Consider the following 114,629-nt stretch of genomic DNA (forward strand, 5'->3'; position numbering starts at 1 on the left):
ATCATCGAGCCGTTGGGTGACATCAAGATCCGGCAGCTTACGCCGTCAAAGATCGTCGCCTGGATCAAACTCCTACGCAAGACGCTCGGCGAACGGACAGCCGGCCTGATCTACTCGCACCTGAACTCCATTCTCGTCATGGCCGTGGATGACGAAGTCGTGCGCAAGAACCCATGCGATTCTCGGTCCGTCCAACGGGTGAAGCCTCGCCGACAGATCAGGGGGTCCAAGGATCTTGCCGTCGACTGGAACGACTCCGAAGGCATAAAGATCCACCTTCCAGACCCCTACAAAGCGACCGTCGACTGCGGGCGCGGGATCGGCATGCGCCAAGGCGAAGTGTTCGGCTTCAGTCCGGACGACATCAACTGGCTGCACAAGGAGAAGGTCGTCCACATACAGCGTCAGATCGCCCACGACCGTGGCGTGATGGTGTTCGCACCGCCGAAAGGAGGAACCGAAGAGGATCCGAAGGACAGGTACGTGCCCATCGGCGACGAACTCGCCTTCATCCTCGCCGAACACATACGCCTCTTCCCACCCGTCGAAATCACCCTGCCCTGGATGGAGCGTGACGGGCCGCCCGTCACCGTCCGCTTGATGTTCGCCTCGCGCGAGCGCAAGCCGCTCAACAAGAACTACTTCAACTACCTCTGGAAGGCCGCACTCGAAGCGATCGGCCTGATCGAGGCGCTCAACGACAAGCCAGTAGGTCGCGGGCGCGTGTGGGAGAAGTGCCGCGAGAAGATGATGCACTCGCTCCGGCACCTCTTCGCTTCCGAGGCCATCGCCGGTGGAGTGGACGTCTACACCCTCGCCGACCTCCTAGGACATGAAGACCCGGCATTCACTCTCCGCATGTACGTCCACCGGGTCACCGGCGCCGTCGACAAGGCACGGCAGGCGATTGGCCAGCGCTACCGGTCCGCGGCGTGAGCGAGCGCGCCCCGATGTGGACCAATTGTGGACTGGCGACCGAGGAGGCCCCGTATGGCCAGGTCAAAGCCATGTTCGAGCTGTACTTCGACATCTAAGCCCGGGCTGCCGCCCCGTGCGGCAACCCCCACCAGATGCACCGGAGCCCCGCCACCTCCCTCCCGGAGCGTGACGGGGCTCCCTCGCGTCGGCGGTGGGATCGATCCCCGGGACAGCTCCCGTCAGGCCGGAGAAGGCCAGGTGCTGCGAGGATGACGTCCGCGTGGGCATCGGGCCGCGCTGCCCGTGGCCGTGGTCGGCCGGGTGGCTTCTGCTGATGGTGGTGTGTGCGAGGGGCGTCGGCTATTCGCCGGTGGCGCCGTCGATGGCCTCGCGGAGGAGGTCGGCGTGGCCGAGGTGGCGGGCGTACTCCTCGATCACGTGCTCGAGGACGAAGCGCACGTCGGTGGCGCCGAATTCCGGGTTCGGCATGATGCGGGTGAGGTCGGCGGTCACCTTCGTGAAGAGCTGCCGCGACTCCTCGCACGACGTCAGGTAGTCCTCGTAGACGTCCTCGGCGGACGTGGCGTCCGACTCGTCGTACCACTCGTCGCCGTCGGGGGTGGTGTAGGTCCGGTAGGGGAAGAAGCGAGGCGCGGTGTCGGCCAACGTCCGCTGGAACCAGGCACGTTCGACTCCTTGCAGGTGGCGCATGAGCCCCAGCAGGGTCAACGCCGAGGATCGCAGCGGGCGTTGGCGCAGTTGGGCGTCCGTAAGGCCCTCGCACTTCCACAGGAAGGTCGCCCGGTGGTAGTCGAGATTCGAGGCGATCACCTCCAGCCAGGAGCCTGACAGCACGCGGTCGGGCCGCACGATGTTCTGCACCACGATGTCGCTCACGCTGGGGTCTCCCCTACCGGTCGTGCTCGGCCGAGTTCGTACGTCCCCAGGAAGACCTCACCGCGTGCCGGAACTCATCGCCCGCCCGCGATTCGAGGAGAAGCGGCCAGGTGTGCCCTCCGCCGATCTCCACCGCGAGACCGGCGGAAGGCTCAGTCCGCGTCCGTGTCCGCTGTTTCGCTGGACGTCGGCGGCCTCTTCTCGTCGACGGCTTCGCTGTATGAGGCCAGTACCTCGTCCATCACCTCGTCCTCCAGGGTCTCCCTCTGGTAGAGCGTCTTGTCCTCGGCGGGGGTGGTGCCCGGCTCATCCGTCATGACCTTCGCATGTCCGCGACGACGAGGTTGATACCGACCAAGGTCGCTTCCGATCCGCGGGAGACGCTTCGTAGGGGGCTCCCCACGCCGCCGGACACGGTCCGTGGCGGCGGGGTGGGGTTGGGGGGAAGGCGGGCGAGGGGGTGTATACCGTGTATACGATGGGGTGGGGCTTCTGGCCCATGGGTTTGAACTGATGACGGAAGGCAGGCACGTCAGCATGCTCACCACGGATTCCATTCTCGGATCGGCCACATGGATCGACATCGCGGCGAAGGACACGCTGGCCGCGGCCGGGTTCTACGGGGCGGTGTTCGACTGGACGTTCCACCCGGCGGGGCCTGACGCCGGGAGTTACGGGACCTTGCAGAAGGACGGGAAGATCGTGGCGGCGCTGGGGCCGCTGGTGGACGAGGGGGCGACCCCGGCGTGGACGGTGTACTTCGAGACGCCGGACGTGGAGGCCACCGCGAAGGCGGTCGCGCAGGCCGGTGGGGCGGTGCGGGCCGAGCCGTTCGACGCGCGGGACGCGGCGCGGATGGCGGCGGTCACCGATCCGGGCGGGGCGGAATTCGCGCTCTTCCAGCCGAAGGCTTTGAAGGGTCTGGAGACCACGTCGGTGTACGGGTCGCTGGGGTGGGTCGAGCTCCAGACGGCGGACCCGGCCGCGGCGCTGGAGTTCTACCGCGGGCTGTTCGGCTGGCGGGGGGCGGACACGCAGGTGGGTGACGCGCCGTACACGTTCGTCTCGACCTCGGAGGGCGACCAGGGGAACACGGCCTTCGGCGGCATCACGGCCGCGCAGGAGGGTGTGAGCCCGCGCTGGGTGCCGTACTTCGACGTGGCGGACGCGGACGACATCGTCACCCGCGTCCAGGGCGCGGGCGGGACGGTGCTGGTGCCGACCGTGGACGTGCCGGGCATCGGCCGGATCGCCTGGTTCGCCGACCCCTCAGGCGCGACCTTCGCCGTACTCCAGCCCGCCTGATCCCGGCTGTCCCGCGCCGCCCCGGGGCCGTACGCCCCGGGGCGGCGGTCTGTCCGGGGCGGGTCGGGCGGCGGCAGGGCAGACTGGGGGTATGCCTGAATTGCCGGAGGTCGAGTCCCTGAGCAGGTTTTTGGCCGAGCAGCTGGTCGGCCGTACGGTCGAGCGGGTGTACCCGGTCGCCGTGCACGCGCTCAAGACGTACGACCCGCCGATCGGAGCGCTGGAGGGGCGGACCTTCGACGCCGTGGGGCGGCACGGGAAATTCCTCGACCTCACGGCCGGGGAGCTGCACCTCGTGATCCACCTGGCGCGGGCCGGGTGGGTGCGGTGGACGGAGAAGATGGCGGACGCGCCGCCGCGCCCCGGCAAGGGACCGCTGGCACTGCGCGTACGGCTCGCCCCGGCAGGGGGAAACGGGGACGGGGCCGGGGCCGGAAGCGACACCGAAACCGGCGCCGGAAGCAGGGCCGGAAGCAGGGCCGGAACGACCGGCGGCGAGGGAACCGGCTTCGACGTCACCGAGGCCGGCACCCAGAAGGGCCTCGCGGTCTACGTCGTACGGGACCCGCTGGACGTTCCGGGCGTCGCGCGCCTCGGCCCCGACCCCTTCGCCGCCGACTTCACCCTCGCGGCCTTCACCGAACTGCTGGCGGGCAAGCGCAGCCAGATCAAGGGCGTACTGCGCGATCAGAGCGTGATCGCCGGGATCGGGAACGCGTACTCCGACGAAATCCTGCACGCGGCGCGCATGTCGCCGTACAAGCTGGCCGCCACGCTCACCGAGGACGAGGTGGCCACGCTCTACGACGCGGTCGGTACGACGCTGGCCGACGCCGTCGAGCGGTCGCGCGGGCTGCCGCTGCGCGATCTGAAGTCGGAGAAGAAGAGCGGGCTGCGGGTGCACGGGCGCAAGGGCGAGCCGTGTCCGGTGTGCGGGGACACGATCCGCGAGGTGTCCTTCAGCAACTCGGCGATGCAGTACTGCCCGACGTGCCAGACGGGCGGCAAGCCGCTGGCGGACCGGCGGATGTCCCGGCTGCTCAAGTAGGCGCACACGTGAGCTCGCGCGACCACTCCACCAGTCGCTCAGGCAGGCGCTCAAACAGGCGCTCAGGCGCTTGCCCACGCGGCTGCCCAAGCGGCCGGTCAACTGGCGCCGCACGGGCCCGCGTCGAGGTCTCGCCCGCTCAAGTGCGGTACGCCCCGCTCCGGTTCGGCGGACGCCGGGGTTCCGAGTTGGTTGACCGGTGACGTTAACCGTTGGTAGCGTAATGAGGCAAAAATGTGATCACCTGCTACCGGGCGTGGGCTCCTGCCATGCCAGGTGGATACCAGGGGAGTACCAGGTGTGATCGAACGCGATGGGGAACGCTCAGGCCCGTAAGTGCTCCCGCAGTCGCCCTCGTTGGCCCTTTTCGGCCAATCGGGGTGGCGTCGCGTTGTGGAAAGGCGCCCGCTCGGGGGCAGGCCGCCGATGTGGTTCTTACTCGGAAGAGACACGGGCGGATTTATGACTTCGGAAATTCTCCACCATTCGCGTCGCATGCCGTTTCCCGCGCGGCTCCGCGTGGTGTTGTTCATGGAGGACCAGATCCTGCGCCTCGGGGTGCAGGCGATCATGTCGGGTCTCGCGACCGGCGTGGAGACGTACTTCGCGGCGAACGAGTTCGACTTCATCGGCAAGGTGCGCGAACACGCCCCCGACGTGGCGGTGTTGACCGCGGCCAACCGGCGGCTGTGGACGGTCGTCGGGGAAGCCGGGAGCACCGGGGCGACCGGACGGGTCGGGGACGCCGGGGGTGTCGGGACCGCCGGGGGTGAGAACCCGTCACCACGGCTGCTGTTGGTGATCGAGCAGCATCAGACGGGGGACCTGGCGGGGCTGCCCGCCGACGGTTATCTGATCCGGCAGGACCTGTCGGCGGCCGGAATGGCCCGCGCTCTCGACCAGTTGGCGGCCGGGGAGATGGCGATTCCGGTGGAGCTGGGCCGCAGCCTCATCCAACAGGCGGCGGCAGCGGCCCCGGTGAAGCGGCGCGGGGCGCTGACGTCACGTGAGAACGAGACGCTGGTGCTGCTGGTGCGCGGCCTGAGCAACAAGCAGATCGGCAGGCGCCTGTTGATCTCCGAGCACGGCGCCAAACGGCTGGTGAGCAGCGTCCTGCTGAAGCTCGACGCCACGAACCGGACCAGCGCCGTCGTCAAGGCGATCAGGATGGGGCTGGTCGACGAGGCGACGCTGGCGGACACCGCGAACTGACGGCTGCGCCCGCCCGCGTGAGACGTGAGCCCGTACGGACAGGGGGCGTACGGGCGCGGGCGGCGCTACGGCCACAGGCGGCGCGGGCGCGGGCCGTACGAGCGGAGACGGCACCGGCACCGGCACCGGCACCGGCACCGGCACCGGCACCGGCACCGGCACCGACCAAACGAGCGGCGGCCGTACGCGCCCACCTCGCCCGGCAGCAGGCCCCAACGGCTCACCTCACGCGCCCGCCGCGAACACCCGCGTAAATTCCGTTGAACATTCGGCGTACGAGGCGGCCAACCCCGCCGTACCGCGCGGGCGCGCGGCTAGTGTCAGCGGCCGTGACCTCCGTTCCCGACATCGACGACGGCGCCGGGACCTCCGCGCGGCCGGCCCCCGGAACCGACCGGGCGCCGGGCCTGGACGCCCGCCCGGAAGCGGTCCCGACGCCCCACGGCCCCGGCGAAGGCGACCACGACCGCGACCGCGACCGCACGACCACCCCGTACCCCCTCCCCGTCCGCCTCGCCGCGGCCCTCCTCGGCCTCGCCGCCGTCGCCGCCATGTGCTGGAGCGGGCTCAACCACGATGTGCGGTACGTCCTCGGCGGCATGCGGGCGAGCGGGCGCGGCGGGATTCCGGCGTCCGGCACCTTCGTGCACCGGCCGCTCGCGTACCGCTGGCCGCTGTCGTGGCTCGACCACCTCACCGCCGGGCCGGTCGCCGTGCGCGAGGCGTCGATACGGCTGCTGGTGATCGTCGTCGCGGCGGCCGTCGTGTGGTGGCTGCGCCAGGGCCTCGCCCGCCATCTGCCGCGCCGCGAGGCGAACGCGGTGGCGGGAGCCCTGGGGCTCGCGCTGCTCTTCGCGCCCGCCTGGGACTTCCTCCAGCCGGAGTGGGTGGCCGTGCTGTGCGCGGTGGCCGGTCTCGCCGCCGCGCTCGCGCCGCGCCGCACCTGGGTGGCCGTCGGCCTCGGCGGCGTGCTGGTCGCGCTCGCGGTGCTGGTGAAGTACACGACCGCGCCCACGGCGCTGCTGCCGCTGGGCGCGCTCCTCGTCCTGGACCGGAGGCGCGGCTGGCTGACCACGGCAGCCGCCGCCGTCGCCGCCCCCGCGGGCTTCGCGCTGGCGATCCTCGTGCAGCCGCGCGAGTGGCGCTGGTTCAACGAACTGTCGGCGCTGAACCCCAACACCCCTTTGCAGAACGGCCTGCACTCCGCCGACGTGCACGCGCTGATCACCACGGTCGGCACCGAGGCGCTGATGAACCCGGTGGTGGCGCTGCTGCCCGCCGCCGTGGTGCTGCTCGCGCGCGGCAGCGCGTCCCGCGCCGCCCGCTGGGCGTGGCCGCTGCTGACGGCGGCCGGGGTCGCGGGCGTGCTGGCCGCGCTGGTGGTGCAGGGGCAGTGGTTCCAGTACCACCTGGCCGCGCTCCCGGTGCTGGCCGCCGCCCTGTGCGGTCTCGCCGTCGCCCGCCGCCCCGACCTGCCGCTGCTCGCCGGGGCCCTGCTGCTCGGCGTCGCCGTCCCCCTGATCGCCGGGCAGTCCTGGAACTGGCGGCACGCGCACGAGACGGCCGCGTACACGCTGGTCTCGGCGGTCGTCGTGGCGACGCTGCTCACGGCCTCGCTGCACGGGCGAGCACGGGTGCAGGCACGGGTACGCGTACGGGCGCGGGTACCCGGACAGGTGCCGGTACGCGCCCCCTCCCCCGGCCTCCTCCTCCGCTCCGTCCCGGCCCTCGCCCTGCTCCTCGCGCTGGCGATCCCGGTGTGGCCGACGACGCCGTACTCGTACGACACCCGGCACTCGACCTTCACCTCGCTCGAACGCGCCGACACCCGGCACGAGTTGACCCGGTGGCTGACCGGCGTCCGGCACCGAATCGGCGCGGACACCCCCGTCACGTACCTGGCGTTCGGCGACATCGGCTATCTGCTCGGCAACCCGACGCACTGCCGCTACCCGACGCCCGACTTCCTCCAACGCACGCGCTACGACCGGTCGATCACCAGTCAGGTCAGCTACCGCGAGAATCTGCGCTGCCTGAGCGACCCCGCCTCGCGCTACGCCGTGCTCGACACCTTCTGGTTCCCGCTGGGCCAGGTCGCGCCCGAGGCGGCGGACACGATCCGCGGCCGGTTCGACTGCCACCGGCCCGTCGCCGCCCTGCCCGCCTACCACTTGGTGATCTGCCCGCGCCGCTGACCCGCTGTCGGCGGCCCGGACCGGGGGTTGTCCCCACCGGGCGTTCGGGTGACAGCTCCATCGATCATGGTGCGCGGCGCGGGTTGGATGGACGCAGTCCGCACGGGGCGGGCCCGGGTCGTCCAACGGGGAGCCGTCATGAGGGTGTCGTTGTCGGGGAAGCGCACGATCGTGGCGGCGTGGTCGGTGGCACTGGCCGCGTCCGCGCTGGCGGCGGTGCCCGCGCACGGCTCGGGCGGCCGACACCACTACGGGCAGGGGGACTTGCGCGGCGACCTCGCCGCGGTGCGGGCCGCGGGGGACGGCCAGGTCAATGTCGTGGCGCGGGTCGACACCCCGGACGGGCCGCTGCGGGCGCGGTTCGGCACGGCGGGACGCGGCTCCAAGGAACCCGTCCCGTGGGAGCCGGAATTCCGCGCGGCGAGCACCACCAAGACCTTCACGGCGGTCGTGGTGCTCCAACTGGCCGCCGAGGGCAAGCTGTCGCTGGACGACACCGTCGAGCACTGGCTGCCCGGCGTGGTGCGCGGCCACGGCAACGACGGCTCGCGGATCACGGTGCGGGACCTGCTGCGGCAGACCAGCGGGCTCTACGACTACGTGGCCGACCCGTCCGTCCAGGACCGGCTCTTCCACCACTTCGACGAGAACCGCTACGACGTGACGCCCGCCCCGCAGCTCGTCGCCCTCGCGATGAGCCATCCGCCGCTGTTCACACCGGGACCGGCGGGTACGGCCCGGCAGTGGGCGTACTCCAACACCAACTACCTGCTGGCCGCGATGATCGCGGAGAAGGCGAACGACAGGGCGGAGCGGACGGCGGGCGGATCGGGCGCCACCTGGCGGGAGTTGGTCGAGCACCGCGTCATCGCGAAGCTGGGACTGCGGCACACGTACATCCCCGGCGACAATCCGTTCCTGGTCGGGCCGCACGAGCGGGTGACCGTGGACGCTCCCGACGGCGGGGTGCTCGACGCGACCGAGCTGAGCTTCCAGCACACGGCGGACTCCGGGGTGGTGAGCACGCCGGGCGACCTCAACACCTTCTTCCGGGCGCTCGCGACCGGCGAACTGCTGCCCGCCGAGCAGTGGCGGGAGATGCGCGAGACGGTGCCGTACGACGATCTGCCGGTGCCGCCGTCCGGCAGGCAGGGCGGTTACGGGCTCGGGCTGCGGGTGGTCCCGCTGAGCTGCGGCGGCGTCTCCTACCTGCACGAGGGCGACGGTTTCGGCGTGTACACCCGGCCCGCCGTGAGCGCCGACGGCCGCCGCGCGGTGACAGTGTCGGTGACCACCACCACCGCGCTGATCGACCAGGACAAGGTCAATCGCGCGGTGGAGGCGCTCACCGACGACGCGCTGTGCGACCGTCAGGCGCCGTGACCCGCGCCGACGGCATCACGAACGGCTCGGGTCGCACTCCGGTCAGGCGCTGTAGACCTCCAGTTCGGAGAGCTGCCCGGCGGGCCAGCCGGTGTTGGCGGTGAAGTTCAGCCGCACGTAGCGCGCGGTGACCGCCGACGGCAGGTTGATCGTCACGGAGTTCCCCGACGCGGGGTTGAACGTGTAGTTCTGCGCGGGGATCTGGGTGGTCAGCGGGACGCTGGGGCCGGCCTGTACGGAGATGGTCTGGGAGCGGGTGCTCCAGGCGGTGGGCGGCGGCAGCTTGAGCACCAGCCGCTTGACGGTGGTGGTGAGGCCGAGGTCGACCTGGATCCACTGCGGGAAGGCGTTGTTGTTGCTCTCCCAGTACGAGTTGGGATCGCCGTCGACCACGTTGCCCGAGCCGTAGACCTGGGTGTGGCTGCTCTCCGAAGTGGCCTTGCCCAGGGCGAGGTTGGTGCCCGGCGGCACGGTCGTCGCGTCGGTGGTGACGCTGACCTGGTTGGACGCGGGGGACACGTTGCCCGCCGCGTCGACGGCCTGGACGGTGAAGGCGTAGGCGGTGGACGGGCTGAGCCCGGTGACGGTGGCGGTCGTGGCGTTGCCCGCCGCGCTGCCCGCCTGGGTGCTGGTGGAGCCGGTGACCCGCATGATCCGGTAGCCGGTGACGCCGACGTTGTCGGTCGAGGCGGTCCAGGCCAGCGCGGCGGTGGTGTCGGTGTGCCCGGTGACGTGCAGCGTGCCGGGCGCGGTCGGCGGTACGGTGTCGCCGCCGCCGGAGACCAGCGGCTGGGTGGGGCGGACCGCGGTGAGGGCGATCTGGCCCTTGAGCATCTTGCCGCCGTCGCCGGTCAGCCGCAGGTAGTAGTCCGAGGAGCAGGCCGTACCGTCCTCGTCCAGCGCCAGGAAGCCGGAGTTGGTGGGCGTCCACGCCTGGGACTCGGCGGTCTTGGCGATCTGGTTGCCCTCGTTGTACTCGTCGAACATCGAGATGTAGATGCCCTGCACCCCGGCCCGGCAGACGTTGTAGAACTGCCGCCACATGAAGTCGCCGTGCGCGCGCTGCCGTCCGGAGACGTCACCGGGCAGGACGCACGGCTGGTAGTCGATGCCGTGCGCGGCGCAGTCGGCCTCGTCGCCGACGGTGTAGGTGTTGTAGGCGTTGTCGGAGTCGCCCGCGTTGCCGATCGCGCCGACCATCCACGGCGAGATCATGTTGAACGCGTGGTAGACGTCCGAGTAGCCGGTGCGCGTGCCCGCGCCGCCGGTGCGCCACTCGCGCGGCACCCCGCCGATGACGTAACAGCCCTGTCCCTTGAACCAGTTGATGACGTCGATGCAGGCGTCGGTGCTGAACGGGTGGTTGTTGTCGTTGAAGCCGAAGCCCCAGATGCAGACGACCGGCTTGCCGTTCTGCGTCGCGTACGCCGAGGAGGCCGTGTGGGCCTTCATCTTGTTGGTCCAGTCCGTCTTGATCTCGGACTGCATGTTCGTCCAGCCGGTGACGTCGTACATGATGTAGAACTTCCGGCTGTGCGACTCCGCGGCGCTGCGCACCTTGGTGGCCATCGCGTCGCGCGTCGGGCCTTCGCCGCCGGTGGGGTTGAAGCGCTGGAGCGCGGCGGTGTCGATGCCGTACTGCTGCATCCACTGGAAGTGCGTGTCGACGGTCTGCTGGTCGTAGGACGAGAAGAGCGTCGCGGGCTGGCCGTTGCCGAGGGCGGCGTATCCCGTCTGGTAGGTGTGGGTGTACTCGCGCATGTCCGGCCAGCTACTGATGCCGGTGTTGGACGGTGACGGGGTCTGGCCCCAGTTCTGCGTCCAGTGCCACCAGCCGTTGATCGGGGCGCCGTCGCCGATGCAGGCGAACCAGCCCTGATAGCCGACCGTGACCTTCCCGACCACGTCTCCCGGCCCGCTGGCCGCTGTCGCGCTGCCCGCGGCGGCGGTCTCCGCGACACCTAGGGTTCCTGCCGCAGTGGCCGCTATGGCGGCTTGCAGGAAGACCCGGCGTGTGACACCCATCTGGACTCCTCCGATCGGCTGTCAACTCCCGCCGCCCGCGCGGCCGTCGGGCACTCGGGTGAGTGCTCGGGCGAGTGCTCTGCGGCAGGGGCCGGAAGTCTGGTGCGGGGGATCGTAACGACAGGGTTACGTGAGCGCAATAGATCGCGCAGCAGGCGAAATAATTGACAGAGATGACGCAAGAACCGTTCTGTCGTGGTTTTCGGTGGTGCCGCGCGGGATGGGCGCAAAGGTTCACAAGATTGGAACCGGGATCTCAGCGGAATCCAAGAAACGATTCATACGGTCCTCCGCATGGATGACGAACAGACGTCCGGCGGAGCTGGGGGTGACGCCGGGAGCGGGGCCGGAGACGTGGCCGCGGACACAGCCTGGGACGATGCCGGGAACGAGACGGGGAGCGGGGCCGCCGCGCACTGGTGGACCCGGCGGCCCCTCGTGGTGTCCACCACGACACTCGCGGTGATCGCGGTGCTGACGCTGGCCACCGTCATCCAGTCGCCGTCCGCGCGGGCCGGGGCGGACGGAAAGGCGACCAGCGGCGCGACGGACAAGGCGTCCCCCTCCCCCGCCCCCACCACCGCGAAGCCCTTCACCCCGGCGCAGGCGCCCTCGACCGCCACGCCCTCGACCACCACTCCGCCGACCACCACTCCGCCCTCCCCCTCGGCCGCTCCCCCGCAGAAGACGACGGCCACACCCGCGCGGGACACCCAGGCCGAGCTGCGCACGGCGATCAAGGCCCTTTCCGACACCGGCTCCGGGCACTTCTCGGTCGCCGTGACCGAACTGGGCGGGGACAACGACGACAGCGGCAGCACGGTCGCCACGTACGACAGCGGCGACACGACGGCGTACGACACCGCGAGCATCGTCAAGGTCGACATCCTGGCGGCGCTGCTGCTCCGGCATCAGCGCGCGGGCACCCAACTGACCTCCGAACAGCGCGACTTGGCCACCGACATGATCGAGCAGAGCGACAACGACGCGGCGCTCGCGCTGTGGGAGGCCATCGGCGGCGGCCCGGGGCTGGCGTCCGCCAACGCCTCGCTCGGCCTGAGCCACACCACCCCCGGCAGCGGCGAATTGTGGGGCCTGACCCAGACCACCGCCGCCGACCAGATCACCCTGCTGCGCGCGGTCTACGGCGACGGCGACGACTCCCCGCTCAGCGCCGCCTCACGCGACTACATCTCGGACCTGATGCACGCGGTCACCGCCGACCAGCGGTGGGGCGTGTCGGCCGCCGACTCCGACGGCGGCGACTACGCGCTCAAGAACGGCTGGCTGCCGCGGAGCGCCACCGGCCTGTGGGACGTCAACAGCATCGGGAAGGTCGAGCACGACGGCCATACGCTGCTGGTCGCGGTGCTCTCCGGCGGCCATGTGTCGGAGCAGGACGGGATCGCGCTGGTGGAACGGGTCGCGGAGGCGGCGGCGCAGGCCGTGACGTAAGGAGAAGGCCCGTCCCGTAGGAAGCCAGGAAGCCGCCCAGGGGTGCCCGGGACTCCGGCGCTCAGCCCGCCGACCAGGCGATGACCGGCGGTACGACGCGGGCGCACAGCGGGTGCCCCTCGGGGTCGGTGAGGCCGAGGCGCCCGGTGAGCCGCCCGGACCGTACGGCGGCGGCGAGCACGTCCGGCTCGACGGCTTCGAGCAGCAGCTTGGCGCGGCGGAACACCGCGAAGGACCCGTCCGCGCCGACCCCGCCCCACGACAGATAGACGAAGCGCCCGCCCGGCCCGCCCTGCACGTACGGGCCGGTCAGCTCGGCGCCGTCCGCGACCGTCCGCGCGACGCACTCCAGCGTCCATACGGCGCGGTCCGCGTCGCCGGGGGTCGGGTCGAGCAACTCCCCCGGTTTCGCGCGCCGTTGAACGGCGACGCGGATGTCCGTGTATCCGGGGAAGCCGGGGGCGGCGGCGCAGGCGCGACCGGGAAGGTCGGTGCCTTCGATGCGGAGCGTGACGGGCGTGGAGGTGCCGGGCGTCGCTGGGGCCATGCGGTCATTCTGGCATTCCGCACATCCGGCCGGACGGGTTTGTCAGTTTGGATTGACGCGACATCGCGCGTCAGCCTAGCCTGACACCCATGGATACCAACAGTGTCTCCGCGGCCGTGAACTCGGACGACCCCGCGGTCGGCCTGCGGGCCGTCGGCGCGCTGCACCGGCTCGCCGAACAGGTCGAGGCCGCGCATGTGGCGCTGGCCCGCCGGAAGGGCTGGTCGTGGGAGCAGATCGGCGACGCCCTCGGGGTGTCGCGTCAGTCGGTGCACGCGAAGTACGGAAAGTGAGGCCCCCGATGCCGGAGAACACCGCTCACGCCCGGTTCAAGCTCGTCATGGAACAGGCGGGCGAGGAGGCCGCCCGGCGCGGCGACCGCCGGATCGGCACCGATCACCTGCTGCTCGCGCTGCTCCGCGACGAGTCCGGCCAGCCCGCCCGCGCCCTCGGCGTCACCCTCGCCGAGGGGCACGCGGCCCTCGAAGCGCTCGACCGGGCCGCCCTCGGCTCGCTCGGCATCCACCTCGACATCCCCCTCGCCCCGCCGCCGGTCCGCGGCCGGCGGCGTATCACCCTCAATTCGGCCGCCCGCGCGACCGTCGTCGCCGCCAAGCGCGAGGCCGAGCGCGAGCGGCGCGGACGCCGTATCGAGCCCCGCCATCTGCTGCTCGCGCTCCTGCCCGCCCCGCACCCCGACCCCGCCGCGACGCTGCTCAGCGCGCTGGACCTCGACCCGGCCACCGTCCGCGAACGCCTGGCGGGCTGCTGAGCCCACCGCCGCCGGGCGGTCCTACGCCTCCGCCGGAGCCAGATCGTGCGGCGCGATGCCCAGGACCCGGTGGAGTTCGCGCTCGCCGAGCGCCGTGACCTTCACCGCGCGGCCGGTGCCGATACGGGTGGCCCAGGCGCGGGTGAGGACGAGGCGGCAGAGTTCGGCGCCCGCGGTGCCGCCCAGGTGGGGGCGCCGCTCGGTCCAGTCGAGACAGGGACGGGCCAGCGGGCGGCGGGACGAGGGCGGCCCGGACAGATCCGCGCCGAGGCCGGTGAACCAGGCCACGCCGTCGTCGGTGAGGGCGAAGCCGGTGTCCTGCCGGAGCAGGCCGTTGCCGGTCAGCGCGTCGGTGAGGGCCACGCCCAGCCGGCCGGCGAGGTGGTCGTAGCACGTACGGCCGCGCGCCATCGCCCGGCCCGCGCTGTGCGCCCGCAGCCCGGCGCCGGTGGTCCGGGGTACGGCGACGGCCACCCGTTCCGCCATGTCCTCGACGAATCGAGCCGCTTCGGGGCCGGCCAGGCGTACGTAACGGTGCCGCCCCTGGTGTTCGCGGGCCAGCAGCCCGCCGTCGACCAGGCGGGTCAGGTGCTCGCTCATGGTGGACGGCGCGACCCCGCAGTGCCGGGCCAGCTCCCCGCTGGTCCAGGCCCGCTTGTCCAGCAGCGCCAGGCAGACCGCGGCCCTGGTCTCGTCGGCCAGGAGCGCGGCGAGGGCCGCGAGCCGGGGGACGGCGGGGTCGGCGAGCGCGGGCGTACGGGGGTCGCCGGTCCTCGGCGCCCCCGGGGTCCTGGTGCGGGTGGTCATGTCCCCATCCTCGCCCCGCGACGTTTCGGCGGCCACCGAAAGGCCGGGGGCGGGAGGGCGCGGGGTCCGAGGCGCTACGGGGACGGGCGTCGGTGCGGGGACGGGGGTGGATACGGGGTTGGGCGTCGGTGCGGGGACGGGCGGCGGTGCGGGTTCGACCGTCGGCGGGAACCGTCCTTCGGCCCCGAGCCCGGGCCCGCGCAACGGACGGCGGGCCCAGGCCGGTTGGACCGGCTGCTCGTGTGACGAGGCGTCAGCCGGTGGGCGCGGCCACGTCGATGAGCACCTTGCCGATGACGCTGTCCTCCACCGCCTGGTGGGCTCGGGCGGTCTCGGCGAGCGGGAAGCGGTGGAAGGGCAGCCCGGCGTCGGGGCCCGCGTGGAGGGCGTCGTCGGCGACGGCGGCCGTGACCGCCGCGACGGCGTGGGCCTTGGCGGCGGGCGGGACCGTGTAGACCAGGACGCCCTGCCAGCGGAGGTTGAGCGCCATGGAGGGGCGGACCGGCACGGCGGCCGAGGCGTCGTCGTCGGCGTAGAAGGCGATGACGGCGTCGGGGGCGGCGACGGCCCGGTCGAGGGCGGCGTTGGCGGCCGGGGCGACCTCGACCACGATGTCGACGCCGTCCGGGGCGATCCGGCGGATCTCGGCGGCGGCGTCCTGGGCGCGGTAGTCCACGACGTGATGGGCTCCCGCGGCCCGCGCGAGGTCGCCCTTGGCGGGTCCGCTGACCGTGCTGACGACGGTGGCCCCGGCCCAGCGGGCGAGCTGGATCGCGGCGTTGCCGACGGCGCCCGCGCCGCCCGCGACCAGGACCGTACGTCCGTCGAGGGCGCCGGGGGCGAGCCGCTCGGGGCCGCCGTCCGCGACGGTGAGGGCGCGGTGCGCGGTGAGGGCGGGGATGCCGAGGCTCGCGCCGAGGTCGAAGGAGGCGTGGTCGGGCAGGGCGACGGCCTGGCCCGCGGGCAGCGCCACGTACTCCTGCGCGGTGCCGTCCGCGCGGCCGTACGCGGCCTCCCAGATCCAGACGCGCTCGCCGATCCGCGTCTCGGGGACGCCGGAGCCGACCGCGTCGATGACGCCGGAGCCGTCCTGGTTCGGCACCTGCGCCGAGGCGGGGGCGGTGTTGCGCCGCGACTTCCAGTCCGTCGGGTTGACGCCGGAGACGTGGACGCGGACCCGTACCTCGCCGGGTCCCGGCTCCGGGACCGGGCGCTCGGTGAGCGTGAGGACGTCGGGGCCGCCGTTGCTGGTGTAAGTGATCGCCTTCATGCCGCGTACAAGTGACGTGCCCGCCCGTTTCTTCCCCGTGGCCGGAATCCACTGGTCCATTTGATCCGCCCGCCGCGTAAATCCCGGTGCCCGCCGGGCGGCCGGGTGATCCTTGGCCGCAAAGCACCGGCCAGGCCGACTCTGGCCGGGACCACCGGCCGGGCTGCCCCCTGGCCGCGGCTATGAGGCGGCCGGGACATCCCCGGCCGCGACCACCGGCACGACCTGGAGCGCCCATGACCACTCCGGATTCCCCCGTCGACCGCACCGGCACCTTCTACGAGGCGGTCGGCGGCAGTGACGCCCTGCGCCGCCTCATCGACAGCTTCTACGAGCAGGTCCTCGTCGATCCGCTCCTCGCCCCGGTCTTCGTGCACTTCACCCAGGCCCATGTCGACCATGTCGTCGTCTGGCTCACGGAGGTCTTCGGCGGCCCCGCCGAGTACACCGCCCGCCTCGGCGGCCACCAGGCCCTGCTCTCCCAGCACCTGGACCTGCGGATCACCGAGGAACAGCGGGCGCGCTGGGTGGAGTTGATGCTCGCGACCGCCGTGAAGGAGCTGCCCGCCGACGCGTTGCTGCGGCAGCGCTTCGCCGAGTACATCGAGTGGGGCACGCGGATCGCCATGTCGGTCTCCCACCAGGAGAGTTCCGATCTCGGCGACCCGGGTCCCGTACCGCACTGGGGCTGGGACGGGCTGACGCGGTAGTCCGGGTATTCCGTGAGTAAAAATTCGTCGCCGACGGCTCCGGCGGGCATATTCGGAATAGCCCCGTCCGAAATTCTCCCCGGCGGGAATCGGCAGGTGGACGTTTGCGCATTCACCGCTCAACCCCTTTAAGGGACGGCCGAGTTCGGAGTCGTAGCCCTTTTGGGCAGCTGTTCGCCCGGCGAGTGCGCTTGTTATGGTGCCGGGCATGAAAACCTCCGAAACGCTGACACCGTTACTGCTCGATCATTTCGGCCAGAACCAGCACGAGGAGAACGTCAAGCTGCGCGCGCTCGGCCCGGTGGCGCTGGTGGAACTGCCCGGCGGGGTACCGGCCTGGGCCGTCACGCACCACGAGACGCTGCGGCAACTGCTGGTCGACCCGCGGGTGTCGAAGGACCCGCGGCAGTGGCCGCGCAACACCGAGGGGCGGCTGCCCGAGGACTGGCCGCTGCTGAACTTCGTCAGCCTCCCCGGGATACTCACGCGGGACGGCGCCGAGCACCGGCGGCTGCGCGCGCTCGCGGGCCAGGCGATGACGCCCCGCCGAACCGCCGCGCTGCGCCCGCGGATCGAGGAGCTGGCGCACCGCCTGCTGGACGAAGCGGCCGCGCGCGGCGACGAGTTCGACCTGCGCGAGGATTACGCGCTCCCGCTGCCGGTCAAGGTGATCGCCGAACTGCTGGGCCTGCCGCCGATGGACGGCGAGCGGCTGCGTACGCTCTCCGACGCCGTGCTCAGCAGCCACCCCGCGGCCAAGGGCAACCAGACGCAGGAGGCCCAGGACCAGCTCCTGGTCCTGCTCGCCGAGGCGGCACAGGCCAAGCGCGAGAGCCCCGGCGACGACCTGACCAGCGCGCTGATCGCCGCCAGCGAGGAAGGCGACCGGCTGAGCGAGGACGAGGTCGTGGTCATCATGCTCACCGTGCTGGTGGGCGGCCACGAGACCACCGTCAATCTGATCACCAACGCGGTCAGGGCGCTGCTCGCCAACCCGGGACAACTGGCACGGGCCCGGTCCGGCGAGGTCTCCTGGGGCTCCGTCATCGAGGAGGTCGTGCGTTACGACTGCCCGGTCGGCCACTTCCCGCTGCGCTACGCCCTCGAGGACATCCCGGTCGGCGACGTGGTGATCCGGCGCGGCGAGGCCATGCTCGCCTCCTACGCCGCGGCCGGCCGTGACGACCAGCAGTTCCCCGACGCCGACAGCTTCGACGTCGCGCGCCCCAATTCCCGCCAGCTCTCCTTCGGCAACGGCCAGCACTTCTGCATTGGCGCCGGACTGGCGCGACTGGAGGGCGAGATCGCGCTGAGCGTCCTGTTCGAGCACTTCCCGAAACTGCGGTTGTCACGGCCGTCGGGGTGCCCGGTGCGGTCGTTCATCATCAACAGCGCCAGCGAACTGTGGGTTTCCGGTTCGGGCTCGGGTTCTTGACTCCGGTTCCAGCTCGGGTTCTTAACTTGTCGTTTATCCGTTTGTAGCGGTTCGTCGTGGCTTGGTGCCCTTCTTGTGATGGGCGGGCCGGGCGTACGCCTCGCCGGTGGCCAGGACTCTTCCCACCTCGTAGCGAGTGGCGGGCCGCTGATTCTTCGACCCGGGCGGCCGGCCCGGGCCGGGGCGGGTGGGTTTCGGTGCACGCGCTGGTGAGGGTGCCTTCGTGTGGAGGTTCCTGAACCCTCGGCGGACGCGGGCGGGGGTGAGTTTGTTCGGTTCCGCCGGCCGCTCCCAGGGCCGTCGAAGGTCGGCGACCAGCGGTCGGGCGAGGCGGAGCTGGGTGTGCACGGCGACGACGAGCCAGGTCCAACGATCAGCCGCCGTCGAGTCGCGGAGGCGGGGCCGGGTCCAGCCGAGAGTCTGCTTGAGCAGGCGGAACGTGTGCTCCAGGTCGAACCTGCGTAGGAACGACTGCCAGCAGAGGTCCACGTCGGCCGGGCTCGCACCGGTGCGCGACCACCACAGCCGGACTGGCCGGTTCACCCCACGGCTGGGCAGCTTCTCGACGGCCAGGCGGATCACCATGCCCTCGATGACTGGCAGCGGCCCGTCGTGCTCCAGCCAGGCCGCGCGGCGGGTCAGCCGGGGGTGGAGCCGGTCCCACGCCTGGGCGACGGCGGTGCCGTAGCGGCGGTTTCGGTGGTGGTGACCGCCTGCTCGTCGCCCCAGGTGGCGGGGTCGCCGAATACGAACTCCCCGCCGTGCTTGGGCGGGCGGCCCCCGGCCAGATCGGCGCCGGGCTCCAGTCGCACCGCGTCCAGGACGGCCGTCCACGAGGTGCGGCCGGTCTCCAGCGCGACGACGAACGAGTAGGGCCAGCCGGGGATCATCTGGTGCTTGGCGTCGCCGCGGCCGTAGGTGTGGCAGAACGACCGTCCGGGCAGGTGGCGGCGTCCGGCCGCAGCCACGGTGAGACGTCCACAGCGAGCACCAGGCGGCCGTCGGCGGCGCGCGGCAGCGGCAGGCCGGCCAGCGCGGTCCGCAGCCGGCCGACGTCCAGGCAGCCCCGGTTCAGCGCGCCGTACAGGGCGCCGTGTCCGCGCCGGTGCTCGGGCGCGAGCGCCAGGTCCACCAGCGTCCTCACCGGCCCGTAGGTGCACAGCACCGCGTCGGCGAGCTCGAACAGCGCGTCGCGCCGCCCGGTCAGGCAGTCGTAGAAGCCCCCCCGGAAGCGGGACAGCTCCGCGAACTGATCGCACCGCCCGCCCTCTTGCACCACACCCACCAGCACAGCCTTCGCGTCAAGTCCTGTTCCTCTTGGTCGAGTTCAGGATCACGTAGAGGCCGTATCGCCGTCCCCTGAGACACCCGGAGGAGTGATCATCTGGTCCGCCTGTCGAAGCCGAACGCAGGCGGGGGTCTGCTTCCGGCGTCAGGATTGCGGGGCCCATGGGTCGTCGTGCTCCAGCTGATCAGGGTGTTCGGGGTGTTCGGGGTGTTCGGGGTGAAGCATCTCTCGGACGCAGCGCCGCAGTCCCGTCTCGTTCGATCCGCTGGCGGCAGCCATCCAAGGCAGGTCGTCCATGGCGCGGGCGCGCTCATTGGTGGCGAGTTGGTCGACGGCTGAGCGCAGGTCGTCGGGGGCGGGTTCGTCGGTGAGGCAGAGCCAGCCGATCGCGGCGGCCAGCCGGGCCTCGGACGCTTGCGTTCGGTCCCCCCAGCGCTCGCGCATCCACACGGTGGTCGGCGGATGGGGTTGGGTGCGGGTGGCTTCGGCTGTGGCGAAGACCAGGGCGGCGTGGACGATCGGGTCCTGCTCGGCGTCGAGCCGGTCGCGGAAGGCTGCACGGACCGCGTGATCCAGGTCGGTGGCGGCGGCCAGTGCGTAGGCGGCACGGATCCGGATCGCAGGGTCGGGGTCGTGCAGAAGAGGCTTCAGGAGGGTGGCGTCGGCGGTGATCGCGGCCCGAGCGGCGGCAACCGACCAGCCCGCCGGGTAGCCGGTCACCTCGACGCCGTAGTCGTCGTAGAGGCGGTCGTTCTGGGGATCGGCGCGGTGGAGCAGCAGTTCGCCGCGGGTGGCGACGCCGAAGTAGCGGGCGCGAGCTGGAGAGGAGACTTCGGCGAGCGTGTCGGCACGGCAAGGGTGGTGGGTATCGGCAGCGATCCGGATCAGGAACGGCACGGCAAGCACGGCGGCCGCCCGCATGTCGTTGGCGCACATCCCACTCACAACACCCGTTCCGGCGCGAACGGGCGAGCCGCCGGTGTGGAGCAGCTGAATGGCCTCCCTGACGTGATCCCCCCGCGGAAAGTTCTCCCAGGGGACTTCGTCGAGCAAGAATCCGTCCTTGACCTCGGGCCGTACGGCGGCCACCACCGCACGTACATCGAACGGCCCGCCCACGAACGAGGACAGGTCTGCCCCGCCCGTCAAAGCCCGGCACATCGCGAACGTTGGATCGGTTTGCCACTCGCCCACGTCACATCACCCCACCGCTGAGTCCGATCGGAGTAGATCATGCCCGAGCGGACCGACATCGCTGTCGAGACACATCTCTCGCACGGCAGGGGTGAACGCGAGGCCGCGCGGACGCGTGATCGTCAGGCTCGTCTGTTCGAAGCTGGACGTTAAACGCCAAGCTTGACTCCGGTTCCAGCTCGGGTTCTTGACTCCGGTTCCAGCTCGGACTCCGACTCCGGCGAATGGGCCGTCATTCTCTCGGCTCCGCTGACGCCTTCGGTGGACACCAGGGTTCACCTCTGCTCGTAAACTGAAGGCGTGGCATTCATGAGCACCCCGCACCACTGCTTCCCGTGACCGGGAGACTTCGAGGGCGATGCCGGACGGCGTCGCCCTCCTCGGTGTGCCCATAACGCCGCCTTCTGGCTCGTTCCGCCCGCGGAGCGGGAATCCGGGCGCGCGCGGGCGCGGTCCCTTCCTTTCACCGTTGCCAGGAGTGCTCGCCATGCCCGTGCCGCTTCCGCCTGCCCTCGCACAGATCCTCGATGTCCTGCGCTGCCCGATCTGCCGCGGCCCCCTCCGGCCGGACCGGGGCGCGTTGCGCTGCCCCGCGGGCCACACCTTCGACCTCGCCCGCCACGGCTACGTCGGCCTGCTGACCGGCACCCGCGCCGTCAGCGCCGACGACGCCGCCATGGCACAGGCCCGCGCCCGCTTCCTGGCCACCGGCGCCTACCTCCCCATCCGGCACGCCGTGGCCCGACTGGCCGCCGACGCCGGGCCGGGCACCGTCCTGGACGTCGGCTGCGGCACGGGCTACTACCTGGTCGGTGTACTCGCCCGGCTCACCGACGCCCGCGGCCTGGGGCTCGACGCCTCGGTACGCGCCCTGCGCTCGGCCGCCCGCGCCCACGAACGAGCCGCCGCGGCGAGCTGGGACGTCTCCCGCCGCTTCCCGGTCGCCGACCGCGCGGCCGACCTCGTACTGAACGTCTTCGCGCCCCGCAACCCGGCCGAATTCCGCCGGGTCCTGCGCCCGACGGGCCGCCTGATCGTCGTCCGTCCGACCGACCGCCACCTGACCGAACTGCGGCACCGCGTACGGGCCATGGTCACCGTCGACCCCGCCAAGGAACAACGCCTGCACCACGCCCTCGACCCCCACTTCATGGCCGCCAGGACCGAGCGGGTCGACTACCTCGCCCCGCTCACCGGGTCCGACGCCCTGGACCTGGTGGGCATGTCACCGAGCGCCCGCCACGTGAGCCGCGCGGACGCCGTGAGCGGCCCGCTGCCAGGTCACGTGACCGTCTCCGTCCTGGCCACCGTCTACCGGCCGCGGTGACCGTCCGGCGGCGGAGTCGGCGCTGGCCTAGGACCTGTCCAGGGCCGACTCCGCCGCCGCCAGGATCTCGGTGACGCGCAGGCCGAAGCGGGCGTCGCAGGCGTGCGGAGTGCCGGAGGTGAGCGCGGTGATGGCGTGGGCCAGGGAAGCCGTCGCCTCGCCCGCGACGCCGTCGGGGTAGGTCACGACGCCCTGGCCGCCGCGCAGTTCGATGACCACGCCCGCGGCGGCGGGCGGCGCGGTCAGCGTGAGGGTGGAGGTGCTGGAGGCACCGGATTCGTGACGGAGCGTCAAATGTACGGTGTCGCCGGGGCCGTTGGCCGCGGTGACGGCGGTGACGTCCCCGAGTACGGGCAGCAGGACGGACAGCGCGTGCGGGCCGACGTCCCACAGGCCGCCCTTCTCCCGCCGCCACGGCGAGTCCGCGAAGGGGTTCTCGTCTCCGGTGAAGACGGCGCTGTACCAGTCCGCGCGGCCGGTGTACCACTCGCCGCGCGCCGCCTGCTCCTCGATCCACCCGGCTGTCGCCGGGTCGAAGCGCAGGGTGAAGAAGACCACCGACCCGACTCCGGCCGCCGTGACGGCCTCGGCCACCGCCTTCGCGTCCTCCACGGTCGTCGCCACCGGCTTGTCCAGCAGCACGTGGCGGCCCGCGCGGGCCGCCGCCACCGCCAACGGCGCCTGCAAATGCGGCGGCAGCGCGACCGCCACCGCGTCCACATCCGCGATCAGCGCCTCCGCGTCCCCGTACGCCCGCGCACCGAACTGCGCCGCCACCTCAGCCGCCGCCTCCGGCCTCCGGCCCCAGACCCCGACGAATTCCACCTCCGGGTGGGCGGCGAGAGCGGGTCCATGGGCGAGCCGGGCCCAGGGGCCGGTGCCGAGAAGTCCGAAGCGCATGGTCATGACGGCGAGCCTACCGGCGTCCCGCCCGGTCACGGCTACCCGGCGGGGTCCGCCGCCGGGGTGCGGCTGCGCGAGGGGGGCTGGGCTCCTGGGGTGCGGCTGCGCGAGGGGCTGCGCTCCTCCGGTACCGCTGCGCGGTGGGGTTCGCCGCCAGGTCACCGCCACGCGCCGGGGTTCGCTGCACGGGTGACCCTGCGCGGGGGGCTGGGCTCCTGGGGTGCGCTTGCGTGAGGTGGGTTCGCCCCTACGGCACCGCTGCGCGCTGGGGTTCGCCGGTGGGGTGCGTTTGCGCGGGGGGCTGCGCCCCTCCGGTACCGCTGCGCGAGGTGGGTTCGCCGGTAGCCATGGAGCCGAAGGCGGCGCCGGTGTCGAAAGGGAGAACGCGCACAGCGACCGAGGAACGAGGGAGCGAGCACGATCGACCGTCGACACCGGATTTAAGCCGCCGGAGGCGAGAGGGCGGCAAAAAAAGGGGATCGCGGTGAGCATAGGAAAGACGGCTCCCACGCACGGTCCGCCGTGACGCTGAACTGACGTATGAGGGCTCCCACCCGCGGTTCGCCGTAATGGTGACCTGACGCATACGCGGTGGGGTTTGCCGCACGGGTGCGGCTGCGCAGGGGGCTGCGCCCCAACGGCACCGCTGCGCGGTGGGGTTCGCCGCCAGGTCACCGCCACGCGCCGGGGTTCGCTGCACGGGTGCCCCTGCGCGGGGGGGCTGGGCTCCTGGGGTGCGCTTGCGTGAGGTGGGTTCGCCCCTATGGCACCGCTGCGCGGTGGGGTTCGCCGCTGGGTGCGGCTGCGCAGTGGGGTTGGCCGCTGGGGTGTGTTTACGCAGGTGGGTTCGCCGGTAGCCAGCGAGCCGAAGGCGGCGCCGGTGTTGAAAGGGAGAACGCGCACAGCGACCGAGGAACGAGGGAGCGAGCACGATCGACCGTCGACACCGGATTTAAGCCGCCGGAGGCGAGAGGGCGGCAAAAAAAGGGGATCGCGGTGAGCTGACGCAAGAGGGCTCGCACGCACGGTGAGGATGCGGGAGGCGGTTCCTCGCACGGTGGGCTCACGCAGGACGGCTCACACGTACGTGTTCGCCGTGGGTGGGTGCCGTCTCGCGTGAGGTCGCCGTGGGGTGCCTGCCCCCCGGGGTCAGTTGACCGTGGTGGGTGCCGACTCGTACCAGTTCACCGTCGTGCGAACCGTCTCGCGCAATCTCGCCCTGCGGGGGAGCCGTCCTTTCTCTGCGCACCCCGATCCCCTTTTTTTGCCGCCCTTCCGCCTCCGGGCGCTTAGACCCGGTGTCGACAGTCGATCGTGCTCGTTCCCTCGTTCCTCGCTCTCTGTGCGCGTTCTCCCTTTCAACACCGGCGCGCCCTTCGGCTCCATGGCTACCGGCGAACCCACCTCGCGCAAACGTGGCCCAAGGGCTTAGCCCCACGCACAAACGCACCCCAGCAGTGGACCCCACCTGCGCAGCCCTGACCCAAGGGCGCAGCCCCACGCCTAAACACACCCCAGCGGCGAACCCACCTGCGCAGCGGGGCCGCAGGGGCGCAGCCCCTCGTGCAAACGCACCCCAGCGGCGAAGCCCACCGCGCAGCGGTGACAGGCGGGGCTCCTGGGGCGTTGCCGCTGGTCACGTAGGGGCGTTCACAGTGGGTTAACACGGGGGCAACAGTCGGGAAAAGGGATTTTGCGACGCTGCGGGTGGCTCGATCAGCGCAGCTCGGCCAGCACCCGCGAAGACTGTTCGTTAAGGATGGCGTCCCGTGACCTACAAGGCTGAGTACATCTGGATAGACGGCACCCTGCCGACCGCGAAGCTGCGTTCCAAGACGCGCATCCTGGCCGACGGCGCCGAGCTCCCGATCTGGGGCTTCGACGGTTCCAGCACCAACCAGGCGGAGGGCCACGCGTCCGACCGCGTACTCAAGCCGGTCTCCTCGTTCCCCGACCCGATCCGCGGCGGGGACGACGTCCTGGTGATGTGCGAGGTCTTCAACATCGACGGGACGCCGCACGAGTCCAACACGCGGGCCGCGCTGCGCGAGGTGGCGGAGAAGTTCGCGGCGCAGGAGTCGCTGTTCGGCATCGAGCAGGAGTACACGTTCTTCCAGGGCTCGCGTCCGCTCGGGTTCCCCGAGGGCGGGTACCCGGCGCCGCAGGGCGGCTACTACTGCGGGGTCGGCGCGGACGAGATCTTCGGCCGTCCGGTGGTCGAGAAGCACCTGGAGAACTGCCTGGCCGCGGGCCTGGGCATCTCGGGGATCAACGCCGAGGTCATGCCGGGGCAGTGGGAGTTCCAGGTCGGGCCGCTGAGCCCGCTGGAGGTCTCCGACCACCTGTGGGTGGCGCGCTGGCTGCTGTACCGCACGGCGGAGGACTTCGGCGTCTCGGCGACGCTGGACCCGAAGCCCGCCAAGGGCGACTGGAACGGCGCGGGCGCGCACACGAACTTCTCCACCAAGGCGATGCGCGAGGGCTACGAGGCGATCATCGAGGCCGCCGAGTCGCTGGGCCGCGACGACAAGCCGCTGGAGCACATCAAGAACTACGGCGTCGGCGTCGAGGCGCGGCTGACCGGCGCGCACGAGACGGCTCCGTGGAACGAGTACAGCTACGGCGTCTCCAACCGCGGCGCGTCGGTGCGTATCCCGTGGCAGGTCGAGGTGGACCAGAAGGGCTACATCGAGGACCGCCGCCCGAACGCGAACATGGACCCGTACGTGGTGACGCGGCTCATGGTGGACACGTGCGGTACGGCGCTGGAGAAGGCCGGACTGGTCTGACCTGCGTCAACTCCGTTGTACAGGGCGCCCGTCACGGTCAGGTGACGGGCGCCCCGGCGCGTCGGGACCGCCGCGCGCGAGCGGTATCTCGTGACCATCGGATGATCCACTCGTTTGACGGGGCGTGAACACGCGCTCAGCAGAAAGCGATTCCGCCGATGACGAGCCCGGCCCGGTCGCTGTGGAAGAGGCGGAGGCGGCGCTCGTCGAGCACTACCCGCGCCTGGTACGGCTGGCGTATCTGGCGCTGCCCACCGCGCTCGGCACGCATCGCAGAGTGCTGACCGCGCACCGCCTGGTGCAGCGGTCGCTGCCGCGCGACCGGCGGTATCCGCCGGGGACGGCGGGTGCGACGGACGGGCCGCGCGCTGAGGCGTACGCGCTGCTGCGGCACGAGGTGTTGCGCGAGGCGCTGGCCTACGGGCGGCACGGCGGCGGCCGTTGGGGCTGGCGGGAGCGTGTGCGTACGGCCGCCGCCGGTGGTACGGCGCTGCCGCAGGTCGTCGGCTTGCGGCTGCATCCGCGGGCGGGCGGCAGCGAGGAGTTGGCGCTGGACCGGGCGCTGGCGGAGTTGGCGCCCGAGGCGCGGGCGGCGTTCGCGCTGCGCGGGGTCGAGGAGTTGGCCGACGCCGAGGTGCTGGCCGTGCTGAGGGCCGCGGGCGCGGCCGATCCGCGCGGCGCGATGCGGGCGGCGGCGGCCGTCAAGGGCGGCCAACACCTGCTGACGGCCGGTGAGTTCGATCCCTGCACGCTCCAGGTGGGGCCGACCGACCTGCTGCGGCGCAGGCAGCGCAGGCGCGCGGGGCTGGTGACCGGGGCGGCCGTCGCGGTGGCCGCCGTGCTGGTGTCCGGCTGGGCGGTGTGGGGCAGCGGCGGCGACGGCGGTACGGCGTCGTACGCGGCGCCGGGCTCTCCCGCGTCCGGGGCGGGGGACGCGGCCCGCGCGCTCGATCCGGCCGCTCTCGTACGGCCGGACGCGGCGCTGTGGGCGTCGACCGCGCGGATGGACTTCACGGCGTGGCCCGCGCGCGGCGGCCGGGCCGACGACAAGGCGCTGCTCGGCCGGGCGCTCGCGGTGTGGGCACGCCCCGGCGCGGACGTGGACGTCTCCTCGACGCCCGGCACTCCGCGCAACGCCCCTGCCCAGCCGCCGCAGTTGCTCTTCGCGGGGAATGTCGACGCGGCGGCGGTGGTGATCTTCTACGACGGTCTGCGGATCGTCCGTTACGCGCAGCCGCGCAGCGGTTCGGGGCGCGCCGCGCTGGACTTCGCGCAGGTGCAGGACGCCGATGTGACGACGGCGGCGGCGGTCGTGGTCGACCGGGCGGACGGCAACACCCGTTTCCTGACCGCCCCGTGGATCGCGGACGCGCAGACCCGCGATCTGATGCGGCCCAACGTCCTCGGCGCGCCGCTGCACCGCGACGCGGACGGGGTGACCGATCCGGTACGGATGCCGGGCGCGGGGGCCGCCGCGGGTGGGTGCGGCAGCGCCTGGCCGGTGGTGCAGCTCAAGTCGTCCTCGAGGATCGTGGAGAGCCACACCTTCCTGCTGACCGACCTCGGCGACCTGTCGCCGGTCCACCTCACGTACACCCCGCCTCCGGGCGGCGGTGTCCCGGCGCGGCAGCCGCGTGAGGCCACCGGGGCTCAGGCGCTGGTCAGTTGGGCGCACAACGCCTGCTATCTGGGCGAGTTGCGCGGGCAGGGCGTGAAGGCCGTCAACAACTGGGAGTTCGCCCGTACCCCGCTGCCCGAGGGCGGCGGCGAGGCGTCCTGGACCTGCGCCCGCGCCGACACCTGGCGCGGCCCGGGGCAGGCCACCGTGACCTTCGTCCCGCCGTCCTCCCCCGCCGCCGCGCCCGGCACCGTCGCCGGCCGGCAGACCGACGGCAACGCGTGCAGCCGCTTCGGCCAGCACGTCATGGCGGGCGTCATGTGGCAGTCCCCCCGCTCCCACTGGTACCTCGTCGCCGCGGGCAGCCGCGACGTCACCCGGATCACCGCCACCGCGGGCGTCCACGCCTCCGCCGACGGCCCCTACCTCTCCACCCGCGCCCCCCGCGGCACTCGCGCCACCCTCACCGCCCACCTCACCACCGGCGCCACCCTGACCCCGCTCCCCGCCTCGTAGCGGCCGGGGCCGGGCTATTCGTGGGCCGGTTGGGGGGTGGGGGCCGGGGTGGGGACGGTGAGGCGCATGCGGACGTGGTCGCCGGTGCGGCCGTCTTCCTGCCAGCCCTGGTGGGTGTAGAAGGCGCGGGCGCGGGCGTTGGGGGCGAAGACCTCCAGGCGGGCGGTGGTGAGGCCCGCGGCCTGCCAGACGGCGACGCAGGCGCGGTGCAGGGCGGTGCCGGTGCCGGTGCGCCAGACGGAGGGGTCGATGTGGAAGTGGAAGAGGGTGTCCTCGTCATGGCGGGCGGCGAGCACGGCGAAGCCGACCACCCGGTCGTCCCTGACCGCGCACAGCACGGTCCGGTCGTCCGAGGAGATGGCCCTGGCCGTCCCCACGCGCTGTCGTTCCAGCTCCGCGGGGCCGCTGTACTCCTCGGCCGGGAGGTGGCCCGCGTAGTAGCTGGCGCGGGCGCGGGCGTGGATGTCCGATATCGCGCTCAGGTCTTCGGGCGTGGCAGGGCGGACCCTGATGTGCGGGGAGCTCATATGGGCGTGGACGCATCCAGGGCAACATTGGTTCCCTCCGGCGTACGACCCGGCCGTAAAACTTGACGCGCCAAGGGGAGCCCGCGGTTCCCGCCGTCCGCGATTCAGTGCGGAAACGGCCGGATCGCGGGCTCCCCTCACGGGCGCCCGACGGTCCTCAGCGACCGGTCCTGAACACCGCCACCGTCCGCCCCGGCACGGTGAAGGTCCCGGTCCCCGCCGCGTACGTCGAGGTCCTGACGACCGGGTCGGTCCCGGCCGCCTGCACCGGGTGCAGGGCGTACGAGGTTCCGCGCGCCGCCTCCACCCGCTGCTTCTGCGTCGTCGGCGTCGCGTTGAAGACGATCACCAGGTCGCCGGCCTTCATGGTGATGACGCCGGGCGTCTCGTCGGGGCCCGACAGCGGGAAGGAGACCTGCTGTTGGACCTGGGCCGCGGTGCCGAGCCGGAAGGCGGGCTCGGCGGTGCGGATCCGCAGCAGATCCTGGTACGCGGCGGAGGCCGCGGTGATCTGCGCGCAGCCGGGGCTGAGCTGGGGCAGCGTCAACAGCGGCTTGGCGTACGGCCACTTGGCCTGGTTGTCGGCCGCGGGGGGAAGTCCCCGGCCGAAGCCGGTGCCGTCGGCGCACTGCCAGTGGATCGCGTTGAACCAGTCCCCGGAGTCGAAGGAGTTGCGGTCGAGGGACTTGGAGCGCAGCAGGTCCGAGCCCGCCTGGTAGAGCGCGGGCCCCTGGGAGAGCGCGGCGGTGGCCTCGGCGACGACCTGCATACGGGCGCGGTCGGCGGCCGAGGTGCCGACGGGGAGCTTGAAGGCGAGGGCGTCGTAGAGGGATTCGTTGTCGTGTGCGTCGACATAGGCGAGGGCGTCGCCCGGCGCGTCGGCGTATCCGGCGGGTGCGCCGTTGTAGTCGATCTCGGCTCCGGTGACCCGCCTGCCCGCCGAGTCGGTGAAGCCGAACTCCTTGAGGTTGCCGGTGAGTCCGACCTTGATGAGGTCCTGGTAGTGCAGCAGCCGGGCCTTCTGCTCGGCTGGCGTGCCGTTGTTCACCGAGGAGTTGGGGTCGGTGTAGAGGCCGGAGGCGAAGCCCTGCACGCCGGGGTCCTCGTCGAACGGACTGCCGCCGCGTACGGCGTCGCGCGCCCGGTCGGAGAAGGTCGCGATGCCGGTGCCCGCCATGTTGGCCTGGGTGGCCTGGACGAAGCGGGCGTCGTCGGCGACCTCGCCGAAGTTCCAGCCCTCCCCGTAGAGGATGATCTTCTTCCCGTCCACGCCGTCGTGACCGGGCGTCAGCGCGTCCAGCGCCTTGCGGACGGCGAGGATGTTCGCCTTGGGGTGGTGGCCCATCAGGTCGAAGCGGAAGCCGTCGACCTTGTACTCCTTGGCCCACGTGACGATCGAGTCCACGACGAGCTTGCCCATCATGGTGTTCTCGGGCGCGGTGTTGGCGCAGCAGGTGGAGGTGGCGACCGAGCCGTCCGGCATCAGCCGCTGGTAGTAGCCGGGCACGATCTTGTCGAGGACGGAGGTGTCGGCCTGGCCCGCCGCCGAGGTGTGGTTGTAGACGACGTCCATGACCACGCGCAGGCCCGCGTTGTTGAGGCCCTGCACCATCTGCCGGAATTCCGTGGTGCGCTGCGGCCCGTCGGGGTTCTTGGCGTAGGAGCCCTCGGGCACGGTGAAGTGGTGCGGGTCGTAACCCCAGTTGTAGGCGTCCTTCGCCGCCGCCGCGGTCACGCACGCCTGCTGCCGCTCGCTGTCGGGCGCGTACGAGGCCAGGTCGCAGGCGGGCTTCGCCTGGTCCCGCTCGCGTTCGGGCACCGTCGAGAAGTCGAAGGCGGGCAGCAGGTGGACGTAGTTGACGCCTGCCGCGGCGAGCGCCTTGAGGTGGGTCATGCCCGCGGACGAGGTGTCGGTGAAGGCGGCGTATTTCCCGCGGTCGGCGGCCGGGACGGTGCTGTCGGCCACCGAGAAGTCGCGGATGTGCAGCTCCTGGATCTGCGCCCGGCCGATCGGCGCCGCGGCCGGTTTGGCCTGCCGCTCCCAGCCCTTGGGGGCGAGCTTCGGGTCGTCCAGGTCGACCAGCAGGCTGCGCTCGGAGTCGGTGGTCAGCGCGACCGAGTAGGGGTCGGTGACCTTGTTGACCACGAGCTTTTGGACGCTGGGCGCCCAGACGGTGACGTCGTAGAGATACGTCTTCCCGGTCCACGACCGGCTGCCGGTCACCGACCAGACGCCGCTGGCCTTGTCCCGGCGCATCGGTACGGTCCTGCCGTCGATCTCCACGCTCACCCGGTGCGCGGTCGGCGCCCACAGCGACAGCCGCGGGGTGCCGTGCGTGAAGACCGGGCCGAGGGTGTCCTTCGCGGCGGCGGCGCCGTAGACCGCGTCGAGCACGCCCTGGGTCTGGACGCCCGTCGCGGCCAACAGGGCTCCGTTGGAGGCGCGTTGGGTGGCGATGATCTGGCCGCTGAGCGCGTCGGTGGCGCGGGCCCGGTCGCGCGGGTCGATCGTGAAGGCCGAATACCCCTTGAGCTGCGGGTACTTGGCGAGCTGGGCGGCGGTGAGACCGGTCGCGGTCTTCGTCAGCCGCAGCCACTTGCCCTCGCTCGACAGCGCGCCGTCCTTGACGGTGATGCCGCCGTCGGGCGCGTAGACGAGCTGCTGGGACGCGGCCGCGGCGGAGGTCTGCCAGGCGACGGTGTCACGGTCGATCCACTGGGCCTGCGACTTGGTGAGGTCCAAGTCAGCTCCTGATCCCTGGGGTTGCGGCAGGAGATACTTTTCCGTGCCGCCGAGCAGCCACACCTCGTGGCCGGTCCCGGTCAGGTCGAGCGACTGGTCGCTGGGCAGGTCCTTCGCGTCGCCGTTGTGCAGGATGTAGCTGAGCGAGGTGGCGCCCGCGGCGAGCGGCACCTCGTACACCGCGCCGTAGGAGTCGATCCGGGCCGGCCTGACGGGCGAGGACCAGTCGGTGGGGGTGGCCGCGCCGGTCCAGACGTGCAGGCCCCAGCCGGTGTAGTCGCCGTCCGCGCGGTGGTAGTGCAGGACGGCCTTGCCGGTGTCCTGCGGCGGGTAGGCGCCGTCCGGCGCGGTCGTGGCCACGTCCGGGCTGCCCTGCTTGATCCACACCTCGCCGGTCGCGGTGAGGTCGATCGCGCGGTCGCCGTCGGTGTCCTTGACGCCGTCCTTGTTCACGACGATGAAGCCGACATCGGACGCGCCGGGCTTGAGCTTCACATAGGCGAAGGCGCCGTACGCGTCACGGCCGGTGAAGGCGTGGCCCGCCGGGTACGTGGTGGCCTCGCCGTCGGCGATGTCGCCCCAGGTGTACAGGCCCCAGTCCGCGTAGTCGCCGTCGGTCCGCTGGTAGTGGACCACCGCGTAGTCGTGGCTGATCGCGGTGGGCGGCGGGGTGACCGGGGTCGTACCGGTGCTGGTCGCGGCGGTGGCCGCGGCCGTGCGTCCGGCGGCGTCCACCACAACGGCCTTGTAGCGTACGGGTGTTCCGGCCGCCGTCTTCGGGTCGATCGTCTGCGTCACCTTGTACGGGGCGTGGTCGGCCGAACCGAGCACCTGCCACGTGGCGTTGCCGGTCTGGGCGGCGAAGACGACCCGGTTGAGGCCGCCGCCGCTGACGTCGGCCGTCAGCTCGACGGTGCCGGTGGCGCCCGCCTCGGGTGCGGCCAGCGTGATCGTCGGCTTCGCGGTGGGCGCGGGCAGCGGCTTGGCGGCCTGGTAGACCACCGAACTCAGCGCGGGCACCGTCACCTTGAGCGAACCGTCCCCGCCCGTGGTGAGCGTCCCCGTCGTCCCGTACAGCGCCCGGTACGCGGCCTTCGCCGCGCCCGCAGCCGGGATCGTGACCGTCTTCGCGGCCGTCGCGTTGTTGACCGCCACCAGGTAGTCGTCACGCGTCTTCGCGTCCGTGCGGGAGTACGCGTAGACACCGGCCGCCGTGCCGGGCTCCGCGTACCGCTCGGTCTGGACCCCGTCGCGCAGCGCCGGGTGGTCCTTGGTGAGCTTCGACAGCGCGGCGATGGCGCGGTAGAGCGGGTGCGTCGGGTCGTACGCGTCGTCGGCGTGCGTGCGCGCCGTACCGATCTCGTCGTCGTCGAGGTAGTCGGCGACCTGGGAGGCGAACATCGTCTGCCGGGCGTCCTTGTCGCCGCCCGCGCCCGTGAAGCCCTGCTCGTCGCCGTAGTAGACGACGGGGTTGCCGCGGCCGAGGAACATCACCTCATTGGCCAGCCGGTCCCGTCGCACCAGTTCGGCGTCGTCCGCCGCCGGGTTGTCCTGCTTCAGGAAGGAGCCGATCCGGCCCATGTCGTGGTTGCCGAGGAAGGTGACCTGCTCGTACGCGTTGGCCTTGTCCGTCGTGTAGCGGTAGTCCTGGCCGTAGACCCCGGCGAGCTTCGCGGGCGCCGCGCCCTGCGAGGCGTAGGCGCGGACCGCGTCCTGGAAGGGGAAGTCGAGCGTCGCGTCGAGGCGGCCTTGCGTGACGTACGGCGAGGTGATCGCCGGGTCGGCGGAGTACGTCTCGCCGAACATGAAGAAGTTCGGCCGGCCGTGCCTGGCCGCGTAGTCGTCCAGCGCGGTCGCCCACTGCGTCCAGAACGGCAGGTCTACGTTCTTGACCGTGTCGATCCGGAAGCCGTCGATCGCGAAGTCCTTGACCCACTTCTCGTAGATCCGCTCCATGCCGCTGACGACCTCGGGCCGCTCGGTCCACAGGTCGTCCAGGCCGCTGAAGTCGCCCTGGTCGGCGCTCTCGCCCGCGAAGGTCGAGTCGCCGCGGTTGTGGTACATCGTCGGGTCGTTGAGCCAGGCCGGCACCTTCGCGTTCCTCTGGTCCGCGGGCACGATGGGCGTGCGCGGGAACGACGCGGTCGTGACCTTCGGGAACGTCGCCTTCCCGGCGCCGTTCCCGCCGTCGGCGTAGGTGCTGTCGTCGAAGGGGGTGCCGTCCGCGGCGAGGTACGGGAACGCGCCCTTGGACAGGTAGGTGTACGTGTTCTCCGCGTTGCCGATGACGTCGGCCGTGTGGTTGGTGATCACGTCGAAGAAGATCTTCATGCCCTTGGCGTGCGCCGCGGTGATCAGCCTGCGCAGGTCGTCGTTGGTCCCGAAGTGCGGGTCCACCTGGGTGAAGTCCGTGATCCAGTAGCCGTGGTACCCGGCGCTGGCGTCCGTGCCCGTGCCCTGCACCGGCCGGTTCTTGAAGATCGGGGCCATCCAGATCGCGGTGGTGCCCAGGCCCTTGATGTAATCCAGCTTCTGCGTCAGGCCCTTGAGGTCACCGCCCTGGTAGAACCCCTTGTCCGTGGGGTCGTACCCGGTGGTCAGCCTGCCGCCGGTCAGACCGCCCTTGTCGTTGGCCTTGTCCCCGTTGGCGAAGCGGTCCGGCATCACGAAGTAGAACTGCTCACGCGTGGCGTCGTGCCGCGTGGCCTGCCCGGCGAGCGCCTTGTCCGACGGCGGTGGCGGCGGGGCGGGCACGCCGTGTGCGGACGCGGCCGGTACGGCCAGCGCCACGAGCGCGGCGAGCGCCGTGGCGACGGCGGTGCTTCTGATACGTCTACCGGTCCGCGACCGGTACGCGGGCAGCCTGAACGGCAGGGCCACGGGCGGTTCTCCTTGCGACTACTCCGCCTGACGGCGGAAAGGGGACAGCCTCGCGCCGGGGCCCCACGCGCATGAAAACCCGGTGCAGCTCCGGCATCGGCGCCGGAACGAACTTGACCGGGACCGTATCCCCGCGGGGAGGCTTACAGCAAGACCTTGTAAGGGATTCCAGCATGCGATACGCCGGGTAACGCTCCTCAACTCCCCTTCCGTACAGGTCTTCCCGCCGTCCGGCACCCCCCGGCCGTCCGCGGTCCGCACCGCGTTCCGCCTCCCCGAGCGGGTGTCGCACGGTGGTAACGCGTTCGTCACATCGGAAGGGTTCTTGCAGAAAGTTGCTTGCAAGGACTTTCGCAAGGGATTGCATCGCTGTTACGTTCCTGCCCAGCCCGAGCAGTGGAGCCAGTCGGATCTGGGCGAACGGGCACTTCCCTCTTCAAGGAGTCAGGTATGCGACGCGGCATATCCGCCGTGGCGATGGCCGCGGCCATCGTTCTCGGGGTGACCGCCTGTGGCGGTAGCAGTGACAGCAAGGATGACAAGGCGTCGGCGGCGAAGGACCCGGCGGCGGTGACCGGGTCGATCACGTACTGGGACACCTCGGACGCGAAGAACGAGGCTCCGACGTACAAGGCGCTGATCGCGGACTTCGAGGCGAAGTACCCGAAGATCAAGGTGAACTACCAGAACGTGGACTTCACCACGGTGGAGCAGAAGTTCAAGGCGGCGGCGCAGAGCGGCAAGGGCGCGCCGGACGTGATCAGGGCGGACGTCGGCCTGATCCCGGAGTACGCGTCGCTGCACTACATCGCACCGCTGGACGGCACGGCCGCGCTGACGGACGCCGACGACTTCCTGGCGGGGCCGCTGAACACGACGAAGTACGACGGGAAGACCTACGGGGTGCCGTCGGTGACGGACACGCTGGGGCTGCTCTACAACAAGGACATCTTCGCGAAGGCGGGGATCGCGGCGCCGCCGAAGACGTGGGACGAGCTGATCGCGGACTCCAAGACGATCAAGGAGAAGGTGCCGGGGGTCGCGGGCACGTACGTGAACCCGGACTCGTACTTCCTGTTCCCGCTGCTGTTCGGCGAGGGCGCCGACCTGGCGGACCCGGCGGGCAAGAAGATCACGATCAACTCGCCCGAGGCGGTCAAGGCGGTGACCAAGGCCAAGGAGGTCTACGACACCTCCTCGCTGAAGGTCGACTTCGCGAGCGCGTACGACAACATGCAGACGTCCTTCAAGACCGGCAAGGTCGCGATGCTGATCCAGGGCCCCTGGTCGGTCAGCGACGACCTGGCGGGCAGCGCGTTCCAGGGCAAGGAGAGCAACCTGGGGTACGCGCCGGTCCCGGCCGGTTCGACCGGCAAGGCGCTGGCGCCGACCGGCGGTCACGACCTGGCGGTCTACCAGGGCTCGAAGAACCTGGACGCGTCGTACCTGTTCACGCAGTTCATGACCTCCTCCAGCAGCCAGCAGCAGATCGCGCTGAAGAACGGCACGCTGCCGACGCGCACGTCCGCGTACACCGCCGAGGTCACCAAGAACCCGCAGATCGCCGGGTTCAAGCCGATCATGGACACCGCCCGGCCGCGGGTGGCGCTGCCCCAGGTCGGCAGCCTGTTCACGCCGCTCCAGCAGCAGTACATCAAGATCCTTCAGGGTGAGACCTCCGTGAAGGACGGGCTCGACACGGCGGCGAAGGAGTTCGGCAAGCTGCTGCCCGGATTCACCGTCCAGTAGCCCCCTTTTCTCCGGGCCGGCCGGCCGGGGCCCCGCCACCTGAACAGGCGGGGCCCACGCGCCCGGCCGGCCGGTCCGGTCCACTCCTGAACAGCCACAAGACCCGACAGAGCCGAGGAGCGATGACCACCGCCACCATGGACACCCCCGCCCGGGGCAAGGCCCCCCGGCCGGGCCTCAGGACGTCGCTGCGGCGGTCCTGGGACAAGTACTGGTACGCCTGGGTGATGGTCGCCCCGGTGCTCATCGTCATCGGCGTGCTCGTCCTCTACCCGCTGGTGTACGGCATCTACCTGTCGCTCACCAACGCGACCGAGATGAACGTCGCCAAGGACATCGGCCCGGTCCACATCGGCGCCACGTACGACTTCGTGGGCCTGCACAACTACTGGCAGATCATCTCCGGCAAGGACGGCGACTTCTACCCGCGGCTCCAGTGGACGGTCATCTGGACCGTGTCCTGCGTCGCGATCACCTACGCCATCGGCCTCGGCATGGCGATGCTGCTCAACCGCCCGGTGCGCTTCCGCCTCTTCTACCGGCTCGCGCTGATCCTGCCGTGGGCGGTCCCCGCCTTCATCGGCGTCTTCGCCTGGCGGCTGATGTTCAACTCGCAGTACGGCGTCTTCAACGACATCATCACGCACATGGGAATGCCCGCCCAGGACTGGCTGGGCACCCCCTTCGCGCAGAAGATCGCGGTCATCATCGTCAACGTCTGGTGCGGCGTGCCGTTCATGATGGTGGCGACCCTGGGCGGCCTCCAGTCCATACCCAGCGAGCTGTACGAGGCGGCCGAGATGGACGGCGCGACGCCGTTGCAGCGGTTCCTCAACGTGACGCTGCCGGGCCTGCGGCCGGTCACCAGCACGGTGATCCTGCTGAGCACCGTGTGGACGTTCAACATGTTCCCGATCATCTTCCTGCTGCTCGGCAACAACACCACAGGGGACACCGACATCCTGGTGACGTACGCCTACGAGAAGGCGTTCACCGGAGTGTCCGACTATTCGGGCGCCGCGGCCTACGGCATCGTCATCCTCCTCATCCTTGTGGCCTTCTCCACCTTCTACCGCCGCCAGTTGAAGTCCGAGCAGGCATAGGAGCCGGATCACCATGAGTGCCACCACCCACAGCGGCCCGGCCGCCACCGCCCCCGCCGCCCGTACCGGCGCGGCCCCCGGGTCCGCCGCGCGCCGCAAGTACCGCCCGCGCGGCACCCGCAGCCGCGGCGCCTCGCTCGCGCTGCACGCCACCTTGCTGGTGGCGAGCGCCGTCGCGGTCTTCCCCGTGCTGTGGATCGTCTTCATCTCGCTGGGCCCCAGCACCTCGTGGCAGCAACCCGGCGAGGTCATGCGCCATCTGAGCCTGGGCAACTACCGGTTCGTGCTCTTCCACACCAACTTCCCCAAGTGGTTCCTCAACTCGGTGATCGTGGCCGCGGCCACCACGGTGCTCGGCGTGCTGATCGCCTCCAGCGCCGGATACGCGATCTCCCGGATGAAGTTCCCCGGGCACAAGTCGCTGATGTGGACCTTCCTGATCACGCAGATGTTCCCGGTGGCCGTGCTGATCGTGCCGCTGTACAACCTGATGGCGCAGCTCGACCTGATCGACACCTACCTCGGCCTGGTGCTGGTCTACTGCACGATCTCGGTGCCCTTCTGCGCCTGGATGCTCAAGGGGTACTTCGACACGATCCCGCGCGACATCGACGAGGCGGGCCGGGTGGACGGCCTGACCCCGTTCGGCACCTTCTGGCGGCTGATCGTGCCGCTGGCCCGGCCGGGCCTCGCGGTCACCGCCTTCTACAGCTTCCTCACCGCGTGGGGCGAAGTCGCCTACTCCAGCCAGTTCATGAGCAACAAGCACTCCACGCTGGCGGCGGGCATCCGCACCTTCGCCTCCGACCAGCGCGCCGACTGGGGCAGCATGACCGCCGCCTCGGTCGTGATCGCGATCCCCGCGGGCATCGTCTTCCTGCTCGTCCAGCGCCACCTGGTGGCCGGCCTCACCGCCGGAGGCACCAAGGGCTGAGGCCCGCGAGGGCCCCGCGAGGGCCCGACCGTCCGCACCGCACCACGTACGTAAGCCAGTTGTCGTTCCCCCGCCGCCGAAGGCCCGGAACAATGAAGGAAGCCATGAGCCAGCACCTCACCCACGCGCCCAGCTCCGCCACTGCCGACGCCGCTGGCGACGCCGGGGCGGAGCGCAGAGACTGGTGGCGCGACGCGGTCATCTACCAGGTCTATCCGCGCAGCTTCGCCGACGGCAACGGCGACGGCATGGGCGACCTGCCCGGGATCACCGCCCGGCTGCCGTACCTGCGCGAGCTGGGTGTGGACGCGGTGTGGCTGTCGCCGTTCTACGCCTCCCCGCAGGCCGACGCGGGGTACGACGTGGCCGACTACCGGGCCGTCGACCCGATGTTCGGCAGCCTCACCGACGCCGACGACCTGATCAGGGCCGCGCACGCGCTGGGCCTGAAGGTCATCGTGGACCTGGTGCCCAACCACTGCTCGGACCAGCACGAGTGGTTCAAGCGGGCGCTGCACGAGGGACCGGGCTCGCCGCTGCGGGACCGCTTCCACTTCCTGCCCGGCAAGGGCGCGGACGGCGAACTGCCGCCCAACGACTGGGAGTCCATCTTCGGCGGCCCGGCGTGGACCCGTACGCTCAACCCGGACGGCACGCCCGGCGAGTGGTACCTGCACCTGTTCGCGCCCGAGCAGCCCGACTTCAACTGGAACCACCCGGCGGTGCACGACGAGTTCCGCTCCGTGCTGCGCTTCTGGCTGGACCTGGGCACCGACGGCTTCCGGATCGACGTCGCGCACGGCCTGGTGAAGGCCGATGGCCTGCCGGACATCGGGCACGCGGAGCAGCTCACGCTGCTGGGCACGGCGGCGATGCCGTACTTCGACCAGGACGGTGTGCACGAGATCTACCGCGGCTGGCGCCGCATCCTGGACGAGTACGCGGGAGACCGGATCGCGGTCGCCGAGGCGTGGACGCCGACGATCGAGCGGGCCGCGCTCTACTTGCGCCCGGACGAGCTGCACCAGGCGTTCAACTTCGAGTATCTGAGCACCCCTTGGGACGCGCCGGAGCTGCGCAAGGTCATCGACAAGTCGCTGACAGCGATGAGCGCGGTGGGCGCGCCCGCCACGTGGGTGCTGTCCAACCACGACGTGACCCGGCACGCGACGCGCTTCGGCAACCCGCCGGAGCTGGGGACGCAGCAACGTGAGCCGGGCGACCGGGAGTTGGGGCTGCGCAGGGCACGGGCCGCGGTCGTGCTGATGCTGGCGCTGCCGGGTTCGGCGTATCTCTACCAGGGCGAGGAGCTGGGCCTGCCGGACGTGACGGACCTGCCGGACGAGGTACGGCAGGACCCGTCGTTCTTCCGCGCGGCCGGGCAGGACGGCTTCCGCGACGGCTGCCGGGTGCCGATCCCGTGGTCGGGCGACGAGGCGCCGTACGGCTTCGGTCCGGCGGGCGGGCCGAGCTGGCTGCCGCAGCCGAAGAGCTGGGCGGGCCTGAGCGTCGAGGCGCAGACGGGCGACCCGGCGTCGACCCTCGAGCTGTACCGGGCGGCCCTGGCGGTGCGCCGGGAGCACCCGGCGCTGGGCGCGGGCGCCGCGGTGACGTGGCTGGACGCGCCCGAGGGCGTGCTGGCCTTCCGCAGGGGCGGCGGGGACGAGCCCGGCGCCGGGAGCTTCGTCTGCGCGGTCAACCTGACCCGCGAGCCGGTGACGGTGACGCTTCCCGGCCCCGGGCGGATGCTGCTGTCCAGCGACGGCGGCCTGCACGCGGGCGCGGGCACTGGCTCCGGCTCCGGCTCCGGCTCCACCAGCGGCAGCGGTAACGTCAGCGGTGACAGCGATGTCAGCGGCGGCTCGACGGCGGGCGTCCCGAACACGGAGAATGGCAGCATTGAGCTGACTATCTCCGCAGACACGGCAATTTGGTGGGCGATCTGACGTGGTGGCGTTCCGTCCCCTAGCATCCGGTGCTGTGACCGCGCGGCTCGCTGACATCGCAGCCCAGGCGGGGGTCAGTGAAGCGACGGTCAGCCGGGTACTCAACGGCAAACCCGGTGTCTCCACGACCACCCGTGAATCCGTACTGGCCGCGCTCGACCTCCTGGGGTACGAGCGGCCGGTCCGGCTGCGCCAGCGCAGCGCCGGACTGGTCGGGCTGATCACCCCCGAGCTGCTGAATCCGATCTTCCCCGCGTTCGCGCAGATCATCGGACAGGCGCTGACCCGCCAGGGGTACACCCCGGTGCTCGCCACCCAGACGCCCGGCGGGTCCACCGAGGACGAACTGGTGGAGATGCTGGTCGAGCGGGGGGTCGCGGGGATCATCTTCGTCTCCGGTCTGCACGCCGACTCGGCCGCCGACATGGAGCGCTACGCCAGGCTCCAGGGCCAGGGCGTGCCGTTCGTGCTGATCAACGGCTTCTCGGAGAAGGTCGACGCGCCGTTCGTGTCGCCGGACGACCGGGACGCGGTCCGGCTGGCCGTCACCCATCTCGCGGCGCTCGGCCACCGCAGGATCGGCCTGGCCGTCGGGCAGAAACGGTACGTCCCCGTACAGCGCAAGATCGAGGGCTTCACGGCGTCCATGGCGGACGTGCTGGGCATGGCGGAGGACGAGGCGCAGACACTGGTCCAGCACTCGCTGTACACGCTGGAGGGCGGTCAGGCGGCGGCCACGGCGCTGATCGCCTCGGGCTGCACCGCGATCGTCTGCGCGTCGGACATGATGGCGCTCGGCGCGATCCGGGCGGCCAGGCAGCAGGGCCTGTCGGTGCCGGAGGACGTCTCGGTGGTCGGATACGACGACTCGCCGCTGATCGCCTTCACCGATCCGCCGCTGACCACCATCAGGCAGCCGGTCGCGGCGATGAGCCAGGCCGCGGTGAACGCGCTGCTGGAGGAGATCGGCGGCACGCCGGCGCCGCACAGCGAATTCGTCTTCCTGCCCGAGCTGGTCGTTCGAGGTTCAACAGCCGCCGCGCCGGCCGCGCGGAACACGCCCGTGCCCGCACAGAAACCCTCCTCAAGGGGGACGGGCGGCACGCAGGATCCGACCGAAGGCTGACCTGCGATACGGGGCGAATCTGGCAGACTGGTGTCCCATGGGGGAACCGACTGCGAAGACTATGGGCGGCCGTACGACCGCCTCGCCGCGCTCCACCGGTTCCACTCCCCCGGATGGAGCGACCGGCGTGGCCCGCACGGAGCCGCGCCACACCCTCATCAGGCGCATCCGCACACCCCGCAGACCCCGGCTCTGGTTCGAGATCCTGCTGATCGGCGTCAGTTACTGGGTGTACTCGCTGATCAGGAACGCGGTTCCGGAGCAGAAGACCGTCGCCCTGCGACACGCCGCGTCGGTGTGGTCCTTCGAGAACCACCTCGGTCTGGCGATCGAACGGTCCGTCAACCACGCCGTGAATTCGGCGACCTGGCTGATCGTCATCATGAACTACTACTACGCCACGCTGCACTTCATCATCACCATCGGTGTGCTGGTGTGGCTCTACCGCCGCCATCCGGGGCGGTACGGCCCGGCCCGTCTGGTGCTCTTCGTGACCACCGCCATGGCCCTGGTCGGCTTCTACTTCTACCCGCTGGCACCGCCCCGGCTGATGACGGGCGGCGGCTTCATCGACACCGTCGAGGTGCACCACACCTGGGGCTCGCTGTCCTCGGGCAATCTGGCGCATGTGTCGAACCAGTACGCGGCCATGCCGTCGATGCACATCGGCTGGTCCCTGTGGTGCGGGATCACCATCGCGATACTGGCCAAGCACACCTGGGCGAAGGCGCTGGGCGCGCTGTACCCGGTGTTCACCCTCACGGTCATCATCTCCACCGGCAACCACTTCTGGCTGGACGCGGTCGGCGGTGTGGTGTGCCTGGCGGTCGGTTACGGGATCTCGTACCTGGTCTACGGGCGCTGGCTGTACCGGATGCCGCGCCAGCCGGTGGACGCGGTGTCGGCCCGGGCGTCGGACCCTCAGACGGCGTGATGCGGCGCCACGTACAGCGTCTGGAGCGCGAAGCCGTGGTAACCGGCGGTGTCGGCGAGGCGGGTGCTGGTCGTACCCCCGCCCGCCCCGTCCAGGGCTGACACGGCGTCCAGTGCCACCCAGGGGCCGACCGGCGGACGCAGGAAGCTCAGCACGAGGTCGAGGTTGCTGAACAGGTGGGTGCGGAAGTCCAGCGCGGCGCTGAAGCCGCTGGCGCCGTCCGAGACGAGGACGGCCCGCTGGGTGCCGGAGGTCGTCTCGCCCGCGACGAGCGGGAACTTCGGGCGCACCCACACCGTGGCCGGTCCCGGCGTCGTGACGAATCCGGCGAGGTAGCGGTAGTCCATGGACGCGATCCAGCCATGGTCCAAGTGGCCGGGGAGCGGGTCGGCCGGGACGACGTCGTCGGGGTCCGGCAGCGGCGCGGCCTGGACGGGGACGTCCGGTACGAGGCCGGGTGAGCGGCGGCGCCACCAGGCGCGGGCCGACAGGACGACCCGGCCGTCGACGCTCAGCTCGCCCGCGAGGAGCTGGGCGCGCCTGCCGGGCTTGAGGACGGAGGCGCGGACGCGGACCGGGCCGACGGGGACGGGGCCGTGGAAGTCCATGGCGATTTTCGCGAGGTGGCCGTCGGGGTGGCCCTCGGAGTCGATGTCGGGGTCGCCGTCGGAGTCGCCGTCCCGTGCCGTCGCCGCGACCAGGGCCTCGAACTCGCGGACCAGCAGCGCGCTGGGCGGGCCGCCGTGCTGGAGGTCGGGCGACCAGGGGCCCTGGGTGGCGTCCGTCGCCACGAAGGACCCGTCCGGGTCGGGCTCGTAGAAAGCGGTCGGTTCGCCCATCCCTGCTCCTCCGGCTCGTGTACGTTTCGCATTCCGTAACGCCTGGCACCACCGTATGATTTCGGAATCAGAAGCGTCAAGGAGGGTCGGATGGAGGGTGGCACCGGTGGCCCCCGGCCGGGCGGCGAGGTCCGTGGCTCGCGCACCGGGCGGCCCCTGATGGCCGCGCTCGATCTGCTGGGGCGGCGCTGGGCGCTGCGCATTCTCTGGGAGCTGCGGGACGGGCCGGTCGGCGCTCGTGACCTGCGTGAACGGTGCGACGCGATGTCGCCCAGCGTTCTTTATCAGCGGTTGCGGGAGTTGGCCGCGGCCGGGCTGCTCGCGCAGGGGGATCAGGGGCGTTACGGGCTCACGCCTCTGGGGGCGGGGCTGGCCGAGGCCATCGCGCCGTTGGATCGCTGGTCTCGTACGTGGGCGGAGACGCTTTCCGACTAAGTGGGGTGTTCTTGCCCACCCGCCCACCCGTGCGGGTGCTTTGTCGTCTGCGGGTGCCGCTTGTGCCTGGTCGGTGCCGGTCCGGGGCACCTCCTCGAAATGCGGCTACCTGGCCCCGCGTATCCGGTGCCCTTCTTGTCACCGCATTTCTGCGGGGGCACCCCGGCCCGTCCCCTCCCGGTACGTCGGCGTCCGACGGGCCGGTGGGGGTGGCCGGGGTGGGTGGCAAGGACCGTGAGGGCGCCCCGAGCGTCCTCCTCCCGGGGCTGGGAGGGTGGCACCCTCACACGGTCCGCGGGTGGACGGGTGTCCAAGACCGTGAGGGCGCCCCGCCGTTCCACCCCCTCCCCCTCCCACATCCGGGGGTGGAGGGGGTTGGGGGCGGAGGGAGAGGGGTTCGAAATGCTGCCGGATATTTGTGGCGCAGGAGAGGTCACCGGATACGGAGTACCAGAAGCGCCGTAAATATACCGATTTCGAACCCCTCTCCCGCAGCCCCCGGCCCCCGACCCACGAACGGCCGAGCCGCCCCGACCCGAGCCCGCCCGACCCGAGCCGACCCGAGGCGGTCCGAGGCGGGCTACTCGTAGGCGTAGAAGAGGCGTTCGACGACGGCGCGGGCGCGGCGGGTGCGGCGGCGGTAGTCCTCCAGCATGTCGCCGACGTGGCCGGGCGGGTAGCCGAGGTAGCGACCGACGGCGGCGAGTTCGCGGCCGTCGCTGGGGAAGGTGTCGCCGGGGCGGCCGCGGACGAGCATGACGGCGTTGCGGACGCGGGTGGCGAGAACCCAGGCGTCGTCGAGGACGGCGGCGTCCTCGGGGTCGATGAGCCCGGCCTCGCGGGCGGCGGCGAGGGCCGGGCGGGTGCCGGTGGTGCGCAGGGCGGGCAGCCGCCCCGCGTGCTGGAGCTGCACGAGCTGAATCGTCCACTCGACGTCGGACAGCCCGCCGCGCCCGAGCTTGGCGTGCGTCGTGGGGTCGGCGCCGCGCGGCAGCCGCTCGGTCTCCATCCGGGCCTTCAGGCGCCGTATCTCGCGGACCGCCTCTTCTTCGAGGCCGTTCTCCGGGTACCGCAGCGGGTCGACCAAGGCGGTGAACCGCGCCCCGAGATCCGCGTCGCCCGCGACCGGCAGGGCGCGCAGCAGCGCCTGGTTCTCCCAGATCAGCCCCCAGCGCCGGTAGTAGGCGGCGTACGACGCGAGGCTGCGGACCATGGGCCCGCTCTTGCCCTCGGGCCGCAGATCGGCGTCGACCAGCAGCGGCGGGTCCGCGGTGGGGATCTGGAGCAGGCGGCGCAGCTCGTCGGCGACGGCGAGCGCGGCGCGGGTGGCCTCGCCCTCGTCGGCGCCGTCGAGCGGTTCGTGGACGAAGAGCACGTCGGCGTCCGAGCCGTAGGCCAGCTCCCGGCCGCCGAAGCGGCCCATGCCGATGACGGCGAAACGGGTGGGCAGCGGGTGCGCGTCGTTGCCGGTGACGTGGTTGACGGCGGCGCGCAGCGCGCCCGCGAGCGTCGCGGCGGTGAGCCCGTAGATGGCGGTGCCGACGCGGTCGACCAGCGCGGCGGGGTCCGGCGGCTCGTCGGGCGTCTCCTCTTGGTCCTCCTCGTCGTCGCCGTAGGTGTCGATGAGGTCGGCGGCGGCGGTACGGAACAGCTCGCGGCGGCGTACTCCCCGTACCGAGGCGATGGCCTGCTCGGGGGTGTCGGCGCGGCCGACGGCGGCCAGCACCTCCTGCTCCAGGGCGGCGTGGCCGCGCGGCACGAGACCGTCGGCGGCGCCGAGCAGCGCGACCGCCTCGGGGGCGCGCATCAGCAGGTCGGGGGCGAGCCGCCCGGAGGAGAGCACGCGGGCCAGCCGCTGCGCCGCCGCGCCCTCGTCGCGCAGCAGCCGCAGGTACCAGGGGGTCTTGCCGAGCGCGTCGGAGACCTTGCGGAAGCCGAGCAGCCCGGCGTCGGGGTCGGCGGAGTCCGCGAACCAGCCGAGCAGCACCGGAAGCAGCGTGCGCTGGATGGCGGCCTTGCGGCTCACGCCGCTGGCCAGCGCCTCCAGGTGGCGGACGGCGGCGGCCGGGTCGGCGTATCCGAGCGCCTGGAGGCGCTGGCGGGCCGCGTCGGTGCTGAGCCGGGTCTCCTCGCCGCCGAGCTGGGCGACCGCGTCCAGCAGCGGCCGGTAGAACAGCTTCTCGTGCAGCCGCCGTACCTCCATGGCGTGCCGCTTCCACTCCCGGTTCAGCTCGGCGACCGGGTCGGCGCGGAAGCCCAGGCCGCGGCCGAGGCGGCGCAGTCCCGCCTGGTCGTCGGGGACGAGGTGGGTGCGGCGCATCTTCTGAAGCTGGATACGGTGTTCCATCAGCCGCAGGAAGCGGTAGGCGTCGTCGAGCGCGGCGGCGTCGGTACGGCCGACGTAGCCGCCCGCGGCGAGGTCGGCGAGCGCGGTCAGCGTGGTGCCGCTGCGCAGCGACGGATCGGTGCGGCCGTGCACGAGCTGGAGGAGCTGCACGGCGAATTCGACGTCGCGCAGGCCGCCGGGGCCGAGTTTCAGCTCGCGGTCGATCTGGGCGGCGGGGATGTTCTCCACGACGCGGCGGCGCATCTGCTGCACGTCGGTGACGAAGTTCTCGCGCTCGGCGGCCTGCCAGACCAGCGGGCGGATCGCGGCCAGGTACTCCTCGCCGAGCGCCTCGTCCCCGGCGACCGGCCTGGCCTTGAGCAGCGCCTGGAACTCCCAGGTCTTCGCCCACCGCCGGTAGTAGGCGAGGTGGCTGGAGAGCGTACGGACCAGCGGCCCGTTCTTGCCCTCGGGCCGCAGATTGGCGTCGACCGGCCAGATCGTGCCCTCGGCGGTGGTGTCGGAGCAGATCCGCATCATCCGGGCGGCCAGCCGGGTGGCGGCGCGTACGGCGGTGCCCTCCGCGTCCTCCTGGCCCGCCGTCTCCTCGGCCGGTTCCGCCACGTAGACGACGTCGACGTCGGAGACGTAGTTCAGCTCGTGGCCGCCGCACTTGCCCATGCCGATGACGGACAGCCGGCAGACGGCGGCGTCCTGCGGGCTCTCGGCTGCGGCTATCGCCAGCGCGGCGCGCAGGGTGGCGGTGGCGAGGTCGGCCAGTTCCGCGGCGGTACGCACCAGGTCGCTGGTGCCGCACACGTCGCGGGCGGCGATGCCGAGCAGGCAGCGGCGGTAGGCGACGCGCAGCGCGTCGGGGGTGTCGGCGCCCGAGAGGGCCCGGACGAAGTCGGCGACGCCCGGGTGCAGGTCGGCGGACTCGTACATCACCAGCGCGTGCCAGTGGGCGGGGTGCCGGGCGAGGTGGTCACCGAGGGCTTCGGAGGCGCCGAGGATGCCCAGCAGGCGGTCGCGCAGCGGCTTCGCCGTCATGACGGTGTCCAGCAGCGTCCGCCGCTCCGCCGGGTCCAGCGCCTCCGTGAGGCGTACCAGGCTGATCAGCGCCTGGTCGGGGTCGGCCGTCGCGCCCAGCGCCTCCAGCAGCACCGGGTCCGTCCTGACCGTCGACAGCTCGGGCAGCTCCAGCAGCCGCTCGGCCGCCGCCGGGTCCGTGAAGCCGTGCCGCAGCAGCCGCGTGAACGTACTGCTCCGGCGTCCCTGCATCGGCCCTCCCGGCGGGTCATGTGGTGTGGCGGGGTGACGCTCGACTGGCTTGGTTGGCTTGGCTTGGCTTCGCGGCGGCGCGTGTCCCGTACCCCGGAACGGTCCCGCGCAAGCCCGGATCGATCAAGGCTTCGGTTTGAGCGTAACCCCCTGCGGGGGGCTCGGTAGCCGGAGTGCGGCCACCAGTCCACCCGACCCCGATCCCGCGCCCCGCACACGACCCCATCCACCGCCCCGCCCGAGCGGACAAGACGCCCGCACGAGCGTGGGCGTAAACACATGACCCGCACCACGCGGCGCGGCCCGGCCCCGTACGGCACGCATGGCATGGGCGCAACCGCACGACCCGCACCACGCGGCGCGCGCGCAGCGCCGACTCACCGACCACACCACCCCCCTCCCGGCCGGCGGCCCCCGCCGTGCGGGCGGACATCGCGGGCTTGGCCACGCGGGAGAGTGGCGCGGCGTGGTGGGCGGGGCTGCCCGGTAGGGGGCTGGGGGGCGGTGTCCCCGGCAGGAGGGTTGTGGGAGTCGGCGGCAGGCCGTACCTCGGTGTTCGCCTTCATTTCACCCGGCGCCCGCTCGCCCTGACGTGATCGGGCTCTTAAAATTTGTCATGTACAGCGGTTCCTCGTCCTTCCCCCCACTACCGGAGGTACGCCGTGCACGGCTGGACTCTGCCCCGCCGCAGCCGCACCGCTCTGTTGTCCGCAGTCGGCCTCGCCGCCGCGTCCGTCGGTCTGTGGACCGGTCTCGGCGGTTCGGCGCACGCGGCCGGTTCTGTGCCCACCCCCGACCACACCCTCGTGGTGGTCATGGAGAACCACGCGTACAGCCAGGTCATCGGCAGTTCGAGCGCGCCGTACATCAACTCGCTGGCGACCGGCGGCGCGAATCTCACGCAAAGCCACGCGATCACGCACCCGAGCCAGCCGAACTACTACGCGCTGTTCTCCGGGTCCACGCAGGGCGTGACGGACGACAGTTGCGTGAAGATCGGCTTCAGCTCGGCCGCGAATCTCGGCTCCGAGGTGATCGCCGCGGGCAAGACCTTCGGCAGTTACAACGAGACGCTGCCGAGCCAGGGTTCGACGACCTGCAAGAGCGGCAACTACGCGCAGAAGCACAACCCGTGGTTCGGCTTCGGCAATGTCCCGACGTCGACCGCGAAGACCTTCGCGCAGTTCCCGACGGACTACTCGACGCTGCCGCGGATGTCCTTCGTCGTACCGAATCTGTGCAGCGACATGCACGACTGCTCGGTGGCGACCGGCGACACCTGGATCAAGAACAACCTGGGCGCGTACGCGACGTGGGCGAAGACCCACAACAGCGTGCTGGTCGTGACCTTCGACGAGGACAACTCGCTGAGCGGCAACCGGATTCCGACCGTCTTCTACGGTCAGCCGGTCACCGCGGGCAGTTCGTCCGCGACCAACTACAACCACTACAACCTGCTGCGCACGCTGGAGGATCTGGCGGGCACCTCGGGGCACGCGGGCAACGCCGCGTCAGCCGCGGACATCACCGGCATCTGGACCAACTGACCGATGTACGTCAGCGAGAGCCGCGGCAGCACGCCCGCGACACCCGCACCGACGAGCGCGGCGGACAGCCCGACGACAGCGCCGACGACCGCCCGGGGCCCGCGTCCCGGGCGGTCGTCCGCGGTCACCTCGACGGTGCTCGCGCTCGGCGCGGTCAGCCTCATCACCGATGTGTCGTCGGAGATGGTCACCGCGGTGCTGCCGCTGTACCTGGTCACCGGGCTCGGGCTCTCCCCGCTCGGCTTCGGTCTGCTCGACGGCGTCTACAACGGATTCAGCGCGGTGGTACGGCTGGTCGGCGGTCATCTCGCCGACCGCGGCGGGCGGCACAAGGCGGTGGCCGCCTTCGGGTACGGGCTGTCCGCGCTGTGCAAGCCGCTGCTGCTGGCCGTGCACACGTTGCCGCTGATCGGCGCGGTGCTCGCCGTCGACCGCACCGGCAAGGGTCTGCGGACCGCGCCGCGCGACGCGCTCATCTCGCTGTCGGCGCCGCCGGAGTCGCGGGGCCGGGCGTTCGGTGTGCACCGCGCGATGGACACCACCGGGGCGCTTCTCGGGCCGCTGGCCGCCTTCCTGATCCTCCGTCAGGCGGCGGAAGGATACGACGCGGTCTTCACCGTCAGCTTCTGCGTGGCGGCGGTCGGCGTGGTCGTGCTGCTGCTGTTCGTGCCGTCGGGCGTACGGCGGTCAACTCCCGTGCCTGACAAGGACGTTGACCGGCCGTCCTTACGGGCCGCCGTGGGGCTGCTCGGGCGGCGGGAGCTGCGCGGGCTGGCGCTGTGCGCGGTGGCGCTCGGGCTCGCCACCGTCAGCGACTCCTTCGTCTATCTGCTGCTGCAACGCCGACTCGGCGTCCCCGACCGGTGGTTCGCGCTCCTCCCGCTGGGCACCGCCGCCGCCTTCCTGCTGCTCGCCGTGCCGCTGGGCCGCTGGGCGGACCGGGTCGGCCGCTGGCGGGTCTTCGTCGGCGGCCACTTCGCGCTGCTCCTGGCGTACGGGCTGCTCCTCGCCCACCTGCGGGCGGGCGTACTGCCGTACGCCGTACTGGCGTTGCACGGGGCCTTCTACGCCGCCACGGACGGCGTGCTGATGGCGGCCGCGGCCGGTTCCGTACCGGCGGCGCTGCGCTCCAGCGGGCTCGCGCTCGTACAGACCGGGCAGGCCGCCGCGCGCTTCTTCTGCTCCATAGCCTTCGGGGCGGCGTGGACCGCGTGGGGCGACCAATCCGCCCTGACGGGGGCCGCGTTGGCACTGACGGCGAGCGTCGCGCTGTCGGTCCGGCTGCGGCCGTCACGGACTCCCACGGCACCGGAGGCGACGGCATGAGCGGGCGGGTCGAGGGCGGTATGAGCATGCGCAACCGGCTGCTGGTGCTGCTGGCCAGCATCACCGTGCTGGCGTGCGTGGCGGGGGTCGCGGTCTGGCGGGCCGCCGACCGGGCCGACCGGAAGAACCAGGTGCAGGCGGGCGGCCCCGCCGTCCGCGCCGGTACGGTCTCGCTGGCCGCCGGCGGCCCCCGTATCGTCTTCCGCTCCATGGCGTGGGGGCCGCACCGCGACGAGTTGGCCTCGGTGCCCGCCTCCGCGCCGGACGGGCCCCGCGTCGCGTCCGGCGTGAAGTGCCTGCGCTTCTACGCGGCGGGCGGCACCGGCATCTGCCTCCAGGCCAAGCGCGGCGCGGTCAACGACTCGTACGACGCGGTCGTCCTGGACTCGGCGCTGCGCGCCACCCGCCGTGTGCCGCTCGCGGGCATCCCGACCCGTGCCCGTGTCTCGCCCAGCGGGCGGATGGCCGCCTGGACCGTCTTCGTCGGCGGCGACTCGTACGCGGGCACCGACTTCTCCACCCGCACCTCGATCCTGGACACCCGCACCGGGACCCTCCAGTCGTCCCTCGAGGACTACGCCGTCACCCGCGACGGGCGCCGCGTGCGCGCCGCCGATATCAACTTCTGGGGCGTCACCTTCGCCGACGACCGGCACTTCTACGCCACGCTCGCCACCGGCGGCCACACCTACCTCGTGCGCGGCGACGTCGCCGCCCGTACCGTCACCACGCTGCGCACCAACGTCGAGTGCCCGTCGCTCTCCCCCGACGGCACCCGGATCGCCTTCAAGAAACGCGTGCCCGGCCTGCCCGCCGACGCCCCCTGGCGCCTCTACGTCCTCGACCTGGCCACCTCGCGCGAGTGGCCGCTGGCCGAGACCCGCAGCGTCGACGACCAGGCCGTGTGGTCCGACAACGCGACCGTCGTCTACTCCCTCCCCGGCGACTACGGCTCCGACCTGTACACCGCCCCCGCCGACGGCACCGGCGCCCCCCGCCTCCTCACCCCCTCGGCCCTGGCCCCCGCCTGGCTGCCCTGACCCCGGAGGTGACGTCCTCCGGGGCGGCCCCGCCTCGGGGGGCGCGGGTCAGCAGACGCGGACGGACTGCGCGGAGGAGAGGTCGCTGTCGGTGTAGCCGGGCGGGCGGCCCGAGTAGTCCTGGGCGACGCTGCCGATGGGGTTCTTGCCGTCGCGGCCGTAGTAGAAGGTGGTGCGCACCCCGCCGACCTGGTTGTTGTTGATCCAGGTGGCCTGCTCGTCGATGGCGATGTTGTGGACCGCGCAGGCGTTCCACGGCCCGAGCCAGTACCACGTGTTGGTGTCCGTGTTGTGGATGTGCAGGCACATGTCGCCCACCGGGGGGAGGTTGCAGTCCACCGCCTGGGCGGGGGACGCGGCCACGAAGCCGACCGTGCCGACGCATTGCCGTTCACGGTCGCGCGTAAACGCGCACCGATTCTCCGGGCAGCCCCAAGTAGACGCCGACGTTGGATCCGTGGCCGCCTCGAAGCCGATATCAACGCCCGTTCCCAGCTCATGGCCCGGCAGGGAACCGGCGCGGTCCTGGATTCCCTGCATCCGGACACCGGTTGGCACGACGGCACACTGACCGTCCGCAGCCCGTTCCGCACCACGGTGCCGCACGCCCCGGCCGTCGTCATGATCCCCACCGTCACCGGGGACCTGACGCCGGGCCTCGACCCGATGTTCCAGCACGACACGATGCTCTGCTATCCGGTGCCCCGCGCTCCGTCAGGCCGCCGCGCCGTACAGGGCGGCCACCCGGCGGCCGACGTCCTGGGGGCCACCCGGCACAGCCTGCTGCTGTCGCTGGGCCGCCCCCTCACCACCACGGAGCTGGCCGAGCTCCACCATCTGGACCCGTCGACCGTCTCCTACCACCTCACGCGCCTGCACCGGGCGGGTCTCCTCACCCGGACCCGCCACGGCCACCGCGTCTACTACCGCCGCACCCCGCAGGCCGAGCAGCTCCTCTCGGCTACAGGTTCGGGAGGTTCTTCCGCAGCTCGAAGGCGGTGACCTCGGAGCGGTACTCCTCCCACTCCTGCTTCTTGTTGCGCAGGAAGAAGTCGAAGACGTGCTCGCCGAGGGTCTCGGCGACGAGTTCGCTGCGCTCCATGAGGGTGATGGCCTCGCCGAGGTTCTGCGGGAGGGGCTCGATGCCGAGGGCGCGGCGCTCGGAGTCGGACAGGGCCCAGACGTCGTCGTCGGCGCCGGCCGGGAGTTCGTAGCCCTCCTGGATGCCCTTCATGCCCGCGGCGAGGAGGACGGCGTAGGCGAGGTAGGGGTTGGCGCCGGAGTCGATCGAGCGGACCTCGACGCGGGTGGAGCCGGTCTTGCCGGGCTTGTACATGGGGACGCGGATCAGGGCCGAGCGGTTGTTGTGGCCCCAGCAGATGTACGAGGGGGCCTCGCCGCCCGCGCCCGCGGTGCGCTGGGAGCCGCCCCAGATCCGCTTGTAGGAGTTGACCCACTGGTTGGTGACCGCGGCGGTCTCACCGGCGTGCCGGAGCAGGCCCGCGATGAAGGAGCGGCCGACCTTGGAGAGCTGGAACTCCGCGCCCGACTCGTAGAAGGCGTTGCGGTCGCCCTCGAAGAGCGACAGGTGGGTGTGCATGCCGGAGCCGGGGTGCTCGGAGAACGGCTTGGGCATGAAGGTGGCGTGCACGCCCTGTTCGAGGGCGACCTGCTTCATGACGAGCCGGAAGGTCATCACATTGTCGGCGGTGGAGAGCGCGTCGGCGTAGCGCAGGTCGATCTCCTGCTGGCCGGGGGCGCCCTCGTGGTGCGAGAACTCCACCGAGATGCCCATGGACTCCAGCATCGTGATGGCCTGGCGGCGGAAGTCCATGCCGACGTTCTGCGGGGTGTGGTCGAAGTAGCCGGAGTTGTCGGCGGGGGTCGGCCGCCCGCCGTCCATCGGCTTGTCCTTGAGCAGGAAGAACTCGATCTCGGGGTGGGTGTAGAAGGTGAAGCCGAGGTCGGAGGTCTTGGCGAGCGCGCGCTTGAGGACGTAGCGCGGGTCGGCGTACGACGGGGAGCCGTCGGGCATGAGGATGTCGCAGAACATGCGCGCGGTGCCGGGGCTCTCGGCGCGCCAGGGCAGGATCTGGAAGGTGCTGGGGTCCGGCTTGGCGATCATGTCGGACTCGTACACCCGGGCGAAGCCCTCGATGGCGGAGCCGTCGAAGCCGATGCCCTCGTCGAAGGCCTGCTCCAGTTCGGCCGGTGCGACGGCGACCGACTTCAGGTAGCCGAGCACGTCGGTGAACCACAGGCGGACGAAGCGGATGTCCCGCTCCTCCAGGGTGCGGAGAACGAACTCCTGCTGCTTGTCCATATCCATCCATCCTTGCCGGTCAGGCCACCTGCTCCCCGCCACTGGCCATATCGGGGACGCACATCCGGGATTGCGAGCCGAGCATCCCATCACGCGATTTCCGGCGCGTTGCGGGGGCCCTCTCCCCCATAGTGCCTGCCCGCGACGAGTCCTTCATCATCGCGCGGCGCCTGATCGCGGCGCCTGATCGGTGATGGCGCGGAAAGGTCAGCGTTTTGATAAGGGTAGCCTTGCCTAAGACGTACGTCTGTTCGCCACAGCTGCGTACCCGTACGAGGAGCCGTATCCGTGGGCACACGCACGCGTGGCGGCGGCCGTCGCGGGGCCCGCCGTCGTCGGCTATCTGCTGGACGCCGGCTGGCGACTCACCGACCGCTGGCCGCGACCGCTGATCGTGGGGTCCTCGCTACCCGAAGGTGTCGATGCTCGCGATCTTCCAGGTGCCGTCCTGGTGCACGGCGTCCACCGCGAACATCGCCGCCGCGTAAGTGGTCGCCGCGTTCGCGGACTTGGCGGTGCTGGTGTTGCTCTGGTCGGCGAAGACCAGGACGCGGGCGCGGTCGCCGTCGAGCAGTTCCACGCCGGTGTCGGTGACGGTCGTGGTCAGCACGAGCTTCTGCGCCGGCGCCTGGGCGCGGACCTGGGCGAGCATCGTCGCGTACTGCTGGACGGCCTTTCCGGTCAGTACGCGCTTGGCCGCGTCGTCGGTGCGGGCGGTGTCGGCGTAGTTGTAGGAGAAGACCGCGTTCACGGCCTGGGCGACGGTGCCTTTGACCTCGCTGGTGCGGGCGGTGTCGGTCAGCGCGGTGTTGCCGGAGGCCACCGAGTCGCGCAGGTCGGACGCCTTGCCCGCGGACCAGGCGGCGAGGCCGCCGAGCAGCACGGTCAGCAGGGCGAGGCCGACGGTGAGGACGGTGACAGGCCGCGGGCGCCACGTGCGCGGGCCGCTCCCGGCCTCGGGTTCAGCGTCGGCGGCCGTGCCGGTGGCAGTCCCGGCGGTGACGTCGGCGGTGACGTCGGCCGCCCTGTCGGACGTACGCGGCGGCCGTGCAGGGCGGGTGCGGACGGCGGTCGCGGCGCGGCCCCGGCCGGAGCGCTCCGAACGGCCGCCGCCCTCCGCCTCGGTCTCCGGGCCGGAGTCGGTGTCGGAGTGGGTGTCGGTGGCGGTGTCGGAGTCGGAGTCGGAGTGGATGTCGGTGGCGGCTTCCGCCGTGCGGGTCACGCGCTCGCGCGGCGGCGCGGTGGCCGCCAGGCGGCGTTGGCGGTTGATGAGGTGGCGGGTGGTCGACATGGGCGGCGGTCCTCTCGCGGACGGCGGGGCGGCTTACTGGCCGTCGGTGGTGGACGGGGACGGCCTCGCGGTGGCGGTGCCGCCGCTCGGGGGCGAGGACGCGGACGGGTCCGCGGCGCTGTCGCCCATCGGGGCCTGGCCGAGGGCGCTGAGCTTCCAGCCCGTGTCGGTGCGGGTGAGTTCGCCGAGCATCCGGCTCTCCTTGACCGCGGGCTTGGCCTTGGGCGCCTCGACGGTGATCCGCAGCGCGATCATGACGCTGGCCTTGCCGGTCCTGGTGTCGAGTTCGGTGACCGCGCCGGACAGGATCTTCGCGGTGCTGACCGTCTGGGCCTGCCGCACCTGCTTCTCGAACGCGGCCCGCCCCTGGACCAGTTGGCTGTGCAGGTCGCCGGTCGTGGAGCTCTCCCAGATGTCGAGCCCGTGGTCGACATCGGAGTGGTCCAGGGTGTTCATGTTCTGCACCGCCTGCTCCCCCGCCGCGAGCACCGTGTCGCGGGTCCGGGCGAAGGCCGCGTCGTCGTCGTGCGCGGCCCCGTACCAGGACCAGCCGGTCAGGGCGGCGGCGACCGCCGCGGCGACGGCGAGCGCGACGGCCGTGGCGAGCAGGGACCGACCCGGCGCGCGCAGCCGCGCCCCGAGCCGGTCCCGCGACCCGCCGCCACCCTTGAAGGGCATCCGTGCCATCCGTCTTTCTCCTACCGGGCCTTGAGATCGGTGATCCGCCAGTGGTCGCCGTCGAGCCTGGCGGTGACCGAGAGTTGGGCCGCCGCGCTGGTGGCCGCGGCGCCCTTGCGCTGGGCGGTCTGGTCGAGGAAGACCAGCAGCCGGGCGTGGTCGGCGGTGAGCCGGACGACCCCGGCGCGCACCACCCGTGTGGTCAGGGTGAGTTGCTGCTCGGCGACGCGCTGCCGGATCTGCCCGAACAGCGCCTGGTACTGGTCGGCCGCCGCGCCGTCCAGCAGGTCGCGGGCGGCCCGCTCGGTCGACCCGGTGTCCTCCGGCGTGTACGCGAAGATCTTGCCGAGCGCGTTGCTGACGTCCCCGACGACCCGGTTGGTCGCCTCGGTGTCGGTCAGCGCGCGGTTGTCCGTCGCGGCCGGGTCGGTCAACCGGTGGGCCGCGTAATCGAATCCGCCGCCGCCGAGGAGCAGCAGCACGATCGCGGCGACCGCCGCCGTACGCCGCGCACCGTACGGCCACCGCCAACGCCGTCCGGCGGCGGCCTCGTTGGCCTCCGCCTCGTCCGGAGCGGCGGCCCCCGATGCGTCGGTCTGCGGCGCCTCGGCCTCCGCCGCCTCGGCCTCGGGCTCATGCGTGGTGCTCACTGGGCCGCCTCTCCTAGCTCGCGCCGACGGGCACCGCGGTGAGCGCCGTGAGTTTCCAGCCGTCCGAGGTACGGGACAGGCCCGCCTCGAACCGCTTGCGGTCGGTGGTGGCCGCGCCGCCGCGCGGCATGACCCGGACCTGCACGGTCGCGATGAGCTTCGCCGTACCGGCCCTGGTGTCGAGTTCGGTGACCGCCGCGTCGGTGACCGTGCCCCGGGTGGAGGTGCCGGACTGCTTGAGCGCGGCGGCGTCCGCGGTGTGCGTACGGCTCATGCGGTCGTGCAGCGGCCCGGTCGTCGTGTCCAGCCAGGCCGCGAGGTCGCGGTCCAGGTGGGCCGCGTCCACCGTGTTCAGCCGGGTGATGTCCCACTGCCCGTCGGTCAGTACGGCGTCGCGGGCCTTGGCGTAATTGAGCGTGCCGTCGCCGCGCGTGTCCGCGTACGACCAGGCGCCGAGCGCGCACACCACGGCGGCGACCGCCCACGCGGTGACCCAGACCAGGGTGGACCGGCGGGCGCTCATCGGGTGCCCCCGAAGCCCGTGTGACCGGAGCGCGTGTCACCGAACCGCGTGTCGCCGAGGCCGAGCAGATCCGCCATCGTGCCGCCGCTGGGCCCGGTCGGCAGCGAGGGCAGGCCCAGCGCTCCCGGCAGCACGCTCGTGCCGTACGTCGTCGTCCCGGTGGACGGGCCCGCGGCGGACGGGGTCCCGGCGCCGGTCGGCAGCACCGAGCCGGGCTGCACGGGGTTCGGGACGCCCCCGCCGCTCGGGGCGTTGGCCGAGCCGCGCACGTCGGTGCCGGAGGAGGCGGGGGCGGTGCAGCGGGCCGCGGTGTTGAGGGCGGTGGCGGGCGCCTTGGTGTCCAGGCCGTTGCGGTACGTGGTGCCGCCGTATCCGGAGGTGCAGGGCAGCGGGGAGAAGAAGGTGACGGCCATGCCGAAGTGCAGGCCCTTGCCGTCCACCGCCGTCGATCCGGCGGCGGCCACCGCGGGCACCTTGACCAGGAATTCCTCGATGCCGTGCTGTCTGGTGACGGCCACGTCCGAGGTGGTCAGCAAGTTGGCCAGGACGACGCTGAGTTGGGGTCCGACGTCCCGCAGCAGCGCGCTGACCTGTCCCGCCGCGTCGGGCGCCGCGGCGATGAGCCGTCGCAGGTCGGTGTCGGAGTCGTTGAGCTGCTTGGCGAGCTGACTTGCGCTGCTGGCGAAGGACTTGAGTGCGTCGCCCTCGTCGGCCTGCGTGCGCAGCACCGTCCGCCCGTCGGCCATCAGCGTGATGTTGCCGGGCAGGTTCATGTCCGCGGCGGAGATGAACTCGCCGCTGGTGTCGAGCAGCGACTGGAGGTTGTCGCCCTGTCCCGCGAACGCCTTGCCGAATTCGTCGACGACGGTCTGAAGGGACTTCAACGGGACCGATCCGGCCAGGCTGTTGACGCTGGTGAGCAGGTTGGTGACGGGCGCGGGGATGGTGGTGTCGGCGCGTTCGACGCGGGAGCCGTCGGCGAGATACGGCCCCTGGTCGGTGGTCGGCCGCAGGTCGATGTACTGCTCGCCGACGGCGGACAGGCTGGCGACGACGGCCTTGAGGTGGGAGGGGATGTGCGGCGCGGAGTCGTTGATCCGCAACGACGCCTCCACTCCGTCGTCGGTGAGTCTGATCGGGCCGACCCGGCCGACCGAGACGCCGCGGTAGGTGACGTTGGCGTGCTCGAACAGGCCGCCCGCTTCGGGGAGTTCGACCTTGACGGTGTAGTAGCCGCGCAGGCCCACGTACCGGCCGAGGTCGGCGTAGCGGACGCCGATGAAGCCGAGCACGAGCCCGGCGATCAGCAGGAAGGCGATGTTCTTGGCGATGGTGACGCGGGTCAGCATCAGCGGCCCCCGGTCCTGGTCGAGCCGGTGACCGACGGCAGCGGCAGCGGGATGCCCGCCTCCCGCAGCTTCTTGTCGACCGTCGTCGTCCGGTCGGCCTTGGTGTGCGCGGACATCGGGTTCTCGGGGTCGGGCGGGTAGACGTTCCCGGACGCGGGCATCTCGGGGATGAGCTGCGTGCCGGGTACGGCGGTCAGGTCGAGGTAGACGTTGAGGTAGTCGCCCTTGACGCCGTTGAGGACCTCGTCGGTGAACGGGTAGGTGACCAGCACCTGGAGCGAGTCGGGCAGCGCGTCGCCCGCGTCGGCGAGCCGTCGCAGGGTGGGCGCGAGGGCCTTGAGGTCGGCGACCATGTCGTCCTTGCTGCGGTTGACGGTGTCCACCGCGACGCCGGAGAGCGTGTCCAGCGAGCGCAGCATGGTGACCAGCGAGCCGCGCTGCTGCTCCAGCACCTTCAGTCCGGGGCTGAGGCCGGTCAGTACGGTGCCGATCTTCTGGTCGCGGGCGGCGAGGGTGGCGGACAGTTCGTTGACGCCGTCGAGCGCGTCGGTGATGTCCTGCTTGTGGGCGTCGAGGTCGCTGACGAGCGTGTCGACCTGGTGGAGCATGGAGCGGATCTGCGGTTCGTTGCCGGTCAGGGCCTTGTTCAGCTCCACCGAGATGGTCTTGAGCTGGGCGACGCCGCCGCCGTTGAGCAGCATGGACAGTGCGCCGAAGACCTCTTCGACCTCGGGGTTGCGGTTGGTGCGCGAGGCGGGGATGACGGCGCCGTCGCGCAGGGTGCCGCTGGCGGCCCGCGTGCCGGGCGGCGCGGAGAGCTGGATGTACTTCTCGCCGAGCAGGCTGGACTGTTCCAGGTGCGCGTACGCGTTGGCGGGCAGTCTCACCTTGCCGTTGACCTTCATGGTGACGGTCGCGGACCAGCCGTCGGCGCCGAGGCCGATCTTGGTGACGCGGCCGACGGCGACGTCGTTGACGCGTACGGACGCCTGCGGGACGAGGTCGAGGACGTCGGCGAAGTCGGCCTTCACGGTGTAGGGGTGGCCGCCGAGGTCGGCGCCGCCGGGCAACGGCACGTTCTGGACGTTCAGCGAGCAGCCGGCGAGGGCGAGCGCGAGCAGCGCGGTCCCGCCGACGGTGGCGGCGCTCCCCCGGGTGTGCGGACGCTTCATCGGGCCGCCCCCTTGGTGTAGACGGTGCCGACCGCCGGCAGGGGCAGCGGCAGGGTCTTGGCGTCCTTGGCCGCGGGCGTGAAGTCGGAGCCGGTCCTTGCGGTGTCCTTGGCGGCGGCGGGCGAGATGTCGCCGCCCATGCTCAGTTCGTTGATGTTGGCGCGCCCGTCGATGGTGCCGTACTGCGGGTCGTAGGCGTTGAGGAGGTTGTCGGCGGCCAGCGGCGCGGTGTCGAGGAGTTCGGCGAGTGACGCGCGCTGGTCGACCAACGTCTGGGTGATCGGGGCGAGTTTGCCGATGCTGGTCTTCAGCCGGGCCCGGTTGTCCTGGATGAAGGTCTTCACCTGGCCGAGCGCGGTGGACAGTTGGTGCAGCGCGCCGCCCAGGTTCTCCTTGTCCTCGGCCAGGAAGCCGCTGACGGTGGAGAGTTGATCGGTGGCGGCCCGTACCTTGCCGTCGTTGTTCTTCAGCATGGTGGTGAAGGACTGGAGGTAGGACAGGGTCGCGAAGAGGTCGTCGCTGTGGCCGTTGAGGGTCTTGGTGGCCTGGCCGAGCTGGTCGATGCTGTCGCCGATGGCCTTGCCGTTGCCGTCGAGGTTCTTCGCGCCGGTGTCGAGGAGGTTCGACAGGGCGCCGGTGGCGTTGGCGCCGTTCGGGCCGAGGGCGTCGCTGAGCCGGGTGATGCTCTCGTAGAGCTGGTCGACCTCGACGGGGGTCGCGGTGCGGGTGGCCGGGATGACGGTGCCCGCGGTGATCCGGGGGCCGCCGGTGTAGGCCGGGGTGAGCTGGATGTAGCGGTCGGCGACGACGCTGGGCGCGACGACGACGGCGCCGGCTCCCGCGGGGACCTTCACCCCGTGGTCGAGGACCAGCACGACCTTGACCTGCTTGCCCTGCGGCTTCACCGAGTCGACGGTGCCGACCTTGACGCCGAGCACGCGCAGGTCGGATCCGGCGTAGACGCCCACGGCGTGGTCGAAGTAGGCGGTGATCCGGGTGCCGTCGGGGCCGCCGAAGAGGCGTACGCCGCCGTAGGCGAGGGCCGCGAGGACGACGGCGAGCACCGTGCCGAGGGCGATGGCCCGCCGCCCTCGCGCGGCGCGGCCGATGGATGCCTTCACGATGTGCCTCCCGTCGCCTTGGGCGGCTCGCACCCGGTCGTCGGCTGGGTGCCCGGGGGCAGATAGCTCTTGGGGACAAGGCCGCACAGATAGCTGTCGAACCAGCGGCCGTTGCCGAGGGTGTTGCCGACCAGCCGGTAGTAGGGCCCGGCCAGGGCGAGCGCCTTGTCGAGGCTGGACTGGTTGGCGAGCAGTACGCCGGTGACCCGGTCGAGGGCGTCCAGGGTCGGGCCGAGCTGCCGGTTGTTGTCGGCGACCAGGCCGTTGAGCTGGGTGCCGAGGTCCTGGGTGCCGGTGAGCAGCGCGTGGATGGCGTCGCGGCGCTTCTGGATCTCGCCGAGCAGCAGGTTGCCGTCCGAGATCAGCGTCTGGAAGCGGCTGTTCTGGTCGGAGAGGGTCTTGGTGAGCTGCTTGCTGCCCGCGAGCAGGTCGGCGAGCTGGGCGTCCCGGCTGGAGATGGTCCGCGACAGCGACGACAGGCCGGTGGCGGCGCTGCGCACCGAGGCCGGGGTGTCCTTGAAGGTGTCGGAGAGGGTCTGGAAGCTGGCGGCGAGCTGCGTGGTGTCGATCGACCCGAGGGTGTTGCCGAGGCCGTCGAGCGCCTGCGTGACGTCGTACGGCGAGGTGGTGCGGGTCCTGGGGATGCGCTGGCCGGGGTTCTGCGCGCGGCTGCCGAGCGGGTCGACGGCCAGGTACTTCTCGCCGAGCAGCGTCTTGATGCCGATGGCGGCGGTGCTGGCGTCGCCGATCCAGGTGTCCTTGACGCGGAAGGTGACCTTGACCTGGGCGCCGTCCAGCGACACCCCGGTGACCTTGCCGACCTTGACGCCCGCGACCCGCACCTCGTTGCCGGACCTGAGCCCGGCGGCCTCGGTGAAGCTCGCGCTGTACGTGGTGCCGCCGCCGATCAGCGGGAGCGCGTCCGCGTTGTACGCGACCAGGCCGGCCAGGGCGAGCACGAGCAGGCCGACGGTGCCGACGAGGACGGGGCTGCGTTCGCGCAGCGGCCGGAAGAGGGGGCGGCCCCGGCGCGCGGGGGCGCGGAAGCGGAGGCGCGGGGTCGGTATGCGGGGGCGGTTCATGACCGGCACCTCGATTCGGTGATCGCTATGCCGGTGGGCGGCTTGCTGCCGTCGGAGGTGGTGACCCCGGCGACGGTGGCCTGGCAGAGGTAGAGGTTGAGCCAGGAGCCGTAGGAGGCGAGCCGGCCGATGGTCTGGAGCTTGGCCGGGGTCTTGGTGAGGAAGTTCTCCAACTGCGGTGTGTTGTCGGCGAGGTTGGTGGACAGCCGGCCGAGCTGGGCGATGGAGTCCTTCAGCGGCTGGCGGCCGTCGGTGAGCAACCCGGCGGTACTGGTGGTGAGTTGGGAGATCGCGGTGATCGACTGGCCGATCGGTTCGCGGTCGGAGGCGAAGCCGCTGACGAGCTGCTGGAGCGAGGTCACCAGGTCGTTGAACCCGGCCTCGCGGGTGTTCACCGTGGTGAGCACCGAGTTGAGGTTGTCGATGACCTGGCCGATCACCTTGTCCTTGGCGGCGAGCGTTGTGGTCAGCGAACCGACGTTGCTGATCAGGCTGTCGACGGTGCCGCCCTCGCCCTGGAGCACCTGGACGATCTCGCCCGCGAGCTGGTTGACGTCCTTGGGCGACAGGCCCTGGAACAGCGGCTGGAAGCCGTTGAAGAGCTGGGTGAGGTCGAGGGCCGGGGTGGTGCGCTGGAGCGGGATGGTGTCGCCGGGGGCGAGCGCTTGGCCGACCGGTCCCGTGCCCTGCTGGAGGTCGATGTACCGCTGGCCGACCATGTTGAGGTACTTGATGGTGGCGGTCACCGAGCCGGGCAGCTTCCGGGCGCGCTGCACCGAGAAGTGCACCTGCGCGACGCGGTGGTCGACGACCTTGATCGAGTCGACCTGGCCGACCTTGACCCCGGCGATCCGGACGCTGTCGCCCGAGGTGAGGCCGGTGGCGTCGGTGAACCGGGCGTTGTAGCCGGAGGTGTCGCCGACGTCGGTTCCGCCCGCGATGCTCACCGCGAGGACGGTGGTGGCCAGCGCGGTGACCAGGATGAAGATCAGCGACTTGACGATCGGTCCGACGAGGCTGCGGCGCTTCACCGCACCGTCACCTCCGCCCCTCGGTAGACGGGACCGGTGAGCAGGCTGCTCCAGTCGGGGAGCGAGCCGGGGTCGGTGCCGATGCCCGGCGCGAGGAGTTCGTTGATCAGCTCGTTCTCCTGCGGGGAGTTGGCCGGGGAGTCGGTGGTGGTCACGGTGGACATGGACGCCGTGGACGTCGTGGACGTCGTGGCGGTCGGCGAGGTCGCGGACTTCGTGGAGTGCGTCGCGGCCGGTGCGCCGCCGCGGCCGGTGTACGGGACCGGGTAGCACTGCGGGCCGCCGCTCGCGTCGTACACCGGGGTGTCCTTGCCGGGTACGTACTTGCCGCGGGACGGCACGCTGGTGAGGTCGACGTGCAGTCCCGGCTCGTGGGTGCCCTTGCCGAGCGCCTTGTCCATGACGGGGACGAAGGCGGCCAGGGTGCGCAGCGTGCAGGGGAAGGACGGGGAGTACTTCGCGAGCAGCCCGAGGGTGCCGCGGCTGTCGGCGGTCAGCCGGATGATGGTGTCCTTGTTCTGCCGCAGATACGTCGTCAGGTCCTGCGCGGTGGCGGTGGTACTGCCGTACACGCTGCTGAGGTCGGCCTGTTCCTCGGCGATGGTGCCGCTGGTCCTGGTGAAGTCGGTGAGGGCCTGCACGATGTCGGGCGCGGCGGCGTTGTAGACGTGGCTGACGGTGACGAGCTGCTTGATGTCGTCGTTCAGCACGGGCAGTTCGGGGTTGAGCTTGGTCAGGTAGCGGTCGAGCTGGACGAGGGTGGTGCCGAGCTGGGTGCCGCGGCCGTCGAGCGCGGTCGCGACGGCGTTGAGGGTCGCGGCGAGCTTCTGCGGCTGGACGGCGGTGAGCAGCGGCAGCACGTTGTCGAGCACCTGCTGGAGCTCGATGGCGTCGCTGGAGCGGTCCTGGGCGATGGTGCTGTCGGCGGCGAGGGTGGGGCCGCCGCCGGTGGTGTCGGTGCCCGCGGGGGGTACGAGGGCCACGAAGCGTTCGCCGAACAGCGTGGTGGGCAGCATCTGCGCGGTGACGTCCGCGGGGATGCGCTTGAGCTGGCCGGGGTCGATGGCGAGGTTGAGCCGGGCGCCGTCGCCGTCGGCGCTGATCGAGGCGACCCGGCCGACGACGACCCCGCGCAGTTTCACGTCGGCGCCCTGGTGCATCTCGTTGCCGACGGTGCCGGTCTCCAGGTGGACGGTCGCGGTGTCGCTGAACGTCTTGTCGTAGACGGCGACCGCGAGCCAGGCCAGCAGCGCGGGCACCAGCAGGAAGACGACGCCGGCGGTCCTGCGACGGGCGGTGGCGCCGCCGGTCGGGCGGCGGCGCGGGGCCGGGGGCGCTCCGGCGGGACGGGTGTCGGTGGTGGTCATCCCGCCACCCGCACCGTCGTGGTGGCGCCCCAGATCGCCAGGCTGAGGAAGAAGTCGGTGATCGAGATGATCACGATGGCGTTGCGCACCGAGCGGCCGACGGCGATGCCGACGCCCGCGGGGCCGCCCTTGGCGGTGAACCCGTAGTAGCAGTGGGCGAGGATCACGATGACGCTGAAGATCAGCACTTTCAGTCCGGAGAGCAGGACGTCCTGCGGGGACAGGAAGAGGTTGAAGTAGTGGTCGTAGGTGCCCGCGGACTGGCCGTTGAACATGACGGTGACCATCCGGGAGGCGACGTAGCTGCTGAGCAGGCCGATGCCGTAGAGCGGGACGATGGCGACGACCCCGGCGATGATCCGGGTGGTGACCAGGTACGGCATGCTGCGCAGGCCCATGCCCTCCAGCGCGTCGATCTCCTCGTTGATCCGCATCGCGCCGAGCTGGGCGGTGAATCCGGCGCCGACGGTGGCCGACAGGGCCAGGCCCGCGACGAGCGGGGCGATCTCGCGGGTGTTGAAGTAGGCGGAGATGAAGCCGGTGAACGCGGCGGTGCCGAGCTGGTTCATCGCCGCGTAGCCCTGGAGGCCGACGACGGTGCCGGTGGCGAGGGTCATGCCGATCATCACGCCGACGGTGCCACCGATGACGCCGAGGCCGCCGCTGCCGAACACGACCTCGGCGAGCAGGCGTTGGACCTCTTTGAGGTAACGGCGCAGGGTGCGCGGTATCCACAGCACGGCGGTGATGTGGAAGATGAAGTGGTCGCCGGTCTCGTCCAGCCAGTGCAGCCAGCGGCCGGTGTTCCGGCGTCGGCGCGGCCGTGGTCCTTCGGGCGGCGGCTCGGCCTGCGGGGTGTCCTTGTCCAGGAGCGCCATCGCTCAGGCTCCCTTCTGCGGGACGAGCTGGAGGTAGATCGCGGTCAGGACGACGTTCACCAGGAACAGCAGCAGGAAGGTGATGACGACGGACTGGTTGACCGCGTCGCCGACGCCCTTGGGGCCGCCCTTGGGGTGCAGGCCGCGGTAGGCGGCGACGATGCCCGCGATGAAGCCGAAGATCACGGCCTTGATCTCGCTGATGTACAGGTCGGGGAGCTGGGCGAGCGCGGAGAAGCTGGACAGGTACGCGCCGGGGGTGCCGTGCTGGACGATGACGTTGAAGAAGTAGCCGCCCGCGGTGCCGACGACCGAGACCAGGCCGTTGAGGAAGACCGCGACGAGCATCGTCGCCAGGACGCGCGGCACGATCAGCCGCTGCACCGGGGAGACGCCCATCACCTCCATCGCGTCCAGTTCCTCGCGGATCTTGCGCGAGCCGAGGTCGGCGCAGATGGCGCTGCCACCCGCGCCCGCGATGAGCAGGGCGACGATCAGCGGGCTCGCCTGCTGGATGACGGCCAGCACGCTGGCGCCGCCGGTGAACGACTGGGCACCCAACTGCTGTGCCAGTGAGCCGACTTGCAGGGCGATGACGGCGCCGAAGGGGATCGAGACCAGGGCGGCGGGCAGGATCGTCACGCTGGCCACGAACCAGAACTGCTCGATGAGTTCGCGCATCTGGAACGGCCTGCGGAAGGTGTCGCGCACGGTGGTGGCGGCGAGCGTCATGAGCTGCCCGGTCTCGCGCAGCGCGCCGGTGCCGGGGATCGGGCGGCGCGGCACGGTGACGCGTTCGGGGCGCGGCGGGGTCGGCTCGGGTCCCGGTCCCGGGACCCGTACGGGCGCGGTCATGCGGGCTCCCCCTGGACGGGGACGAGTCCGGCCTGTACGGCTTCGCGGGTCGCGGCCGGGAGCTGGTCCCACATGGCCAGGACGCGGGCCCTGCGGCGCTGTACCGCCTGCCGGGGCGGCAGTCCGGGTGACGGTTCGAGCTGCGGCGCGACGCGGCGCGGGGCCGCGGGCAGCTCGCGGCCGTTCAACTGCTCGCGGGCCAGGGCCGCTTCGTCCTTCTCCTCCGACATCCCGATCGGTCCGTCGCGGCGTCCGCTGAGGAACTGCCGTACGACCGGCTCGTTGCTGGTGAGCAGCAGCTCGCGGGGGCCGAAGGCGACCAGTTCGCGGCGGAAGAGCATGCCCATGTTGTCGGGCACGGTCGAGGCGATGTCGAGGTTGTGGGTGACGATCAGCATCGTCGCGTCGATCTGCGCGTTGAGGTCGATGAGGAGCTGCGAGATGAACGAGGTGCGGACCGGGTCGAGGCCGGAGTCGGGTTCGTCGCACAGGATGATCTGCGGGTCGAGCACCAGGGCGCGGGCGAGTCCCGCGCGTTTGCGCATGCCGCCGGATATCTCGCCCGGCAGTTTGCCCTCGGCACCGAGGAGGCCGACCATGTCGACCCGCTCCATGACGATGCGGCGGATCTCGGACTCCTTTTTCCTGGTGTGCTCGCGCAGCGGGAAGGCGATGTTGTCGAAGAGGTTCATCGACCCGAAGAGCGCGCCGTCCTGGAACATCAGGCCGAACATCTTGCGCGCCTCGTAGATGTCGCGCTCCGGGCTGTTCACCATGTCGACGCCGCCGACGAGCACCCGGCCGCGTTCGGGCTTGAGCAGGCCGATGAGCGATTTCAGGAATACCGTCTTGCCGGTTCCGGAAGGGCCGAGCATCACGCTGACTTCACCGGGCGGCAGTGTGAGCGTGACGTCCTGCCAGACGTTCTGCGTACCAAAGGACTTGGTGAGTCCTTCGACGATCACTTCGATTCCCATTGCACCTCCCGGAGCTGATCAGTGGTGGGGCGGTTCGGGAAAGGCGATCTCCGGATCGCATCCCGAGGCCGCGATGGGCACGCACAGCGGTCCCTGGATGAGATTCAGTGAGTTGCCGTGCCCCGATATCGCCGAGGTGAAGAGGGAATTCAGGTTCTCTCCGTGGCTGCCGCAGCCGGTGAACGGGGGAATGTAGAGGTCGTCCTGGGCCAGCGGCCCGCCGTCCTGCACTCCGTAGTCCGTGGGTCCGGTCGGGCGGCCGGTCAGTGAACTGCGGTCGTAGCCGACGAGTTTGATGTCCAGCGGCGCCGAGGCGCGGCAGTCGGCACCGACGTCCAGCGGTACGCCGTTGACCTTGACGTCGGACAGCCGCAGTTCCTGCTTGCCGTAGATGGTGCTGGTGGTGATCGTGCCGAGGTTGCTGGTGCCGACCGTGACGACGGTCATCAGGCCCTTGGGGAGCAGTTCCATCCGGGCGGTGACCGGCACGAACCCGAAGGTCAGGAAGGTGGTGTCGGACGGCGGCAGGGCCAGCTTCGCGATCGAGTCGATCTCGAAGTACTGCTTGAGCGGGTCGGGGTCGGTGAACTCCGTCCAGATGCTCTTCTGCACGACGGTGACGCGGGTCGGCTTCTTGGTCAGGTCGTTGATGACCGCGGCGCCCTTGAGCTTGAAGACGTTGGAGTAGCCGGTGACGTAACCGCACTGGGAGTACGGGGGGAACGGCGGGTCGCCGGGGCCGGGGCTGCGGACGGCGTTGGGCGGCCGGGGAATGGAGTCCATGACCGCGGGGTCGGTGTCGCCTTCCGGCGGGTCCTCGCAGTCGTGCACGCCGGAGTGCGGGGGCGAGGCCAGCGTGATGGTGTTGCGGCCGTCGGACCGGGCGGCGTCGGGGGCTCCGTCGCCCGCGCCCTCGCCGGTCTTGCCGACGCCCGCGCGGGAGCCGGTGCGCGGCGTGGGGGCGGCGGCCGAGGAGCCGCCGGGCGCGGTGGCGTGGCCGGGTCCCGAGGAGCCGCCGGGGGTGCCGGGGACGGAGACGGTACCGAGGAGGTCGCCCTGGTCGGGCTTGGGGGCGCAGGTGCCGATGATGTCGGCGGCGTCCTTGGCGGCCTGGCCCGTACCGGCGGAGTCCGCGGCCGTGCCGGTCGCGCTGTCGGCGCCGGTCGCGCTGTCGGCGCCGAACGCGCTGTCGCTGTCGGTGCCGGTCGCACTGTCGGTGCCGGTGCTCGGGGAGTCGGGCGGTGCGGACGCGGGGTCGGTCACGGGGCTGAGCTTGAGGTCCAACTCCCCTGCGGTGAAGCGCACTTCGCCGGAGGCGGTGACCGTCAGCGGCGGCACCGCGCCGCCGAAGGTGAGCACCAGGTCCCCGTCGCCCTTGAGCGGTGTCGAGGGGGCGGTCAGTCCCGGCCATACGGCGTCCGCTCGCGAAGTGCCCTGCGCGACATGGGCGGTGAGGCTCGCGGCGCCGGTCAGGGCTGTGGCGCCGGCGGGCAGCAGCGCCTCGGCGCCGGCCCGCGGCATGGTGACCGTCGCCGTCAGGTCGCCCGGCTGGATGGGCTTTCCGACCACGGCGGTGTCCGGGTAGTTCTGCACCAGCGCGACGGTGACGTCCTGGACGACGGCCTTGTCGGTGCCGCCGGTGCCGCCGGAGCCGTCGGCGGCCGTACCGGCGGGGAAGGCGCACGCGTATCCGAGGGTCACCTTGCCGTCCGGGCCGCTGGCCGCGGAGTCGGGTCCTGGCAGCAGTCCGGCCAGGAGCGCCGCCGCTGCGACAGCGGCGAACCGCACCGCGCGGCGCGGCTTCACGGCACCCCTCATTACGGAACTCCTCAGGAAGGCGTCGGCGACGCAGGACATTACGGTCGAGTAATAAGGCCCCACAAGTGATCGACCGGACGAATATTCGACGGCGTGGACCGGGGCGGATTTCCTGTCACCGAATGACAAAACACAAGCGGAGTTTTGTCCTCCAGTGCGTGTTCGGGACCCCGGCCGCCACTGCGGCGGTCCGGGGTCCCGGTTCGGCCGGCGCGGGCTTCAGCGGTCGCGGCGGCCGGTGTTACGCGAGGGGCGGGGCTCAGGGAGAGACGACCTTCAGCGTCGTGGGGGTCACGACGTAGCCGGCCGAGTAGGTGGCCAGGTCGTTGTTGTTGATCAGGCCGAGGCACAGACCGGAGACGTTGTACGCCTTGAGGGTGCCGCCGGTGATGGCCAGCGTGTGGGTGGAGTTGGTGTACGTGGCGTTGAGGGTGGCGCCGTTGCCCACGCCGCTGGGGTCGGCGAAGGTCGCGTTGCACAGACCGGACAGGGTGGCCTTGACGCCGGTCAGCGTGCCGGTGGTGACGCCCGCGGACGTGGTGGCGGCGGTGCCGGTCAGCGTCCACGGGGTGCCCTGGGCGGCGACGGAGAAGGTGATGCCGCCGACCTTGCAGGTGTTCCACGAGACGGTGTTGATGGTGCCGAGGGTGCCGCCGTGCGAACCGTTGGTCACGGTGGCGGTGGCCGCCGACGAGGTGCAGGTGAGCTTGGTGCCCGTGGTGGTGTCGGTCAGCGTGGGCGTGGTGGCCGTCGCGGTGATCGCACCGGTCGACGAGCTGCCCGAGACGGTGTACGTGACGGCCGAGGCCGGGCTGACCGCGAGGCCGAGCGCCGCCGCCATCGCGGCACCGGTGACCATGGTTCCCTTGGCGGTCCTGGAGAGCTTGTGCACGGGCTGATCCTTCCTGGGAGATGACGTACCTGATAAACCGGCTTCCGCGTCTTCCATGTGTGGCGGGAAGGGGAATTCGGTTACGACTCACTACCTGGAACGTGGCACCGATTCCGCTCGGTTGCCCTTGCGGAGCAGGACGTTACGCACGGGTAACCCGGAGGCGCAATAATCCCGGCCAAGATTCTCCGGCGGACCCTACTCTCGGGTATTTTTCTGTCACGGAAGCAACAGTGCGCCGGGATTTTTTATAAGCAAGTGAGCAAGTCGGCCGCGCGGTGCGCGCATCGGCCGGCCCGACGGGCGATCACCCGGAGTGCAACCATGGCCATCGGTCACCGTCGCCCACCGTCGCGGGCCTGACACGTTTCCGTGTGCAAGGTGCTGCGTTCCGTACGCGATTGGTCTATGTTGCAGCGAGGTTGCCCGCGACTACCGTGCGTGGCACACCACTTCACCGGTTCACCGGCCAGCAGGGCCGTCGCGGGAGGGGGGTACGGACATGACCGTAACGCGGCAGACGCCGGAGCAGGCGGAATCAATCGGTCCGATTCCACGGGAGTTCGCCGCCATCATGCGGCCGGAACTCCCCAGCCTTTTAAAAGAGATGGCCACGGAAATCGTCACCACGATCCCCGAATACGGCCACTTGCTGGAGGGCCCGAACGCCCGGGTGATCAAAATCGGTATCGAGCAGAGCATCGCCACTTTCGTCGACCGGGTGGCCGCGCCGACCGCGACCACCGCGCTCCGCGACGACCTGTGCCGCCAGTTCGGCCGCTTCGAGGCGTACGAGGGCCGCAGCCTGGACAACCTCCAGGCCGCGTACCGCATCGGCTGCCAGGTGGCGCTGCGCCGGGTGCGCAGCGTGGGCCGCCGCTACAACCTGTCGGCGTCCTTCATGCTGACCTTCGCCGACGCGCTCTTCGCGTACATGGGCGATCTCGCCGAACTCTCCCGCGAGGGCTATGTACAGGCGATGGCGGAACTGGGCGAGGAGCCCGACAATCGCCGCCGCCGACTGCTGCGGCGGATTCTCAACGGCGCCTCCGTGGCCCGCAGCGCGCTGGCGGAACTGGCCGAGCACTCGGCGTGGCCGCTGCCGGAGGAGGTGACGCTGATCGCGGTCGCCCCCGACACGCGTCCGGCCGGGGCGGCGCTCGACAAGGACATCCTGATGGACTTCGCGGACCCGGAGCCGCATCTGCTGGTGCCGGGACCGTTCACCGACGAGCGGCGGGAGCGGCTGCACGCGGCGCTCAACGGCTGCCGGGCGGCGATCGGGCTGACCACCTCGCTGAGCGAGGCCGCGGATTCGCTGCGCTGGGCCCGGCACACGCTGGCGCTGGCCGACGCCGGGATCATCGACGACGACTCGGTGGCGCTGAGCGAGAACCATCTGCTGCCGCTGTGGTTATTGGGCGATCCCGCGCTGGTCGCGCAGATCGCCAAGCGCTATCTGGGGCCGCTGGTCGGGCTGACCGCCACCCAGCGCGCCCGGCTGATCGACACCCTGCGGATCTGGCTGACCACCCGAGGCACCGCGGCGCAGATCGCCGACCAGCTCGGCGTGCACCCGCAGACCGTGCGCTACCGGATCCGTATCCTCGACCGCGCTTTCGGCGACCAACTCGCCCGCCCCGACGACCGGTTCGCCACCGAGATCGCGCTGCGCGCGCTGCACCTCCAGGAGAACGGCGAAACGCCGGACGGCGGCCTCCTGTCGGAGGACCGCCGCCCGGCGCGCGACCCCTCACGCTACGAGGAGTAGACCTCGAACTCGGAGATCTGGCCCGCGGGCCAGCCGGTGTTGCCGGTGATGGTCAGCCGTACGTAGCGGGCGCTCGCGGGAGTCACCGGGATGGTGACGGTGTTCCCGCTCGCGGGGTTGAAGGTGTAGCCCGCGGACGACTTCAGCGTGCTGTAGGTGTTGTTGTCGGTGGAGCCGAGGACGCTCAGCGTCTCGGTACGGGGGGCCCACGCCGTGGCGGGCGGGAGCTTGAGGACGACCCGGCCGACGGTCCTGGCCGCGCCGAGGTCGACGGTCAGCGACTGCGGGAAGGCGTTGTTGGTGCTCTCCCAGTAGCTGTTGGCGTTGCCGTCCACCGCGTTGCCCGCGACGTAGACATCGGAGTGACCGGTGTCGGAGGCCGGGTGCCCCTGGGCCAGGTTGCCGGAGGCCGGGGTGGTGGGGGGCGTGGTCGGCGGGGTGGTCGGGTTGCCCGAGCCCGGCTGCGGCCAGGTGGAGCAGTCGTTCCAGTTGCTGTCCCAACCACTGTTGCCCGCACCGCGGTTGATGGTGAAGGCGGGCAGGTTCGCCGGGTAGGAGCAGTTGTACGTACCCGTCGCGCCGGTGCCGGTGGCCGTCACATTGGTGAAGGTCGCGGAGCCGGGCGTCTCGGCCTGCACCACGACCGTGCCGGTGTTGCTGGCCGTCGCGCCGCTGACGGTCACGCCGTTGATGGTGTAGCCGTGGCCGCCGCCGGAGACGAACTCGAAGTCGCTGTACGGGCTGCCGATGAAGGTCGTGTTGCTGATCCGGATGTCGTTGTTGATCGCGTAGTCATAGCTGTCCACGCGCAACGCACCCATTGGGTGGCCCCAGTTGGGGTTCAGCGCGCCGGTACGGATCAGGGTGTTGCCGGAGACCGTGACGGTGCCGGACAGCGGGTTGAAGGGCTGGAGGAACGCCTGGTTGGAGATGGCGATGCCGCCGCCGAGCGCGTTGGTGTCGGCGATCACGTTGTTGGAGACGGTGTTGTTGCTGCCGCCGTAGATCGCGATGCCGTTGGCCAGGTTGGGCTGCACGATGGTGTTGTTGCTGAAGGTGTTGCCCGTGTCGGGCGCGCCGAGCGACCACATGGCGAGACTGTCGTCGCCCTGGTTGCGCAGGAAGTTGTTCTTCACCTGGACGCCGTTGGCGCTGCCGTCCAGGTTGAGGCCGTCGGCGGTGGTGCCGAGGATGCGGTTGTTCTGCACCACGAGGTTGTTGTTGTTGCCGGTCAGCCACAGACCGCACTTCTCGCGCTGCACCCAGATCCCGGAGACCACCGAGTTCGGCCCGAGGCTGCCGGTGACGAAGCTGTCGGGCGAGCCGTCGTTGCGGACGCTGACCTCGCCGAAGACGGCGAAGTCGTACAGCTTGGTGTTGCCGCTCGCGCTGGTCTGGTCGATCAGGTGCGAGCTGTGCAGGACGGAGTACCAGTTGCCCGCGCCGCGGATGGTGACGCCGTCGGCCTGGATGGTGGAGCCCAGCTTGAAGTCGCCGGACGGGATCCAGACCTCCTTGCCCTGCGACTTCGCCTGGGCGATGGTCGTGTTGAAGGCGCTGGTGGAGTCGGCGCTCCCGGTGGCGTCGGCGCCGTTGCTGACGACGGATATGGAGTTCGCCGGGGCGCTCGCCGCCCCCGCCACCTGCTCGAAGTCGGCGACGTCGATGGTGGCCTGGCCGGTGTCGCCCGCGTCGAGCTGGAGCTTGACCTTGGCGCCGACGGCCAGATTCTGGCCCAGCTTGATCCGCGAGTCGTCGAAGAAGTGGTGGGTCTTGGAACCGGCGATCCACGACGTGTCGACGTAGCTGTACTGCGCGGTGACCGCCAGCTTCTGGCTGATCTTGGTGCCGTTGACGTAGACCGAGACGGTGCCTGAGGCGCCGCGCGGCAGGTTGTAGGCGACATCCACCGCGTTGGCCGGGGCGGTCAGGGTGAACTCGACGTACTTGCCCTGGCCGTTGAGGCTGACCGCGCGGCGGCCCGACGCCTCGGAGGCGACGGTGGACTGGGTGTAGTCGGGGCCGACCGCCGAGCCGTTGGTGGCGGCGGCCTCGGCCTCGTACTCGGTGAACGGGACGCTCGCGCCTCCGCTCACGGCGAAGGGCGAGACGGTCGATACGGAGGGGGCGGCGCTGGCCGACTGGGCCGTCACGGCGAGCGCGAGCCCGCCCGCGACGACCGCCGCCGCGGTGGCGGAAGCCAACCAGGCCGTGGAACGACGTCTGTTGTCCATGGGGTGGGGGGTGTCCCTTCTGACTGGAGTCACAGAGGTGACGCACACCCTAGAGATGTCATGCATGAGACAGCAAGATGTCGATTGGATTTCGCAAAATTTGGATGGCTTGCAGAGATCTCGCAAATTCACCGCAAGAAACTTGCGCCACCTGTACTAGAATCGACGCCATGACACGACGACTTGCCGAGGTGGCAAAGAAGGTCGGGGTGAGTGAGGCCACCGTCAGCCGCGTGCTGAACGGGAAGCCTGGCGTCTCCGACGGAACCCGGGCAGCGGTCCTCACCGCTCTTGACGTGCTCGGTTACGAACGGCCCACCCAGCTCCGGGGGGAACGCGCCCGGCTGGTCGGCATGGTCATGCCCGAGCTGCAAAATCCGATCTTCCCGGCTTTCGCCGAGGTGGTCGGCGGCGCGCTGGCGCAGCAGGGCTTCACCCCGGTGCTGTGCACCCAGACCGCGGGCGGCGTCTCCGAGGCCGACTACGTGGAACTGCTGCTCCAGCAGCATGTCTCCGGCGTGGTCTTCTTCGGCGGGCTCTACGCCCAGGCCGAGTCACCGCACGACCACTACGCGCGGCTGGCCGAGCGCAATCTGCCCACCGTGCTGATGAACGCGGCCATCGACCATCTCGACTTCCCGCGCGTCAGTTGTGACGACGCGGTCGCGGTCGAGCAGGCGATGAACCACCTCATCTCGCTCGGCCATCAGCGGATAGCCCTCGTGCTCGGCCCGCCCGACCACGTACCGTCGCGCCGCAAGCTCGCCGCCGCCCGCCGGGTCGACCCGTCGGTGACCGTCGAGCACGCGCTGTTCACGTTGGAGGGCGGCCAGGCGGCGGCCAGCCGGCTGCTCGCGCGCGGCATCACGGCCTTCATCTGCGCGAGCGACCTGCTGGCGCTCGGCACCATAAGGGCGGCTCGCAGACGGCGGCTCTCGGTGCCGGAGGACGTGTCGGTAATCGGTTACGACGACTCGTCGCTGATGAACTGCACCGAGCCGCCGCTGACCACCGTCCGGCAGCCGATCGAGGCGATGGGCCGGGCGGCCGTGGACCTGCTGGCCGGAGAGATCAGCGGGGCGTCGGTCGACCACGACGAGCTGTTCTTCGAACCGGAACTGGTAGTACGCGGTTCCACCGGTCCCGCCCCGCACCCCTCCCGCCTCCCCCACCCGGAGGCCCGCGCCAACGTCTGACCCCGCACCACGATCACCCGCGAACCCGGACCTGAGCCAGGGCCCGAGCCAGGATCAGGGCCAGGACCTGGGCTGAGCCCGTCCCGGGCTCGGCCCGAGCTCAGCCATGCCACCGCGGCGCAGGGGCGGAGAGCCGTGCTCCCGCCCCGGCGCCGCCGTCCGCTCCCCCGGCGACCCGCCGGCCGCGGCCCGACCCGGCACCCGGCCGCCGCTCCCCGTCGCGGCAGCCCGCGACCACCCGCGGCCCCCTGGGGCCCGCCGGGCGACCCTCCCGGGCCCGTGGGCACCCCCTCCGGCCCGGCCCGCGCCGGGCCCGCGGAGGGGCCGTCACGGGCCGTCCGCGAGCACACGGCCGGTGACCCCGCTTCCACTTGCGAGCCGTCCGACGTCGTAACCAAGTCGTGTCTTTGCGAAATTCGCGCGACATCTTGCGGACATCTATCGGGTTAAGTACGTTGAGCCAACCCGAAACGGCGGCGTGCAACTGCGCCGAGCATCACGTGCACCATGTGCCGCGGGGGTCCCAGATCGCAGTCCAACGACGCGCAGTGGTTCAGGGGAAAGGGTTTTGAACATGAGCAGAATCGGCTACCGCAGACTGGTGGCGGTCGCGCTGGTCGCGGGCATCGGATTGTCCGCTGCCGCGTGTTCCAGCAGCGACGACAAGAAGGATGACCCGGGAACGAAGGCCAGCAGCAGCTCCAGCAGCGCCGGCACCCCCTTGGACCCGAAGACCAAGGTGTCGATCACGGTCGACTGTGAGCCGCCGACCACGAAGAAGGCCGAGCGCCAGCAGTGGATCGACGACGTCGCCGAGTTCAACAAGACGTACCCGAACGTCACGGTCAACAGCAAGGACGCGTTCCCTTGCGAGGACCCGGCCAAGTTCACCGCCCAGCTCCAGGGCGGTAGCCAGACCGACGCGTTCTACACGTACATGACCGACCTCCAGCAGGTGCTGGACGCCGGCCAGGCGGCCGACATCACGGAATACGTCAACGACAAGACGGTCCCGAACCTCAAGGACATCGACCCCGGTGTCCTCGACGTCCTCAAGGACGGCGGCAAGCTGTACGGTCTGCCCACCTCGAACTACCAGATGGGCCTGATCTACAACCGGAAGATCTTCAAGGACGCCGGTCTGGACCCGAACAACCCGCCCACCACGTGGGAAGGCGTCCGCGCCGCCTCCAAGCAGATCGAGGACAAGCTCGGCAGCAAGGGCATCCACGGCTTCATCGAGAACGCCGGCGGCAACCAGGGCGGCTGGCACTTCACGTCCGAGCTGTACGGCCTCGGCGGCACCATGGTGTCCGAGGACGGCAAGAAGGCGACGTTCAACGACGACAGCGCCAAGACCCTGCTGACCACGCTGCACGACATGCGCTGGACGGACAACAGCATGCCCGCCACCCCGGGCAAGGAGTGGGGCGACGTCCAGAAGGCGATGGGCACCGGCGTCGTCGGCATGTACGTCGGCGCTCCCGACGACATCCCGCTGGTCGTCCAGCAGTACAAGGCCAAGTTCGAGGACCTCGGCATGGCCCCGATCCCCGGCGGCAAGACCTCGCTGTTCGGCGGCGCCGACTACATGTTCAAGAAGTCGGCCTCCCCGGACCAGATCAAGGCCGGCATCGCCTGGATCAACTTCAAGTACCTGACCCTCGAGAAGGGCCAGTTCAACTACCCGCGGAACAAGACGGACGGCCTGCCCGTCGGTCTCCCGCAGCCCTTCTTCTTCACCGGCGCGTCGAAGGAGAAGGACAACTCCACCAAGGCCGCGAACGCGACCGTCCCGGTCGAGAACTTCAAGACGTACGTCGACGCCCAGGTGCCCGTGAAGCCCGAGCCGCCGAACGCCCAGAAGATCTACACCGTGCTCGACACGGTGATGTCCGGTGTTCTGACCAACAAGAACGCTGACATCTCCAAGCTGCTCTCCACTGCCGAGTCCCAGGTCAACAGCCTCCTGGCCGCCTCTCAGTAACGACAGCCCGCGGGGGCCGGTCCGGCGACCGGCCCCCGCTCAGCGGTACCGGCCCGACGCATCACTTCAGTCGAGGAGCACCCATGGCGGCGACAACCGTCCCCGAGAAATCGAGTAGGCGCCACGCCGGGCGTCCCGTTGGTCAGCCCGATGGAACGCAGCGCCGTTCCGGCCTGAGCCGTAAAGTCCGGCAGAACGTCCAGGCGTACGGCTTCCTGATCGGCGCGGTCCTCTGCTTCGGGTTCTTCTCGTGGTACCCGATGGTCCGCGAGTTCATCATGAGCTTCCAGAAGACCAAGCGCGGTGTCACCACCTGGGTGGGCTTCGACAATCTCAAGCAGGTCTACCACGACCCGTATTTCTGGACGGCCTGGCGCAACACCCTGCAATTCACGGTGTACGCGCTGGTGATCGGCTTCATCGTGCCGTTCTTCGTGGCGATCCTGCTCAATGAACTGCGGCACGCACAGGCGTACCTGCGCATTCTGGTGTATCTGCCGGTGATGCTTCCGCCGGTCGCCGGTGTGCTGCTGTTCAAGTACTTCTACAACCCGGAGTACGGGCTCTTCAACCACATTCTGAAGACCCTGCACCTGCCGACCTCCGCATGGCTGGACTCGTCGCACACGGCGATGATCTCGGTGGTGATCGCGGCCACCTGGATGAGCATGGGAAGCGCCACGCTGATCTATCTGGCGGCGCTCCAGAACATCCCCGGCGAGCTGTACGAGGCCGCCGACCTGGACGGAGCCGGGCTGTTCAGCAAGATCTGGCACGTCACGATCCCGCAAACCCGCATGGTGCTCTCACTCATGCTGCTGCTCCAGATCGTGGCGACCATGCAGGAGTTCACCAACGTCTATCTGCTGACCGGCGGCAACGGCCCGGAGAACTCCACCACGACGGTCGTGTACATGGTCTACCAGTACGCGTTCCGCTACAACAATTTCGGAAGCGCCGCGGCGCTGGGCCTTTTCCTGCTGCTGGTGCTGGCCGGATTCTCCGGTGTGTACGCGCGGCTGAGCCGGAACAGCGACTAGGACGGAAGACGGACATGGCAGCGTTCACCCAGCAAAACCGGACCCTGATCTCGTCGGCCGCTTTGAGCCGACCGCGGGCGAAATTCGTCTACTGGACCGTGCTGAGCCTGGTCATCCTGGTCTTCACCCTGGTGTTCCTCGGCCCGCTCTACTGGATGGTGACCGGCGGCTTCAAGTCGGCCCAGGAAGTCCTGGCGAATCCGCCGACGCTCTTCCCGAAACACCCGAAGGCGAGCAACTACTCGGACGCCTGGAGCGAGCTGAAGATCGCCCGGCTGCTCTTCAACACCTTCTATTACGCGTTCGGCGCGCTGCTGCTGCAACTCGTCTTCGACGTGGCGGCGGCGTACGCGATCTCCAAGCTCCGGCCGGTGCTCGGCAATCTGATCCTCGGCATGATGCTCGCCACCCTGATGATCCCGGCGGCGGTGCTGATCGTGCCGCAGTACATGACGGTCCTCGACCTGCCGCTGCTGCACGTGAACCTGATCGGCACCCCGTGGGCGATCTGGCTGCCCACGGTGGCCAACGGCTTCAACATCTTCCTGCTGAAGCGATTCTTCGACTCGATTCCCGAGGATCTGATGTCCGCGGCGAAGATCGACGGCGCCGGGCCGCTGCGCACGCTGTGGTCGATCGTGCTGCCGATGTCGCGTCCGATCCTCGGCGTCGTGTCGATCTTCGCGGTGGTCAACGTCTGGAAGGACTTCCTCTGGCCGATGCTGGTGGAGCCCGACCCGAAGAACCAGCCGATCAACATCGGCATCAACTCGCTCTCGCAGGGCGTACCGCAGAACGTGCTGATCGCCGCGCTGGCCATCTCCGCGGTGCCGACCCTGCTGATCTTCCTGCTCTTCCAGCGCAACATCATGTCCGGCCTGACCGCGGGCAGCCTCAAGGGCTGACGGGTCACCGGACCGCAAGCCTTCCGTAACGCACCCCCAAGCACTCCGCCGCCGGCCTCTATGCCCACATCCCCGCCTCCGGGGCCGGCGGCGGGGTCCCACCTGCCCGAAAGGACGTTGACGTGGCAGACACCCCTCAGCCCGAGGCCGACGAGAACTGGTGGCGCGGCGCGGTCATCTACCAGGTCTATCCGCGGAGCTTCGCCGACAGCAACGGCGACGGCACCGGAGACCTCGCCGGGGTGCGTTCCCGGCTGCCCTACCTGGCCGAGCTGGGCGTCAACGCCCTCTGGTTCAACCCCTGGTACCCGTCGCCGATGGCCGACGGCGGATACGACGTGGCCGACTACCGGGACATCGACCCGGTCTTCGGCACGCTCGCCGAGGCCGAGAAGCTGATCTCCGAGGGCCTGGCGCTGGGCATCAGGACGATCATCGACATCGTGCCGAACCACATATCGGCGGCCCACCCGTGGTTCCGCGAGGCGCTGGCGGCCGGTCCCGGATCGCCCGCGCGCGACCGCTTCTGGTTCCGCCCCGGCCGCGGCGACGACGGCGAGCTGCCGCCGAACAACTGGCCTTCGCAGTTCGGCGGCCCGGCCTGGACGAGGACGACCGACCCGGACGGCACGCCCGGCGACTGGTTCCTGAACCTCTTCGACTCCGAGCAGCCCGACCTCAACTGGAACCACCCGGACGTCCGGGCCGAGCACGAGGACATCCTGCGGTTCTGGTTCGACCGCGGCGCGGGCGGCGTACGGATCGACTCCGCCGCGATGGTCGCCAAGGACCCGGAGCTGCCCGACCTGAGCAGCGACCCGGCCGCCCCGCACCCGTACATCGACCGGGACGACCTGCACGAGATCTACCGCGGCTGGCGGCGGATCGCCGACGGATACGACAACACGCGGATCCTGGTCGGCGAGGTGTGGCTGCCGGACGCGGTGCGTTTCGCGCACTATCTGCGGCCGGACGAGATGCACACCGCGTTCAACTTCGACTTCCTCGCCTGCCCCTGGGCGCCGGAGCAGCTCCGCAAGTCCATCGAGACGACGCTGGCCGCGCACGAGCCGGTGGGCGCGCCCGCCACGTGGGTGCTGTGCAACCACGACGTGACGCGTACGGTCACCCGCTACGGGCGGGTCGACACCGGCTTCGACTTCGCGACCAAGGCGTTCGGCATCCCGACCGACCTGGAGCTGGGCACCCGCAGGGCGCGGGCCGCCGCGCTGCTGACCCTGGCGCTGCCCGGATCCGTCTACCTCTACCAGGGCGAGGAGCTGGGGCTGCCCGAGGTCGAGGACATTCCGGCGGCCAAGCTCCAGGACCCGATGTACCTGCGGTCCGGCGGCACCGACCCCGGCCGGGACGGCTGCCGTGTGCCGCTGCCCTGGTCCGGTGACTCCTCGCCGTTCGGCTTCAGCCCCGAGGGTTCGGCGGAGCCGTGGCTTCCGCAGCCGGCCGACTGGGCGGGGCGCACCGCCGAGATCCAGTCCGCCGACCCGGCGTCGATGCTCTCGCTGTACCGGGCGGCGCTGCGGATTCGCAGCGCCGAGGCCGGTCTGGGCGACGGTCCCATGCACTGGCTCGACTCCGACCCGGGCGTCCTCGCCTTCAGCCGCACCGACGCGTTCGTCTGCGTCGTCAACCTGGCCGACACTCCCGCGGAGCTGCCCGCGCACAGTGAGCTCCTGCTCACCAGCGGACCTCTCCTCGACGGCCGTATCCCCGCCGACACCGCCGTCTGGCTGCGCCGCTGAAACGATTTTCTCGCGAGGGACGGTAAGCCGATCTTCTCCGGGGCGCGGCCCCGGCCGGTTCCCTGACCGGGGCGGTACGCCGAATTTGTGAGGGGCGCGGGGAACCGCGCGGCCAGCCACCAACGGGCCGGTGGCCCGGAGACAACCGATCCGCCCCGCGGGGGCCGGTGGTGACCTGCGGGAGCACGGTGGCTGAGCGCGCGGTTCCCCGCGCCCCTTGGGGTCTGCCCTGCACCGCGAGGTGGCCGGGCGGTGGCCGCGCGGTTCCCCGCGCCCCCTCGGGGCCGACCTCCTGGGCACGGGCACCCCGGGCGACATCTCGTCGCATTGACGATTAAGATGAGGCCATGCCTCAACTACGCCTCGCCCTGAATCAGATCGACTCCCGCGTCGGCGACATCGCCGGGAACACCGAGACCGTCGTGCGCTGGGCCCATCACGCGTCCGCGCGCGGAGCGCACCTGGCGGCGTTTCCCGAGATGATGCTCACCGGGTACCCGGTGGAGGATCTGGCGCTGCGCGCCTCGTTCGTGGACGCGAGCCGCGCGGCCCTGGTGGCGCTGGCGAAGCGGCTGGCGGACGAGGGCCTGGGCGAGCTGCCGGTGGTCGTGGGGTATCTGGGCCGCAGCGAGAACGCGCGGCCGAGGTTCGGGCAGCCCGCGGGGGCGCCGCAGAACTGCGCGGCGGTGCTGCACGGCGGTGAGGTGGCGCTGCGCTTCGCCAAGCACCACCTGCCCAACTACGGGGTCTTCGACGAATTCCGGTACTTCGTGCCGGGCGACACCATGCCGGTGATCCGGGTGCGGGGCGTGGACGTGGCGCTGGCGATCTGCGAGGACCTGTGGCAGGACGGCGGCCGGGTCCCGGCGGCCCGCGCGGCCGGCGCCGGTCTGCTGCTGTCGGTCAACGCGTCGCCGTACGAGCGGGACAAGGACGACACGCGCCTGGACCTGGTGCGCAGGCGCGCGCGGGAGGCGGGCTGCACGCTGGCGTATCTGGCGATGGTCGGCGGCCAGGACGAACTGGTCTTCGACGGCGACACGATCGTCGTCGGCGAGGACGGCGAGGTGATCGCGCGGGCCCCGCAGTTCGCCGAGGAGTGCGTGCTGCTCGACCTCGACCTGCCCGCCGCGCCCGGGCGGGCGCCGTCCGGGCGGGTGGCCGACGGCCTGGAGATCCGCCATGTGACGCTCTCCGAGGCGCCGGTCGAACCGTATCCGGCGGAGTTCACCGGCGGCGAGGCCGAGCGGCTGACCGACGACGCCGAGATCTACGGCGCGCTGGTCACCGGCCTGCGCGCGTACGTCGAGAAGAACGGCTTCCGCTCGGTGCTGATCGGTCTGTCCGGCGGCATCGACTCGGCCCTGGTGGCCGCCATCGCGGTCGACGCGATCGGCGCGGCGAACGTGTACGGCGTGTCGATGCCGTCGGCGTACTCCTCGGACCACTCCAAGGGCGACGCGGCGGAGCTGGCCCGCAGGACCGGCCTCAATCTCCGTACGGTGTCGATCGCCCCGATGTTCGACGCCTACATGGCGTCGCTGTCGCTGACCGGCCTCGCCGAGGAGAACCTCCAATCGCGGCTGCGCGGCGTCACGCTGATGGGGATCTCCAACCAGGAGGGCCAGATCGTGCTCGCGCCGGGCAACAAGAGCGAGCTGGCGGTGGGGTACTCGACGCTGTACGGCGACTCGGTCGGCGCGTACGGCCCGATCAAGGACGTCTACAAGACGACCGTCTTCCGGCTGGCGCGCTGGCGCAACGCCGACGCCGAGGCGCGCGGCGAGACCCCGCCGATCCCGGAGAACTCGATCGCGAAGCCGCCGAGCGCGGAGCTGCGCCCCGGCCAGGTCGACACCGACTCACTGCCGGACTACGACGTCCTCGACCGGGTCCTGGAGATGTACGTCGACCGGGACCAGGGCCGCGAGGCGATCATCGCGGCGGGCTTCGACGCCGAGTTGGTGACGCGTATCCTCAAGCTGACCGACACCGCCGAGTACAAGCGGCGGCAGTACCCGCCGGGCACGAAGATCTCCGCGAAGGGCTTCGGCAAGGACCGCAGGCTGCCGATCACCAACCGCTGGCGCGAGGGCGAGCAGAGCTGACCAACACCGCCCGGTGACCGCCGCGTTCGGCGCGCCGGAGCCGCGGGCGGCCGGATCACGCGCAGGATCGTCCTGACGGAGCCGAGCCGCGCCCCAGCGCCCGGCGCACCGGGAAGGGGACGCGGAAGTGGACGACGAACGCGAGCACCCGGCCGCGAAGGGCCCGGCGCCCCAGCCGGGCGCCCAGGGCCCGCCGCCCGGCCCGTACGCCCGTCCCGCCGACGACGGCGCGCCGCCCGGTCCGGCCCGGCGGCGCGTGCTCCACGCGGCCGTCGCCGGGGTGGTCGGCGCGGCGGCGGCCGGGTGCGACAGCGGCTCCGCCGCGGTGCGCCGCACCCCCACCAGCGGCCCCACCCCCGTCCGGCGGGCGGGCACCGACGACTGGCGGATCCGCTCGCTGGGACCGCCGGACGCGATCGAGGGGTACGCCGACAGGGTCAGCGTCCGGCCCGGTGAGCGCGTGGGGCTGTACGTGTCGACGACCGCGCCCGGCTTCCGCGTCGCCGCCTACCGGGTCGGCTGGTACGGCGGGTCCCAGGCCACACGGGTGTGGACGTCGCCGCGGACGGCGGGGCACCGGCAGCCGGGGCCCAGGACGTCCGGGTCCACCAGGACCGTGACGGCGGGCTGGGAGCGCGGCCTCGACGTCCCCACCGACGGCTGGCCCGAGGGCGCCTATCTGCTGCTGCTCACCTCCGACGACGGCCATCAGCGGTACGTCCCGCTCGTGGTCCGCTCGGCCGCGGCCACCGGCCGGACCCTGATCATGCACGCGCCCGCGACCTGGCAGGCGTACAACGACTGGGGCGGCTACAGCCTCTACAACGGCCGGGACGGCGGCTACGGAGACCGGTCGCTTGCCGTGTCGTTCGACCGGCCGTACGCGAAGAACGGCGCCGAGAAGTTCCTGGTGTACGAACGCGCCCTGGTGGTTTTCGCCGAGCGGCTCGGGCTGCCGCTGGCGTACACGACGGGGATCGACGTCCACCGCGACCCCGGCGTGCTGCGCGGCGCGACCACGGCCGTGGCGCTCGGCCACGACGAGTACTGGACGCCGGAGCAGCGCGCGCACGTCACGGCGGCGCGGGACGCGGGCACCAATCTGGTCTTCCTCGGCGCGAACACCTGCTTCCGGCGGGTCCGCCTCGAAGCCGTCCGGGGCGGCGAACCGCGCACCGTGGTCTGCTACAAGACCGACTATCAGAGTGACCCCGGCCTCGCGCGCGACCCGGCGAAGCCGACCAACGACTTCCGCGCCCGGCCCGCCCCCGACCCCGAGTCCTCGCTGACCGGCGTCATCTACGAGGGGTATCCGACCGACGCCCCGTACGTGGTGGAGAGCGCCGACCACTGGCTCTTCGCGGGCACCGGCGCCGCGCGGGGCGACCGCTTCGCGCACCTGGTCGGCGTCGAGTACGACCGGGTGGACCCCGGCTACCCGACTCCGGCGCCGATCGAGGTCGTCGCCCACTCGCCGCTGGTGTGCGACGGCCGCGCCAGCCACTCGGACTCGGCGTACTACACGGTGCCCGGCGGCGCGGGCGTCTTCGCCACCGGGACGATGCGCTGGGTCGAGGGGCTGATGGCGGGCACCGGTCTGATGGGCCGCGACCACGGCATGGACGAGCGCACCCGGACGTTCGTCACCAAGGTCACGGAGAATCTGCTGACCGGCTTCGCCGCGGGGCGGGCCGCCGCTTCCCGGCCCGCCCCGCGGGCGAACGTGAGCCGGCTGTACGGGACCTGAGGCGGGCTCCGCGGGAGCGCGCCGCGCGGGCCGGGGGCGGGGACTCGGTGCGCAGCGCCGTGGTCACCACGCGGCCCGCGACGGCGAGGAAGGCGAGCCCGGCCAGCGGGTAGCAGGCCGCGAGGAGCATCTGGGCGGGGTTCTCGCGCAGTTCGGGGCGTCCCCGGCCGTGCGGGAGGGCCCAGAGCGCGTACGAGCAGAACACCAGGACGGCCGCCGCCGCGCCCCAGACCCACCGCCGGTCGTGGCGGCGTACCCCCTCGGCGACGAGCAGCACGGCCATGGGCACCGCCCAGACCCAGTGGTGGGTCCACGACACCGGGCTGACCAGGAGGGCCGTCACACCGCAGGAGACCGCGGCCCAGGCGGCGGCGAACGGCAGCCGGTCCCCGGCCGTGAGCGCGCCCACCGCGACGGCCAGTCCCGCGAGAGCGACGGCGAGCGCGACGCAGAGCCAGAGCGTGCCGGGGTCGCCGCTGTGCGTCAGCCGGGCCAGGACGCCGCGCAGCGACTGGTTGGCGACCTCTTCGGCGTAACCGGCGCGGTCGGGCGAGAAGACGTCCTGGGTCCAGTAGCGGACCGAGTCGTGCGGGAGGGCCAGCGCGGCGACTCCGACGGTGGCCGCGAAGGTCCCGGCCGCGACCGACGCGCGGCGCAGATACGGGGTGCCGCGCCCGCGGGTGGTGAAGGCGGCCAGGGCGAGCAGCGCGACGAACAGCACCGGGGTGAGCTTGATGCCCGCGGCGATGCCGATGCCGACCCCCGCCCACCTGCGGTCGGCCCGGCAGGTGAGGTCGGCCAGCACCAGCACGGCGAGCAGCAGATTGACCTGCCCGTAGCGCAGGGTCGCCCAGACCGGCTCGCACCACACCACCAGCGCGGTCAGGAGCAGCGCGGACGCCACGGTCGGCCGCCGGTCGACCAGCCGCAGCGACAGGGCGGCGAAGGCCACCGCGAGCAGCAGATTCGCCACGGTCGCGGCGGTGCGCATGGCGCCCACGTCCAGCCAGGTCAGCGGGACGAACAGCAGTCCCGCGAACGGCGGATACGTCATCGGCAGTCCGTCGGCGCGCAGCGAGTACAGGTCGCCGCCGGTGCGTACCGTCCAGCCCGCCGCCCGGTAGACCATCACGTCGATCATCGAGACCCGCACCAGGCGCTGCACCAGCCACACGCCCGCGACGGACAGCAGGCACCACCCGGCGGCGACGGCGGCCCGGGCGGGGGAAAGCCACTCACGCCACCCGCGTCTGCGCGCGGCGGCGGACATCGGTTCTTGCATGGCGACACCCTCACGGCAGCGGACCGGGCGCCGGCGACGAGCACCTGCGGGTCACGCTCGCGCAACCGCCGCCGCGCCGCCACCTCGGTGCGCCATCCGGCGGAGCGCGCCGAGCCGCGGGAAAGCCGTGTGCGGAGGGGCTACGGCACCTGGAGGCGGGCGGCGACCGGGAGGTGGTCGCTGCCGGTCTTCGGCAGGGTCCAGGACGCCTTGGGCTCGATGCCCTTGACCATGATCTGGTCGATCCTGGCCATCGGGAAGGACGCGGGCCAGCTGAAGCCGAAGCCGTTGCCCGCCGCGCCCTGCGTGGAGCGCATCTGCGAGGTGACCGAGGCCAGCGCCCGGTCGTTCATGGTGCCGTTGAGGTCGCCGAGCAGCACCACGCTGTGCAGGTTCTCGTCCGCGATGGCCCGGCCGAGCGCGTCGGCCGCGTTGTCGCGCTGTCCCGCGGTGAATCCGGCGTTGAACTTCACCCGCACGGACGGCAGATGCGCCACGTACACCGCGACCTGGCCGTCCGGGGTCTTCACCGCGGCCCGCATGGCGCGGGTCCACCCCATCTTGATGTCCACCGTGCGCACCCCGGACAGCGGGTACTTGCTCCACAGCCCGACCGTGCCCTGCACCGAGTGGTACGGGTAGGCGGCGGCGAGGTCGCGCGCGTAGCGGGGCGCCTGGCTCTCGGCCAGTTCCTCCAGGGCGACGATGTCGGCGCCGGCCGCGATGACGTCCTTGGCGGTGCCGTCGGGGTCCGGGTTCTCGGCGTTCACATTGTGGGTGAGCACCGTCAGATCGCCGCCGGAGGACGTCTTGTCGGTGACCAGGCCGCCGAAGAGGTTGAGCCAGATCACCGACGGCAGCAGCAGGGCGATCAGCGCGGTCGTGGAGCGCCGCAGCACGGCGGCCACCAGCAGCAGCGGCACGGCCAGGCCGATCCAGGGCAGGAAGGTCTCCAGCAGACTGCCGAGGTTGCCGATCCGGTTGGGCAGGTCGGCGTGCACGAGCAGCAGGACGGCCACGAGGACGGCGACGACGGCGAGAATGACGCCGCGCCGCCACATGCCTTCGGGCTGCCACCAGTGACGGAACCGGGCGCGGGCTCCGGAGGCGTTCCTGGGCGGCATGGCGCTGCCGTCCGTGGTCGCGTCCGTGCCGCTCTGCGCCTGGGTCATGAGGGTCCTCACTGCCTTGCCGGGTGCTCTGCCGACCTTAGGGGATCGTTATGAGAACCGACGGACAGCGGGGTGCGGCGGGTTCCTTCACCCACCGCATCGGCCCCACCTGTGACACGACGGGGACACGGAGGACATATGTGGGGGGCGCGGTGGAGATCCCCCGCGCCCCCGTGTACTCCCGTACGCCCCGCCGCTGGTCAGCCGCGTGGGCGCATCCCGTCGAGCAGCAGATCGACCAGCCGTTCGGTGAGGTCGGGCGACAGTTCGGCGTCCGGCCGGAGCGTGGAGCGCGCCAGCATCGGTCCGGTCACGAAGTCGACCAGCAGCTCGACGTCCCTGCCCAGTTCCGGCCGGATGTCGCCGTCGGCCATGCCGCGCCGCAGCAGTTGGGCCAGCGCCTCACGGCGGGTGGCGATGACCGTGTCGTGGTAGCAGCGCCACAGATCGGGGCTGCTCTGCGCCTCGGTCAGCATCGTCCGCATCAGCGCGGACTCCCGCTTGGCCACACCGCGCCGCCGTATCGACTCGACCGCGACGATCAGGTCGTCACGGAAGGACGTGCCGGGCAGTTCGGGCAGCGGGTGGGAGTCGACCGTGGCGAGCACGTCGATCAGCAGCGCCTCCTTGCCCGGCCAGCGGCGGTAGACCGTGGCCTTGCCGACCCCGGCCTCCCTCGCGATGCCCTCGATGGACAGCTCGGACAGCGAGGTGCCCTCGGCGATCAGCCGCAGCACGGTCTCGATGACCGCGCCGTCGACGGCCGCGGAGCGCGGGCGACCGCGCCGCGCGGCCGACGTACTGGGAGGGTCGATCACTGCTCGGCACCCACCTTCTCCGGCTCCGCCGCGGCGTCGGGCGCCTGTCCGACCCGCTCCTTGGCGGGCAGGAAGACCAGGGTGACGACGGCGCCGACCAGGGCGACGGCGGCCGAGCACGCGGCGGTGATGTGCATGGCGTGGATGAAGGCGTCGTTCGCGGGCTGGATCAGCGACTGGCCCTTGGGGCCGAGCTTCTCCGCGATCCCGATGGTGGCCTGGATGGACTCCCCCGCCGAGTGCCGCGCGCCGGCGGGCAGGACGTCGAGGTGGTCGTCGATGCCGTTGCGGTAGACGGTGGACAGCACCGAGCCGAGGACCGCGACGCCGATCGCGCCGCCGACCTGCCGGAAGGTGTTGTTGACCGCGGACCCGGAGCCCGCCTTCTCGCGCGGCAGCGACGACATGATCATGACGGTGGCGGGCGGCATGACGTGCGCCATCGCCGTACCCATCAGGAAGAACAGCACTTCCAGCACCCAGATCGGCGTGGACTGGCCGAGCAGCAGGAAGCCGAGGAAGGAGATCGCGGTGAGGGTCAGGCCCGCGGTGCACACCGCGCGCGCCCCGAAGCGGTCGACCACCAGCCGGGCGCGCGGCGCGAAGACCATCTGCGCGGCGGCCAGCGGGAGCAGCAGCAGACCGGTCTTGAGCGGGCTGTAGCCGCGCACGGTCTGGGTGTAGAAGACGATGAAGAAGGTGACGCCCATCAGGGCGAAGAAGACCAGGCCGATGGCCGCGACGGAGGCGGAGAAGCGGCGGTCCTTGAAGTAGGTGACGTCGAAGGCCGGGTGGTCGCTGCGCTTCTCGAACAGCACGAAGGCGCCGAGGACGACGAGGCCGCCGACGATCGTGGCCCACACCTCGGGCTTGGTGAAGTCGCCGAACTGGCCGCCCTTGATGATGCCGTAGATCAGCAGGACCAGGCCGACGATGGAGAGCACCACACCGACCGGGTCGAGGCGGCCGGGGCGCGGGTCGCGCGAGTCGGGCACCAGGATGAACATGGCGATGAGCGCGGCGATCACGATCGGCACGTTGATCAGGAAGACCGAGCCCCACCAGAAGTGTTCGAGCAGCGCGCCGCCGGTGATCGGGCCGATGGCGATGGCGAGGCCGACCACGCCGGTCCAGATGCCGATCGCCTTGGGCTGCTCCTTGCGCTCGAAGACGTTCATGATGATCGCCAGGGTGGCGGGCATGATGAAGGCGCCGCCGAGGCCCATCACCGCGCGGTAGCCGATCAGTTCGCCCGCGGAGCCGGAGAACGCGGACAGCGCGGAGCCGGCGCCGAACACGACCATGCCGAAGAGCAGGACCTTCTTGCGGCCGAGGCGGTCGCCGAGCAGGCCGGCGGTGAACAGCAGGCCCGCGAAGACCAGGGTGTAGGAGTTGATCGCCCATTCGAGCTGGCTCTGCGAGGCGCCGAGGCCGGTGGGTGAGGGCTGGGCGATGGTCTTCATCGCCACGTTGAGGATCGAGTTGTCCAGCACCACCACGAGGAGGCTGAACAGCAGCACGGTGAGAATCGCCCAGCGGCGGCGGTGGATCGCCTCCGGCACGTGGGACGGCGGGGCGGTTATCGAGTTGTCGGCCATGAGGGTCAGCCTAAGGTCTTATTCGATACGATCCCGTCTCGTATCGTAAAGGGGCGGCAAAAACGTGCCCCCTCTTTCCGGACCGGGCGAGCCGTGCCAGCATGGAAGGGATCCGGGGACGCCGTCAGGGCGCCTCGAGATGACTGAAGGAGCCGTCACCATGACGCAGCTTTCGGCTGCCCGCGCGCAGGGCCGTGACTCCCAGGCCGGCCAGGGCACGACCGCGACCGGCACGTCCGGCGCCCAGCCCGCCGACCACCCCAAGGCGCTCTACGGGGGCACCGGCACCCGTCGTATCACCGTCCGCGACCTGGCCCTGGCCAAGGAGCGCGGCGAGAAGTGGCCCATGCTCACCGCCTACGACGCGATGACCGCGTCGGTCTTCGACGAGGCCGGTATCCCGGTCATGCTGGTCGGCGACTCGATGGGCAACTGTCACCTCGGCTACGAGACCACCGTCCCGGTCACCATGGACGAGATGACGATCCTGGCCTCCGCCGTCGTACGCGGCACCAGCCGCGCGCTGATCGTCGGCGACCTGACCTTCGGCGCGTACCAGGAAGGTCCCGTGCAGGCCCTGCGCAGCGCCACCCGGCTGATCAAGGAGGCCGGGGTCGGCGCGGTCAAGCTGGAGGGCGGCGAGCGCTCCCTGGCCCAGACCGAGGCGATCGTCCGGGCCGGTATCCCGGTCATGGCGCACCTGGGCCTGACCCCGCAGTCCGTGAACACCATGGGCTACCGCGTGCAGGGCCGCGGCGACGAGGCCGCCCACCGGCTCGTCCAGGACGCTAAGGCCGCGCAGGAGGCCGGCGCCTTCGCCGTCGTCCTCGAACTCGTCCCCGCCGAGGTGGCGGCCGAGGTCACCCGCTCGCTCCAGATCCCCACCATCGGCATCGGGGCGGGCCCCGACACCGACGCCCAGGTGCTGGTCTGGACCGACATGGCCGGGCTCACCGGCGGCAAGGTGCCGCGCTTCACCAAGCAGTACGCCGATCTGCGCCGCGTGCTCGGCGACGCCGCCAAGTCCTTCGCCGAGGACGTCGTGGGCGGCGCCTTCCCCGCCGAGGAGCACACCTTCCACTGATCCCCTTCCCCTGATCCCCGCGCCCGTCAGCGCAGGGCGGCGCCCCGGTTCTCCCGGGTGCGCCGCCCTTCTCGTTTCCGTCCGAAAACCTGCCCGCGTTCCTGCCCGCGTTCTTGCCCGCGTTCCCGTCCGGAACGGTTTTGTCCGGAACGGCCTGAGTCATCCGGGCCCGGCGTCCGTATACGGGAGGGGAGCGGCGCGGAACGGGAGGAGGTCGGCATGGGTCCCGGCACGGGCGAACTCGACCCACGGCAGCGGGTACGGCAGGATGCCGCCGTGGACGGACCACCTCCCGGCGCCCCCGGGCCGCCGGAACCGCCGGAACCGCCGGTGTCGGCTCCGGAGGAGGAGCTGATGCGGGCGCTGTACCGCGAGCACGCGGGCGCGCTCTACGCCTATGTGCTGCGGCTCGTCGCGGGCGACCGGTTCCTGGCCGAGGACGTGGTGCAGGAGACGCTGCTGCGGGCCTGGAAGAGCGCGGCCAAGCTCGACCCGGCGGCCCGTTCACTGCGGCCCTGGCTGGTGACGGTGGCCCGGCGGATCGTGATCGACGGCCACCGCAGCCGCGGCTCCCGGCCGCCGGAGACCTCGCCCGCCGCGCTCGACCTGCTCCCCGCCAGGGACGAGCTGGAACGGTCGCTGCGGCTGATGACCATCTCCGACGCCCTGCGGGACCTGTCGGACGCGCACCGCGAGGTGCTGGTCGAGACATACTTCCGCGGCCGTACGGTCAACGAGGCGGCGGACGAACTGGGACTGCCGCAGGGCACCGTACGGTCGCGGGTGTTCTACGCGCTGCGGGCCCTGCGGAACGCGCTGGAGGAGAGAGGGGTGACCACTTCATGACACCGCACGTCGATGTGGGCGCCTATCTGCTCGGGGCGCTGGACGAAGCGGAGATGACCCGCTTCGAGGAGCACCTGGCCGAGTGCGAGAGCTGCGGCCGGGAGCTGGACGAGCTGAGCGGGCTGCTGCCGGTGCTCCACGAGATGCGCGAGGACGGCGTCGCCTTCGCGCACCCGCCCGGCGGTGACGCGATGCTCGGGCGGCTGCTGGACCAGGTGGCGCGCGAGCGCGGGGCGCGCAAGCGGCGGCGGCTGGCCGCGGTGGCCGCCGTGGCGGTGCTGGCGGTCGGCGGACCGCTGGTCGCGGTGCTGGCCACCGACGACGGCGGCGGGCGCCCGGCCGCCGGGGCCTTCGCGTCCGACCAGCGCTCCGCGACCAACCCGGAGACCGGCGTCAGGGCGACCGTCGGCATCGCGGACAAGGGCTGGGGCAGCGTGGTGGACCTGCGGCTGACGGGCGTACGCGGCCCGCAGACGTGCCGCCTGGTCGCGGTCGCGCTGGACGGCAACGGCCAGACGGTGGCCACCTGGGCGGTGCCGGAGACCGGTTACGGCACGGACGCCCAGCCGCGACCGCTGACCGTGCACGGCGCCGCAGGACTGCACAAGGACTCGATCAGCCGCTTCGAGATCCGGGCGGCGGACGGAACACTGCTGGTCAGCGTGCCGCTCTAGCGTTACCGACCGATCGGTGACCGGTCGCTGACAGGTCGCTGACACGCCACCGATACGGTCGGTCCCCGGCTGTCGGCGCGATGTCGGCGCGGTGTCAGCGGCGCCCGCCATTGTTGTCGGCATGACGAAGCGACTGACTGACGGCGGCGGGCACTCCGCCGTAGAGGTACGGGGTCTGGTCAAGCACTACGGTGAGACCAAGGCCCTCGACGGGGTGGACCTCGATGTCCGCCAGGGCACCGTACTCGGCGTGCTCGGCCCGAACGGAGCGGGCAAGACCACCCTGGTGCGCGTGCTGTCCACGCTGGTCCAGCCCGACGCGGGCTCGGCGTGGGTCGCCGGATACGACGTGCTCAAGCAGCCCCGGCAGCTCCGCCGGGTGATCGGCCTGACCGGCCAGTACGCCTCGGTGGACGAGAAGCTGTCCGGCCGGGAGAACCTGTACATGATCGGGCGGCTGCTCGACCTGTCCGGCAAGGACGCCAAAGCCCGCGCCAACGAGCTGCTGGAGCGCTTCTCGCTCACCGAGGCCGCCAAGCGCCCGGCCCAGGAGTACTCGGGCGGCATGCGCCGCCGCCTCGACCTGGCGGCCAGCATGATCGGCAACCCGGCGGTGCTCTACCTGGACGAGCCGACCACCGGCCTGGACCCCCGCACCCGCAACGAGGTGTGGGCCGAGGTCCAGCGGATGGTCTCCGAGGGCGCGACCGTCCTGCTCACCACCCAGTACATGGAGGAGGCCGAGCAGCTCGCCAACGAGCTGACGGTCATCGACCGCGGCCGGGTGATCGCCAACGGCCGGGTGGAGGAGCTGAAGGCGAAGGTCGGCGGGCGCACCCTGGTGATCCGGCCGAGCGAGCCCTCGATGGTGGCGGCGATGGCCGAGGCCATCTCCGGCGCCGGACTCGACGGGGTGGCGGGTGCCACCGCCGACCGCGAGGACGGCGTGGTGAGCGTGCCGATCCTCAGCGACGAGCAACTGACCGCCGTGGTCGGCCTGCTGGGCACCCGCGGTTTCTCCATCGCGCACATCGGCACCCACCTGCCCAGCCTGGACGAGGTCTTCCTCGCCATCACCGGCAAGAAGTCCGACGACGGCGCGGGCCAGCCCGACGCCCGGCCGGACGAGGACACCCGGATCGACGACAAGAACGAAGTGGAGGTCGCGGCATGAGCGCGGCTACGGCGACGGTCACCGCGCCCGCGAAGGCAGCGGCCACCGGCGAGGGACGGATCGGCCTGCGGGCCAACCTCCGGCACATCGGCGCGCTCGCGCGCCGCAACATGCTCCAGATCAAGCAGGACCCGGAGTCGATGTTCGACGCGGTCCTGATGCCCGTCATCTTCACCCTGCTGTTCGTGTACGTCTTCGGCGGCGCGGTGGCGGGCAAGGGCAACCAGCAGGAGTACGTGAACTACGTGATCCCCGGCCTGATGGCCATGATGGGCATGAACATCTCCATGGCCGTCGGCAGCGGGGTCAACGACGACTTCCGCAAGGGGGTCATGGACCGCTTCCGCACGATGCCGATCGCGCGGTCCTCGGTGCTCATCGCGAAGATCGTCGTCGAGATGGGCCGGATGATGATCGCCATCGCGATCCTGCTGGGCATGGGCTTCGCGCTCGGCCTGTCCATCCACACCGATGTCCTGCACCTGTTCGGGGCCATCGCCCTGTCGGCGGTGTTCGGCGCCTCCCTGATGTGGATCTTCATCCTGCTGGGCCTGGCCATGAAGACGCCCCAGGCGGTCCAGGGCGTCGCCATGCTGGTGCTGATGCCCCTTCAGTTCGGCAGCTCGATCTTCGCGCCGCCGACCACCATGCCCGGCTGGCTGGAGGGCTTCACCAAGGTCAACCCGCTGTCCAACCTGGCCGACGCGGCCCGCGGACTGATCAACGGCGGCTCGGTCACCCACCCGGTGCTGATCACGCTGGCCTGGTCGGTCGGCATCACCGCGGTGACGATGCCGCTGGCGGTGGCGCGCTTCCGCAAGAAGACCTGACCCGGCCGCCGGGCCACCCGGCACCGGTTCGCGTCAGTCCACGTCACGCATGAGAGCGACGGCCTCCTCCAGGGTGAGGCCGTCGCTCTCCGCGTACGCGGCCTCGTACCCGGCGTCGGTGAGCAACTCCCGCAGCCGGCCCTCCGCCTGCTCCATGTCCTGCCGCTCGGCCGGGGCCATCACGGACGGCCGCAGGCGGCCGTTGGCGTTGAGCAGCGCCACCGCGCGGCGCGCCCTGCGCAGCGCGCGCTCCTGGTCGGCGCCGTCGGCGGTGGCGAGCATCGTCAGCAGATCCACCACCCCGGGCGAGAGCATGATCGCCAGCCGCGGGGTGATGACGGTGGCCAGCGGGTGGCGGCTGAGCTCCGCGACACCGTCGTCGATCAGCCGCAGCCCGGTCTCCGGGTCGCCGGCCCGGCCGATCAGGGAGCCGCGCATGGCGTGCAGCAGCCCCTTGATGAAGCCGGGCACACCGTTGGCGTGGCGGACCGTCGCGTCGAGGGCGTCGTCGATCAGCTCCAGCGCCTCGTCGAACCTGCCGCGGCGGCTGAGCACCTGGGCGAGCAGCACCCGGCCGAAGAAGCCCGCGCCCTCGCTGGCCGCCGCGTACTTGTCGGCGTCCGCGACCCCCTCGCGCAGCAGCCGCTCGCCCTCGTCCTCCTCGCCCGAGTGGAACAGCGCCTCGCCCATCCGGACGGTGAGCACCGGTACGTGCTGGTGGGAGCCGATCTTGCGGGCCAGCGCGATGCCCTCGCGGCAGCATTGCGCGGCGCGCGCCCACTCACCGCCGTTGGAGGCCGCCTCCGCCTCGGCGGACAGCGTCTCCGCGGTGCCCCACTCGTCACCGAGCCGCTGGAAGAGCCCGCGGCTCTCCGCGATGTCGGCCAGCGCGTCGGCGAGCCGTTCACTGATGTCGTTGTTGATCTTCGCGCGCAGTTGCAGCGCGAAGGCCAGCTCCCACTGCCGCCCGTGGACGCGGCAGCTCTCCACGGTCTCGTCCATCAGCGGGCCGAGCCGGGAGAAGTCGCCGGAGAAGAAGGCGCCGTAGGGCCGCAGGATGCCGGGGAAGCGGGCGGACTGCGGCAGATGCGGCGGGTAGGTCTCTATCAGCGCGCGGCCGATACGGGCCAGCTTCGGGTGCTCCCACCAGTCGGTCTCGCCCTGCATGGACGCCATGTCCTCGATCCGCACCCAGCGCCTGGCCTCCAGCAGCCGCTCGCCCTCCAGCGGCGGCGGATCGTCCAGCGGACCGCGGTCCAGCGGTTCGAGGGCGGGCGGCGTCTCGAACGGGTCGGGACCCATCGCGGCCACCGCCGCGGGCCAATGGCGGCGCTCCGACTGGTAGTTGCGGACCTCCCAGAACCAGCAGCAGCTCAGCACCAGCAGCAGCGCGTCCTGCTCGTCGCCGGTCTCCACCGCCCGGCGCAGCGCGGCCCGCAGATTCTCGTGCTCGCGCTCCAGCCGTTCCAGCCATACGAGTTGGCCCACGCCCTCCTCGCCCGCGCCCCGGTGCTGACCGCGCCCCGCGCCGCGCAGCATCGGGTCGGCGGTGCGCACGTACTCCCTGAAGTACGTGAGGTGCCGCCGCTCGACGGCCGCGCGCTCGCCGGACTCCTCCAGGCGCTCGGTCGCGTACTCCGAGATCGTCTCCAGCATCCGGTGGCGTACGCCGTCGTCGGTGAGGTCGGCCAGCACGAGGGACTTGTCGACCAGGGAGGCGAGCAGCGCCGCGGCGTCGACGGCGTCGATGCGGACGCCCTCGCGGGCGCCGTCCGCCGCTTTCGCCGGGCCGGCTTCCGCGGGGCCGGCCCCTTCGGGGTCCGGGCAGATCGCCTCGACGGCCTCCAGGGTCCAGCCGCCGCGGAAGACGGCCAGGCGGCGGAGCAGGACGCGTTCGGCCGGGTCCAGCAGGTCCCAGCTCCAGTCCACGACGGCGCGCAGCGTCTGCTGGCGGGGCAGCAGCGTACGGCTGCCGCCGGTCAGGAGGCGGAAGCGGTCGTCGAGGCGGTCGGCGAGCTGGCGCGGCGAGAGACTGCGCAGCCGGGCCGCGGCCAGCTCGATGGCCAGCGGCAGCCCGTCCAGGCGGCGGCACAGCTCGGCGCAGGCCACCGGATCCTCGTCCACCGAGAAGCCGGGCCTGGCCGCCGCGCCCCGGTCGGCGAGCAGCCGCAGCGCCGTCGGATCCGGCAGCGGGTCCAGCGGCCGTACCAACTCGCCCGGCACGCCCAGGGGTTCGCGGCTGGTGGCGAGCACCGAGACGCCCGGGCAGTGCGCGAGGAGCTGTTCGGTCAGGGTCGCGGCGGCGCCGATCACGTGCTCGCAGTTGTCCAGCACCAGCAGCAGCTCGCGGCTCGCGCAGTAGTCGGTGAGCTGCCGGGCCGGGTCCTTGGTCTTGGTCTCGACGGACAGCGCGGCCTCGGTGGCACTGCCGGAGTGCAGCAGCGTCTCGCGCAGCCCCAGCGAGCTGATCACCGCCTCGGGCACCGTCCGCGGATCGCTGACCGGCGCCAGTTCGACGTACCAGACGCCGTCCTTCCAGCGCGGCGCCACCAGGTCACCGGCCTCCTGCGACAGCCGCGTCTTGCCCGTGCCGCCGGGTCCGGTGAGCGTGACGAGCCGGGCGCGCGACAGGTCGCCGCGCACCGCGGCCAGGTCGGCCTCGCGGCCGACGAAGCTGGTCAGCCGCGCGCGGGCGTTCCCCGGTACGGGCCGGGCCCCGCCCGCAACGGCCGCGCCCCGACGCCCGAACGCACCGCCGTCAGCCGCCTCGCCCGCGGCGGCGCCCATGACGGCCCCGCCGGGGCCGTACTCGGCCGGGCCGCCCTGCCCGTCTCCGCCCGAAGCGGGTCCGGTCCGGTGGTCCTGGCCGACCTGTCCGTGATCGGCCGGGCGTGGGCCGGGGGCCGCGGTCGGGCCGCGGGTGTCGGATCCGGGGGTGGGCGTTCGGGTGCCGCGGGCCCGGCTCTGCGCCCTTCCGGCCGCGGAACCGCCCGGGCCGGGCGGAGTCCCGACCGGACGGTCACCCGGCAGCGGCGGGGGGTTCAGCAGTTCCGCGTGCAGGGCGCGCAGTTCGGGGCTGGGGTCGGCGCCGAGCTGGTCGGCGAGATCACGGCGGACCGCCTCGTACGCGGCCAGGGCGTCGGCGGTACGGCCCGCGGCGCGCAGGGCGCGGATGTGGAGGGCGCGCAGCGGCTCGTCCAGGGGGTGCGCGGCGGCCAGCTCCGCCAGCTCGGGGAGGATCGGACCTGCCCTGCCGAGGGCCAGTTCCGCGGTGAGCCGCTGCCGCTGGGCGTCCCGGCGCAGCGCCTCGCTGCGGACGGCGGCCGTGCCCCGGTCGGGCAGGTCCGCGAGCGCGGCCCCGCGCCACAACGCGAGCGCGTCGCCGAGCAGCCCGGCGGCCTTGACCGGGTCGCCGTCGGCCAGCGCCCGCGCCCCCTCGTCGGCCAGCCGCTCGAACCGGTAGAGATCCACGTCCTCGGGCACCGCCTCCAGCCGGTAGCCGCCGTCGACCGAGCCGACCGCGTCATGGCCGATGGCCCGGCGCAGCCGACCGATCAGCGCTTGCAGCGCGCCGGTCGCCCCGGCGGGCGGGTCGCCGTCCCACACCTCGTCGATGAGCGCGTCCGCGCCGATCACCCGGCCGGGCCGCAGTGCGAGCGCCGTCAGCAGCGCGCGCAGCCGACCGCCCGCCAGTGCGGCGGGCGTGCCGTCGTCGCGCAGAGCCTGGGTGGTGCCGAGAATCGCGTATCGCACGGCCCCATTGTTACGGAGCCCGCACGGTCACCGCGCCCCGGTCGGCCCCGGTCCGCCCGCGGCGGCGAGGGCGTACGGTCCACGCGGGGGCGGAGGCGTGGCGTCCGCTCGCGCGCCTCCGTACAGCGGTGGCCCGGGGTGACGCGGCGTTGGAACCTGGTCACGCCGCCGGACGTTTCCCGGGCACGGCCTGTGTCGTTTCCGTCCCGGATGGCATGATCGGGCGGCTGCCTCAGGCCGCGTCCGTCCCCACCACCGTCGGTCCCCCACCGTCGGGCCGCCGGGCCCGCGCACGACCTCCCGTAGCCTCAGCGCCCCACCGCCCACGCCAGGAGCCCGTCCATGAGCGTCACATCGATCCGCAGGGCCGACCGTCGCGGCGACAGCGACCGGAGGATCAGCCCGGTCTTCCTCGCCATCGTCGCGGTGATGGCCGTGTCCGGCTGGGCGGTGTGGAGCCAGTTCGCCTCCGACCACGGCTTCGCGGTCTTCCTGTTCGTCGTGTCCGGCTGGGTCGTCTCCCTATGTCTGCACGAATACGCGCACGCCCGCAGCGCCCTGCACAGCGGTGACATCTCCATCGGCGCGAAGGGCTATCTGACCCTCAACCCGCTGAAGTACACGCACGCGCTGCTGTCCATCGTGCTGCCGGTGGTCTTCGTGATCCTGGGCGGCATCGGCCTGCCCGGCGGGGCCGTCTTCATCGAGCGCGGCCGCATCCAGGGGCGCTGGCGGCACAGCCTCATCTCGGCGGCGGGCCCGCTGGTCAACGTCGCCTTCGCGGTGCTGCTGATGCTGCCGTTCGCGCTCGGCGCGCTGGACTCCTGGCCGACCGAGTTCCTGTGCGCGCTCGCCTTCCTGGCGATGCTCCAGGTGACCGCCGCGATCCTGAACCTGCTGCCGGTCCCGGGCCTGGACGGCTACGGCATCATCGAGCCGTGGCTCTCGCCCGCCGCCCGCCGCCAGTTCGAGCCCTTCTCACAGTTCGGCCTGCTGGCGGTCTTCGGTGTGCTGTGGATCCCGGCGGTGAACGTGAAGTTCTTCCACGCCATCGACACCGTGATGGGCTGGCTGCACGTGCCGCGCGACTACGTGGACTACGGCTACACGCTGTTCCAGTTCTGGCGGAAGTGACGTCAGCTCTGCGGCTGGCCCGTCGCGTCGGCGGCAGCGGCGGCGTCCATCTTCGCCTTGCGGAAGTAGTACCAGCACATGTTGCTGGTCAGCCCGGCGAGCAGCACCCACACGATGCCCAGGAAGCTGCCGTGCGCGAAGGACACCACCGCGGCGGCGACGGCGAGCAGGCACGCGATGAGGGCGTAGAGGGCGAGGCGGGGCATGGGGTGCGGCTCCTGTCCGGGCGGACGCGTACGGTCGTCCGCCATTGTCCCCCATGCCCCGGACCGCTCGGGACGGGCTCGTACGTCTCGGACGTACGGCTCGCGTGGCCGGCCCGTGTGGCCGGCTCGGCTACGGCTCGGATGCGGCGCGGCTACGGCTCGATGCGGCTCAGACGTCGGTGAGGCGCAGGCCCGCGTGGGCCTTGTAACGGCGGTTGACCGAGATGAGGTTGGCGACCAGCGACTCGACCTGGTGGGCGTTGCGCAGCCGGCCCGCGAAGACACCGCGCATGCCGGGGATACGGGCGGCGAGCGCCTGGACGATGTCGGTGTCGGCGCGGGCCTCGCCGAGGACCATCACATCGGTGTCGATCTCCGCGATCTCCGGGTCCTGGAGCAGCACCGCCGACAGGTGGTGGAAGGCGGCGGTGACCCGCGAGTCCGGGAGCAGGGCGGCGGCCTGCTGGGCGGCGCTGCCCTCGTCGGGCTTGAGGGCGTACGCGCCCTGCTTGTCGAAACCGAGCGGGTTGACGCAGTCCACGACGAGCTTGCCCGCCAGTTCCTCGCGCAGTGACTCCAGGGTCTTGGCGTGGCCGTCCCACGGCACCGCGACGATCACGATGTCGCTGCGGCGGGCGCACTCCGCGTTGTCCGCGCCCTCGACGCCGAGGCCGAGTTCGGCGGCGGCGGTCTGCGCGCGCTCGGCGTTGCGGGAGCCGATGACGACCTTCTGGCCCGACCTGGCCAGCCGGTAGGCGAGCCCGCGGCCCTGGTCACCGGTGCCGCCGAGCACTCCCACCACCAGGCCCGACACGTCGGGCAGCTCCCAGGGGTCCTTGGCCGGTGCCTTGGCCGGGGTCTTCACGTCCTCAGGGGTAGTCATACCGGCGATCCTGCCAGGTGCGGGCGGTGTTCGACGGCGTTCGGTGGCGCGGATCACTCCGGGGGCGCAAGGATGCCGTGCCATGGACGCCGTACGGGTCGCGCTGCTGCGCGAAGTGCTCGCCGGAACGGAGTGGCCGCGCGCCGCCCGCGCCTTCGGCGGGACGCTCAGAACCGCGGTCCAGCGCGGGCCGGGACCGCTGTTGCTCGTCGGCACCGACGCGTACGAGCCGTGGCATCTCGCCGCGCACCTCGACGACGAGGCCGCCTGGAGCGGGGTGCCCGAACTCTCCCCCACGCTCCTGCGGTTCCGCGTGCCGCCGGGCGCGCCGCCGCATCTCGCCGTCGGTCTGCGGCGGCTGGCCGCCGCCGGGCGCGGCGAGACCGTGCTGCTCGTCGCCCCCGACCGGCCGGGGGCCGGCATCCTCGAACGCGTCCACGACGCCAGGCGCTCCGGCGCCACCGTCCTCGCCCTGTCCGCTTCCGCGGAGGGGCACCCTTTCGACGGCCTCGCCCACGACGTCCTGAGCCTGCCCTCGCCCGACGCGCCCGCGCTCTCCCTCGACGTCCTCCAGCACCTTGTCAGCTCCGCTGCGGGTGAGGCCACGGCCCCTCGCCGCCCCCCTTTCCGCGACCCCCTCTCCCGCCTGGCCGACCACCTCTCCACCCCTCCTCCCCGCTGGTAACCCCACCCCGTTCACAAGCCCTCCCGCACCTCACCACCGGCCGGTGGGGGCGGCCCGCGCTCCCGCACGTCACCACCCGCCCCGGCGGGGCAATTCGGTTGTCGCCGGACCACCGGCCGGTGGGGGCGGGCCGCGCAGTTCCCCGCGCCCCTGACGGGGCGTACCCACTTTCGGCCGGACGGCGAGCCGACCTTTCCGGAGCGCCGGGAACGCTCCCGCACGACACCACCCGCCCCGGCGGGGCAATTCGGTTGTCGCCGGGCCACCGGCCCGGTGGGGGGCGGGTCGGGCGGGGGGAAAAAGGCTTTGCGGGGGGAGGCCGGGCCGGGGAGCATCGCCCTACGTGACAGTGACCGTGACCGATGACCCCCCACCCCCGCGGAAGCGGAAGAGGGCGTTGCTCCCCGACATGACGCCGTGGCGCACCTCGGCGGACTTCCGGCGAATGTGGCTGGCGGGAGCCATCACGACGTTCGGAAGCTTCCTGACGTTCGTGGCCCTGCCGGTGCAGATCAAGGAGCTGACGGGCTCGGCCGTCGCGGTGGGAGCGATCGGCGCGGTGGAGCTGGTGCCGCTGATCGTGTTCGGGCTGTACGGCGGGGCGCTCGCGGACGCGATGGACCGGAAGCTGCTGATCAACGCGACCGAGGCGGCGCAGGGCCTGCTGGCGTTGGGGCTGCTGGTCAACACGGTGGTGCCGCACCCGGTGGTGTGGCCGCTGTACGTGGTGGCGGCACTGTCGAGCGCGCTGACGGGACTCCAGCGGCCCGCCCTGGACGCGATCGTGCCCAGGATCGTCCGGCGCGACCAACTCGCCGCCGCTGCGGCGCTCAACGCGCTGCGCTGGCAGGTCGGGGCCATCGCGGGCCCGTCCGTCGCGGGCCTGGTGATCGCGTACGCGGGCCTTTCGTGGGCGTACGCGGCCGACGCGGCGACCTTCGCGCTCTCCGTCGCGCTCGGCCTGGGGCTGAGCCGTTCACCGGCCGCGCACGACGCGAAACCGCCGTCGCTGCGCTCGATCGCGGAGGGCGCGCGCTACGCGTGGAGCCGCAAGGAACTCCTCGGCACGTACGCGATCGACCTGGCAGCGATGTTCTTCGCGTACCCGGCGGCGATCTTCCCGTTCCTCGCGGACGACCTGCACGCGCCGTGGTCGCTGGGCCTGATGTACGCGGCCGGGTCGGTCGGCTCCCTCGCGGTCAGCCTGACCAGCGGCTGGACCACCCGGATCCACCGGCACGGCCGGATGGTCGTGTACGCGGCCGTGGGCTGGGGCCTGGCCATGGCCGCGGCGGGCTGGACCGGCCGGATCTGGCTCGTACTGCTGTGCCTGGCGGCGGCGGGCGGCTGCGACATGATCAGCGGCGTCGGCCGCTCCACGATGTGGAATCAGACGATCCCCGACGAGCTGCGCGGACGCCTGGCGGGGATCGAGCTGCTGTCGTACTCGGTCGGCCCGCAGCTCGGTCAGCTCCGCAGCGGCGGCGTGGCCGCCCTCACCACCGCCCGTACCTCCGTCTGGACCGGCGGTGTCGCGTGCGCGGCGGCGGTCGTCGCCCTAGCCGCCGCTCTCCCGAAGCTGATGTCGTACGACGCGCGGCAGCACCCGGCGGCGGCGGAGACGGAGAGCGGAGCGGAAGGCGGCACGGAAAGCGGTACGGAAACGGCACCCGCGACCGCGTCCTGACGACCGGCCCCGCCCGACTGCTCCGTCAGGAGGCCCCCGGCCTGTCGTTCCCGGCGTCCTGGCCGTCACCGTCGGCGGTGTCGTGCCACTTCGGATCGGTGTCCCACTGGAGATTGCGCTCGGCGGCGGTGTCCATCGCCCGCTGCGCCTCCTCGCGGGTGGAGTAGGGGCCGAAGCGGTCCTTGGCGGGGCATTCGGGCCCCTCCTCGACCTTGTGGTGCTCGATGCAGTAGAACCATTCGCCGGGCTTTCCGGCCGGCTTCTTCGCCCTGAACAGCGCCATGATCGTCTCCTGTGGTCGGGGGTGCCGCGGGTGGCCGCCTGCGGCCATGTTCCCCGATCGGGCGCGGATACACTCGTCGGCATGTCTGGTCAGTCGCTGCTCGTTCCCGGCAAGCTCTCCCCCACCCGGCACGTGCCGGCCTCGATCCCGCGCCCCGAGTACGTGGGCAGGCCGGGGCCGGCGCCGTACACCGGGCCCGAGGTGCAGGACGCGGAGACGGTCGAGAAGATGCGGACCGCCTCGCGGATCGCGGCGCGCGCGATGGAGGAGGCCGCGAAGGCCATCGCCCCGGGGGTGACGACCGACGAGCTGGACCGGATCGCGCACGCGTACATGGTGGACCATCAGGCGTACCCCTCTGACCTGGGCTACCGCGGCTTCCCCAAGTCGCTGTGCACGTCGGTGAACGAGGTGATCTGCCACGGCATCCCGGACTCGACGGTGCTGCGCGACGGCGACATCGTGAACCTGGACGTGACCGCGTTCATCCACGGGGTGCACGGGGACTGCAACGCCACGTACTTCGTGGGCGACGTCGCCGAGGAGTCGCGGCTGCTGGTGGAGCGCACACGGGAGTCGCTCGACCGGGCGATCAAGGCGGTACGTCCCGGGCGGCAGATCAATGTGATCGGCCGGGTCATCGAGTCGTACGCGAAGCGCTTCGGGTACGGCGTGGTGCGGGACTTCACCGGGCACGGCATCCACACCGCGTTCCACTCGGGGCTGATCATCCCGCACTACGACGACCCGCGGGCGACGACGGTGATGCGGCCCGGCATGACGTTCACCATCGAGCCGATGCTGACGCTGGGCACGCACGAGTACGACATGTGGGACGACGGCTGGACCGTGGTCACCAAGGACCGCAAGCGCACCGCCCAGTTCGAGCACACGCTGGTGGTCACGGCGGACGGCGCGGAGGTGCTGACCCTGCCATGAACCGTCGGAGCCTGTGTCTGGCGGCGGCGGCGACCGCGCTGGCGGTGCCGTTGGCCGGTTGTGTCACCGTGCACGGTGAGCGCGCGGACATCGCGTCGGTGCGGCCCGCGGAGGCGGCCGAGGTGCTGGCGAATTTCGCGAAGGTCAACAACGCGGCGACGAAGGCGTACGACGAGTCGCTGATCGCCGAGGTCGAGTCGGGTGCGCTGGGCGCCATCGACGAGGCGGGGGTGCGGGCCAAGCACGCCAACCACCCCGAGGGCAACGCGTCGTTCACGCCACTGGCCTTCTCCGACTCGCGCTTCCTGGTGCCGAGGCAGCGCGGCTGGCCGAAGTTCTTCGTGGCGGACACCGCGACCAACCGCGGCGGCGACTCGCGGTGGCTGCTGGTCTTCCGCCGGTTCACCGCGGGCGACCCGTGGAAGGCGTCCTTCCTTGCCGTCATGGCACCGGACGCGCTGCCCGCCCTCGCCACCGACAAGGACGGTCTGGTCGAGGCGTTGCCGGCCGCGGGCACCGATCTGCTCGTGCAGCCGGGCCGGTTGAGCACGGCGTACACCTCGTATCTCCAACAGGCTCCCGCCGCACCGGCGTTCGCCGACGGTCCGGCGACCTCCGAGCTGCTGGCCGGGCGCGACAAGAACCGGCGTACGGCCAACTCCGTGACGCAGTACGCCGATCAGCCCGCCGACGGCGGCGACTTCACCCCGGTCGCGCTGCGTACCAGGTCCGGCGGCGCGCTCGTGCTGTTCGCCAGTCGGCATCAGACCCGCGCCACGTACCGCGAGGGCTACCAACTCAGCATCGACCAGGACACCAAGGCCCTGATGACCGGCACCCCCCGCACCTCCGTCACCCTCTCCCGCATGTCCCAGCAGGCCGCCACGGTCCCCGCCCGCAGCGCGGGACCGGACGCGAAAACGGCCGTCCTCAGCCGCCTGGCGGGCCTGGTCTCGGCGACGGGCGCGTAGGGACTCAGCGGGGACGGGTTCTGCGGGGACGGGCCTCAGCGGAAACGGGCTCTGCGGGGACGGGCTCAGCGCGTGCGGGCGACCGGTTCCGGCTCGGGTTCGTAGGCGAACTGAGCGCAGGCGTCGGTGAGGATGTCGAGGACGGGGAGCGGGTCGGGCAGCGGGAGGTCGGGGCCGAGGTCGGGGAGCCAGACGACCGTGCCGCCGGACGGCAGCCGGGCCGGGGGCAGCAGCACATAGCTGCCGCGGCAGTGCCAGCGGATGCCCGGGTGCTCGTCGGCGGTCTCCGGGTTGCAGTCGAGGGCGCAGGGCCACCACTCGTCCTCGTCGGCGGGGGTGCCGCGGGTGGCGGTGAAGAACAGCATCCGGTCCTCGCCCTGGAGGGCGACCGGGCCGATGGTGGCGCCGTCGGCGGTCAGCCGTTCCAGCGCGACGCGGCCCGCTTCCGCGGGGACGTCGAGGACGTCGTGGTTGAGCCCGGTGGCGGTGATGAAGTTGGCGAGCGGCTGGCCGCTGAGCCACTGGGCGACCCGCTGCGGGTCGGTGCTCGCCTGGGTCTGCCACGCCTGCGAGACGGGGTGCACACCGGGGATGTGACAGCCGATCCGGTCGCACGAACAGCCGAAGCCCTCGGGGTGCACGGCCGGTGCGACGGGATACGAGGCGGCGACGGCCGCCTGGATCAGCTCGTCACGGCGCAGGTCGTCGGCGGCAGCGGCGGCTGCCGCCCTGGCCGCCCGGCTGTTGCCCGAAGCGCTCTCCGTACGGCGGCGCAACCAGTCGGACACCCTGCTCTTGCCTGCCATCGGGCTCCTTTCCTCGCCACTCCCGTCCCGCGGACCACGGTACGCGGACGGTGGAGCACATCCTCCCTCTTGCCAGGAATGAACACCCACCCGGGGTGGAAGTGTTCCCGTGGCGGCCGTTTCCGACATCATGTCGGCAACCTATTGACTTAGGTAAGCCTAAGTTGGGAGGATCGAGGTCGGCGCACAGCCTTGACCAGGAGGTTCCTTTGACCACGTCGATTCCGTCGGCCACTTCGGACACGTCGGCCACTCCGGACGCACCGTCCGCCGCATCCCCCTTCTCCGCCGTGATCCGCGCCGCGACCCGGGCCCAGCACCAGGAGGCGCACGACTCGACCTTCATGGACGACCTGCTCGGCGGGCGGCTCGGCGTGGACGCGTACGCGCGCTACACCGAGCAGCTCTGGTTCGTGTACCGGGCGCTGGAGGAGGGCGCGCACCTGCTGGCCGACGACTCGGTGGCCGCGCCCTTCACCCGCACCGAGCTGCTGCGCGTCGCCTCCCTCGAACAGGACCTCGACCACCTGCTCGGCGAGGGCTGGAAGGACCGCGCGACCGCGCTGCCCGCCACCGCCCGGTACGCGGCCCGGGTGGCCGAGGTCGCCCGCGAGTGGCCCGCCGGGTATGTCGCGCACCACTACACCCGCTACCTCGGCGACCTCTCCGGCGGCCAGGTCGTCCGCGGTGTCGCGGAGAAGACCTGGGGCTTCGCCCGCAAGGGCGACGGTGTCCGCTTCTACGTCTTCGAGGGCATCGACAACCCGGCCGCCTTCAAGCGCGAGTACCGCGAACTGCTGGACGGCCTCGCGGTCGACGACCTGGAGAAGCAGCGGGTGGTCGAGGAGTGCAGGACCGCCTTCGCGCTGAACATCGCGGTCTTCCGAGAGCTGGGGGACGCCTTCCCGCTCTCCGCGTGAGGGCGCGCTGTCCGTACGACCCCCGCGAAGCCGGGCGGCCCACCTGAACTCACGGTGGGCCGCCCGGCTTTCGGCTGTGCCTGAGGTCTTCGCGGCGGACGGTGCCGCGTCAGACGGGGTTGCGTCAGGCGTCTTCGCGTCGGACGGGGTTGCGTCAGACGGTGTTGCGGCGGCGGGCCACGGTGACGGTCGCGGCGGCGCCGGTCACCAGCAGGGCGCCCGCGGCGGCGAGCAGCGCGGCGGACGGGGTGCCGGAGCCGGTGGAGGCCAGCTCGCCGTCGGTGGTGAAGTCGTTGCCGGTGCCGCCGACCGTGCTGCCGGAACCGCCGGTCGTACCGCCGCTGGTGGAGCCGCCGGTCGTACCGCCGTCGGAGGAACCGCCCGACGAACCGGCCGACGGGCTCGGCGAACCGGTCGGCAGGGTGGCGCTGTCGTCCAGCGAGACGGCGACCGTCACCGGGTCGAGCGCGTCGCCCGCCTTGTAGAAGCCGCTGAACGCCTTCGCGCCGTCCTCGGTGAGCACGGCGGAGGCGCCGGAGACCGTGACGACGTCGCCGTCGGCGGTCGGCGCGACACCGCTCAGGGTGGCCACGGCGATGCCCTTGTAGTCGGTGACCTTGCCCGAGGCCATGTCCTTGGCCGACACGTCGGCGGTGAGGGTGCCGGTGGCGCCCTTGGTGGCCACCGCGAAGTTGCCGAACTTCAGGTCGAGCGCGTACGTGCCCTGCTGGAGGTGGCCGAGGAAGCGGACGCCGCCGGAGAAGGAGGCGTTGAGGGTCTTGGTGTCGGCGTCGTAGGTGCCGGCGCCCTTGGGGAAGCGGTAGCCGGAGGCGGTGCCGGTGGCGCCGTCGGTGAGCTCCACCTTGCCGTCGGCGATCGGTCCTGTGACGTAGGAGCGGAAGGACTGCTTGACGCCCCAGTCGAGGTTGCCGTCCACGACGGCGGCGGGCCCGCCGGGCGCGGTCGTGGTGGGCGTGGCGGTCGGCTCGCCCGTGGGCTCACCGGTCGGCTCGCCGGTCGGCGGGTTGGTGGTCGGCGGGGTGGTGGTCGGTGCGGTGGTCGGCGGGGTGGTGGGCGGCGTCGTCGTCGGGGCGGCGCCCGGAGTGACGGACAGGTCCGCGGCGTCCAGCGCCGTACCGGGCTGGTACATGCCGTTGAAGGCGCTCGACCCGTCGGCGGTCAGCGTGGCCGGGATGCCGTTGAAGGTCATCGCGCCGCCCGCGCCGCCGCCGGGCCTGACGTTCGACAGGTCGAGCGTGGCGAATTCCACGTCGTTCGACGTGCTGCCCGCGGCGGTCACGTCGGCGGTGATCCTGCCCGTGGTGCCGACGGTGACGACCTTGAGGTCGGCCAGCTTGATGTCGAAGCCGTGCAGCGTGGACGCGAACTCGACGCTGCCGTCGAAGCCGACGGTCACGCCGTGCGTCGACGTGTCGTACGAGCCTTGGCCGTTGGTGAAGTGGAAGGTGCCGTTGGAGTTGGCGGTCGCGCCGTCCGCGGTGGTGATGGTGCCCCCCGCGGGGCCGGTCACGTACGAGCGGAACGACTGCTTGACGCCCCAGTCGAAGGTGCCGCCGGCGAGCGGTACGGCCGGGGACGACGGCGAGTCGGCGGCGGCGAACGCCGGGACCAGCAGGGCGGTGGCCGCCCCCGCGGTGGCGGTGGCTATGGCCAGGGCGAGCGCGCGGGAGCTGAGGCGGGCGGTCATGGGGTGGTGTGCTCCTTGTGTTCCTCGGAAGGTGGTGCTCGGTGCGGTGGTGCCCAGTGCGGGCATGCGGCCGTACGGAGGGCGTACGGACCCTGCGGCCACACGCTGCGTGCGGCCGTACGCGTCCTGCGGTGCTGCGGTTCGAGCGGGTGGTGCGAGGTGCGGGGGGAGGTGACGCGCCGTCAGCCGACGTCTGGGTGACGCGCCGTCAGCCACCGTCTTCGGTACGGCGTTTGCGCCGTACGACGGTGAAGACGACCGCCGCCGCGGCGAGGACCGCGGCCGAGCCGCCGGCCAGCAGGCCGACCGGCGCGCCGTCGTGCGAGCTGTCCGCGGCGGACTCGGTGCGCGGCGCGGCGGGTGCGGTGCTCGGCGCCGGGGACGCCGCCGGGGTGGCGGACGCCGTGGGGTCGGAGCCGATGTCGGGCAGCGCGGGCAGGGCCGCCGCCTTGTCGAGGGCGACGGAGAGGGTGAGCGGGTCCATCGAAGTACCCGCGGTGTAGAGGCCGTTGAACGCCTTGGCGCCCTGCGCCGTCAGCGTGGTCGGGACCTCGGTCAGGGAGATCAGGCCGTTCTTCGGCGCGAGCGCGGCGGGCGCGGCGAAGGTGATGAACGGCTCGCCGTCCGCGTACAGCGTGCCCTTGCCGTCGGTGACCGTGACGCGGACCGCGCTGATCGACAGGTCGAGCCCGTACGTGCCGTCCGCCGCCTTCATCCCGACGAAGCGCACCGTCCCGCCGAACCGGGCGTCCAGCGAGTGGTGCGAGGCGTCGTACGTGCCGCGGCCCGCGCCGAAGCGGAACAGGGCGCCGCCGTCCCGCGCGCCGTCGGCCACCGTCCAGCGGCCCTTGGCGATGTCGCCGGTCACGTACTCGCGGAAGGTACGGCGTACGCCCCAGTCGGCGGCGGCGTCAACGACCGTGCCGGGCACGGCCGTCGAGGTGGCGGTCGGCTTCCCCGACGCCTTGTCGCTCGCGCCGCCGGTCGGGGTCCGCGGCGGGGCGGTGGTCGGCGAGGCGGGCGCGCGCAGGTCGACCGAGAGGCTGACCGGGTCCAGCGGGGTGCCGGTGGTGTAGTAGCCCGCGAAGGCGCGGGCGCCCTGCGAGGTGAGGGTGGCCGGGATGCCGCTGAGGGTGATCTGCGACCCGGTGACCCCGCGGGTGTTGACGCCGCCGACGGCGAGCGAGGCGAGCGGCACCTGGGCGGTGGTGGTGACCCGACCGGTGTTCTTGTCCTTGCTGCGCATGTCGGCGTAGAGCGTGCCGCGGCCGCCGGAGATCTTGACGGTGGGACGGCTGATGGTGAGGTCGAGTTGATAGGCGCCGCTGGTCTGCCGGTGCCCCAGGAAGTGGACGCCGCCCGCGAAGGCGGCGGTCAGCGCGCCGCTGCCCGGATCGTACGAGCCCCGCGCCGAAGGGAAACGGAACTGGTTGCTGCCGAAGGTGCCCGCGCCGCCGGTCATCGCCCAACTGCCTTTCGCGATGGGCCCGGTGACATAGCTCTGGAACGACGCCTTGATTCCCCAGTCCAGCCGTCCCCCGGCGACCGTACGGCTCGTCGCGGCGTCCGCCCTTGACGCGGGCAGCACCGCGGTCAGCGCGGTCAGCGCGACCGCGCCGAGCAGCGCGGTGCTCACGGCCGTGAGCGAGACGGCCCGGCCGCCGGTACGGCGCACGCGGGCATGACGGAACAACGGCATGGACCCCTCCAGGACTGGCAAACTCAGGTAAGGCTAACCTAAGCTAATCACCGACCGGCGGGGAACCCTCCCGCGACGTCGCCGAACGCGCTGGCGCGCGGGCACAGCGGCATCACGACATGACGGCACCACGGCAAGGGACGGGTTGGCAGTGCGAACAGGTTCCGAACGACGTCCCGACCGAGCGGATGCCGAGCCGCATGCCGCGGGCTTCCCGACGACGGCCTCGCAGGCCGGGCGCTCCCTGGACGCCCCGGACGCCGACACTCCGCAACGCAGGCATGCCCAGGCCGACTTGTGCGACCGCGCCGCGCCGGAACGCACCCGCCCACCGGCCGCCGGTCCACAGCCGACAGCCGTCCGAGCCGCCCCGGACCTCGCCGCGTCACCAACCCCGCCTTCGTCCCCCGCCCGTTCACAGCCGATCAGCCTCCGGGCCGCCCCGGACCTCGCCGCGTCACCAACCCCGCCTTCGTCCCCCGCCCGTTCACAGCCGACCGCCGTCCGAGTCGCCCCGGACCTCGCCGCGTCACCAACCCCGCCTTCGTCCCCCGCCGGTTCACCACCGACCGCCGTCCGGGCCGCCCCGGAAGCCGGCGGCTCGGGGCGCGGTCGCTCGCGGCGCCGCGCTTCCCTGCGGCGGAACGCGTGCGCCGCGCGGGGCGTGGCCTTCTCGCTGCTCGGCGGGCTGCTGGCGCTCGCGCTCACCGCGTGCGGCGGCTCGGCGGGGAAGGCGGGGCCGTCCGCGAGCGGTTCGGGGGCGACGTCGAGCGCGGGAGCGGACGCCGACCGGATCGAACCGCTGGCCGGTGCGGCGCCCGTGCCCGTACTGCCCGCCACCGTCACCTCGGCGGACGGCCGGAAGGTCACCGTCACCGCCGCCGACCGGATCGTGCCGCTCACCGGCGGGCTGTCCGAGATCGTCTTCACGCTGGGCCTCGGCAAGAACGTCGTCGCGCGCGACATCACGGCGACCTTCGCGCAGGCGGCGAAGCTGCCGGTGGTGACCCGCGCCCACGACGTCTCGGCCGAGGGCGTCCTGTCCCTGCACCCCACCCTCGTCCTCGCCGAGGACACCACGGGCCCGGCCGAGGCGATCCGCCAGATCCGCGACGCGGGCGTCCCGCTCGTCGTCGTCAAGACGGCGACCTCGCTCGACGACGTGGGCCCGCGGATCGACGCCGTGGCCGCCGCGCTCGGCGTGAAGGCCGCGGGTGACACGCTGCGCGCGCGTACGGCGCAACGGATCGACGCCGTCCGCGCGACGATTCCGAGCACGTCCGACAAGCCGCGCGTCGCCTTCCTCTACCTGCGCGGCACCGCGTCGGTCTACCTGATCGGCGGGCGCGGCTCCGGCGCCGACTCCCTCATCGCGGCGGCGGGCGGCGTCGACGCCGGGACCGCCTCCGGCCTCGACAAGGACTTCACCCCCATCACCAGCGAGGCCCTGGTGAAGGCCGCGCCCGACGTCATCCTCGTCATGACCAAGGGGCTCGACTCCGTCGGCGGGGTCAGCGGCCTCGAAAAGGTCCCGGGCGTCGCCCAGACCCCCGCCGGTCTCGACCACCGTGTCGTCGCCATCGACGACGGCACCCTCCTCAACTTCGGCCCCCGCACCGACTCCGTCCTGCGCCGGCTCACCACCGGCATCCACCAAAAGGCCCGGTGACCCGGCCCATGACGACCACGGCCTCCCCGAACGAGGAACACACCGCGCCCGCCGGGACGGACGACGACACCCGGCCGACCACGACTGCGGCTCCCGCTCGGGACGTCGGCCCAGGAGCTCCGGACTCCGTACCGGCGCACGATGACGCGGCGCATACGTACACGGGGCCCAAGGAAGCGAGCGGGCCCGGGGGGATCGCGGACGACGGGCCGCGGCCGACCGGCCGTCAGGCCAACCGGCGTGGCCGGGCGACCGTGTTGATCGGGGTGCTGGCCGCGGGGCTGGTCGTGCTGAGCGTCGTGTCGGCCGGGATCGGGGCGTACGGGATTCCGGCGGGGGACGTGCTGGCGTCGGTGGCGCACCGCTGCGGCCTCGGGGGCCACCGGCTGGACCGGGTGGCGGAGTCGGTGCTGTGGGACGTACGGCTGCCGCGCATCGTGCTGGCGCTGCTGGTCGGCGGCTCGCTGGGGTGCGCGGGGGCGCTGATGCAGGGCGTGTTCGGGAATCCGCTGGCCGAGCCGGGGGTGATCGGGATCTCGTCCGGCGCCGCGGTGGGCGCCGTCGGGTCGATCGCGCTCGGCCTGACCTTCGCGGGCACCTGGTCGGTGACGGTGTGCGCCTTCGTCGCCGGGCTGCTGACCGTCCTCGTCGTGTACGGCCTGTCCCGGTCCGGCGGCCGGACGGAGGTCGTCACCCTCGTCCTCACCGGCATCGCGGTGAACGCCTTCGCGGGCGCCCTCATCGGCCTGTTCGTCTTCTTCGCGGACAACTCGCAGCTCACCCAGATCACCTTCTGGCAGCTCGGTTCACTGGCCCAGGCGAGCTGGCCGAAGGTGCTCGCGGTGCTGCCCTGCGCGCTGGCCGGTCTCGCCGTGGCGCCGTTCTTCTCCCGCCGCCTGGACCTGCTGGCGCTCGGCGAACGCCAGGCCAAGCACCTCGGCGTGGACGTCGAACGGATGCGGATCGCGGTGATCCTGATCGTGGCGCTGCTGACGGCGGCGGCCGTCGCGGTCGCGGGGATCGTCGCCTTCGTCGGGCTCGTCGTGCCGCATCTGCTGCGGATGGCCGCGGGGCCGGGACACCGTTTCCTGGTGCCGGGCAGCGCGCTCGGCGGCGCGCTCGTCCTGGTCGCGGCCGACCTCGCCGCCCGTACGCTCGCCTCGCCCGCGGAGCTGCCGCTGGGCGTGCTGACCGCCCTCGTCGGGAGCCCCTTCTTCTTCTGGCTGCTGCGCAGGACCCGCGGCCGGCAGGGGGGTTGGGCATGAGGCCGCTCGCGGTACGACGCCGCGCCCGTACGTCCCTCCCGCCGCCGCCCGCCCCCGGCGACGTCCTGGCCGAGGCCCGCGACCTGGTCGTACGGCTCGGCGGGCGCCCCGTGCTCGACGGGGTCGGCGTCGCCGTCCACGCGGGCGAAGTGCTCGCCCTGGTCGGGCCCAATGGCGCGGGCAAGTCCACGCTGCTGGGGGCGCTGGCCGGTGACGTGCCCGCCGACTCCGGTGAGGTGCGGGTCGGCGGCGCGCCCCTCGGCCGCTGGACCGCCCGGCAGCTCGCCCTGCGCCGGGCCGTGCTCCCGCAGTCCTCGCCGCTCGCCTTCCCCTTCACCGCCGACGAGGTCGTACGGATGGGGCGCGCGCCGTGGGCCGGGACCGTCCTCGCCCACGAGGACGAGGCCGCGGTGGCGGCGGCCATGCGTGCCACCGAGGTCACGGGCTTCGCCGAGCGGGCCTATCCCGCGCTCTCGGGCGGCGAGCGGGCCCGCGTCGCGCTCGCGCGAGTGCTCGCCCAACGCGCGCCGCTGCTGCTGCTCGACGAGCCGACCGCCGCCCTTGACCTTCACCACCAGGAGCTCGTCCTGCGCGTCTGCCGCGAGCAGGCCGCTCTCGGGTGCGGGGTCGTCGTCGTCCTCCACGACCTCGGTCTCGCCGCCGCCCATGCCGACCGCGTCGCCGTCCTGTCCTCCGGCCGCGTCACCGCCAACGGTTCGCCTGCGGCGGTGCTCACCGCCGAACGGCTCTCCGCCGTCTACCGCCACCCCGTCGAAGTCCTCCCCCACCCCCGCAGCGGCACCCCCCTGATCCTCCCCCTCCGCTGACCCCCCACCCACCGGCCCGGTGGTCCGGAGACAACCGAACTGCCCCACCGGGACCGGTGGTGACGTGCGGGAGCGTCGTGGCTTGTCGCGCAGTTCCCCGCGCCCCTAAAGGATCGGCTCACCGCCCGGACGAGAGACGGTGCCCCGTCAGGGGCGCGGGGAACTGCGCGGCCAGCCCCCACCGGGCCGGTGGTCCGGAGACAACCGAACTGCCCCACCGGGGCCGGTGGTGACCCGCAGGAGCGTCATGGCTGAGCGCGCAGTTCCCCGCGCCCCTAAAAGGATCGGCTCGCCGCCCGACGCGAAGGAACCGTACGGGGGGAAAGGGGGGAACCCTTTGGGGTACTTGGTGGTGCGGGACCCCAGCGGGAGGCGCAGAATCGGGGCGTACGTACGAACTCCGGGGGGCCGACCGTCCGCCGGAGGCGGCCCTTCACCACCCCCCGAGGAGCCCTCTTTGCGCACTGCGACACCCCGCCGGTACCTGATGTGTCCACCGGCGCACTTCCGAGTGACGTACTCGATCAACCCGTGGATGGACCCGACGAAGCCGGTGGACCCGGCACTGGCCCTGTTCCAGTGGGAGGACCTGCGCGACAGGTACCGGGCGCTGGGCCACACCGTGGAGCTGCTGGACGCGGTGGAGGACCTGCCGGACATGGTGTTCGCGGCGAACGGCGCGACCGTCGTGGACGGGAAGGTGCTGGGCGCGAGGTTCGCGAACCCCGAGCGCGAGGCCGAGGCCCCGGCGCACCTGGCGTGGTTCAGGAGCAACGGCTTTCCCGATCCGCGCGAGCCGGTGCACATCAACGAGGCGGAGGGCGACTTCGCGGTCACGGCGACATGGATCCTGGCGGGCCAGGGCTTCCGGAGCAGCCCGCTGTCGCACTCGGAGGCGCAGGAGTTCTTCGGCCGTCCGGTGATCGGCCTGGAGCTGACCGACCCGCGCTACTACCACCTGGACACGGCGCTGGCCGTGCTCGACGACGTGCGGGACGAGATCATGTACTACCCCGGCGCCTTCTCCCCCGGCAGCCGCGCCGTGCTGGCCCGGCTCTTCCCCGACGCGCTGCTGGCGACGGCGCAGGACGCCGCCGCGCTCGGCCTCAACGCGGTCAGCGACGGCCGCAACGTCCTGCTGCCGCGTACCGCCACCGGCCTGCTCGGGCCGTTGCGCGACCGGGGCTTCGAGCCGGTCCCGGTGGACATGTCGGAGCTGCACAAGGCCGGCGGCAGCGTGAAGTGCTGCACGATGGAGCTGCGCCCGGCCGTCGGCTGACCGGCGCGTGGCCCGAGCCCGCGCACGCCACGCCGCGGGTCCTCCCGGCCGGGGGCCTCGGCGTGGTGGCGGCTCGGCAGCCGACCAGCTGAACCGCCCGGTCCCGACCGCCCCATGCCGTGCGCCGCCGCGTCATAGGGTGCGGGGATGGACGTTTCGAGCGGGGCACGGCATGACGTGGTGATCGTCGGCGGCGGCCACAACGGGCTGGTCGCCGCCGCCTATCTGGCCCGCGCGGGCCGCCGGGTGCTGCTGCTCGAGCGGCTGCCCGCGACCGGCGGCGCGGCCGTGTCGACCCGGGCCTTCGCCGGGGTGGACGCGCGGCTGTCGCGCTACTCCTACCTGGTGAGCCTGCTGCCCGCGCGGATCACCGACGAGCTGGGGCTGCGGTTCGCGGTGCGCCGCCGCCGGATCTCCTCGTACACCCCGCGCGGCACCGGCGGCCTGCTGGTGGACGCGGGCGACGCGGCCCGTACGCGGGAGCAGTTCGCCGCGCTGACCGGCGACGACCGGGACTTCGAGGCGTGGCAGCGGTTCTACGCGATGACCGGGCGGGTCGCGCAGGCGGTGTTCCCGACGCTGACCGAGCCGCTGCCCTCGCGGGCCGCGCTGGAGAGCGCGATCGGTGACTCCGCGGCCTGGGAGGCGCTGTTCGAGCGGCCGCTGGGCGAGACGGTGGAGGCGGCCTTCGCGGACGACCTGGTGCGGGGCGTGGTCCTCACCGACGCGCTGATCGGCACCTTCACGCACGCCCACGACCCGTCGCTGCGGCAGAACCGCTGTTTCCTCTACCACGTGATCGGCGGCGGGACCGGCGACTGGGACGTGCCGGTGGGCGGGATGGGCGCGTTCACCGACGCGCTGGCGGACGCGGCCCGCGCGGCGGGCGCCGAGATCGTCACCGGCGCCGAGGTCACGGGCATCGCGGCGGACGGCGTACGCGCGGAGGTGACGTACGAGCGCGACGGGCGGCAGGTGACGGTCGGGGCGCGTGACGTGCTGGTCAACGCGGCGCCGCACACGCTGGCCGGGCTGCTGGGCGAGGCGGCGCCGGGTCCGGCCCCCGAGGGCGCGCAGCTCAAGGTCAACATGCTGCTGCGCAGGCTGCCGCGGCTGCGCGACACCTCGGTGGACCCGCGCGAGGCGTTCGCCGGGACCTTCCACATCGCCGAGGGCTACGAGCAGTTGGCGACCGCGTACGAGCAGGCCGCCGCGGGGCGGCTGCCGGACGCGCCGCCGTCGGAGATCTACTGCCACAGCCTGACCGACCCGTCGATCCTCTCGCCGGAACTGGCCGGGCGGGGCGTTCACACGCTGACCCTGTTCGGACTG

At 71.8% G+C, this 114,629-nt stretch carries 90 protein-coding genes and 1 pseudogene (2 of these 91 running past the window's edge); 49 read left to right on the forward strand and 42 right to left on the reverse strand.

The window, feature by feature from the left end:
* A protein-coding gene (locus ACFY9V_RS07080) for a tyrosine-type recombinase/integrase (protein ID WP_391159949.1) crosses the window boundary here: on the forward strand, window positions 1–936 show its 3' portion. 240 nt of this gene lie to the left of the window's left edge; the window shows 936 of its 1,176 coding nt (coding positions 241–1,176); its start codon lies off the left edge, out of view; its stop codon occupies window positions 934–936.
* 342 nt (window positions 937–1,278) lie between these two features.
* Here the strand turns inward: ACFY9V_RS07080 and ACFY9V_RS07085 are convergent, their stop codons facing one another.
* Both ACFY9V_RS07085 and ACFY9V_RS07090 read right to left on the reverse strand, forming a co-directional pair.
* The gene (locus ACFY9V_RS07085) at window positions 1,279–1,815 is read right to left on the reverse strand and encodes a DUF664 domain-containing protein (RefSeq protein ID WP_391159951.1); all 537 of its coding nucleotides are present in this window, start codon (window positions 1,813–1,815) and stop codon (window positions 1,279–1,281) included.
* A 152-nt stretch (window positions 1,816–1,967) separates the two neighbouring features.
* Entirely contained in the window at window positions 1,968–2,132 is a 165-nt protein-coding gene (locus tag ACFY9V_RS07090; protein ID WP_391159953.1) for a hypothetical protein, read from the reverse strand.
* A gap of 196 nt (window positions 2,133–2,328) precedes the next feature.
* On the opposite strand from ACFY9V_RS07090, the gene ACFY9V_RS07095 reads away from it, so the two are divergent.
* The 5 genes from ACFY9V_RS07095 to ACFY9V_RS07115 all read left to right on the forward strand — a co-directional run bounded on the left by ACFY9V_RS07095 (window position 2,329) and on the right by ACFY9V_RS07115 (window position 8,958).
* Entirely contained in the window at window positions 2,329–3,120 is a 792-nt protein-coding gene (locus ACFY9V_RS07095; RefSeq protein WP_391159955.1) for a VOC family protein, read from the forward strand.
* A gap of 91 nt (window positions 3,121–3,211) precedes the next feature.
* Window positions 3,212–4,168, forward strand: coding sequence for a DNA-formamidopyrimidine glycosylase family protein (locus ACFY9V_RS07100; RefSeq protein ID WP_391159957.1), 957 nt, complete (start codon window positions 3,212–3,214; stop codon window positions 4,166–4,168).
* A 531-nt stretch (window positions 4,169–4,699) separates the two neighbouring features.
* A complete protein-coding gene (locus ACFY9V_RS07105) occupies window positions 4,700–5,380 on the forward strand; it encodes a LuxR C-terminal-related transcriptional regulator (protein WP_391159960.1) in 681 nt (226 codons plus the stop codon).
* A gap of 329 nt (window positions 5,381–5,709) precedes the next feature.
* Window positions 5,710–7,575, forward strand: coding sequence for a hypothetical protein (locus ACFY9V_RS07110; protein ID WP_391159963.1), 1,866 nt, complete (start codon window positions 5,710–5,712; stop codon window positions 7,573–7,575).
* 138 nt (window positions 7,576–7,713) lie between these two features.
* Window positions 7,714–8,958 carry a serine hydrolase gene (locus tag ACFY9V_RS07115; protein ID WP_391159966.1) on the forward strand — a complete coding sequence of 415 codons (1,245 nt, stop codon included), beginning with the start codon at window positions 7,714–7,716 and terminating at the stop codon, window positions 8,956–8,958.
* A 42-nt stretch (window positions 8,959–9,000) separates the two neighbouring features.
* On the opposite strand, the gene ACFY9V_RS07120 is transcribed toward ACFY9V_RS07115, so the two are convergent.
* A complete protein-coding gene (locus ACFY9V_RS07120) occupies window positions 9,001–10,983 on the reverse strand; it encodes a discoidin domain-containing protein (protein WP_391159969.1) in 1,983 nt (660 codons plus the stop codon).
* A gap of 294 nt (window positions 10,984–11,277) precedes the next feature.
* Between ACFY9V_RS07120 and ACFY9V_RS07125 the strand changes: the two genes are divergently transcribed.
* A complete protein-coding gene (locus ACFY9V_RS07125) occupies window positions 11,278–12,438 on the forward strand; it encodes a serine hydrolase (RefSeq protein WP_391159970.1) in 1,161 nt (386 codons plus the stop codon).
* A 61-nt stretch (window positions 12,439–12,499) separates the two neighbouring features.
* On the opposite strand, the gene ACFY9V_RS07130 is transcribed toward ACFY9V_RS07125, so the two are convergent.
* Window positions 12,500–12,985, reverse strand: coding sequence for a DUF5990 family protein (locus tag ACFY9V_RS07130; RefSeq protein ID WP_391159973.1), 486 nt, complete (start codon window positions 12,983–12,985; stop codon window positions 12,500–12,502).
* 89 nt (window positions 12,986–13,074) lie between these two features.
* Between ACFY9V_RS07130 and ACFY9V_RS07135 the strand changes: the two genes are divergently transcribed.
* Window positions 13,075–13,278 (forward strand): helix-turn-helix domain-containing protein, encoded by a 204-nt coding sequence (locus ACFY9V_RS07135; protein WP_355334380.1) that lies wholly within the window; start codon window positions 13,075–13,077, stop codon window positions 13,276–13,278.
* 8 nt (window positions 13,279–13,286) lie between these two features.
* Window positions 13,287–13,757 (forward strand): Clp protease N-terminal domain-containing protein, encoded by a 471-nt coding sequence (locus ACFY9V_RS07140; protein WP_391159975.1) that lies wholly within the window; start codon window positions 13,287–13,289, stop codon window positions 13,755–13,757.
* A 21-nt stretch (window positions 13,758–13,778) separates the two neighbouring features.
* Here the strand turns inward: ACFY9V_RS07140 and ACFY9V_RS07145 are convergent, their stop codons facing one another.
* Window positions 13,779–14,564, reverse strand: coding sequence for a winged helix-turn-helix domain-containing protein (locus ACFY9V_RS07145; RefSeq protein WP_355334384.1), 786 nt, complete (start codon window positions 14,562–14,564; stop codon window positions 13,779–13,781).
* Between the two features lie 253 nt (window positions 14,565–14,817).
* Window positions 14,818–15,834, reverse strand: a complete 1,017-nt coding sequence (locus ACFY9V_RS07150) for a zinc-binding dehydrogenase (protein WP_391159978.1) — start codon at window positions 15,832–15,834, stop codon at window positions 14,818–14,820.
* Window positions 15,835–16,070: 236 nt separating this feature from the next.
* Between ACFY9V_RS07150 and ACFY9V_RS07155 the strand changes: the two genes are divergently transcribed.
* Both ACFY9V_RS07155 and ACFY9V_RS07160 read left to right on the forward strand, forming a co-directional pair.
* A complete protein-coding gene (locus ACFY9V_RS07155; RefSeq protein ID WP_391159979.1) occupies window positions 16,071–16,544 on the forward strand; it encodes a group II truncated hemoglobin in 474 nt (157 codons plus the stop codon).
* A 208-nt stretch (window positions 16,545–16,752) separates the two neighbouring features.
* Window positions 16,753–17,979 carry a cytochrome P450 gene (locus ACFY9V_RS07160; RefSeq protein WP_391159982.1) on the forward strand — a complete coding sequence of 409 codons (1,227 nt, stop codon included), beginning with the start codon at window positions 16,753–16,755 and terminating at the stop codon, window positions 17,977–17,979.
* Between the two features lie 33 nt (window positions 17,980–18,012).
* Here the strand turns inward: ACFY9V_RS07160 and ACFY9V_RS07165 are convergent.
* Window positions 18,013–19,258 (reverse strand): annotated as a pseudogene (locus tag ACFY9V_RS07165) (transposase).
* 153 nt (window positions 19,259–19,411) lie between these two features.
* Entirely contained in the window at window positions 19,412–20,461 is a 1,050-nt protein-coding gene (locus ACFY9V_RS07170) for a hypothetical protein (RefSeq protein ID WP_391159985.1), read from the reverse strand.
* Window positions 20,462–20,948: 487 nt separating this feature from the next.
* Here ACFY9V_RS07170 and ACFY9V_RS07175 point away from each other — a divergent pair, with 487 nt between their 5' ends.
* A complete protein-coding gene (locus tag ACFY9V_RS07175) occupies window positions 20,949–21,788 on the forward strand; it encodes a putative RNA methyltransferase (protein ID WP_391159987.1) in 840 nt (279 codons plus the stop codon).
* A 27-nt stretch (window positions 21,789–21,815) separates the two neighbouring features.
* Here the strand turns inward: ACFY9V_RS07175 and ACFY9V_RS07180 are convergent, their stop codons facing one another.
* Window positions 21,816–22,688 carry a Gfo/Idh/MocA family oxidoreductase gene (locus tag ACFY9V_RS07180; protein WP_391160587.1) on the reverse strand — a complete coding sequence of 291 codons (873 nt, stop codon included), beginning with the start codon at window positions 22,686–22,688 and terminating at the stop codon, window positions 21,816–21,818.
* A 1,772-nt stretch (window positions 22,689–24,460) separates the two neighbouring features.
* Between ACFY9V_RS07180 and glnII the strand changes: the two genes are divergently transcribed.
* Window positions 24,461–25,480, forward strand: coding sequence for a glutamine synthetase (glnII, locus tag ACFY9V_RS07185; protein ID WP_355334395.1), 1,020 nt, complete (start codon window positions 24,461–24,463; stop codon window positions 25,478–25,480).
* A 181-nt stretch (window positions 25,481–25,661) separates the two neighbouring features.
* Window positions 25,662–27,614, forward strand: a complete 1,953-nt coding sequence (locus ACFY9V_RS07190; RefSeq protein ID WP_391159989.1) for a hypothetical protein — start codon at window positions 25,662–25,664, stop codon at window positions 27,612–27,614.
* Window positions 27,615–27,628: 14 nt separating this feature from the next.
* On the opposite strand, the gene ACFY9V_RS07195 is transcribed toward ACFY9V_RS07190, so the two are convergent.
* Window positions 27,629–28,141, reverse strand: coding sequence for a GNAT family N-acetyltransferase (locus tag ACFY9V_RS07195; protein WP_391043789.1), 513 nt, complete (start codon window positions 28,139–28,141; stop codon window positions 27,629–27,631).
* A gap of 157 nt (window positions 28,142–28,298) precedes the next feature.
* Window positions 28,299–33,764, reverse strand: coding sequence for a pullulanase-type alpha-1,6-glucosidase (gene pulA, locus ACFY9V_RS07200; protein WP_391159990.1), 5,466 nt, complete (start codon window positions 33,762–33,764; stop codon window positions 28,299–28,301).
* Between the two features lie 450 nt (window positions 33,765–34,214).
* Here pulA and ACFY9V_RS07205 point away from each other — a divergent pair, with 450 nt between their 5' ends.
* The 6 genes from ACFY9V_RS07205 to ACFY9V_RS07230 all read left to right on the forward strand — a co-directional run bounded on the left by ACFY9V_RS07205 (window position 34,215) and on the right by ACFY9V_RS07230 (window position 41,556).
* Complete coding sequence (locus tag ACFY9V_RS07205) at window positions 34,215–35,513, forward strand: extracellular solute-binding protein (RefSeq protein WP_355334402.1); 1,299 nt, start codon at window positions 34,215–34,217, stop codon at window positions 35,511–35,513.
* A gap of 122 nt (window positions 35,514–35,635) precedes the next feature.
* Window positions 35,636–36,616, forward strand: a complete 981-nt coding sequence (locus tag ACFY9V_RS07210) for a carbohydrate ABC transporter permease (RefSeq protein ID WP_188283291.1) — start codon at window positions 35,636–35,638, stop codon at window positions 36,614–36,616.
* Window positions 36,617–36,629: 13 nt separating this feature from the next.
* The gene (locus ACFY9V_RS07215) at window positions 36,630–37,550 is read left to right on the forward strand and encodes a carbohydrate ABC transporter permease (protein WP_355334406.1); all 921 of its coding nucleotides are present in this window, start codon (window positions 36,630–36,632) and stop codon (window positions 37,548–37,550) included.
* 104 nt (window positions 37,551–37,654) lie between these two features.
* Window positions 37,655–39,496: an alpha-amylase family glycosyl hydrolase gene (locus ACFY9V_RS07220; RefSeq protein WP_391159991.1), complete on the forward strand. Its 1,842-nt coding sequence runs from the start codon at window positions 37,655–37,657 to the stop codon at window positions 39,494–39,496.
* A gap of 34 nt (window positions 39,497–39,530) precedes the next feature.
* Window positions 39,531–40,622 (forward strand): LacI family DNA-binding transcriptional regulator, encoded by a 1,092-nt coding sequence (locus ACFY9V_RS07225; RefSeq protein ID WP_355334408.1) that lies wholly within the window; start codon window positions 39,531–39,533, stop codon window positions 40,620–40,622.
* Between the two features lie 37 nt (window positions 40,623–40,659).
* Complete coding sequence (locus tag ACFY9V_RS07230; RefSeq protein ID WP_391043776.1) at window positions 40,660–41,556, forward strand: phosphatase PAP2 family protein; 897 nt, start codon at window positions 40,660–40,662, stop codon at window positions 41,554–41,556.
* On the opposite strand, the gene ACFY9V_RS07235 is transcribed toward ACFY9V_RS07230, so the two are convergent.
* A complete protein-coding gene (locus tag ACFY9V_RS07235) occupies window positions 41,544–42,395 on the reverse strand; it encodes an acyl-CoA thioesterase domain-containing protein (protein WP_391159993.1) in 852 nt (283 codons plus the stop codon). The genes ACFY9V_RS07230 and ACFY9V_RS07235 overlap by 13 nt on opposite strands.
* 159 nt (window positions 42,396–42,554) lie before the next feature.
* Here ACFY9V_RS07235 and ACFY9V_RS07240 point away from each other — a divergent pair, with 159 nt between their 5' ends.
* Entirely contained in the window at window positions 42,555–42,830 is a 276-nt protein-coding gene (locus tag ACFY9V_RS07240) for a winged helix-turn-helix transcriptional regulator (protein ID WP_391160589.1), read from the forward strand.
* 580 nt (window positions 42,831–43,410) lie between these two features.
* Here ACFY9V_RS07240 and ACFY9V_RS07245 read toward each other — a convergent pair.
* Window positions 43,411–46,437 (reverse strand): bifunctional [glutamine synthetase] adenylyltransferase/[glutamine synthetase]-adenylyl-L-tyrosine phosphorylase, encoded by a 3,027-nt coding sequence (locus tag ACFY9V_RS07245; protein WP_391159995.1) that lies wholly within the window; start codon window positions 46,435–46,437, stop codon window positions 43,411–43,413.
* Between the two features lie 662 nt (window positions 46,438–47,099).
* Here ACFY9V_RS07245 and ACFY9V_RS07250 point away from each other — a divergent pair.
* Genes ACFY9V_RS07250 through ACFY9V_RS07260 form a run of 3 tightly spaced genes read left to right on the forward strand, consistent with a single transcriptional unit; the run spans window position 47,100 to window position 50,350 of the window.
* On the forward strand, window positions 47,100–47,984 hold the full coding sequence (locus tag ACFY9V_RS07250) for an alkaline phosphatase family protein (RefSeq protein WP_391159996.1): 885 nt from the start codon (window positions 47,100–47,102) through the stop codon (window positions 47,982–47,984).
* A 3-nt stretch (window positions 47,985–47,987) separates the two neighbouring features.
* A complete protein-coding gene (locus ACFY9V_RS07255; protein ID WP_391159998.1) occupies window positions 47,988–49,310 on the forward strand; it encodes an MFS transporter in 1,323 nt (440 codons plus the stop codon).
* A 20-nt stretch (window positions 49,311–49,330) separates the two neighbouring features.
* The gene (locus ACFY9V_RS07260; RefSeq protein WP_391044256.1) at window positions 49,331–50,350 is read left to right on the forward strand and encodes a TolB family protein; all 1,020 of its coding nucleotides are present in this window, start codon (window positions 49,331–49,333) and stop codon (window positions 50,348–50,350) included.
* Between the two features lie 48 nt (window positions 50,351–50,398).
* On the opposite strand, the gene ACFY9V_RS07265 is transcribed toward ACFY9V_RS07260, so the two are convergent.
* Complete coding sequence (locus ACFY9V_RS07265; RefSeq protein WP_391160000.1) at window positions 50,399–50,713, reverse strand: hypothetical protein; 315 nt, start codon at window positions 50,711–50,713, stop codon at window positions 50,399–50,401.
* 135 nt (window positions 50,714–50,848) lie between these two features.
* On the opposite strand from ACFY9V_RS07265, the gene ACFY9V_RS07270 reads away from it, so the two are divergent.
* Window positions 50,849–51,352, forward strand: a complete 504-nt coding sequence (locus ACFY9V_RS07270; RefSeq protein WP_391160002.1) for an ArsR family transcriptional regulator — start codon at window positions 50,849–50,851, stop codon at window positions 51,350–51,352.
* Here the strand turns inward: ACFY9V_RS07270 and ACFY9V_RS07275 are convergent.
* From ACFY9V_RS07275 to ACFY9V_RS07350, 16 genes are all read right to left on the reverse strand, one after another.
* The gene (locus ACFY9V_RS07275) at window positions 51,312–52,673 is read right to left on the reverse strand and encodes a glutamine synthetase family protein (RefSeq protein ID WP_188279782.1); all 1,362 of its coding nucleotides are present in this window, start codon (window positions 52,671–52,673) and stop codon (window positions 51,312–51,314) included. The two genes, ACFY9V_RS07270 and ACFY9V_RS07275, sit on opposite strands and share 41 nt — an antisense overlap.
* A 406-nt stretch (window positions 52,674–53,079) precedes the next feature.
* A complete protein-coding gene (locus ACFY9V_RS07280) occupies window positions 53,080–53,964 on the reverse strand; it encodes a hypothetical protein (RefSeq protein WP_391160004.1) in 885 nt (294 codons plus the stop codon).
* 33 nt (window positions 53,965–53,997) lie between these two features.
* On the reverse strand, window positions 53,998–54,651 hold the full coding sequence (locus ACFY9V_RS07285; protein WP_391043760.1) for a nuclear transport factor 2 family protein: 654 nt from the start codon (window positions 54,649–54,651) through the stop codon (window positions 53,998–54,000).
* A gap of 11 nt (window positions 54,652–54,662) precedes the next feature.
* A complete protein-coding gene (locus tag ACFY9V_RS07290; protein WP_391160006.1) occupies window positions 54,663–55,292 on the reverse strand; it encodes a hypothetical protein in 630 nt (209 codons plus the stop codon).
* Between the two features lie 13 nt (window positions 55,293–55,305).
* Window positions 55,306–55,815, reverse strand: a complete 510-nt coding sequence (locus ACFY9V_RS07295) for a hypothetical protein (protein WP_391160007.1) — start codon at window positions 55,813–55,815, stop codon at window positions 55,306–55,308.
* Window positions 55,812–57,164: an MCE family protein gene (locus tag ACFY9V_RS07300; protein ID WP_391160009.1), complete on the reverse strand. Its 1,353-nt coding sequence runs from the start codon at window positions 57,162–57,164 to the stop codon at window positions 55,812–55,814. Before ACFY9V_RS07300 ends, ACFY9V_RS07295 begins: the two co-directional genes overlap by 4 nt.
* Window positions 57,164–58,336 carry an MCE family protein gene (locus tag ACFY9V_RS07305; protein WP_391160012.1) on the reverse strand — a complete coding sequence of 391 codons (1,173 nt, stop codon included), beginning with the start codon at window positions 58,334–58,336 and terminating at the stop codon, window positions 57,164–57,166. Before ACFY9V_RS07305 ends, ACFY9V_RS07300 begins: the two co-directional genes overlap by 1 nt.
* Window positions 58,333–59,457 carry an MCE family protein gene (locus ACFY9V_RS07310; protein ID WP_391160015.1) on the reverse strand — a complete coding sequence of 375 codons (1,125 nt, stop codon included), beginning with the start codon at window positions 59,455–59,457 and terminating at the stop codon, window positions 58,333–58,335. Before ACFY9V_RS07310 ends, ACFY9V_RS07305 begins: the two co-directional genes overlap by 4 nt.
* Window positions 59,454–60,539: an MCE family protein gene (locus ACFY9V_RS07315; RefSeq protein WP_355334446.1), complete on the reverse strand. Its 1,086-nt coding sequence runs from the start codon at window positions 60,537–60,539 to the stop codon at window positions 59,454–59,456. Before ACFY9V_RS07315 ends, ACFY9V_RS07310 begins: the two co-directional genes overlap by 4 nt.
* Window positions 60,536–61,570, reverse strand: coding sequence for an MCE family protein (locus ACFY9V_RS07320; RefSeq protein WP_391043749.1), 1,035 nt, complete (start codon window positions 61,568–61,570; stop codon window positions 60,536–60,538). Before ACFY9V_RS07320 ends, ACFY9V_RS07315 begins: the two co-directional genes overlap by 4 nt.
* Entirely contained in the window at window positions 61,567–62,937 is a 1,371-nt protein-coding gene (locus tag ACFY9V_RS07325; RefSeq protein ID WP_391160016.1) for an MCE family protein, read from the reverse strand. Before ACFY9V_RS07325 ends, ACFY9V_RS07320 begins: the two co-directional genes overlap by 4 nt.
* Window positions 62,934–63,815 carry an ABC transporter permease gene (locus ACFY9V_RS07330; protein ID WP_391160018.1) on the reverse strand — a complete coding sequence of 294 codons (882 nt, stop codon included), beginning with the start codon at window positions 63,813–63,815 and terminating at the stop codon, window positions 62,934–62,936. The genes ACFY9V_RS07325 and ACFY9V_RS07330 overlap by 4 nt, the downstream gene beginning before the upstream one ends.
* A 3-nt stretch (window positions 63,816–63,818) precedes the next feature.
* Window positions 63,819–64,670 carry an ABC transporter permease gene (locus tag ACFY9V_RS07335; RefSeq protein ID WP_188279770.1) on the reverse strand — a complete coding sequence of 284 codons (852 nt, stop codon included), beginning with the start codon at window positions 64,668–64,670 and terminating at the stop codon, window positions 63,819–63,821.
* Window positions 64,667–65,647 carry an ATP-binding cassette domain-containing protein gene (locus ACFY9V_RS07340; protein WP_355334456.1) on the reverse strand — a complete coding sequence of 327 codons (981 nt, stop codon included), beginning with the start codon at window positions 65,645–65,647 and terminating at the stop codon, window positions 64,667–64,669. Before ACFY9V_RS07340 ends, ACFY9V_RS07335 begins: the two co-directional genes overlap by 4 nt.
* 18 nt (window positions 65,648–65,665) lie before the next feature.
* Window positions 65,666–67,465 carry a DUF6801 domain-containing protein gene (locus ACFY9V_RS07345; RefSeq protein ID WP_391160019.1) on the reverse strand — a complete coding sequence of 600 codons (1,800 nt, stop codon included), beginning with the start codon at window positions 67,463–67,465 and terminating at the stop codon, window positions 65,666–65,668.
* A gap of 259 nt (window positions 67,466–67,724) precedes the next feature.
* Complete coding sequence (locus ACFY9V_RS07350) at window positions 67,725–68,357, reverse strand: hypothetical protein (protein WP_355334461.1); 633 nt, start codon at window positions 68,355–68,357, stop codon at window positions 67,725–67,727.
* A 502-nt stretch (window positions 68,358–68,859) separates the two neighbouring features.
* Between ACFY9V_RS07350 and ACFY9V_RS07355 the strand changes: the two genes are divergently transcribed.
* On the forward strand, window positions 68,860–70,128 hold the full coding sequence (locus tag ACFY9V_RS07355) for a helix-turn-helix domain-containing protein (protein ID WP_391160020.1): 1,269 nt from the start codon (window positions 68,860–68,862) through the stop codon (window positions 70,126–70,128).
* Here the strand turns inward: ACFY9V_RS07355 and ACFY9V_RS07360 are convergent.
* Window positions 70,116–72,362 carry a discoidin domain-containing protein gene (locus ACFY9V_RS07360; protein WP_391160022.1) on the reverse strand — a complete coding sequence of 749 codons (2,247 nt, stop codon included), beginning with the start codon at window positions 72,360–72,362 and terminating at the stop codon, window positions 70,116–70,118. The genes ACFY9V_RS07355 and ACFY9V_RS07360 overlap by 13 nt on opposite strands.
* Window positions 72,363–72,532: 170 nt before the next feature.
* On the opposite strand from ACFY9V_RS07360, the gene ACFY9V_RS07365 reads away from it, so the two are divergent.
* From ACFY9V_RS07365 to ACFY9V_RS07395, 7 genes are all read left to right on the forward strand, one after another.
* Window positions 72,533–73,558, forward strand: a complete 1,026-nt coding sequence (locus tag ACFY9V_RS07365) for a LacI family DNA-binding transcriptional regulator (protein ID WP_188279764.1) — start codon at window positions 72,533–72,535, stop codon at window positions 73,556–73,558.
* Window positions 73,559–74,132: 574 nt separating this feature from the next.
* A complete protein-coding gene (locus tag ACFY9V_RS07370; protein ID WP_355334468.1) occupies window positions 74,133–75,545 on the forward strand; it encodes an extracellular solute-binding protein in 1,413 nt (470 codons plus the stop codon).
* An 83-nt stretch (window positions 75,546–75,628) separates the two neighbouring features.
* Entirely contained in the window at window positions 75,629–76,585 is a 957-nt protein-coding gene (locus ACFY9V_RS07375) for a sugar ABC transporter permease (RefSeq protein WP_355334470.1), read from the forward strand.
* A gap of 14 nt (window positions 76,586–76,599) precedes the next feature.
* A complete protein-coding gene (locus ACFY9V_RS07380) occupies window positions 76,600–77,490 on the forward strand; it encodes a carbohydrate ABC transporter permease (RefSeq protein ID WP_355334473.1) in 891 nt (296 codons plus the stop codon).
* Between the two features lie 122 nt (window positions 77,491–77,612).
* Window positions 77,613–79,250 carry an alpha-amylase family glycosyl hydrolase gene (locus tag ACFY9V_RS07385; protein ID WP_355334474.1) on the forward strand — a complete coding sequence of 546 codons (1,638 nt, stop codon included), beginning with the start codon at window positions 77,613–77,615 and terminating at the stop codon, window positions 79,248–79,250.
* A 347-nt stretch (window positions 79,251–79,597) separates the two neighbouring features.
* On the forward strand, window positions 79,598–81,358 hold the full coding sequence (locus ACFY9V_RS07390) for an NAD+ synthase (protein WP_391043735.1): 1,761 nt from the start codon (window positions 79,598–79,600) through the stop codon (window positions 81,356–81,358).
* Window positions 81,359–81,485: 127 nt separating this feature from the next.
* On the forward strand, window positions 81,486–83,105 hold the full coding sequence (locus tag ACFY9V_RS07395; RefSeq protein WP_391160025.1) for a N,N-dimethylformamidase beta subunit family domain-containing protein: 1,620 nt from the start codon (window positions 81,486–81,488) through the stop codon (window positions 83,103–83,105).
* Here ACFY9V_RS07395 and ACFY9V_RS07400 read toward each other — a convergent pair.
* From ACFY9V_RS07400 to ACFY9V_RS07415, 4 genes are all read right to left on the reverse strand, one after another.
* Entirely contained in the window at window positions 83,011–84,375 is a 1,365-nt protein-coding gene (locus tag ACFY9V_RS07400; RefSeq protein WP_391160591.1) for a glycosyltransferase 87 family protein, read from the reverse strand. The two genes, ACFY9V_RS07395 and ACFY9V_RS07400, sit on opposite strands and share 95 nt — an antisense overlap.
* Before the next feature lie 152 nt (window positions 84,376–84,527).
* Window positions 84,528–85,511: an endonuclease/exonuclease/phosphatase family protein gene (locus tag ACFY9V_RS07405; protein ID WP_391160593.1), complete on the reverse strand. Its 984-nt coding sequence runs from the start codon at window positions 85,509–85,511 to the stop codon at window positions 84,528–84,530.
* 248 nt (window positions 85,512–85,759) lie between these two features.
* Window positions 85,760–86,377, reverse strand: a complete 618-nt coding sequence (locus tag ACFY9V_RS07410) for a TetR/AcrR family transcriptional regulator C-terminal ligand-binding domain-containing protein (protein WP_391160027.1) — start codon at window positions 86,375–86,377, stop codon at window positions 85,760–85,762.
* Window positions 86,374–87,975, reverse strand: a complete 1,602-nt coding sequence (locus ACFY9V_RS07415; protein ID WP_391043728.1) for a DHA2 family efflux MFS transporter permease subunit — start codon at window positions 87,973–87,975, stop codon at window positions 86,374–86,376. The genes ACFY9V_RS07410 and ACFY9V_RS07415 overlap by 4 nt, the downstream gene beginning before the upstream one ends.
* Window positions 87,976–88,135: 160 nt before the next feature.
* Here ACFY9V_RS07415 and panB point away from each other — a divergent pair, with 160 nt between their 5' ends.
* The 5 genes from panB to ACFY9V_RS07440 all read left to right on the forward strand — a co-directional run bounded on the left by panB (window position 88,136) and on the right by ACFY9V_RS07440 (window position 92,583).
* Complete coding sequence (panB, locus tag ACFY9V_RS07420; protein WP_391160029.1) at window positions 88,136–89,059, forward strand: 3-methyl-2-oxobutanoate hydroxymethyltransferase; 924 nt, start codon at window positions 88,136–88,138, stop codon at window positions 89,057–89,059.
* A gap of 219 nt (window positions 89,060–89,278) precedes the next feature.
* Entirely contained in the window at window positions 89,279–89,905 is a 627-nt protein-coding gene (locus ACFY9V_RS07425) for a sigma-70 family RNA polymerase sigma factor (protein ID WP_355334493.1), read from the forward strand.
* Complete coding sequence (locus ACFY9V_RS07430; RefSeq protein WP_391160031.1) at window positions 89,902–90,579, forward strand: zf-HC2 domain-containing protein; 678 nt, start codon at window positions 89,902–89,904, stop codon at window positions 90,577–90,579. The genes ACFY9V_RS07425 and ACFY9V_RS07430 overlap by 4 nt, the downstream gene beginning before the upstream one ends.
* Before the next feature lie 121 nt (window positions 90,580–90,700).
* Window positions 90,701–91,753: an ATP-binding cassette domain-containing protein gene (locus tag ACFY9V_RS07435; RefSeq protein ID WP_355334499.1), complete on the forward strand. Its 1,053-nt coding sequence runs from the start codon at window positions 90,701–90,703 to the stop codon at window positions 91,751–91,753.
* Window positions 91,750–92,583: an ABC transporter permease gene (locus ACFY9V_RS07440; protein ID WP_188280623.1), complete on the forward strand. Its 834-nt coding sequence runs from the start codon at window positions 91,750–91,752 to the stop codon at window positions 92,581–92,583. Before ACFY9V_RS07435 ends, ACFY9V_RS07440 begins: the two co-directional genes overlap by 4 nt.
* A gap of 33 nt (window positions 92,584–92,616) precedes the next feature.
* Here ACFY9V_RS07440 and ACFY9V_RS07445 read toward each other — a convergent pair whose 3' ends face one another.
* Window positions 92,617–96,336 carry a BTAD domain-containing putative transcriptional regulator gene (locus ACFY9V_RS07445; protein WP_391160035.1) on the reverse strand — a complete coding sequence of 1,240 codons (3,720 nt, stop codon included), beginning with the start codon at window positions 96,334–96,336 and terminating at the stop codon, window positions 92,617–92,619.
* A gap of 342 nt (window positions 96,337–96,678) precedes the next feature.
* Between ACFY9V_RS07445 and ACFY9V_RS07450 the strand changes: the two genes are divergently transcribed.
* On the forward strand, window positions 96,679–97,470 hold the full coding sequence (locus ACFY9V_RS07450; RefSeq protein ID WP_391160037.1) for a site-2 protease family protein: 792 nt from the start codon (window positions 96,679–96,681) through the stop codon (window positions 97,468–97,470).
* A 2-nt stretch (window positions 97,471–97,472) separates the two neighbouring features.
* Here the strand turns inward: ACFY9V_RS07450 and ACFY9V_RS07455 are convergent, their stop codons facing one another.
* A complete protein-coding gene (locus ACFY9V_RS07455) occupies window positions 97,473–97,676 on the reverse strand; it encodes a hypothetical protein (protein WP_355334509.1) in 204 nt (67 codons plus the stop codon).
* 169 nt (window positions 97,677–97,845) lie between these two features.
* Complete coding sequence (gene npdG / locus ACFY9V_RS07460) at window positions 97,846–98,559, reverse strand: NADPH-dependent F420 reductase (protein ID WP_355334512.1); 714 nt, start codon at window positions 98,557–98,559, stop codon at window positions 97,846–97,848.
* An 82-nt stretch (window positions 98,560–98,641) separates the two neighbouring features.
* Between npdG and ACFY9V_RS07465 the strand changes: the two genes are divergently transcribed.
* Window positions 98,642–99,244, forward strand: coding sequence for a hypothetical protein (locus tag ACFY9V_RS07465; protein ID WP_391160038.1), 603 nt, complete (start codon window positions 98,642–98,644; stop codon window positions 99,242–99,244).
* Between the two features lie 409 nt (window positions 99,245–99,653).
* Complete coding sequence (locus tag ACFY9V_RS07470) at window positions 99,654–100,931, forward strand: MFS transporter (protein ID WP_391160041.1); 1,278 nt, start codon at window positions 99,654–99,656, stop codon at window positions 100,929–100,931.
* 25 nt (window positions 100,932–100,956) lie between these two features.
* Here the strand turns inward: ACFY9V_RS07470 and ACFY9V_RS07475 are convergent, their stop codons facing one another.
* The gene (locus ACFY9V_RS07475; protein ID WP_391160044.1) at window positions 100,957–101,214 is read right to left on the reverse strand and encodes a hypothetical protein; all 258 of its coding nucleotides are present in this window, start codon (window positions 101,212–101,214) and stop codon (window positions 100,957–100,959) included.
* A gap of 81 nt (window positions 101,215–101,295) precedes the next feature.
* Between ACFY9V_RS07475 and map the strand changes: the two genes are divergently transcribed.
* Both map and ACFY9V_RS07485 read left to right on the forward strand, forming a co-directional pair.
* Window positions 101,296–102,153: a type I methionyl aminopeptidase gene (gene map / locus ACFY9V_RS07480; RefSeq protein WP_355334521.1), complete on the forward strand. Its 858-nt coding sequence runs from the start codon at window positions 101,296–101,298 to the stop codon at window positions 102,151–102,153.
* The gene (locus ACFY9V_RS07485) at window positions 102,150–103,124 is read left to right on the forward strand and encodes a hypothetical protein (RefSeq protein WP_391160047.1); all 975 of its coding nucleotides are present in this window, start codon (window positions 102,150–102,152) and stop codon (window positions 103,122–103,124) included. The genes map and ACFY9V_RS07485 overlap by 4 nt, the downstream gene beginning before the upstream one ends.
* Window positions 103,125–103,189: 65 nt before the next feature.
* On the opposite strand, the gene ACFY9V_RS07490 is transcribed toward ACFY9V_RS07485, so the two are convergent.
* Entirely contained in the window at window positions 103,190–103,930 is a 741-nt protein-coding gene (locus ACFY9V_RS07490; RefSeq protein ID WP_355334526.1) for a bifunctional DNA primase/polymerase, read from the reverse strand.
* Window positions 103,931–104,151: 221 nt separating this feature from the next.
* Here ACFY9V_RS07490 and ACFY9V_RS07495 point away from each other — a divergent pair, with 221 nt between their 5' ends.
* Window positions 104,152–104,850, forward strand: a complete 699-nt coding sequence (locus ACFY9V_RS07495) for a biliverdin-producing heme oxygenase (protein WP_391044249.1) — start codon at window positions 104,152–104,154, stop codon at window positions 104,848–104,850.
* A gap of 154 nt (window positions 104,851–105,004) precedes the next feature.
* Here ACFY9V_RS07495 and ACFY9V_RS07500 read toward each other — a convergent pair whose 3' ends face one another.
* On the reverse strand, window positions 105,005–106,558 hold the full coding sequence (locus ACFY9V_RS07500) for an HtaA domain-containing protein (RefSeq protein WP_391160049.1): 1,554 nt from the start codon (window positions 106,556–106,558) through the stop codon (window positions 105,005–105,007).
* Window positions 106,559–106,766: 208 nt separating this feature from the next.
* On the reverse strand, window positions 106,767–108,257 hold the full coding sequence (locus tag ACFY9V_RS07505; RefSeq protein ID WP_391160050.1) for an HtaA domain-containing protein: 1,491 nt from the start codon (window positions 108,255–108,257) through the stop codon (window positions 106,767–106,769).
* Between the two features lie 664 nt (window positions 108,258–108,921).
* Here ACFY9V_RS07505 and ACFY9V_RS07510 point away from each other — a divergent pair.
* The 5 genes from ACFY9V_RS07510 to ACFY9V_RS07530 all read left to right on the forward strand — a co-directional run.
* Complete coding sequence (locus tag ACFY9V_RS07510) at window positions 108,922–109,926, forward strand: ABC transporter substrate-binding protein (RefSeq protein WP_391160052.1); 1,005 nt, start codon at window positions 108,922–108,924, stop codon at window positions 109,924–109,926.
* An 8-nt stretch (window positions 109,927–109,934) separates the two neighbouring features.
* Window positions 109,935–111,191, forward strand: a complete 1,257-nt coding sequence (locus tag ACFY9V_RS07515; protein WP_391160053.1) for an iron chelate uptake ABC transporter family permease subunit — start codon at window positions 109,935–109,937, stop codon at window positions 111,189–111,191.
* Window positions 111,188–112,018, forward strand: a complete 831-nt coding sequence (locus ACFY9V_RS07520) for a heme ABC transporter ATP-binding protein (RefSeq protein WP_391160055.1) — start codon at window positions 111,188–111,190, stop codon at window positions 112,016–112,018. The genes ACFY9V_RS07515 and ACFY9V_RS07520 overlap by 4 nt, the downstream gene beginning before the upstream one ends.
* Before the next feature lie 457 nt (window positions 112,019–112,475).
* Window positions 112,476–113,297, forward strand: coding sequence for a dimethylargininase (gene ddaH / locus ACFY9V_RS07525; RefSeq protein ID WP_391160056.1), 822 nt, complete (start codon window positions 112,476–112,478; stop codon window positions 113,295–113,297).
* A gap of 147 nt (window positions 113,298–113,444) precedes the next feature.
* Window positions 113,445–114,629, forward strand: partial view of an NAD(P)/FAD-dependent oxidoreductase gene (locus tag ACFY9V_RS07530; protein ID WP_355334541.1) — the 5' portion only. The gene runs 393 nt beyond the window's last position; 1,185 of the gene's 1,578 nt are visible here — the first part of the coding sequence; its start codon is at window positions 113,445–113,447; its stop codon lies off the right edge, out of view.

This window comes from Streptomyces sp. NPDC008317 (assembly GCF_042955955.1).
GTDB lineage: Bacteria > Actinomycetota > Actinomycetes > Streptomycetales > Streptomycetaceae > Actinacidiphila.

Coding starts and splice junctions, on each gene's coding strand:
- ACFY9V_RS07090 (WP_391159953.1), bottom strand. CDS start 2,132: ATGACGGATGAGCCGGGCACCACCCCCGCCGAGGACAAGACGCTCTAC.
- ACFY9V_RS07095 (WP_391159955.1), top strand. CDS start 2,329: ATGACGGAAGGCAGGCACGTCAGCATGCTCACCACGGATTCCATTCTC.
- ACFY9V_RS07100 (WP_391159957.1), top strand. CDS start 3,212: ATGCCTGAATTGCCGGAGGTCGAGTCCCTGAGCAGGTTTTTGGCCGAG.
- ACFY9V_RS07105 (WP_391159960.1), top strand. CDS start 4,700: ATGGAGGACCAGATCCTGCGCCTCGGGGTGCAGGCGATCATGTCGGGT.
- ACFY9V_RS07115 (WP_391159966.1), top strand. CDS start 7,714: ATGAGGGTGTCGTTGTCGGGGAAGCGCACGATCGTGGCGGCGTGGTCG.
- ACFY9V_RS07120 (WP_391159969.1), bottom strand. CDS start 10,983: ATGGGTGTCACACGCCGGGTCTTCCTGCAAGCCGCCATAGCGGCCACT.
- ACFY9V_RS07125 (WP_391159970.1), top strand. CDS start 11,278: ATGGATGACGAACAGACGTCCGGCGGAGCTGGGGGTGACGCCGGGAGC.
- ACFY9V_RS07130 (WP_391159973.1), bottom strand. CDS start 12,985: ATGGCCCCAGCGACGCCCGGCACCTCCACGCCCGTCACGCTCCGCATC.
- ACFY9V_RS07135 (WP_355334380.1), top strand. CDS start 13,075: ATGGATACCAACAGTGTCTCCGCGGCCGTGAACTCGGACGACCCCGCG.
- ACFY9V_RS07140 (WP_391159975.1), top strand. CDS start 13,287: ATGCCGGAGAACACCGCTCACGCCCGGTTCAAGCTCGTCATGGAACAG.
- ACFY9V_RS07145 (WP_355334384.1), bottom strand. CDS start 14,564: ATGACCACCCGCACCAGGACCCCGGGGGCGCCGAGGACCGGCGACCCC.
- ACFY9V_RS07150 (WP_391159978.1), bottom strand. CDS start 15,834: ATGAAGGCGATCACTTACACCAGCAACGGCGGCCCCGACGTCCTCACG.
- ACFY9V_RS07155 (WP_391159979.1), top strand. CDS start 16,071: ATGACCACTCCGGATTCCCCCGTCGACCGCACCGGCACCTTCTACGAG.
- ACFY9V_RS07160 (WP_391159982.1), top strand. CDS start 16,753: ATGAAAACCTCCGAAACGCTGACACCGTTACTGCTCGATCATTTCGGC.
- ACFY9V_RS07175 (WP_391159987.1), top strand. CDS start 20,949: ATGCCCGTGCCGCTTCCGCCTGCCCTCGCACAGATCCTCGATGTCCTG.
- ACFY9V_RS07180 (WP_391160587.1), bottom strand. CDS start 22,688: ATGCGCTTCGGACTTCTCGGCACCGGCCCCTGGGCCCGGCTCGCCCAT.
- ACFY9V_RS07195 (WP_391043789.1), bottom strand. CDS start 28,141: ATGAGCTCCCCGCACATCAGGGTCCGCCCTGCCACGCCCGAAGACCTG.
- ACFY9V_RS07205 (WP_355334402.1), top strand. CDS start 34,215: ATGCGACGCGGCATATCCGCCGTGGCGATGGCCGCGGCCATCGTTCTC.
- ACFY9V_RS07210 (WP_188283291.1), top strand. CDS start 35,636: ATGACCACCGCCACCATGGACACCCCCGCCCGGGGCAAGGCCCCCCGG.
- ACFY9V_RS07215 (WP_355334406.1), top strand. CDS start 36,630: ATGAGTGCCACCACCCACAGCGGCCCGGCCGCCACCGCCCCCGCCGCC.
- ACFY9V_RS07220 (WP_391159991.1), top strand. CDS start 37,655: ATGAGCCAGCACCTCACCCACGCGCCCAGCTCCGCCACTGCCGACGCC.
- ACFY9V_RS07230 (WP_391043776.1), top strand. CDS start 40,660: ATGGGGGAACCGACTGCGAAGACTATGGGCGGCCGTACGACCGCCTCG.
- ACFY9V_RS07235 (WP_391159993.1), bottom strand. CDS start 42,395: ATGGGCGAACCGACCGCTTTCTACGAGCCCGACCCGGACGGGTCCTTC.
- ACFY9V_RS07240 (WP_391160589.1), top strand. CDS start 42,555: ATGGCCGCGCTCGATCTGCTGGGGCGGCGCTGGGCGCTGCGCATTCTC.
- ACFY9V_RS07245 (WP_391159995.1), bottom strand. CDS start 46,437: ATGCAGGGACGCCGGAGCAGTACGTTCACGCGGCTGCTGCGGCACGGC.
- ACFY9V_RS07255 (WP_391159998.1), top strand. CDS start 47,988: ATGTACGTCAGCGAGAGCCGCGGCAGCACGCCCGCGACACCCGCACCG.
- ACFY9V_RS07260 (WP_391044256.1), top strand. CDS start 49,331: ATGAGCATGCGCAACCGGCTGCTGGTGCTGCTGGCCAGCATCACCGTG.
- ACFY9V_RS07270 (WP_391160002.1), top strand. CDS start 50,849: ATGGCCCGGCAGGGAACCGGCGCGGTCCTGGATTCCCTGCATCCGGAC.
- ACFY9V_RS07275 (WP_188279782.1), bottom strand. CDS start 52,673: ATGGACAAGCAGCAGGAGTTCGTTCTCCGCACCCTGGAGGAGCGGGAC.
- ACFY9V_RS07280 (WP_391160004.1), bottom strand. CDS start 53,964: ATGTCGACCACCCGCCACCTCATCAACCGCCAACGCCGCCTGGCGGCC.
- ACFY9V_RS07285 (WP_391043760.1), bottom strand. CDS start 54,651: ATGGCACGGATGCCCTTCAAGGGTGGCGGCGGGTCGCGGGACCGGCTC.
- ACFY9V_RS07295 (WP_391160007.1), bottom strand. CDS start 55,815: ATGAGCGCCCGCCGGTCCACCCTGGTCTGGGTCACCGCGTGGGCGGTC.
- ACFY9V_RS07300 (WP_391160009.1), bottom strand. CDS start 57,164: ATGCTGACCCGCGTCACCATCGCCAAGAACATCGCCTTCCTGCTGATC.
- ACFY9V_RS07305 (WP_391160012.1), bottom strand. CDS start 58,336: ATGAAGCGTCCGCACACCCGGGGGAGCGCCGCCACCGTCGGCGGGACC.
- ACFY9V_RS07315 (WP_355334446.1), bottom strand. CDS start 60,539: ATGAACCGCCCCCGCATACCGACCCCGCGCCTCCGCTTCCGCGCCCCC.
- ACFY9V_RS07325 (WP_391160016.1), bottom strand. CDS start 62,937: ATGACCACCACCGACACCCGTCCCGCCGGAGCGCCCCCGGCCCCGCGC.
- ACFY9V_RS07330 (WP_391160018.1), bottom strand. CDS start 63,815: ATGGCGCTCCTGGACAAGGACACCCCGCAGGCCGAGCCGCCGCCCGAA.
- ACFY9V_RS07335 (WP_188279770.1), bottom strand. CDS start 64,670: ATGACCGCGCCCGTACGGGTCCCGGGACCGGGACCCGAGCCGACCCCG.
- ACFY9V_RS07340 (WP_355334456.1), bottom strand. CDS start 65,647: ATGGGAATCGAAGTGATCGTCGAAGGACTCACCAAGTCCTTTGGTACG.
- ACFY9V_RS07345 (WP_391160019.1), bottom strand. CDS start 67,465: ATGAGGGGTGCCGTGAAGCCGCGCCGCGCGGTGCGGTTCGCCGCTGTC.
- ACFY9V_RS07355 (WP_391160020.1), top strand. CDS start 68,860: ATGACCGTAACGCGGCAGACGCCGGAGCAGGCGGAATCAATCGGTCCG.
- ACFY9V_RS07360 (WP_391160022.1), bottom strand. CDS start 72,362: ATGGACAACAGACGTCGTTCCACGGCCTGGTTGGCTTCCGCCACCGCG.
- ACFY9V_RS07365 (WP_188279764.1), top strand. CDS start 72,533: ATGACACGACGACTTGCCGAGGTGGCAAAGAAGGTCGGGGTGAGTGAG.
- ACFY9V_RS07370 (WP_355334468.1), top strand. CDS start 74,133: ATGAGCAGAATCGGCTACCGCAGACTGGTGGCGGTCGCGCTGGTCGCG.
- ACFY9V_RS07375 (WP_355334470.1), top strand. CDS start 75,629: ATGGCGGCGACAACCGTCCCCGAGAAATCGAGTAGGCGCCACGCCGGG.
- ACFY9V_RS07380 (WP_355334473.1), top strand. CDS start 76,600: ATGGCAGCGTTCACCCAGCAAAACCGGACCCTGATCTCGTCGGCCGCT.
- ACFY9V_RS07390 (WP_391043735.1), top strand. CDS start 79,598: ATGCCTCAACTACGCCTCGCCCTGAATCAGATCGACTCCCGCGTCGGC.
- ACFY9V_RS07400 (WP_391160591.1), bottom strand. CDS start 84,375: ATGTCCGCCGCCGCGCGCAGACGCGGGTGGCGTGAGTGGCTTTCCCCC.
- ACFY9V_RS07405 (WP_391160593.1), bottom strand. CDS start 85,511: ATGCCGCCCAGGAACGCCTCCGGAGCCCGCGCCCGGTTCCGTCACTGG.
- ACFY9V_RS07415 (WP_391043728.1), bottom strand. CDS start 87,975: ATGGCCGACAACTCGATAACCGCCCCGCCGTCCCACGTGCCGGAGGCG.
- panB (WP_391160029.1), top strand. CDS start 88,136: ATGACGCAGCTTTCGGCTGCCCGCGCGCAGGGCCGTGACTCCCAGGCC.
- ACFY9V_RS07425 (WP_355334493.1), top strand. CDS start 89,279: ATGGGTCCCGGCACGGGCGAACTCGACCCACGGCAGCGGGTACGGCAG.
- ACFY9V_RS07430 (WP_391160031.1), top strand. CDS start 89,902: ATGACACCGCACGTCGATGTGGGCGCCTATCTGCTCGGGGCGCTGGAC.
- ACFY9V_RS07435 (WP_355334499.1), top strand. CDS start 90,701: ATGACGAAGCGACTGACTGACGGCGGCGGGCACTCCGCCGTAGAGGTA.
- ACFY9V_RS07440 (WP_188280623.1), top strand. CDS start 91,750: ATGAGCGCGGCTACGGCGACGGTCACCGCGCCCGCGAAGGCAGCGGCC.
- ACFY9V_RS07450 (WP_391160037.1), top strand. CDS start 96,679: ATGAGCGTCACATCGATCCGCAGGGCCGACCGTCGCGGCGACAGCGAC.
- ACFY9V_RS07455 (WP_355334509.1), bottom strand. CDS start 97,676: ATGCCCCGCCTCGCCCTCTACGCCCTCATCGCGTGCCTGCTCGCCGTC.
- npdG (WP_355334512.1), bottom strand. CDS start 98,559: ATGACTACCCCTGAGGACGTGAAGACCCCGGCCAAGGCACCGGCCAAG.
- ACFY9V_RS07465 (WP_391160038.1), top strand. CDS start 98,642: ATGGACGCCGTACGGGTCGCGCTGCTGCGCGAAGTGCTCGCCGGAACG.
- ACFY9V_RS07470 (WP_391160041.1), top strand. CDS start 99,654: ATGACGCCGTGGCGCACCTCGGCGGACTTCCGGCGAATGTGGCTGGCG.
- ACFY9V_RS07475 (WP_391160044.1), bottom strand. CDS start 101,214: ATGGCGCTGTTCAGGGCGAAGAAGCCGGCCGGAAAGCCCGGCGAATGG.
- map (WP_355334521.1), top strand. CDS start 101,296: ATGTCTGGTCAGTCGCTGCTCGTTCCCGGCAAGCTCTCCCCCACCCGG.
- ACFY9V_RS07485 (WP_391160047.1), top strand. CDS start 102,150: ATGAACCGTCGGAGCCTGTGTCTGGCGGCGGCGGCGACCGCGCTGGCG.
- ACFY9V_RS07490 (WP_355334526.1), bottom strand. CDS start 103,930: ATGGCAGGCAAGAGCAGGGTGTCCGACTGGTTGCGCCGCCGTACGGAG.
- ACFY9V_RS07500 (WP_391160049.1), bottom strand. CDS start 106,558: ATGACCGCCCGCCTCAGCTCCCGCGCGCTCGCCCTGGCCATAGCCACC.
- ACFY9V_RS07505 (WP_391160050.1), bottom strand. CDS start 108,257: ATGCCGTTGTTCCGTCATGCCCGCGTGCGCCGTACCGGCGGCCGGGCC.
- ACFY9V_RS07515 (WP_391160053.1), top strand. CDS start 109,935: ATGACGACCACGGCCTCCCCGAACGAGGAACACACCGCGCCCGCCGGG.
- ACFY9V_RS07520 (WP_391160055.1), top strand. CDS start 111,188: ATGAGGCCGCTCGCGGTACGACGCCGCGCCCGTACGTCCCTCCCGCCG.